This window comes from Sanguibacter suarezii NBRC 16159, assembly GCF_001552735.1.
GTDB lineage: Bacteria > Actinomycetota > Actinomycetes > Actinomycetales > Cellulomonadaceae > Sanguibacter > Sanguibacter suarezii.
In genome coordinates this window covers 1-113,393 of sequence record NZ_BCRT01000018.1, presented here as the reverse complement: position 1 = coordinate 113,393, position 113,393 = coordinate 1, and the positions used below count along the sequence as shown (strand labels likewise).

At 69.5% G+C, this 113,393-nt stretch carries 115 protein-coding genes and 1 pseudogene (1 of these 116 running past the window's edge); 90 read left to right on the top strand and 26 right to left on the bottom strand.

Annotation, left to right across the window (positions count from 1 at the left end):
* The 56 genes and pseudogenes from SS2_RS12805 to SS2_RS18005 form a co-directional block, all read left to right on the top strand.
* Positions 1-207, top strand: the 3' end of a protein-coding gene (locus SS2_RS12805; RefSeq protein WP_066464733.1) for a hypothetical protein. 594 nt of this gene lie to the left of the window's left edge; the window shows 207 of its 801 coding nt (coding positions 595-801); its start codon lies off the left edge, out of view; the stop codon is at positions 205-207.
* Positions 204-908 (top strand): Flp pilus assembly protein CpaB, encoded by a 705-nt coding sequence (gene cpaB, locus SS2_RS12800; protein ID WP_066464730.1) that lies wholly within the window; start codon positions 204-206, stop codon positions 906-908. The genes SS2_RS12805 and cpaB overlap by 4 nt, the downstream gene beginning before the upstream one ends.
* Positions 909-910: 2 nt before the next feature.
* A complete protein-coding gene (locus tag SS2_RS12795) occupies positions 911-2,452 on the top strand; it encodes an AAA family ATPase (protein WP_066464729.1) in 1,542 nt (513 codons plus the stop codon).
* Positions 2,452-2,862, top strand: coding sequence for a TadE/TadG family type IV pilus assembly protein (locus SS2_RS12790; protein ID WP_217995604.1), 411 nt, complete (start codon positions 2,452-2,454; stop codon positions 2,860-2,862). Before SS2_RS12795 ends, SS2_RS12790 begins: the two co-directional genes overlap by 1 nt.
* A gap of 2 nt (positions 2,863-2,864) precedes the next feature.
* Positions 2,865-4,175: a TadA family conjugal transfer-associated ATPase gene (locus SS2_RS12785; RefSeq protein WP_066464724.1), complete on the top strand. Its 1,311-nt coding sequence runs from the start codon at positions 2,865-2,867 to the stop codon at positions 4,173-4,175.
* A complete protein-coding gene (locus SS2_RS12780) occupies positions 4,172-5,101 on the top strand; it encodes a type II secretion system F family protein (protein ID WP_217995603.1) in 930 nt (309 codons plus the stop codon). The genes SS2_RS12785 and SS2_RS12780 overlap by 4 nt, the downstream gene beginning before the upstream one ends.
* Positions 5,101-5,988: a type II secretion system F family protein gene (locus SS2_RS12775; RefSeq protein WP_066464722.1), complete on the top strand. Its 888-nt coding sequence runs from the start codon at positions 5,101-5,103 to the stop codon at positions 5,986-5,988. The genes SS2_RS12780 and SS2_RS12775 overlap by 1 nt, the downstream gene beginning before the upstream one ends.
* Entirely contained in the window at positions 5,975-7,234 is a 1,260-nt protein-coding gene (locus SS2_RS12770; RefSeq protein WP_083942208.1) for a sensor histidine kinase, read from the top strand. The genes SS2_RS12775 and SS2_RS12770 overlap by 14 nt, the downstream gene beginning before the upstream one ends.
* Positions 7,231-7,869, top strand: coding sequence for a response regulator transcription factor (locus SS2_RS12765; protein WP_066464718.1), 639 nt, complete (start codon positions 7,231-7,233; stop codon positions 7,867-7,869). The genes SS2_RS12770 and SS2_RS12765 overlap by 4 nt, the downstream gene beginning before the upstream one ends.
* Positions 7,870-8,029: 160 nt before the next feature.
* Positions 8,030-8,263 (top strand): hypothetical protein, encoded by a 234-nt coding sequence (locus SS2_RS17440; protein WP_066464717.1) that lies wholly within the window; start codon positions 8,030-8,032, stop codon positions 8,261-8,263.
* Complete coding sequence (locus tag SS2_RS12755) at positions 8,260-8,997, top strand: pilus assembly protein TadG-related protein (protein ID WP_157607335.1); 738 nt, start codon at positions 8,260-8,262, stop codon at positions 8,995-8,997. Before SS2_RS17440 ends, SS2_RS12755 begins: the two co-directional genes overlap by 4 nt.
* Positions 8,998-9,090: 93 nt before the next feature.
* Positions 9,091-10,644: an OmpA family protein gene (locus SS2_RS12750; protein ID WP_157607334.1), complete on the top strand. Its 1,554-nt coding sequence runs from the start codon at positions 9,091-9,093 to the stop codon at positions 10,642-10,644.
* The gene (locus SS2_RS12745) at positions 10,641-12,035 is read left to right on the top strand and encodes a hypothetical protein (protein WP_157607333.1); all 1,395 of its coding nucleotides are present in this window, start codon (positions 10,641-10,643) and stop codon (positions 12,033-12,035) included. Before SS2_RS12750 ends, SS2_RS12745 begins: the two co-directional genes overlap by 4 nt.
* On the top strand, positions 12,032-12,733 hold the full coding sequence (locus tag SS2_RS12740) for a hypothetical protein (protein ID WP_157607332.1): 702 nt from the start codon (positions 12,032-12,034) through the stop codon (positions 12,731-12,733). The genes SS2_RS12745 and SS2_RS12740 overlap by 4 nt, the downstream gene beginning before the upstream one ends.
* Positions 12,733-13,206, top strand: coding sequence for a hypothetical protein (locus SS2_RS12735; RefSeq protein WP_066464693.1), 474 nt, complete (start codon positions 12,733-12,735; stop codon positions 13,204-13,206). The genes SS2_RS12740 and SS2_RS12735 overlap by 1 nt, the downstream gene beginning before the upstream one ends.
* Positions 13,207-13,481: 275 nt before the next feature.
* Positions 13,482-14,012: a 50S ribosomal protein L10 gene (gene rplJ, locus SS2_RS12730; RefSeq protein WP_066464691.1), complete on the top strand. Its 531-nt coding sequence runs from the start codon at positions 13,482-13,484 to the stop codon at positions 14,010-14,012.
* An 80-nt stretch (positions 14,013-14,092) separates the two neighbouring features.
* On the top strand, positions 14,093-14,476 hold the full coding sequence (gene rplL / locus SS2_RS12725; protein ID WP_066464689.1) for a 50S ribosomal protein L7/L12: 384 nt from the start codon (positions 14,093-14,095) through the stop codon (positions 14,474-14,476).
* A 486-nt stretch (positions 14,477-14,962) separates the two neighbouring features.
* Positions 14,963-18,475, top strand: a complete 3,513-nt coding sequence (gene rpoB / locus SS2_RS12720) for a DNA-directed RNA polymerase subunit beta (protein ID WP_066464688.1) — start codon at positions 14,963-14,965, stop codon at positions 18,473-18,475.
* Between the two features lie 125 nt (positions 18,476-18,600).
* Entirely contained in the window at positions 18,601-22,482 is a 3,882-nt protein-coding gene (locus tag SS2_RS12715; protein WP_066464687.1) for a DNA-directed RNA polymerase subunit beta', read from the top strand.
* 455 nt (positions 22,483-22,937) lie between these two features.
* Positions 22,938-23,312: a 30S ribosomal protein S12 gene (gene rpsL / locus SS2_RS12710; RefSeq protein WP_066464686.1), complete on the top strand. Its 375-nt coding sequence runs from the start codon at positions 22,938-22,940 to the stop codon at positions 23,310-23,312.
* A gap of 1 nt (position 23,313) precedes the next feature.
* A complete protein-coding gene (gene rpsG / locus SS2_RS12705) occupies positions 23,314-23,784 on the top strand; it encodes a 30S ribosomal protein S7 (RefSeq protein ID WP_066464683.1) in 471 nt (156 codons plus the stop codon).
* Between the two features lie 116 nt (positions 23,785-23,900).
* Positions 23,901-26,003, top strand: a complete 2,103-nt coding sequence (gene fusA, locus SS2_RS12700) for an elongation factor G (protein ID WP_066464682.1) — start codon at positions 23,901-23,903, stop codon at positions 26,001-26,003.
* A gap of 131 nt (positions 26,004-26,134) precedes the next feature.
* Positions 26,135-27,325, top strand: a complete 1,191-nt coding sequence (gene tuf / locus SS2_RS12695; RefSeq protein WP_066464681.1) for an elongation factor Tu — start codon at positions 26,135-26,137, stop codon at positions 27,323-27,325.
* A gap of 534 nt (positions 27,326-27,859) precedes the next feature.
* Complete coding sequence (rpsJ, locus tag SS2_RS12690) at positions 27,860-28,168, top strand: 30S ribosomal protein S10 (RefSeq protein ID WP_012867945.1); 309 nt, start codon at positions 27,860-27,862, stop codon at positions 28,166-28,168.
* Between the two features lie 20 nt (positions 28,169-28,188).
* Positions 28,189-28,848: a 50S ribosomal protein L3 gene (rplC, locus tag SS2_RS12685; RefSeq protein WP_066464680.1), complete on the top strand. Its 660-nt coding sequence runs from the start codon at positions 28,189-28,191 to the stop codon at positions 28,846-28,848.
* A 4-nt stretch (positions 28,849-28,852) separates the two neighbouring features.
* On the top strand, positions 28,853-29,554 hold the full coding sequence (gene rplD / locus SS2_RS12680; RefSeq protein WP_066464679.1) for a 50S ribosomal protein L4: 702 nt from the start codon (positions 28,853-28,855) through the stop codon (positions 29,552-29,554).
* On the top strand, positions 29,551-29,871 hold the full coding sequence (gene rplW / locus SS2_RS12675) for a 50S ribosomal protein L23 (protein ID WP_439646312.1): 321 nt from the start codon (positions 29,551-29,553) through the stop codon (positions 29,869-29,871). Before rplD ends, rplW begins: the two co-directional genes overlap by 4 nt.
* 32 nt (positions 29,872-29,903) lie before the next feature.
* Positions 29,904-30,743: a 50S ribosomal protein L2 gene (gene rplB / locus SS2_RS12670; RefSeq protein WP_066464675.1), complete on the top strand. Its 840-nt coding sequence runs from the start codon at positions 29,904-29,906 to the stop codon at positions 30,741-30,743.
* A gap of 14 nt (positions 30,744-30,757) precedes the next feature.
* Entirely contained in the window at positions 30,758-31,039 is a 282-nt protein-coding gene (rpsS, locus tag SS2_RS12665; protein WP_066464673.1) for a 30S ribosomal protein S19, read from the top strand.
* Positions 31,040-31,100: 61 nt separating this feature from the next.
* Positions 31,101-31,472 carry a 50S ribosomal protein L22 gene (rplV, locus tag SS2_RS12660; protein ID WP_066464670.1) on the top strand — a complete coding sequence of 124 codons (372 nt, stop codon included), beginning with the start codon at positions 31,101-31,103 and terminating at the stop codon, positions 31,470-31,472.
* Positions 31,472-32,299: a 30S ribosomal protein S3 gene (gene rpsC, locus SS2_RS12655; protein WP_066464668.1), complete on the top strand. Its 828-nt coding sequence runs from the start codon at positions 31,472-31,474 to the stop codon at positions 32,297-32,299. The genes rplV and rpsC overlap by 1 nt, the downstream gene beginning before the upstream one ends.
* Before the next feature lie 3 nt (positions 32,300-32,302).
* Complete coding sequence (gene rplP / locus SS2_RS12650; protein WP_066464666.1) at positions 32,303-32,722, top strand: 50S ribosomal protein L16; 420 nt, start codon at positions 32,303-32,305, stop codon at positions 32,720-32,722.
* Positions 32,722-32,961, top strand: a complete 240-nt coding sequence (rpmC, locus tag SS2_RS12645) for a 50S ribosomal protein L29 (protein WP_066464665.1) — start codon at positions 32,722-32,724, stop codon at positions 32,959-32,961. The genes rplP and rpmC overlap by 1 nt, the downstream gene beginning before the upstream one ends.
* Positions 32,962-32,968: 7 nt before the next feature.
* The gene (gene rpsQ / locus SS2_RS12640) at positions 32,969-33,271 is read left to right on the top strand and encodes a 30S ribosomal protein S17 (RefSeq protein WP_066464663.1); all 303 of its coding nucleotides are present in this window, start codon (positions 32,969-32,971) and stop codon (positions 33,269-33,271) included.
* A 179-nt stretch (positions 33,272-33,450) separates the two neighbouring features.
* On the top strand, positions 33,451-33,819 hold the full coding sequence (gene rplN / locus SS2_RS12635) for a 50S ribosomal protein L14 (RefSeq protein ID WP_066464661.1): 369 nt from the start codon (positions 33,451-33,453) through the stop codon (positions 33,817-33,819).
* Position 33,820: 1 nt separating this feature from the next.
* Positions 33,821-34,171: a 50S ribosomal protein L24 gene (gene rplX, locus SS2_RS12630; RefSeq protein WP_066464657.1), complete on the top strand. Its 351-nt coding sequence runs from the start codon at positions 33,821-33,823 to the stop codon at positions 34,169-34,171.
* Complete coding sequence (gene rplE / locus SS2_RS12625; RefSeq protein WP_066464651.1) at positions 34,171-34,740, top strand: 50S ribosomal protein L5; 570 nt, start codon at positions 34,171-34,173, stop codon at positions 34,738-34,740. The genes rplX and rplE overlap by 1 nt, the downstream gene beginning before the upstream one ends.
* Before the next feature lies 1 nt (position 34,741).
* Positions 34,742-34,927, top strand: a complete 186-nt coding sequence (locus SS2_RS12620) for a type Z 30S ribosomal protein S14 (RefSeq protein ID WP_012867931.1) — start codon at positions 34,742-34,744, stop codon at positions 34,925-34,927.
* A 76-nt stretch (positions 34,928-35,003) separates the two neighbouring features.
* Positions 35,004-35,402: a 30S ribosomal protein S8 gene (gene rpsH, locus SS2_RS12615; RefSeq protein ID WP_066464650.1), complete on the top strand. Its 399-nt coding sequence runs from the start codon at positions 35,004-35,006 to the stop codon at positions 35,400-35,402.
* A 24-nt stretch (positions 35,403-35,426) separates the two neighbouring features.
* Positions 35,427-35,966, top strand: coding sequence for a 50S ribosomal protein L6 (gene rplF / locus SS2_RS12610; protein WP_066464649.1), 540 nt, complete (start codon positions 35,427-35,429; stop codon positions 35,964-35,966).
* Between the two features lie 2 nt (positions 35,967-35,968).
* The gene (rplR, locus tag SS2_RS12605; RefSeq protein ID WP_066464647.1) at positions 35,969-36,340 is read left to right on the top strand and encodes a 50S ribosomal protein L18; all 372 of its coding nucleotides are present in this window, start codon (positions 35,969-35,971) and stop codon (positions 36,338-36,340) included.
* 37 nt (positions 36,341-36,377) lie between these two features.
* Positions 36,378-37,037 (top strand): 30S ribosomal protein S5, encoded by a 660-nt coding sequence (rpsE, locus tag SS2_RS12600; protein ID WP_066464645.1) that lies wholly within the window; start codon positions 36,378-36,380, stop codon positions 37,035-37,037.
* Positions 37,037-37,219, top strand: coding sequence for a 50S ribosomal protein L30 (rpmD, locus tag SS2_RS12595; RefSeq protein ID WP_066464643.1), 183 nt, complete (start codon positions 37,037-37,039; stop codon positions 37,217-37,219). Before rpsE ends, rpmD begins: the two co-directional genes overlap by 1 nt.
* Positions 37,220-37,221: 2 nt before the next feature.
* Positions 37,222-37,827, top strand: a complete 606-nt coding sequence (gene rplO, locus SS2_RS12590) for a 50S ribosomal protein L15 (protein ID WP_083942214.1) — start codon at positions 37,222-37,224, stop codon at positions 37,825-37,827.
* A gap of 221 nt (positions 37,828-38,048) precedes the next feature.
* Positions 38,049-39,338 (top strand): preprotein translocase subunit SecY, encoded by a 1,290-nt coding sequence (gene secY / locus SS2_RS12585; RefSeq protein ID WP_066464640.1) that lies wholly within the window; start codon positions 38,049-38,051, stop codon positions 39,336-39,338.
* On the top strand, positions 39,335-39,919 hold the full coding sequence (locus tag SS2_RS12580; RefSeq protein ID WP_066464637.1) for an adenylate kinase: 585 nt from the start codon (positions 39,335-39,337) through the stop codon (positions 39,917-39,919). Before secY ends, SS2_RS12580 begins: the two co-directional genes overlap by 4 nt.
* Before the next feature lie 10 nt (positions 39,920-39,929).
* Entirely contained in the window at positions 39,930-40,760 is an 831-nt protein-coding gene (map, locus tag SS2_RS12575; protein WP_066464635.1) for a type I methionyl aminopeptidase, read from the top strand.
* 145 nt (positions 40,761-40,905) lie between these two features.
* Positions 40,906-43,545, top strand: a complete 2,640-nt coding sequence (locus SS2_RS12570; RefSeq protein WP_169796304.1) for a helix-turn-helix transcriptional regulator — start codon at positions 40,906-40,908, stop codon at positions 43,543-43,545.
* Positions 43,546-43,707: 162 nt separating this feature from the next.
* Positions 43,708-43,929 (top strand): translation initiation factor IF-1, encoded by a 222-nt coding sequence (infA, locus tag SS2_RS12565; protein WP_012867920.1) that lies wholly within the window; start codon positions 43,708-43,710, stop codon positions 43,927-43,929.
* A gap of 81 nt (positions 43,930-44,010) precedes the next feature.
* Positions 44,011-44,124 (top strand): 50S ribosomal protein L36, encoded by a 114-nt coding sequence (gene rpmJ / locus SS2_RS12560; RefSeq protein WP_018682809.1) that lies wholly within the window; start codon positions 44,011-44,013, stop codon positions 44,122-44,124.
* 206 nt (positions 44,125-44,330) lie between these two features.
* Complete coding sequence (gene rpsM, locus SS2_RS12555; protein WP_066464632.1) at positions 44,331-44,705, top strand: 30S ribosomal protein S13; 375 nt, start codon at positions 44,331-44,333, stop codon at positions 44,703-44,705.
* A 96-nt stretch (positions 44,706-44,801) separates the two neighbouring features.
* Positions 44,802-45,209 (top strand): 30S ribosomal protein S11, encoded by a 408-nt coding sequence (gene rpsK / locus SS2_RS12550; protein WP_066464631.1) that lies wholly within the window; start codon positions 44,802-44,804, stop codon positions 45,207-45,209.
* Positions 45,210-45,374: 165 nt separating this feature from the next.
* Positions 45,375-46,379 carry a DNA-directed RNA polymerase subunit alpha gene (locus SS2_RS12545; protein ID WP_066464629.1) on the top strand — a complete coding sequence of 335 codons (1,005 nt, stop codon included), beginning with the start codon at positions 45,375-45,377 and terminating at the stop codon, positions 46,377-46,379.
* A 56-nt stretch (positions 46,380-46,435) separates the two neighbouring features.
* Positions 46,436-46,990, top strand: a complete 555-nt coding sequence (rplQ, locus tag SS2_RS12540; RefSeq protein ID WP_066464628.1) for a 50S ribosomal protein L17 — start codon at positions 46,436-46,438, stop codon at positions 46,988-46,990.
* Positions 46,991-47,137: 147 nt separating this feature from the next.
* Positions 47,138-49,156 (top strand): DUF6541 family protein, encoded by a 2,019-nt coding sequence (locus SS2_RS12535; RefSeq protein WP_066464627.1) that lies wholly within the window; start codon positions 47,138-47,140, stop codon positions 49,154-49,156.
* 86 nt (positions 49,157-49,242) lie between these two features.
* Positions 49,243-49,893, top strand: a pseudogene (locus SS2_RS18005) (alpha/beta fold hydrolase); the annotation flags it as partial.
* Positions 49,894-50,001: 108 nt separating this feature from the next.
* Here the strand turns inward: SS2_RS18005 and SS2_RS18000 are convergent.
* A complete protein-coding gene (locus SS2_RS18000) occupies positions 50,002-50,772 on the bottom strand; it encodes an ROK family protein (RefSeq protein ID WP_066464624.1) in 771 nt (256 codons plus the stop codon).
* Between the two features lie 41 nt (positions 50,773-50,813).
* Between SS2_RS18000 and truA the strand changes: the two genes are divergently transcribed.
* A complete protein-coding gene (truA, locus tag SS2_RS12520) occupies positions 50,814-51,692 on the top strand; it encodes a tRNA pseudouridine(38-40) synthase TruA (protein WP_066464775.1) in 879 nt (292 codons plus the stop codon).
* Positions 51,693-51,719: 27 nt separating this feature from the next.
* Here the strand turns inward: truA and SS2_RS12515 are convergent, their stop codons facing one another.
* The gene (locus SS2_RS12515) at positions 51,720-52,121 is read right to left on the bottom strand and encodes a DUF5709 domain-containing protein (protein WP_066464619.1); all 402 of its coding nucleotides are present in this window, start codon (positions 52,119-52,121) and stop codon (positions 51,720-51,722) included.
* A 107-nt stretch (positions 52,122-52,228) separates the two neighbouring features.
* Here SS2_RS12515 and SS2_RS12510 point away from each other — a divergent pair, with 107 nt between their 5' ends.
* From SS2_RS12510 to SS2_RS12480, 7 genes are all read left to right on the top strand, one after another.
* On the top strand, positions 52,229-53,929 hold the full coding sequence (locus tag SS2_RS12510) for an ABC-F family ATP-binding cassette domain-containing protein (RefSeq protein WP_066464617.1): 1,701 nt from the start codon (positions 52,229-52,231) through the stop codon (positions 53,927-53,929).
* Positions 53,930-53,964: 35 nt separating this feature from the next.
* On the top strand, positions 53,965-54,855 hold the full coding sequence (gene trhO / locus SS2_RS12505) for an oxygen-dependent tRNA uridine(34) hydroxylase TrhO (RefSeq protein WP_066464615.1): 891 nt from the start codon (positions 53,965-53,967) through the stop codon (positions 54,853-54,855).
* A gap of 288 nt (positions 54,856-55,143) precedes the next feature.
* A complete protein-coding gene (gene rplM, locus SS2_RS12500) occupies positions 55,144-55,587 on the top strand; it encodes a 50S ribosomal protein L13 (protein ID WP_066464613.1) in 444 nt (147 codons plus the stop codon).
* A gap of 44 nt (positions 55,588-55,631) precedes the next feature.
* The gene (gene rpsI, locus SS2_RS12495; RefSeq protein ID WP_066464609.1) at positions 55,632-56,120 is read left to right on the top strand and encodes a 30S ribosomal protein S9; all 489 of its coding nucleotides are present in this window, start codon (positions 55,632-55,634) and stop codon (positions 56,118-56,120) included.
* Between the two features lie 94 nt (positions 56,121-56,214).
* Complete coding sequence (gene glmM, locus SS2_RS12490) at positions 56,215-57,561, top strand: phosphoglucosamine mutase (protein ID WP_066464607.1); 1,347 nt, start codon at positions 56,215-56,217, stop codon at positions 57,559-57,561.
* A gap of 2 nt (positions 57,562-57,563) precedes the next feature.
* A complete protein-coding gene (locus tag SS2_RS12485; protein WP_066464602.1) occupies positions 57,564-58,205 on the top strand; it encodes a peptide deformylase in 642 nt (213 codons plus the stop codon).
* A 125-nt stretch (positions 58,206-58,330) separates the two neighbouring features.
* Positions 58,331-58,987: a DedA family protein gene (locus tag SS2_RS12480; RefSeq protein ID WP_066464599.1), complete on the top strand. Its 657-nt coding sequence runs from the start codon at positions 58,331-58,333 to the stop codon at positions 58,985-58,987.
* A gap of 24 nt (positions 58,988-59,011) precedes the next feature.
* Here SS2_RS12480 and coaA read toward each other — a convergent pair whose 3' ends face one another.
* Complete coding sequence (coaA, locus tag SS2_RS12475) at positions 59,012-59,962, bottom strand: type I pantothenate kinase (protein WP_083942205.1); 951 nt, start codon at positions 59,960-59,962, stop codon at positions 59,012-59,014.
* 54 nt (positions 59,963-60,016) lie between these two features.
* Here coaA and glmS point away from each other — a divergent pair, with 54 nt between their 5' ends.
* From glmS to SS2_RS12460, 3 genes are read left to right on the top strand one after another with little or no spacing between them, the layout of a single operon-like run.
* Positions 60,017-61,879, top strand: a complete 1,863-nt coding sequence (glmS, locus tag SS2_RS12470; RefSeq protein ID WP_066464595.1) for a glutamine--fructose-6-phosphate transaminase (isomerizing) — start codon at positions 60,017-60,019, stop codon at positions 61,877-61,879.
* Positions 61,876-62,241, top strand: coding sequence for a holo-ACP synthase (locus SS2_RS12465; protein ID WP_066464592.1), 366 nt, complete (start codon positions 61,876-61,878; stop codon positions 62,239-62,241). Before glmS ends, SS2_RS12465 begins: the two co-directional genes overlap by 4 nt.
* Positions 62,238-63,116 carry a M15 family metallopeptidase gene (locus SS2_RS12460; RefSeq protein ID WP_157607331.1) on the top strand — a complete coding sequence of 293 codons (879 nt, stop codon included), beginning with the start codon at positions 62,238-62,240 and terminating at the stop codon, positions 63,114-63,116. Before SS2_RS12465 ends, SS2_RS12460 begins: the two co-directional genes overlap by 4 nt.
* Positions 63,117-63,168: 52 nt before the next feature.
* Here SS2_RS12460 and SS2_RS12455 read toward each other — a convergent pair whose 3' ends face one another.
* Complete coding sequence (locus tag SS2_RS12455; RefSeq protein WP_066464585.1) at positions 63,169-64,155, bottom strand: LLM class F420-dependent oxidoreductase; 987 nt, start codon at positions 64,153-64,155, stop codon at positions 63,169-63,171.
* A 46-nt stretch (positions 64,156-64,201) separates the two neighbouring features.
* On the opposite strand from SS2_RS12455, the gene SS2_RS12450 reads away from it, so the two are divergent.
* The 9 genes from SS2_RS12450 (at position 64,202) to SS2_RS12410 (ending at position 72,185) form a co-directional block, all read left to right on the top strand.
* Positions 64,202-65,788 (top strand): bifunctional ADP-dependent NAD(P)H-hydrate dehydratase/NAD(P)H-hydrate epimerase, encoded by a 1,587-nt coding sequence (locus SS2_RS12450; RefSeq protein WP_066464583.1) that lies wholly within the window; start codon positions 64,202-64,204, stop codon positions 65,786-65,788.
* A complete protein-coding gene (locus SS2_RS12445; protein ID WP_083942204.1) occupies positions 65,785-66,456 on the top strand; it encodes a nucleoside/nucleotide kinase family protein in 672 nt (223 codons plus the stop codon). The genes SS2_RS12450 and SS2_RS12445 overlap by 4 nt, the downstream gene beginning before the upstream one ends.
* Before the next feature lie 26 nt (positions 66,457-66,482).
* Entirely contained in the window at positions 66,483-67,676 is a 1,194-nt protein-coding gene (gene alr, locus SS2_RS12440; RefSeq protein WP_066464762.1) for an alanine racemase, read from the top strand.
* Positions 67,677-67,680: 4 nt separating this feature from the next.
* Positions 67,681-68,253: a tRNA (adenosine(37)-N6)-threonylcarbamoyltransferase complex ATPase subunit type 1 TsaE gene (gene tsaE / locus SS2_RS12435; RefSeq protein WP_066464581.1), complete on the top strand. Its 573-nt coding sequence runs from the start codon at positions 67,681-67,683 to the stop codon at positions 68,251-68,253.
* 4 nt (positions 68,254-68,257) lie between these two features.
* The gene (gene tsaB, locus SS2_RS12430; protein ID WP_066464579.1) at positions 68,258-68,968 is read left to right on the top strand and encodes a tRNA (adenosine(37)-N6)-threonylcarbamoyltransferase complex dimerization subunit type 1 TsaB; all 711 of its coding nucleotides are present in this window, start codon (positions 68,258-68,260) and stop codon (positions 68,966-68,968) included.
* On the top strand, positions 68,965-69,495 hold the full coding sequence (gene rimI / locus SS2_RS12425; protein WP_245643561.1) for a ribosomal protein S18-alanine N-acetyltransferase: 531 nt from the start codon (positions 68,965-68,967) through the stop codon (positions 69,493-69,495). The genes tsaB and rimI overlap by 4 nt, the downstream gene beginning before the upstream one ends.
* Positions 69,492-70,367: a sulfurtransferase gene (locus SS2_RS12420; protein WP_083942203.1), complete on the top strand. Its 876-nt coding sequence runs from the start codon at positions 69,492-69,494 to the stop codon at positions 70,365-70,367. Before rimI ends, SS2_RS12420 begins: the two co-directional genes overlap by 4 nt.
* A 31-nt stretch (positions 70,368-70,398) precedes the next feature.
* Positions 70,399-71,442 (top strand): tRNA (adenosine(37)-N6)-threonylcarbamoyltransferase complex transferase subunit TsaD, encoded by a 1,044-nt coding sequence (gene tsaD, locus SS2_RS12415; RefSeq protein WP_066464576.1) that lies wholly within the window; start codon positions 70,399-70,401, stop codon positions 71,440-71,442.
* Positions 71,443-71,609: 167 nt separating this feature from the next.
* A complete protein-coding gene (locus tag SS2_RS12410) occupies positions 71,610-72,185 on the top strand; it encodes a hypothetical protein (protein ID WP_066464567.1) in 576 nt (191 codons plus the stop codon).
* A 21-nt stretch (positions 72,186-72,206) separates the two neighbouring features.
* Here SS2_RS12410 and SS2_RS12405 read toward each other — a convergent pair whose 3' ends face one another.
* From SS2_RS12405 to SS2_RS12380, 6 genes are all read right to left on the bottom strand, one after another.
* Positions 72,207-72,728, bottom strand: coding sequence for a hypothetical protein (locus SS2_RS12405; protein ID WP_066464565.1), 522 nt, complete (start codon positions 72,726-72,728; stop codon positions 72,207-72,209).
* Positions 72,728-73,054 (bottom strand): PadR family transcriptional regulator, encoded by a 327-nt coding sequence (locus SS2_RS12400; RefSeq protein WP_066464563.1) that lies wholly within the window; start codon positions 73,052-73,054, stop codon positions 72,728-72,730. The genes SS2_RS12405 and SS2_RS12400 overlap by 1 nt, the downstream gene beginning before the upstream one ends.
* Positions 73,055-73,233: 179 nt before the next feature.
* Positions 73,234-74,370, bottom strand: a complete 1,137-nt coding sequence (locus tag SS2_RS12395; RefSeq protein WP_066464557.1) for a glutamate--cysteine ligase — start codon at positions 74,368-74,370, stop codon at positions 73,234-73,236.
* Positions 74,371-74,372: 2 nt separating this feature from the next.
* Positions 74,373-75,698, bottom strand: coding sequence for a class I SAM-dependent methyltransferase (locus SS2_RS12390; protein ID WP_066464556.1), 1,326 nt, complete (start codon positions 75,696-75,698; stop codon positions 74,373-74,375).
* A 50-nt stretch (positions 75,699-75,748) separates the two neighbouring features.
* Positions 75,749-76,726 carry an NYN domain-containing protein gene (locus SS2_RS12385; RefSeq protein ID WP_066464554.1) on the bottom strand — a complete coding sequence of 326 codons (978 nt, stop codon included), beginning with the start codon at positions 76,724-76,726 and terminating at the stop codon, positions 75,749-75,751.
* Positions 76,727-76,800: 74 nt separating this feature from the next.
* Positions 76,801-78,285: an MATE family efflux transporter gene (locus tag SS2_RS12380; RefSeq protein ID WP_083942202.1), complete on the bottom strand. Its 1,485-nt coding sequence runs from the start codon at positions 78,283-78,285 to the stop codon at positions 76,801-76,803.
* Between the two features lie 400 nt (positions 78,286-78,685).
* Between SS2_RS12380 and groES the strand changes: the two genes are divergently transcribed.
* On the top strand, positions 78,686-78,982 hold the full coding sequence (groES, locus tag SS2_RS12375) for a co-chaperone GroES (RefSeq protein WP_066464552.1): 297 nt from the start codon (positions 78,686-78,688) through the stop codon (positions 78,980-78,982).
* 626 nt (positions 78,983-79,608) lie between these two features.
* On the opposite strand, the gene SS2_RS12370 is transcribed toward groES, so the two are convergent.
* Positions 79,609-79,911, bottom strand: coding sequence for a WhiB family transcriptional regulator (locus tag SS2_RS12370; protein ID WP_066464551.1), 303 nt, complete (start codon positions 79,909-79,911; stop codon positions 79,609-79,611).
* 370 nt (positions 79,912-80,281) lie between these two features.
* Here SS2_RS12370 and SS2_RS12365 point away from each other — a divergent pair, with 370 nt between their 5' ends.
* The 3 genes from SS2_RS12365 (at position 80,282) to SS2_RS12355 (ending at position 84,021) form a co-directional block, all read left to right on the top strand.
* The gene (locus SS2_RS12365) at positions 80,282-81,442 is read left to right on the top strand and encodes a MerR family transcriptional regulator (RefSeq protein WP_066464550.1); all 1,161 of its coding nucleotides are present in this window, start codon (positions 80,282-80,284) and stop codon (positions 81,440-81,442) included.
* 57 nt (positions 81,443-81,499) lie between these two features.
* Positions 81,500-83,023 (top strand): IMP dehydrogenase, encoded by a 1,524-nt coding sequence (gene guaB, locus SS2_RS12360; protein WP_066464549.1) that lies wholly within the window; start codon positions 81,500-81,502, stop codon positions 83,021-83,023.
* Between the two features lie 68 nt (positions 83,024-83,091).
* Positions 83,092-84,021 (top strand): pseudouridine synthase, encoded by a 930-nt coding sequence (locus SS2_RS12355; protein WP_066464753.1) that lies wholly within the window; start codon positions 83,092-83,094, stop codon positions 84,019-84,021.
* Here SS2_RS12355 and SS2_RS12350 read toward each other — a convergent pair.
* Entirely contained in the window at positions 83,948-84,679 is a 732-nt protein-coding gene (locus SS2_RS12350; protein ID WP_066464547.1) for an exonuclease domain-containing protein, read from the bottom strand. The two genes, SS2_RS12355 and SS2_RS12350, sit on opposite strands and share 74 nt — an antisense overlap.
* A 161-nt stretch (positions 84,680-84,840) precedes the next feature.
* Between SS2_RS12350 and SS2_RS12345 the strand changes: the two genes are divergently transcribed.
* Genes SS2_RS12345 through SS2_RS12335 form a run of 3 tightly spaced genes read left to right on the top strand, consistent with a single transcriptional unit; the run spans position 84,841 to position 88,139 of the window.
* Positions 84,841-85,965, top strand: coding sequence for a GuaB3 family IMP dehydrogenase-related protein (locus tag SS2_RS12345; protein ID WP_066464545.1), 1,125 nt, complete (start codon positions 84,841-84,843; stop codon positions 85,963-85,965).
* Positions 85,962-86,465 carry a GNAT family acetyltransferase gene (locus SS2_RS12340; RefSeq protein WP_439646311.1) on the top strand — a complete coding sequence of 168 codons (504 nt, stop codon included), beginning with the start codon at positions 85,962-85,964 and terminating at the stop codon, positions 86,463-86,465. Before SS2_RS12345 ends, SS2_RS12340 begins: the two co-directional genes overlap by 4 nt.
* A 42-nt stretch (positions 86,466-86,507) precedes the next feature.
* Complete coding sequence (locus tag SS2_RS12335; RefSeq protein ID WP_083942201.1) at positions 86,508-88,139, top strand: succinic semialdehyde dehydrogenase; 1,632 nt, start codon at positions 86,508-86,510, stop codon at positions 88,137-88,139.
* Positions 88,140-88,212: 73 nt separating this feature from the next.
* Here the strand turns inward: SS2_RS12335 and SS2_RS12330 are convergent, their stop codons facing one another.
* The 10 genes from SS2_RS12330 to SS2_RS17780 all read right to left on the bottom strand — a co-directional run bounded on the left by SS2_RS12330 (position 88,213) and on the right by SS2_RS17780 (position 100,919).
* Entirely contained in the window at positions 88,213-89,445 is a 1,233-nt protein-coding gene (locus SS2_RS12330; RefSeq protein WP_083942200.1) for an ABC transporter permease, read from the bottom strand.
* Positions 89,442-90,338, bottom strand: coding sequence for an ABC transporter ATP-binding protein (locus tag SS2_RS12325; RefSeq protein ID WP_066464544.1), 897 nt, complete (start codon positions 90,336-90,338; stop codon positions 89,442-89,444). The genes SS2_RS12330 and SS2_RS12325 overlap by 4 nt, the downstream gene beginning before the upstream one ends.
* Positions 90,339-90,463: 125 nt before the next feature.
* Positions 90,464-91,156, bottom strand: a complete 693-nt coding sequence (locus tag SS2_RS12320) for a response regulator (protein WP_066464543.1) — start codon at positions 91,154-91,156, stop codon at positions 90,464-90,466.
* Positions 91,153-92,604: a sensor histidine kinase gene (locus SS2_RS12315; RefSeq protein ID WP_217995602.1), complete on the bottom strand. Its 1,452-nt coding sequence runs from the start codon at positions 92,602-92,604 to the stop codon at positions 91,153-91,155. Before SS2_RS12315 ends, SS2_RS12320 begins: the two co-directional genes overlap by 4 nt.
* A 10-nt stretch (positions 92,605-92,614) precedes the next feature.
* The gene (locus SS2_RS12310; RefSeq protein ID WP_066464540.1) at positions 92,615-93,376 is read right to left on the bottom strand and encodes a glycosyltransferase family 2 protein; all 762 of its coding nucleotides are present in this window, start codon (positions 93,374-93,376) and stop codon (positions 92,615-92,617) included.
* Complete coding sequence (locus tag SS2_RS12305; RefSeq protein ID WP_157607330.1) at positions 93,376-93,969, bottom strand: DUF2238 domain-containing protein; 594 nt, start codon at positions 93,967-93,969, stop codon at positions 93,376-93,378. The genes SS2_RS12310 and SS2_RS12305 overlap by 1 nt, the downstream gene beginning before the upstream one ends.
* A gap of 84 nt (positions 93,970-94,053) precedes the next feature.
* On the bottom strand, positions 94,054-95,301 hold the full coding sequence (locus tag SS2_RS12300) for an acetate kinase (RefSeq protein ID WP_066464538.1): 1,248 nt from the start codon (positions 95,299-95,301) through the stop codon (positions 94,054-94,056).
* Entirely contained in the window at positions 95,298-97,466 is a 2,169-nt protein-coding gene (gene pta / locus SS2_RS12295) for a phosphate acetyltransferase (RefSeq protein ID WP_066464536.1), read from the bottom strand. Before pta ends, SS2_RS12300 begins: the two co-directional genes overlap by 4 nt.
* A complete protein-coding gene (locus SS2_RS12290) occupies positions 97,463-99,976 on the bottom strand; it encodes a phosphoketolase family protein (RefSeq protein ID WP_066464535.1) in 2,514 nt (837 codons plus the stop codon). The genes pta and SS2_RS12290 overlap by 4 nt, the downstream gene beginning before the upstream one ends.
* Before the next feature lie 100 nt (positions 99,977-100,076).
* Entirely contained in the window at positions 100,077-100,919 is an 843-nt protein-coding gene (locus SS2_RS17780; protein ID WP_066464533.1) for a TetR/AcrR family transcriptional regulator, read from the bottom strand.
* Positions 100,920-101,024: 105 nt separating this feature from the next.
* On the opposite strand from SS2_RS17780, the gene SS2_RS12280 reads away from it, so the two are divergent.
* The 3 genes from SS2_RS12280 to SS2_RS12270 all read left to right on the top strand — a co-directional run bounded on the left by SS2_RS12280 (position 101,025) and on the right by SS2_RS12270 (position 103,705).
* The gene (locus SS2_RS12280) at positions 101,025-102,002 is read left to right on the top strand and encodes an ABC transporter ATP-binding protein (protein ID WP_066464532.1); all 978 of its coding nucleotides are present in this window, start codon (positions 101,025-101,027) and stop codon (positions 102,000-102,002) included.
* A complete protein-coding gene (locus tag SS2_RS12275) occupies positions 102,002-102,736 on the top strand; it encodes an ABC transporter permease (RefSeq protein ID WP_066464530.1) in 735 nt (244 codons plus the stop codon). The genes SS2_RS12280 and SS2_RS12275 overlap by 1 nt, the downstream gene beginning before the upstream one ends.
* Positions 102,737-102,808: 72 nt before the next feature.
* On the top strand, positions 102,809-103,705 hold the full coding sequence (locus SS2_RS12270) for an SURF1 family protein (protein ID WP_245643560.1): 897 nt from the start codon (positions 102,809-102,811) through the stop codon (positions 103,703-103,705).
* 51 nt (positions 103,706-103,756) lie between these two features.
* On the opposite strand, the gene SS2_RS12265 is transcribed toward SS2_RS12270, so the two are convergent.
* From SS2_RS12265 to SS2_RS12255, 3 genes are all read right to left on the bottom strand, one after another.
* Positions 103,757-104,446, bottom strand: a complete 690-nt coding sequence (locus SS2_RS12265) for a YceI family protein (protein ID WP_066464529.1) — start codon at positions 104,444-104,446, stop codon at positions 103,757-103,759.
* 72 nt (positions 104,447-104,518) lie between these two features.
* A complete protein-coding gene (locus tag SS2_RS12260; protein ID WP_066464528.1) occupies positions 104,519-106,258 on the bottom strand; it encodes an ABC transporter ATP-binding protein in 1,740 nt (579 codons plus the stop codon).
* Positions 106,255-108,048 carry an ABC transporter ATP-binding protein gene (locus tag SS2_RS12255; protein WP_066464526.1) on the bottom strand — a complete coding sequence of 598 codons (1,794 nt, stop codon included), beginning with the start codon at positions 108,046-108,048 and terminating at the stop codon, positions 106,255-106,257. The genes SS2_RS12260 and SS2_RS12255 overlap by 4 nt, the downstream gene beginning before the upstream one ends.
* 54 nt (positions 108,049-108,102) lie before the next feature.
* Between SS2_RS12255 and SS2_RS12250 the strand changes: the two genes are divergently transcribed.
* The 3 genes from SS2_RS12250 to moeB are packed head-to-tail and all read left to right on the top strand — an operon-like array spanning position 108,103 to position 110,318.
* Positions 108,103-108,531, top strand: coding sequence for a DUF3817 domain-containing protein (locus SS2_RS12250; protein ID WP_066464524.1), 429 nt, complete (start codon positions 108,103-108,105; stop codon positions 108,529-108,531).
* A gap of 7 nt (positions 108,532-108,538) precedes the next feature.
* A complete protein-coding gene (locus SS2_RS12245) occupies positions 108,539-109,063 on the top strand; it encodes a hypothetical protein (protein ID WP_066464522.1) in 525 nt (174 codons plus the stop codon).
* Positions 109,064-109,103: 40 nt separating this feature from the next.
* A complete protein-coding gene (moeB, locus tag SS2_RS12240; protein ID WP_066464521.1) occupies positions 109,104-110,318 on the top strand; it encodes a molybdopterin-synthase adenylyltransferase MoeB in 1,215 nt (404 codons plus the stop codon).
* Between the two features lie 18 nt (positions 110,319-110,336).
* On the opposite strand, the gene SS2_RS12235 is transcribed toward moeB, so the two are convergent.
* Positions 110,337-111,590 (bottom strand): FAD-dependent oxidoreductase, encoded by a 1,254-nt coding sequence (locus tag SS2_RS12235; RefSeq protein ID WP_066464519.1) that lies wholly within the window; start codon positions 111,588-111,590, stop codon positions 110,337-110,339.
* Between the two features lie 167 nt (positions 111,591-111,757).
* On the opposite strand from SS2_RS12235, the gene guaA reads away from it, so the two are divergent.
* Positions 111,758-113,338, top strand: a complete 1,581-nt coding sequence (gene guaA, locus SS2_RS12230; RefSeq protein ID WP_066464517.1) for a glutamine-hydrolyzing GMP synthase — start codon at positions 111,758-111,760, stop codon at positions 113,336-113,338.
* The last annotated feature ends 55 nt before the right edge of the window (positions 113,339-113,393 follow it).

Sequence of the window (113,393 nt, the reverse complement as noted above, 5' to 3'; positions counted from 1 at the left end):
TGGTTCGAGGTGTCGGCTCTGTCCCAGACGCCGCACCAGATCTTCGAGCACGTGCGGTGGCACGCCCCGACCGTCACCTGCTCGCTGTGCCACCGCCTGACAGGGGGCGCCGAGTGCATCTTCTGCGGCGTCCCCGTGTACGCCAGCCCCGCCGTGGTCGCCCCGGCGAATCCCGTCATCGAGCAGTACGGAGTGGTCAACGCATGAATCCTCGCCAACGCCGTGGCGTTCTTCTGCTCTTCGCGACCGCGCTCGGCGCCGTCGCCGTGTTCATCGCGGTCTCCGTGTACGTCGGAGAGGTCAACTCGAAGGTCGGGTCCTACGCCCCGGTCCTGGAGCTCACCGCCGACGTCACCGAGCTGCAGCCCATCACCGCCGACATGGTCACCGTCTCCCAGCTGCCCGAGCGATGGGCTCCGGAGTCCGCGCTGACGTCCGTCGACCAGGTCGTGGGGATGGTCGCGAGCGGGAACTACACCGCCGGGTCCTCTCTCCAGGAAGGCATGGTCGCCGCCCCTCCCGGTCTGCAGCCCGGATACCGCGAGGTCGCGATCCTCGTCGACGCCGAGACCGGCGTGGCCGGCAAGGTCGCACCGGGGGACCGCGTCGACATCATCGCGACCACGCGCGGGTCTGACGAGGCCACCCAGCGCTCGGAGATCTGGGTCGAGAACGCGCTCGTGCTCGAGGTCGGCGTGACGACCACCGTCGAGGGCGCTGACGCGACGGGCAACTTCCAGACGGGGACCGGCGTCCCGGTGACCTTCGCCCTCCCCGTCGACCAGGCCCTGCGCCTGGCGTACGTCGAGAGCTTCTCCACCAAGCTCAGGCTCGCGCTGCGCGGGCGCGGCGACGAAGCCTCCCTCCCCGACGAGCAGCTCTTCTTCGAGCAGGAAGCAGGACTGTGACCATGACGAGGATCCTCATCGCCTCCAGCAGCCCGCAGGTCCGCGACCAGGTGCAGGCCACCTGCGCCGAGATGGAGAGCGTGTTCGTCGCAGCGAGCGTGGCCACGGTCGACCAGCTGTGGTCAGCCCTCGAGGCGGACCAGACCGTCGAGGTCGTCCTCCTCGACGAGTCGCTCGGTGACGACGCGGGCTACGAGGTGGCACGAGAGCTCGGGATCAAGCGTCCCCTGCTCGCCACGGTGATCGTCGTCGGCCGGACGACGCCGCAGACGCTCGGGGCGGCGATGGACGCCGGAGCGCGGTCGGTGGTGGCGCTGCCGCCCTCTCTCGAAGAGTTCCGGTCACGGATCGAGAGTGCCGGGGAGTGGTCCCGGTCCGCCCGTCGGCAGCTGTCCGCGGAGGCACGCGACGGCGACCACGCCGGCAAGGTGATCGCCGTCGTCGGCGCCAAGGGCGGCGTCGGCACGACGCTGCTGACCCTGCTCCTGGGCCGGTCGAGCGCCGCGACCGGCGGCACCACGTGCATCGTCGACCTCGACGTGCGCAAGGGCGACCTGGCCGCATACGCGGGCGTCGCTGCGCGGCGCAGCATCGTCGACCTCGTCGACATCGCCGACGAGCTGACCGGTCGCGCCCTCGGTGAGGCGACCTGCTCGCTCTCCCACGGCATCCAGCTCATCCCGGCACCCACCGACGGGGAGAACGGCGAGCTGCTCACCGGCTCGGCCACCCGGCAGATCATCTCGGCGCTGCGCTACCAGTACGAGCACGTCGTGATCGACTGCGGCTCGCGCCTGGACGACGTCACCGCCATGGCCCTGGAAGTCTGCGACGCGATCGTCGTGGTCGTCACCCCCGACGTCCCGGCGCTGCGCTCCGCCCGCCGGCTCGTGGAGTCCCTGGAGCGGCTGGAGATCACCAGCCGTGAGAAGGCGCAGGTCTTCGTCAACTCGCTGGCCAAGTCCTCCGACGTGCAGCCCGCGCTCGTCCCGCGGGTCACGGGCCTGCCGGTCGTGGCGACCGCGCCGCGTCTGGGGGCGACGCTGGAGGGTGCGATGAACACCGCGACGGTGCTCGAGCAGCGTCTGCCCGAGCTCGAACGCCCGCTGCTCGCCGTCCGCGCCCTCACCCACCCGGCGCAGGCGACACCGATCGGGACGCCGTCACGTCGACGGGGAGCGCGGCGCAAGGGTGGCCCGGTCTCGGCCGACCGGGAGGCGGGGCAGATGGCGGTCGAGATGCCGGTCGTCATGACCGTGGCTGTGTTCCTGGTTCTCGTCTGCGTCCAGATGGTGCTGTGGGGGGTGAGCCACGTGGTGGCGTCCAACGCCGCTCAGGAGGCTGCCCGCTCCTATGCGGTCGGCAGCTCCGCCACCCAGGTGCACGCCGAGGTGCAGGACCGGATCCCGGGCGGCTGGCAGCGCGGCTGGCAGATGAGCGCACCGACGTCGGACGTGGTCACGGTGAGCGTCCGGACGCCGTCGATCGTCCCCTCCCTCATCCCGGCGGTGTCCTCCGAGGCCACGATCGTGTGGGAGAGGTGATGAGCGCCCCTCGGGGCCGGCGCACTGCCGGTCGCCTGTGGGCACGGGCGGTCGGGGACGAGCCTGAGCGCGGGTCGATGGCGATCGAGCTCGTCGGCTTCGTGACTGTGCTCGTCTTCGCCACGATCCTGCTGGTCCAGGGCTTCATGGTGGTCACGGTGATCTCCTCCGCCCAGCAGGCGGCCCGGGACGGAGCGCGTGCGCAGATGGGCGGCGGCTCGGCCACCGAGGCCGTCTACGCCCAGCTGCCTGACTGGGTCACCGTCCAGGACATCCGGACCGGGGCTGGGGCGGTCGCCGGGTGCGCCGGGCGATGTGTGGCGGTGGAGGTACGGGTGCCGCTGGGGCTGCCCGGTTGGAGCAGCAAGGACGTGACGGTCGTGCGGACCGCAGAGCTACCGGAGGAGTGACCGTGGGACTACGTGACAGATTGGCTACCCGCGACGCCGGGGCCGCAGAGTCGGACGACCTGGTCTCGCGCTTCCGCGAGCGTCTCCTGGAGGAGATCGACCTCGAGGAGCTCTCCGCGCTGGAGGCGCCGCAACGGCGCGCGCGGCTCGAGCGGATCCTCGGCAGGCTGTTGTCCTACGAGGGTCCGGTGCTCTCCACCCGTGAGCGCGCCCAGCTCATCCAGCGCATCGTCGACGAGTCGATCGGCCTGGGCGTCCTGGAGAGCCTGCTCGCCGACGACACGATCACCGAGATCATGGTCAACGGTCCGGACGACATCTTCGTCGAACGACGCGGCAAGATCGAGCGCGTGAGCGCGCGGTTCGCCTCCGAGCAGCACCTGTACCAGACCATCGACCGCATCGTCTCGACGGTCAACAGACGCGTGGACGAGTCGAGCCCGATGGTCGACGCGCGCCTGGCCACCGGTGAGCGCGTCAACGTCATCATCCCGCCGCTCGCCCTCGACGGGCCGACCATGACGATCCGCCGGTTCCCCACCCCCTTCCGCCTCGCCGACCTGATCCAGCGCGGCGCCCTGGACGAGCCCCTGTCTCTGCTGCTGGGCGCGCTCGTGCGGTCCCGGTGCAACATCCTCGTCTCGGGCGGGACCGGCTCGGGAAAGACGACCTTCCTCAACGCGCTCTCCGGCCTGATCCCGGGCAGCGAACGCATCGTCACGATCGAGGACGCGGCCGAGCTGTCGCTGCAGCAGGAGCACGTGGTGCGCCTGGAGTCCCGCCCGGCGAACGTGGAGGGCGCCGGGTCGGTGACCATCCGTGACCTCGTCCGCAACTCCTTGCGCATGCGCCCGGACCGCATCGTCGTCGGTGAGGTCCGCGGCGGTGAGACCCTCGACATGCTGCAGGCGATGAACACCGGGCACGAGGGGTCGCTGACCACGGTGCACGCCAACGGTGCAGCCGACGCGCTGGGACGGCTCGAGACCCTCGCGTCCATGAGCGACCTCGACCTCCCTGTCGACACGCTCCGCGACCAGATCAACTCGGCCATCGACGTCATCATCCACCTCGAGCGCGGGTCGGACGGCTCCCGCCGGGTCAGCGAGGTGCGGGCGCTCGTGTCCGCCCGTCGCGAGGACTACCGCCTGGAGACGATCAGCAGCTTCGTGCCCCCGCCCTTCGGGTCGGCCCCGGAGACCCCGGGCTCCTTCTCCCACGGTCTGGTCCCGGACGCGCTACGGGAACGGCTCCGCGTCGCGGGCGAGCCCGTCCCCGCCGTATACGCCGCGATGAACGCTGGGCACCCATGATCGGGACCATCGACGCCATCATCCTCGCGCTGCTGGTCACCCTGGCGCTCATGCTGTGGGCCGTCTCGACCTTCATTGACCACGCCGCGACGCAGCGGGACATCGTCGACGCCGCGGGATCGCAGCCGCGTCGTCCGATCCGCGGCCTGGCGACCCGCTTCGACGCGTCGCTGCGTCGCTCGCGCCGTGGCAGCCGGCTGCAGGCCTCGTTGGCCGGCGCCGGGCTGTCGTGGTCCGTGCTCGGCTTCGTGGCCAGGGTCATGACGTCGACGGCGGTCGCGGTCGCGATCGCCTACCCCCTGTTCGGTCGGATCGCCTCGATCGTCATCGCCGTGGCCGTGCCGCTGGCCTTCTCCCGGTGGCTGGAGCACCGGAGGCTGAAGCGGATTGAGGAGTTCATCGCCCAGCTGCCCGAGCTCGCCCGGCTGCTGGCGAACGCGGCCGCAGCAGGCCTGTCGGTGCGCCGCGGGCTGGAGATGGCCTCCCGAGAGATGGCAGAGCCTGCCGCGACCGAGCTGGCCACGGTCGTCGGCCAGCTCGCCGTGGGCCGTGAGCTCGAGCAGGCCCTGCGCAACCTCGCCGCACGGCTGCCCTCGCGCGAGCTGACGGTGCTCATGCAGACGATCGTCATCCAGGCCCGCTCCGGCGGTGCGCTGGTGACGGCCCTGAGCGCGATCGCCACGACCCTGGACGATCGCAAGGAGCTACGCCGGGAGGTGCGCACCGTCGTCATGGGGAGCATCTTCGGCGGGTACGCGGTGCTGGGCATCGCCGTCGCCTCCGTCCTGCTGCTCAATGTCCTCGCCCCCGGAGTCCTCGACCAGATGGCGTCGATGCTGCTGGGGCAGATCGCCCTCGTGGTCGCGGGCGGGTTCTTCGCCCTGGGGTTCTGGATGATGAAGGTCTTCACGAAGGTGGACGTGTGATGGCGCTGCTGCTCGGGCTGTGCGCAGCCTTGCTGGTCGGGCTGGGCGGCTACGGCCTCAGGCTCGTGCGGTCAGAGGCGGTCGAGGGTCTTCCCGCCGTCGCCGGCTCGGGCGCCGACGACGACGTCAAGGCCAGCGGCCTGACGACCTTCGTCGACACCGTGGGCGCCAGGTTCCAACGCCTGCTCATGACCATCTACGGTCCCCGCCGGCTCCGGGGGCTGGAGACCCGGCTGCGCAGGGCGGGACGCCCGGAGAAGCTCACCGTGAGCACCTTCATGCAGCGTCAGGCTGGGTTCACGGTGCTCGGGCTGGTCTGCGCGGTGTTCTTCACGCTGCTGGGGCAGGCCTTCCTCGGCGTGCTCATCGCGCTGCTCTTCGCCTTCTGGATGGAGGTCTGGCTGCGGGCGGTCGCGGCCACCCGCCGCGCCGACATCAGCCGTGACCTGCCCGACTTCCTCGACGTCCTGGGTGTCACCGTGAGCGCCGGGCTGTCCTTCCAGCAGGCCATCGAGCGGGTCGGTGCCTTCCACGACGGGCCGCTGGGGGAGGAGATGTCTGTCGCCATCCACGAGATGGCCATGGGCGTCTCGCGCCGGGACGCGTTCATCGGCATCCGTGACCGGACCCAGTCCGAGAGCGTCGGCACCTTCGTCACCGCGCTCCTGCAGGCCGCTGAGCTCGGTGTGCCCATCGCCGACGCGCTGCGTGACATCTCCTCCGAGGTGCGCCGCAAGCGAGCGCAAGAGGTGCGCCAGGCCGCGGCGAAGGCTGCGCCCAAGGTCTCCCTCGTGGTGACCATGACGATCGTGCCGGGCGCTCTGATCCTCATGATGAGCGGGATGCTCATCTCGAACATGGAGATGTTCTCCAATGTCTTCGGCTGATCCGCGCGTGGAGGCCCACGCCGTCGAGATCGTCGACATCGAGAACCGGGTGTTCTCGCGGGTGGTCGGCATCCTGTGCGACGCACGCCTGGCCACCCTGGCCATGACGGTGATCAGCGCGGCCGCCGGGTGGGCCGGGTGGGAGATCCTCATCGTGCTGCTCGCCATCCCCTTCAGCTGGTTCCCGCTGCGGTACTGGCAGGCGCGCGGCACGGAGCTCATGCACTCCAGGACCCTCCTGCTGTGCGACGTCCTCATGACGGTCATCGTGTCGATGTTCGTCCGCACCGCGACCGACCAGGTCTACCTGCAGTCCACCTACCTGGTCGTCTCCATCGCCTTGTGGGCACTGCTGCTGGGACCGCGCATCGGGGTGGGACTCGCCCTGGGCGCGGCCGGCTGCCTGCTGGTCTGGGACTGGTTGATCTCAGCGGACGTGTGGATGGACGCCCTCTTCCTCGTGCCCGCCGGGCTCGGGGTCGCCTGGCTCGGGCACCGGCTCGGAGAGACCATGCGCTCTCAGGCTCAGATGGCGCTGCACCTGGTCAGCCGCAAGGCCGAGCAGGCGGCTCTCTCGGAGCGGGTGCTGCTGGCCCGAGAGATGCACGACAGCCTCGCCAAGACCGTGCACGGGGTGAGCCTGCTGGCGAAGTCGCTCGCCGTCTCCCTGGAGCGCGACCGCTCCGCGCACGTGGGGCGCGCCGTCCTCATCCACGAGGCGTGCGACGAAGCGATCCTCGACACCCGGGAGATCTTGTCCGGTCTGCGTGCCCTGTCCCACGAGTCCCTCGCTGCGGCCGTCCGTCTCGAGGTGACCGTGTGGCAGGAGCGCAGCGGCATCCCGGTGGACGTCGCAGCCCCGGACGACGACGACCACGTCAGCGTGCCTGCCGACGTCTCGTGGGCGACGGTGCGGGTGCTGGGCGAGCTGCTCGAGAACTCCTGGAGGCACGCGCAGCCCCACCGGGTGTCGGTCACCCTCGAGCTCGACGACACGCTCGTCCGACTGACGGTCAGTGACGACGGTCGTGGCATCGCCCACCTGGGAGGTCAGGAGATCGACGTCGGCAAGCTCGCGCTCGGTGGGCACTACGGCCTCATCGGGGTCCAGGAACGGGTGCGTGAGCTCGACGGGAGCCTTCGCCTGACGTCGCGGACGACGACCCCGTCGGGGACCTCCGTCGTGGTCGAGATGCCGCTGCTCCGCGGCGCTGAGCAGCTGCTGGAGAAGGAGGTGGGACGGTGAAGGTGCTCGTCGCCGACGACAACGCGATCGTCAGGCTCGGGGTGAGGGCGATCCTCGAGCAGATCGGTGACGTCACCGAGGTCATCGAGGCGGTCGACGGCGTCCAGGCCCTGGAGATCACCCAGAGCGACCGGCCCGACGTCGTGCTCCTGGACGTGCGCATGCCGCGCCGGTCAGGGCTCGACGTCCTCGTCGAGATCGCCGCGACCGCCCGTGTCCTCATGCTGACGCACTCCGACGAGCCGGAGATCATCCGGGCGGCGCTGACCGGCGGCGCCCTGGGGTACCTCGTGCACGGGCAGATCACCGTCGACCAGCTGGCCGGAGCGATTCGCACCTGCCACGCCGGCGGGATGGTGCTCAGCAAGGAAGCGGTGGCGTTCATGACCGTCTCAGGCCCGGCGGCACCCCGCCCCGCGGGCAACGCCGCGCTGCGCAGCAAGCTCACGGCGCGTGAGATCGAGGTGATGGACGCTGCGGCCCGCGGCCTGGACAACGCGGACATCGCCCGGGAGCACTTCCTCTCCCCACGGACCGTCAAGAACTACCTCAACTCCGCCTACGCCAAGATCGGCGTCCACAACCGGTCGGAGGCGATCGTGCTGTGGCTCGAGGGGGAGGGGCCACCCCTGTGACGCCGCCCTGCGGACGGGCCGCCCCGGCGGATCTTGGGGCGCCAGCAGGGGCGTCTGGCCCTGGTGAGGGGGCGGGCGGTCTCCGTAGCGTCATCTCATCAGGCCAGACCAGTCCGGTCCCGGCTCACGAACTTCTGATCGACCACACCAAGGAGCACTCATGCTGAACGTCATGCAGGCCAAGGCCGTCGCCCTCCGTATCGCCGTCGTGGGATACGTCGTCGGTGCTGTCGGAGGCGACAACAAGGAGCGCGGACAGGCCTCGGCCGAGTACGCCGGCATCATCTTCGTCATCGTCGCTATCATCGCCGCCCTCGTGGCCCTGAGCTTCACCGGTCTCGGCGAGGCGATCATCGGCAAGATCACCGAGGCGATCGGCAAGATCGGTTCGTGATCGACCGTCCCGCACGTCGTCCAGCAGGTAGCCGCAGGCTGCTTGCTGGACGGCTGGCGGCGTCAGCCGAGGGGGAGCGCGGGAGCGTGACGGTCTTCCTCGTCGCCGCCGTGCTCGTCCTGGTCTTCGTCACGCTCGCGTTCATGATCCCGCTCGGCGCTGCGGTGGTGGACCGACGGACCGCCTCCACGGCGGCCGACGCCGCGGCGCTCGCCGCTGCGGGGCTGTGGCGCGACTCCCTGAAGGAGACCTACTCCCACGCGCTGGACGCGAGCGACGACGAGGCCTTCTGGTCTCTGCTGGGTCGCAGCGTCGGTTCCTACCGGCCCGTCGGCATGAGCGAGACGGCCGCCACCTTCGCCGCCCGCAACGACTCGGTGCTGGTGGACTTCACCGTGGACGCCAGGGCGGGGACCGTGGCGGTCAAGGTGCGCTCGCTCGAGGCGGTCCCCGAGACGGGGCAGCACGTGTACTCCACGGCCACCGCCGCCCTCGACTTCGATCGCGGGCTGTGCCTGAGCGGCGGGGTGATCGGCATCCGGATCGACGGTCGGTGCGTGGTGAGTGCCCCGCCGGCCCCCGAGCCGGAGCCCACTGTCGAGGCGGGTCCCGAGGACCCGGGAGCCGGTGAGGACCCGGCCCCTGCACCCGAACCACCCGAAGAACCGCCCTACGAGATTCCTGACGGCGTGGACGCATCCTTCGCGATGTCGACCAGGCTCGTCGGCAGCTAGTGCCCTGCGACACCATCACACCCGAGGGATGCCATGCGAAGAAGGACCAGAGAAGCCATCGCCGTCACAGGCGTGGTCGCCTGTCTGCTCACCGTGACCGCATGCACCCCCGAGGACGCGGAGGCCGAGCAGCAGCCGACGAGCTCGGCGTCGGCCAGCGCCACCCCGTCAGCCTCCGCCGAGCCTGACTCCGGAGACGGCGAGGGCGTCGTGCTGGAGACGAGAGTCGGTACGCGGGACATCGAGTACACGGTCGGGCCGCTCGTCAACGACGGCGACCTGGCGGTCCTGCCGATCACTGCGGTCGACGTCACGCGCGCACCGACCGGTGACCCGGTGAACATCAGCGTGCTCTGGGGCGGGCTCCACCCGGGAGCGCACGGAGTGCGTCTTCTCGATGCCGAGAACATGACCGTCGAGGACAGCGCGACCGCCGACCGGGCGCTGTACACCACCGGATCGCTGACAGTCGGCCAGGATGACCCGTTGGCCATGCACGTGATCTTCGGTGCCCGCCAGGCAGCGACCGTCGACGTCCTCGTGCCCTTCGCCGGCCTGGTCGCCGACGTCCCCGTCGTCGACCTCGACGGGCTCGACGACGCCTCCGAGCTCGGCACCTCGGTGACCGCTGCGCTCGAGGACCTCGTGACCGACCCGTCGGCCGTGACGACGCACGTCGCGCCCTTGGACACCTTCCAGGTCTCCGTCGACGGTGCGGTCGACACGCGCGTGACCCCCGAGCAGGTGGTGATCAACGTCAGCGCGGACGTCCTCTTCGACGTCGACCAGGCCACGATCACCAGCGGCGCCGACGCCGCGCTGACCTCGGCGGCCACGCAGTTCAGCGGGTACGCCGGCGGCGAGCTCACCGTGATCGGTCACACCGACGACGTCGGCGAAGAGGCCTACAACCAGGACCTCTCCGTGCGGCGCGCGCAGTCCGTGGCAGACCACATGGGCACCCTCGTCGACCTGAGCCCCTACACCGTCACGGTCGAGGGACGCGGGGAGTCCGAGCTGCGAGCCCCCGGGACCTCCGACACCGACCGTGCGCTCAACCGCCGGGTCGAGCTCGTCTTCGTGCCTGACGTCCCGGCGCCGCCGGCGCCGGTCGCCACAGACTTTGCCCTCCCGGACAGCGAGGGTCCCACCGCCCCCGGCGGGGACGGCGTGACGCTGACGGGGCAGGGAGACGCGCAGGTCCACGTGGCCTTGAGTGAGGTCCGTCGTCGCGGTCAGCTGCTCGTGGGCGAGGTCCGCATCGACCATGTCGCCGGGACGGTCTCCGCCCCGGGGGAGATGTTCGCGCTGGGTGGCATCCGGAGCGTGCGCGGAGACGTCGCACCGTCACAGATGTACTCGCCCGTCAACCTCACCCTGGTGGCAGGAGACCAGCGCTTCTCGCCGGTGGACTACCTGCCGGCGGGCAGCGAGGTCGGGGAGCCCCGGCGGCCGGTCACGGAGTTCAACATGCGCGAGGCGCTGCCCGCCGGGGGCACCTACGTCGGGACCGTCGTGTGGCCGCTCGCAGCGGCCGGTCCCGCAGCTGACCAGGTCACCCTGGACCTCTTCAACCCCTTGGCTGACGCGGCCTACCGCGCCATCCGCCCTCCCTTCCGCCTGACCGACATCCCGGTGACGTCATGAGCCGGCCGACTCCGGCGCCCGCACCACCGCAGGGTGCGGCGCGCAGACGTGGAGGGGACGAGCGAGGCGCCGCCTCGGCGGAGCTGGCCGGGATCATCATGGTCATCGTCCTGTTCATCAGCGCCCTGGCCATCGCAGCAGGCTCGGGAGTGCTGGGAGCCCAGTACGAGAACCTCTTGTGCCGCGCCTTCTCCTGGTTCGGGACGTCGTGCTCGACGCCTCCTCCGCTCGCCTCCGACCGCGAGCCCGACGACGCGTGCGTGGTCACCACGACCACGACGAGCCGGTCGATCGGGGTCACCGTCGTCGCCGACCTGGACCAGGGTGGGAGCGTCACCCTGGAGACCATGTCCGACGGCACGTACAGGGTCACCGCCGACGCTCAGGCCGCCTTGGGCATCGGGTTCGGTGCTGGTGGCGGTGTCGGTCTCACCATCGACGACAAGAAGGTCGGTGGCCTCGTGCAGGCCGGTGGCGGGGCCGGGCTGACAGCAACCGGCGGCGCAGCCTGGACCTTCGACAACGCCGGCGACGCGCAGAAGCTCGTCGACTTCTTCGACCGCAAGATCGCGAACGCCACCACGCCGGTCGTCGGTCCGGTGAAGGAGCTGTTCGAGGCAGGGAAGAACCTGTTCGGCGGACCCGACTACGTTCCCCCGGCACCGACGGAGTACATGTTCGCCGCAGGGGTGAAGGGCAATCTCAGCGCCTCCGCGGTAGGCATCGAGGGTGCGGGGACCGCCGGCATCGGCGCGGCGGTCGAGCTGGGCGCGAAGTACGACACGAAGACCAACGAGACCACGGTGTACTACTCAGCCACCTACGACGGGTCAGCGGACATCCGCCAGGGGCTGAGCGAGGCGAGCGCGTCCGGGGAGATCAGCGGCGTGCTGGCGGTGACGATCTCACCGGACGGCGAGTACCTGACCAACGTGTCCTTCGAGACTGCCGCCTACGGCGAGGCGGGGTACGACGCCCACGTGCTGTTCAACAGCGTCGCCAACGGCGGCACGGCTGGGGGAGTGGTGCTCAACGCCTCCGTCGACCTCACCGACTCCGAGAGCGCGCGCATCGCCTATGACCTGCTGCGGGCCTCGGGTGTGAGCACGCTCCCGTCGCAGTACCGGTACCCCCCGAGCTCCGGCCCGGCGGTCGACATCCCGGCGTTGAGTGCGCTGCAGCGACTCGTGGACGCGTCCCTCGAGCGGGGAGAGGTGTTCCGCCAGGACGTGACAGGCAGCTCGAACACCGCCTTCGGGATCGACGCCAGCGGCGAGATCGGCGTCGGTCTCGGGGTGCGCTACGACAACAGCTCGAGCGAACGCAGCGTGACCGGTGCCCAGTACTATGACGGGTCCAGATGGGTGGACTGGACGAGCTGCGTCGGATGACCGGACACGACCGCTCGAAGGACGCACGCAACCTCGTCGAAGGATGGATGGACATGAAGAAGATGCTCGCGCTGCTGGCGCTTGCGGCCATCGGCCTCACGGCGGGGTGCGGTGGAGACGACACCGAGGGGAGTGCCCCTGTGACCAGCTCGGAGGCGCCGACGATGAATGCGGGGGAGTCGGAGACGGTCCCCAAGGACGAGCCGCTGGGCCTCGAGCCCAGCTCGCCCTCCGGTGAGGAGACCGAGGTGCTGCCCGGGCTGAGCATCACCCTCCCCGACGGCTCGGTGATCCATGATCCCGGGACGCCCGAGGGAGCGGAAGAGACCGTGACCTACCGGATGCCCGACGCGGTGGGCGGGCTCCCTGCGCTGCAGGTCTCGACCGGCACGGGGATCGACATCTACTCCGAGACCTGGGTCCGCGAGAAGTCGTTCTCCATCGACGCCGCCTACGACGACGTGCACCGCTCCGTCGAGCAGTGGCCCGGTGCTGCGCAGGCAGTCGCCTTCTTCTGGAGCGAAGAGGTGCCTCTTGCCACCGGTGAGGTGCTCGCGACCGAGGTCGCCTCGCTGTGGCTGGTGACGGAGGAGGGCCAGTTCTACTCCGTCATGGCCGTCGCTCCGGCGGGCGAGCTCGAGGGCTCTGCCGTCCTGGACGCGATGCTCAGCGCTGAGCTGGTGCAGGGGGAGGGCTGATGCGTCTGTTCCCCCGCGAGATCATCATCGGGACCGCGCTGGGCGTGGTCACGAGCATCATCGTCTCCGCCGCCGTGCTCTCGTCGCCCTCCCTGGCTGACCGTCTCGGGGTCCTGTCCACCGGGTGGGTCAACGGGATGCTCGTCGTCGAGCTGGTCCGCATGTGCCTGGTCGGTGCTCTCGTGCTGGTGATGATCAGGCAGCGGCACGGCTTCGACCGCCGGGGCCTGGGTGCGGTCAACGCGATCGCGGTCGGGGTGGGGACATGGCTCGTGCTCACGGTCATCACCGTCGGGGCGGGCCTGGTCACCGGCGGCGCCGAGCTCGGCTGGGGCCTGGTCACGAACCTCGGCATCTGGACCGCGGGTGCGGTGCTGTCCGCGATCTTCGTCAGCCCCGGCGGCCCCTCGCGCGAGCGCAACCAGTACCTGGAGCGCCTCGACCGTGAGCGGGCCCAGGGCAGCTGGGGCTGACAGGAGTCCCGCTGACCCAGCCGGTTAGGTATCACGGGCCGGGTGAGGTAGAGTCTGCTGCGTACCCAAGACCGCAGGTCGTTGGTCGTGCCAGGAAACTAGCCGATCGACCGAAGCTCCGCACACGTGGAGGCCAGCGCAGGTGAGAGCACGTGACGATCAAGTTCAACTTGTGACCTTATGAGCCCCACGCCTGCGTGGGGCTCTTTTTCGTGTGGCGGTGCGGGAGCCGGAGTTCCGGCGAGACCAGCGGCACCACCATCGGAAGGATTGCCATGGCGAGGCCGGACAAGGCAGCCGCAGTCGCAGAGCTCTCGGACCTGTTCCGCGAGTCCAACGCTGCCGTGCTGACCGAGTACCGCGGGCTCACCGTCGCGCAGCTCAAGCAGCTGCGTCGGTCGCTCAGCGGCAACGCAACCTTCGCAGTGGTGAAGAACACGCTGACCGCAATCGCGGCCAAGGAAGCCGGTGTCGAGGGACTCGACGACGCGCTTGCTGGGCCGTCGGCAATCGCCTTCATCACCGGGGACCCGGTCGAGGCTGCCAAGGGTCTGCGTGACTTCGCCAAGGCGAACCCCCAGCTCGTCATCAAGGCTGGTGTCCTCGACGGACGCCCGCTGACGGCCGAGGACATCACGAAGCTCGCGGACCTCGAGTCCCGCGAGGTTCTGCTGGCCAAGGCAGCTGGCGTTTTCAAGGCGTCGCTCTACCAGGCGGCGTACCTGTTCACGGCCCCCGCATCACAGGCTGTGCGCACCATCGACGCCCTGCGCGAGAAGCAGGCTTCGCAGGAAAGCGCTGCCTGAGTCTTCCTCCGGGAATGCACGGGCGCCGCACACACACCACACTCTGCTTCACGCAGGACAACTAGGAAGGAACGCCGACCATGGCGAAGCTCAGCACCGAAGAGCTCATTGCAGCTTTCAAGGACCTGACCCTCATCGAGCTCTCCGAGTTCGTCAAGGCATTCGAGGAGACCTTCGAGGTCACCGCAGCCGCTCCCGCCGCCGTTGCCGTTGCCGGCCCGGCCGCTGCAGCAGCTGAGGTCGAGGAGGAGAAGGACGAGTTCGACGTCATCCTCGAGTCCGCTGGCGACAAGAAGATCCAGGTCATCAAGGAGGTGCGTGCCCTCACGAGCCTCGGCCTGAAGGAGGCCAAGGACCTCGTTGACGCCGCTCCGAAGGCGGTCCTCGAGGCTGCTAACAAGGAGACCGCGGAGAAGGCAAAGGCTGCCCTCGAAGGCGCCGGCGCCACCGTCACCCTCAAGTGATCTGAGCCCTCTGGGCTCGGGCTGCGCGGCCTAGGACGTCATCGACGCCCAGGTCCGCGGCCCACACAGTGCGACGAGGCCCGCACCCTGCCAAGGGTGCGGGCCTCATCGTCTCTCCTGAGATTCCTCCGGCAGGGTCACCCGCCGGAGGATCTCTGGCGGACTCCGGCCGGCGCGTGCGCCGGGCCAGGGCCGCATGCGCACAACGGCCGGGTTGCCATTTCTTGACTCGGTCGGCTATGCTGACGCTTTGCGCTGGCGTGTGCCTGCAAAACCCATCCATGGTGTCGTGCGACCGGATGGTCTGAACTCTCGGGGCGACCTCCGAGCAGGTTGTGGACCAGCGGTCTGGCGGCACGTGGCCGAAGCGAAGCCCGTCTCCGACGGACCCGCGGGTGCTGCTGGGTGTCAAATGACACCACAAGGGTGGACGAGCCGGCCACAAAGCGCAACAGCGTGCACTCGATCCGCAGGGAAGGACCCCTCTTGGCTGCCTCGCGCACCCCTTCTGCTCCGTCCGCCGACGCAATCGCGAACCGCACCGCTTCCCGGCGCGTCTCCTTCGCCAAGATCTTTGAGCCACTCGAGGTCCCTGACCTCCTTGGCCTCCAGACTGAGAGCTTCGACTGGCTCCTGGGCAACGACAAGTGGCGCGCTCGCGTCGCAGCTGCCAAGGAATCTGGTCGTCAGGACGTCCCCGAGACGTCCGGTCTGGAAGAGATCTTCGAAGAGATCTCGCCGATTGAAGACTTCGGCTCCTCGATGTCCCTCTCGTTCTCCAACCACCGCTTCGAACCACCGAAGCACACGGCTGAAGAGTGCAAGGAAAAGGACTTCACATACGCAGCCCCGCTGTTCGTCACGGCGGAGTTCTTCAACTACAACACCGGTGAGATCAAGAGCCAGACGGTCTTCATGGGTGACTTCCCGCTCATGACCGAGCGCGGCACCTTCATCATCAACGGCACTGAGCGCGTCGTCGTGTCGCAGCTCGTCCGTTCGCCGGGCGTCTACTTCGAGCGTACTGCCGACAAGACCAGCGACAAGGACATCTTCTCCGCGAAGATCATCCCCTCGCGCGGTGCGTGGCTCGAGTTCGAGATCGACAAGCGCGACGCCGTCGGCGTCCGCGTCGACCGCAAGCGCAAGCAGTCCGTCACCGTCCTCCTCAAGGCGCTGGGCCTGACCGAGTCGGAGATCCGCGAGGAGTTCGCGGACTTCCCGTCGATCCTGGACACCCTCGAGAAGGACCACGTCACCACCGAGGAAGAGGCGCTCGTCGACCTCTACCGCAAGATCCGTCCGGGCGAGCCGCCCACGGTCGAGGCGGGTCGCTCGCTGCTGGAGAACTTCTACTTCAACCCCAAGCGCTACGACCTCGCCAAGGTCGGCCGCTACAAGGTGAACAAGAAGCTCGGCATCGACGCGCCGCTCGCCGACTCGGTCCTGACCGTCACCGACATCGTCGCGACGATCAAGTACCTCGCTGCGCTGCACGCCGACGCGCCCACCATCCCGGGCAAGAAGAACGGTGAGGCCATCGAGGTCCGCGTCGAGACCGACGACATCGACCACTTCGGCAACCGTCGTATCCGCGCCGTCGGCGAGCTCATCCAGAACCAGGTCCGTACCGGCCTGTCTCGTATGGAGCGCGTCGTCCGCGAGCGGATGACCACGCAGGACGTCGAGGCCATCGCCCCGCAGACCCTGATCAACATCCGCCCCGTGGTGGCCTCGATCAAGGAGTTCTTCGGAACGTCCCAGCTGTCGCAGTTCATGGACCAGAACAACCCGCTCGCCGGCCTGACGCACAAGCGTCGTCTGTCCGCGCTGGGCCCGGGTGGTCTCTCCCGTGACCGCGCCGGCATGGAGGTCCGTGACGTCCACCCCTCGCACTACGGACGCATGTGCCCCATCGAGACCCCTGAAGGCCCGAACATCGGTCTGATCGGCTCGCTGGCCTCCTTCGGCCGGATCAACCCCTTCGGCTTCATCGAGACGCCGTACCGCAAGGTCGAGAACGGCAAGGTCTCCGACGAGGTCGTCTACCTGACGGCTGACGACGAGGACCGCTACGTCATCGCCCAGGCGAACACCGAGCTCAACGCTGACGGCTCGTTCCGTCAGGAGCGTGTGCTCGTCCGCCTCAAGGGTGGCGAGACCGACGACGTCCTGGGCACCGCTGTGGACTACATGGACGTCTCACCGCGTCAGATGGTGTCCGTGGCGACCGCCCTCATCCCGTTCCTCGAGCACGACGACGCCAACCGCGCACTCATGGGTGCCAACATGCAGCGTCAGGCGGTGCCCCTGGTTCGTTCCGAGGCGCCTCTCGTGGGAACCGGCATGGAGCGTCGTGCAGCGATCGACGCCGGTGACGTCATCGTCGCCACCAAGCCCGGTGTGGTCACCGAGGTCTCCGCAGACCTCATCGTCGTCGCCAACGACGACGCGACCACCACGAGCTACCGCGCAGCCAAGTTCCGCCGCTCCAACCAGGGCACCTCCTACAACCAGCGCGTGCTGGTCGACGAGGGCGCTCGGGTCGAGGTCGGCTCGGTGCTCGCTGACGGTCCCGCGACGGACGAGGGAGAGCTGTCCCTCGGACGCAACCTCCTCGTGGCATTCATGTCGTGGGAAGGCCACAACTACGAGGACGCGATCATCCTCAGCCAGCGTCTGGTCCAGGACGACGTCCTCTCCTCGATCCACATCGAGGAGCACGAGGTCGACGCCCGCGACACGAAGCTCGGCCCTGAGGAGATCACCCGGGACATCCCGAACGTCTCCGAGGACGTCCTGGCGGACCTCGACGAGCGTGGCATCATCCGGATCGGCGCCGAGGTCTCCTCGGGCGACGTGCTGGTCGGCAAGGTCACGCCCAAGGGCGAGACCGAGCTCACCCCCGAGGAGCGCCTGCTGCGCGCCATCTTCGGCGAGAAGGCCCGTGAGGTCCGCGACACCTCGCTCAAGGTTCCCCACGGCGAGTCCGGCACCGTCATCGAGGTCCGCACCTTCAACCGTGAGGACGGCGACGAGCTGCCCGCCGGCGTGAACGAGCTGGTCCGCGTGTACATCGCTCAGCGACGCAAGATCACCGCTGGTGACAAGCTCGCCGGCCGTCACGGCAACAAGGGCGTCATCTCGACGATCCTGCCGATCGAGGACATGCCGTTCCTCGAGGACGGCACGCCGGTCGACATCGTCCTCAACCCGATGGGTGTCCCCGGACGAATGAACGTCGGTCAGGTGCTGGAGGTCCACCTCGGGTGGATCGCGGCTCAGGGCTGGAACATCGAGCTGGCGACCGAGGGTGACCTCTCCTGGAAGGAGAACGTCCCCGCGATCGCGGCGAAGTCCGAGCCCCGCAACCCGGTGGCGACGCCGGTGTTCGACGGTCTCCAGGAGAACGCGCTCAGCGGTCTGCTGCAGTCCACCCTGCCGAACCGGGACGGCCAGCGCATGGTCCAGCCCGACGGCAAGGCGCGCCTCTTCGACGGCCGCTCCGGCGAGCCGTTCCCCGAGCCCGTCGCTGTGGGATACATGTACATCTTGAAGCTCCACCACCTGGTGGACGACAAGATCCACGCTCGTTCCACGGGCCCGTACTCGATGATCACGCAGCAGCCGCTCGGTGGTAAGGCGCAGTTCGGTGGACAGCGCTTCGGTGAGATGGAGGTGTGGGCGCTCGAGGCATACGGCGCCGCGTACACCCTCCAGGAGCTGCTGACGATCAAGTCCGACGACGTCCCCGGACGTGTGAAGGTCTACGAGGCGATCGTCAAGGGCGAGAACATCCCCGACTCGGGCATCCCGGAGTCCTTCAAGGTGCTCCTCAAGGAGATGCAGTCGCTGTGCCTGAACGTCGAGGTGCTCTCCAGCGACGGTGTCTCCATCGAGATGCGCGAGTCCGACGACGACGTGTACCGCGCCGCCGAAGAGCTCGGTATCGACCTGTCGCGTCGCCCCAACGCAGCCTCCAGCATCGACGAGATCTGATCTCGGTGACAGCCGGGGCTCGCCCATAGCGCGAGCCCCGGCTCATCCGACACTCTGTAGCACCTCCACCGCGCCGGCCGGGAAGAATCCCGGACAGGCCGGCAGACGAAGGAAGTAGGACCACCTTGCTCGACGTCAATGTCTTCGACGAGCTGCGTATCGGACTGGCCACGGCTGACGACATCCGCACCTGGTCGCATGGCGAGGTCAAGAAGCCTGAGACCATCAACTACCGCACGCTCAAGCCTGAGAAGGACGGACTCTTCTGCGAGAAGATCTTCGGTCCGACCCGGGACTGGGAGTGCTACTGCGGCAAGTACAAGCGCGTCCGCTTCAAGGGCATCATCTGTGAGCGGTGTGGCGTCGAGGTCACCCGTTCCAAGGTGCGCCGCGAGCGGATGGGCCACATCGAGCTCGCCGCACCCGTCACCCACATCTGGTTCTTCAAGGGTGTGCCCTCACGTCTGGGCTACCTGCTGGACCTCGCGCCGAAGGACCTCGAGAAGGTCATCTACTTCGCCGCGTACATGATCACCTCGGTGGACGTCGACGGCCGTCAGGAAGACCTCCCCAACCTCCAGAACGAGATCGACCTGGAGAAGAAGGAGATCACCGACCGTCGCGACAACGAGATCGAGAACCGGGCCCAGCGCCTGGAGACCGACCTCGCCGAGCTCGAGGCCGAGGGCGCCCGCGCCGACGCACGCCGCAAGGTGCGCGACTCCGCCGAGCGCGAGATGGCTCAGATCCGCAAGCGTGCGGACGCCGAGCTCGAGCGCCTGGACCAGGTCTGGGACAAGTTCAAGAACCTCAAGGTCGCTGACCTCGAGGGCGACGAGATGCTCTACCGCGCCCTGCAGGACCGGTACGGCAACTACTTCGAGGGCTCCATGGGCGCTGCGGCGATCCAGAAGCGCCTGCAGGACTACGACCTCGAGGCCGAGGCAGCGAGCCTGCGCGAGATCATCAAGACCGGCAAGGGCCAGCGCAAGACCCGGGCGCTCAAGCGCCTCAAGGTCGTCAACGCCTTCCTCACCACGACCAACTCGCCCACGGGCATGGTCCTGGACGCCGTCCCGGTGATCCCGCCGGACCTGCGCCCGATGGTTCAGCTCGACGGTGGACGTTTCGCGACGTCCGACCTCAACGACCTGTACCGCCGCGTGATCAACCGCAACAACCGTCTCAAGCGTCTGCTCGACCTGGGCGCTCCGGAGATCATCGTCAACAACGAGAAGCGCATGCTTCAGGAAGCTGTTGACTCACTCTTCGACAACGGTCGTCGTGGCCGTCCGGTCACTGGACCGGGCAACCGCCCGCTCAAGTCGATCTCCGACATGCTCAAGGGCAAGCAGGGGCGTTTCCGCCAGAACCTGCTCGGCAAGCGCGTCGACTACTCCGGCCGTTCGGTCATCGTGGTCGGCCCGCAGCTCAAGCTGCACCAGTGCGGTCTGCCCAAGCAGATGGCGCTGGAGCTGTTCAAGCCCTTCGTCATGAAGCGTCTGGTCGACCTCAACCACGCCCAGAACATCAAGAGCGCCAAGCGCATGGTGGAGCGGGCCAAGCCGGCTGTGTGGGACGTCCTCGAAGAGGTCATCACCGAGCACCCGGTCCTGCTCAACCGTGCACCGACGCTGCACCGTCTGGGTATCCAGGCCTTCGAGCCGATGCTCGTCGAGGGCAAGGCCATCCACCTGCACCCGCTCGTCTGTGCAGCGTTCAACGCTGACTTCGACGGCGACCAGATGGCTGTCCACCTGCCGCTGTCGGCTGAGGCGCAGGCTGAGGCCCGCATCCTCATGCTCTCGAGCAACAACATCCTCAAGCCGTCCGACGGACGTCCGGTCACCATGCCCTCTCAGGACATGATCATCGGTCTGTTCCACCTGACGAGCGACAAGGAAGACCCGATCGGTGAAGGCCGTGCCTTCAGCTCGGTGTCCGAGGCCATCATGGCCTTCGACGCCGGTCAGCTCGACCTCAACGCCGTGGTGACCATCCGCATGGAGGACCTCGTTCCTCCGACGTCGGACTTCACCGCCCCTGAGGGCTGGGAGCCGGGTCAGCCGATCCTCTTCAAGACGACCCTGGGTCGTGCGCTGTTCAACGAGCTGCTGCCCGTGGACTACCCGTACGTGAACAAGGTCGTGGACAAGAAGGTCCTGTCCCAGATCGTCAACGAGCTGGCCGAGACCTACCCCAAGGTCGAGGTTGCCGAGTCGCTCGACGCGCTCAAGGCCGCTGGCTTCCGCTGGGCGACCCGCTCGGGCATCACGATCGCCATCTCCGACGTCGCGACGCCGGCGCACGAGAAGGCCGCGATCCTGGAGGCCCACGAAGAGCGGGCGCTCAAGGTTCAGCAGCAGTACGAGAAGGGTCTGATCACCGACGACGAGCGCCGCCAGGAGCTCATCGAGATCTGGACCCAGGCCACGGACAAGGTCGCGAAGGCGATGCAGGAGAACTTCCCTGCACGCAACACGGTCTACCGCATGGTCGGCTCGGGTGCTCGTGGTAACTGGATGCAGGTGCGTCAGATCGCCGGTATGCGTGGTCTGGTGGCAAACCCCAAGGGTGAGATCATCCCGCGTCCGATCAAGTCGAACTACCGTGAGGGCCTCTCGGTCCTCGAGTACTTCATCGCGACCCACGGTGCCCGTAAGGGTCTGGCCGACACCGCGCTGCGTACCGCCGACTCCGGGTACCTCACCCGTCGTCTGGTGGACGTCTCGCAGGACGTCATCGTCCGTGAGGACGACTGTGGTACCGAGCGTGGGCTCACCCTGCCCGTCGGGGAGGACATCGGCAACGGCCGTCTCGTCCGCCACGACAAGGTGGAGCAGAGCATCTACTCCCGTACCCTCGCCTCCTCGGTCGAGGTCGACGGCACAGTGCTCGGGGAAGCCGGAGAGGACGTCGGCGACGTCCTCATCGACGCCCTGCTCGCCGCTGGGGTCACCCAGCTCAAGGTGCGCTCCGTGCTCACCTGCGAGTCCCACGTGGGAACCTGCGCCAAGTGCTACGGCCGTTCGCTGGCCACCGGCAAGCTCGTGGACATCGGTGAGGCTGTCGGCATCATCGCGGCACAGTCCATCGGTGAGCCCGGTACGCAGCTGACCATGCGTACCTTCCACACCGGTGGTGTGGCATCGGCTGACGACATCACGCAGGGTCTGCCCCGTGTGACCGAGCTCTTCGAGGCCCGCACCCCCAAGGGTGAGGCGCCCATCGCGGAGTACACCGGTCGCATCACGATCGACGACTCCGAGCGCACCCGTCGGATCATCCTCACCCCTGAGGACGGCTCCGAGGAGATCGCCTACCCGGTGACCAAGCGTTCGCGCCTGCTCGTCGAGGACGGCCAGGAGGTCGTCGTCGGCACCCAGCTCGTCCAGGGTGCGGTCGACCCCAAGAAGGTCCTGCGCATCCTCGGCCCTCGCGCCACCCAGAAGCACCTGGTGGACGAGGTCCAGGACGTCTACCGCTCGCAGGGTGTGGACATCCACGACAAGCACATCGAGGTCATCGTGCGGCAGATGCTGCGTCGCGTGACCGTGCTCGACTCGGGTGACTCCATCCTGCTGCCGGGCGAGCTCGCCGCTCGTGGCCGCTTCGAGGACGCCAACCGCCGCGCTGTGGCGGAAGGCGGCCAGCCGGCCTCGGGTCGTCCCGAGCTCATGGGCATCACGAAGGCGTCGCTCGCGACCGACTCGTGGCTGTCTGCGGCGTCCTTCCAGGAGACCACCCGCGTGCTCACGGAGGCCGCCATGAGCGGTCGTCGTGACCCGCTGCTGGGCCTCAAGGAGAACGTCATCCTCGGTAAGCTCATCCCGGCCGGTACGGGCCTGCCCCGCTACGGCAACGTCACGGTGGAGCCCACCGAAGAGGCCAAGGCCGAGCTGTACCCGAGCTTCGGCTACGACGAGATCGACTTCCCGCCCCTGGGAATGGGATCCGGCGAGGCCATCCCGCTCGAGGACCTCGACTTCGGTCCGGACTTCCGCTGACCGCGGTCCGTCCAGGTCGGGCCTGCTCGACCAGCTGAACGCCTACGGGGCGGTTCCCTCTCGGGGGAGCCGCCCCGTCGGCGTACCGGCGACTTTGACCTGTGCCGCGAAGGCGAGTAGGGTTAGCAACCGTGCCCGTGCTGTCGGGCTTTCGTCTGCACCACCTGCCGCTGACCGCCGGTCGCCGAGGAGCGTAAGCCTCTCTGGCTCGACGGTGGTGAGCCTGTGGTCACGACTCGGATCACTCCGGGCCGAGGGCGAGAGCATGACCAGCTGGCGGGCTTCTCCGGCTCGACGCAGCACTGCGCGAGCTGGACCATCGAGCCGGTGGTACGTGGCGTATTGCAGCGAAGCTGCGGTGCCCTCGTGCACCCAGCCCGGACGCAGACCAGCAATACATACCAGCAGCCGTCGTCGGGAACTCCCCGGCGGGCTCGAGTAGACACGGAGACGCAGTGCCCACGATTCAGCAGCTCGTCCGCAAGGGGCGGACATCGAAGGTCGGAAAGTCCAAGACCCCGGCCCTCAAGGGATCCCCTCAGCGGCGCGGTGTGTGCACCCGCGTCTACACCACCACCCCGAAGAAGCCGAACTCCGCGCTCCGCAAGGTCGCCCGTGTGAAGCTCTCCAGTGGCGTTGAGGTCACCGCGTACATCCCCGGCGTCGGCCACAACCTCCAGGAGCACTCCATCGTGCTCGTTCGCGGTGGTCGTGTGAAGGACCTCCCCGGTGTGCGCTACAAGGTCATCCGCGGCGCTCTCGACACCCAGGGTGTCAAGAACCGCAAGCAGGCTCGCAGCCGCTACGGCGCGAAGAAGGAGAAGAGCTGAGATGCCTCGTAAGGGTCCGGCCCCGAAGCGGCCACTTATCGTCGACCCGGTCTACGGATCGCCGGTCGTCACGCAACTGATCAACAAGGTTCTTCTCGACGGCAAGAAGTCGACCGCCGAGGCGATCGTCTACGGCGCCCTCGAGGGTGTCCGCGAGAAGACCGCGGGTGACCCCGTCGTCGTTCTCAAGCGCGCGCTCGAGAACGTCCGCCCCGCGCTCGAGGTTCGCTCGCGCCGCGTCGGTGGAGCGACCTACCAGGTCCCCGTCGAGGTCCGCCCGACGCGTTCCACCACGCTCGCGCTGCGCTGGCTCACCGACTACTCCCGCGCCCGTCGCGAGAAGACGATGACCGAGCGCCTCATGAACGAGATCCTCGACGCGAGCAACGGCCTCGGTGCCGCTGTCAAGCGCCGCGAGGACATCCACAAGATGGCCGAGTCGAACAAGGCCTTCGCGCACTACCGCTGGTAATGATGGTTGGGTGCCCCGGGGCGTTGACCTCGGGGCACCTGCCCGTCTTCCGACGCGCAGGAGCGTCATCTCATTTTTGTTGTGCTCCATCCCCCATCAGTAAGAGGTAAACCACCGTGGCACTTGACGTGCTGACCGACCTGAACAAGGTCCGCAACATCGGCATCATGGCCCACATCGATGCCGGCAAGACGACCACCACCGAGCGGATCCTGTTCTACACCGGGGTCAACTACAAGATCGGTGAGACGCACGACGGTGCGTCAACGATGGACTGGATGGAGCAGGAGCAGGAGCGCGGCATCACGATCACGTCGGCCGCGACGACCTGCTACTGGCACGACAACCAGATCAACATCATCGACACCCCCGGCCACGTCGACTTCACGGTCGAGGTCGAGCGTTCGCTGCGCGTCCTGGACGGCGCTGTCGCCGTCTTCGACGGCAAGGAAGGTGTCGAGCCTCAGTCCGAGACCGTCTGGCGCCAGGCCGACAAGTACGACGTCCCCCGCATCTGCTTCGTCAACAAGATGGACAAGCTCGGCGCGGACTTCTACTTCACCGTCTCCACCATCGTCAACCGCCTCAAGGCCAAGCCGCTGGTCATCCAGCTGCCGATCGGCTCCGAGAGCGAGTTCATCGGCATGGTCGACCTCGTCGAGCAGAAGGCCATGGTCTGGCGCGGCGAGACCGCACTGGGCGAGGCGTACAGCGTCGAGGAGATCCCCGAGGATCTCGTCGAGAAGGCTGCGCAGTACCGCTCCGAGCTCATCGAGGCCGTCGCTGAGGCCAACGACGAGCTCATGGAGAAGTACCTCGGCGGCGAAGAGCTGACCGTGGCCGAGATCAAGGCCGGCATCCGCGAGCTGACGATCCGTTCCGAGGCCTACCCGGTCCTGTGCGGCTCGGCGTTCAAGAACAAGGGCGTCCAGCCCATGCTCGACGCCGTCATCGACTACCTGCCGACGCCGCTCGACGTGCCCGCCATGGAGGGCCACGACGTCCGCGACGAAGAGAAGATCATCGTGCGTCACCCCAGCGCCGACGAGCCCTTTGCGGCTCTCGCGTTCAAGGTTGCCTCGCACCCGTTCTTCGGCAAGCTGACGTACGTCCGCGTCTACTCCGGCCACGTCACGCAGGGCGCTCAGGTGCTCAACGCGACGAAGGGCAAGAAGGAGCGCATCGGGAAGCTCTTCCAGATGCACTCCAACAAGGAGAACCCGGTCGAGAACGCCACCGCCGGTCACATCTACGCCTTCATCGGCCTCAAGGACGTCACCACCGGTGACACCCTCTGCGACCTCCAGAACCCCGTGGTTCTCGAGTCGATGACCTTCCCCGAGCCCGTCATCTCGGTGGCGATCGAGCCGAAGACGAAGGGTGACCAGGAGAAGCTCTCCACGGCCATCCAGAAGCTCTCCGACGAGGACCCGACCTTCCAGGTCTCCCTCAACGAGGACACCGGCCAGACGGTCATCGCCGGTATGGGCGAGCTGCACCTCGACATCCTCGTCGACCGCATGCGTCGCGAGTTCCACGTCGAGGCCAACGTCGGCAAGCCGCAGGTGGCCTACCGCGAGACGATCCGTCGTATCGTGCCGAAGATCGACTACACGCACAAGAAGCAGACTGGTGGATCCGGCCAGTTCGCCAAGGTGCAGATGTCCTTCGAGCCCCTCGACCCGTCCGGCGGCGAGCTCTACGAGTTCGAGAACAAGGTCACGGGTGGACGCATCCCCCGCGAGTACATCCCGAGCGTCGACGCTGGTATCCAGTCCGCGATGCAGCTCGGTGTCCTCGCTGGCTACCCCCTCGTCGGGATCAAGGCGATCCTGCTCGACGGCGCGTACCACGACGTTGACTCCTCGGAGATGGCCTTCAAGATCGCCGGCTCGATGATCCTCAAGGAGGGTGTCAGGCAGGCGGACCCGGTTCTTCTGGAGCCGGTTATGGCCGTCGAGGTGCGTACCCCAGAGGAATACATGGGTGACGTCATTGGTGACATCAACTCCCGTCGTGGCATGATCCAGTCAATGGAAGATGCGACCGGCGTGAAGGTCATCTCGGCGCTCGTGCCTCTGTCAGAGATGTTCGGGTACATCGGCGACCTGCGGTCCAAGACCCAGGGTCGTGCTGTGTACTCGATGCAGTTCGACAGCTACTCCGAGGTTCCTCGGAACGTTGCCGAAGAGATCATCAAGAAGACCCGGGGCGAGTGAGTCCCCAACAGGTCGAACCGTAGTATCACCACCATCAACCTGTAGCGACCCGCACGCCCCGCAGATACATCTCGCCTGAGTTCGTATGTGCATCGTTCGGCACAACTACCCAAAGTCCCAGGAGGACCCCAGTGGCTAAGGCCAAGTTTGAGCGGAACAAGCCGCACGTCAACATCGGCACCATCGGTCACGTCGACCACGGCAAGACGACGCTGACCGCGGCGATCTCCAAGGTGCTGCACGACAAGTACCCGGACGTGAACCCTGAGTTCAAGTTCGACGAGATCGACAAGGCGCCCGAAGAGAAGCAGCGCGGCATCACGATCAACATCTCGCACATCGAGTACGAGACCGACAAGCGCCACTACGCGCACGTCGACGCCCCCGGGCACGCTGACTACATCAAGAACATGATCACCGGTGCTGCGCAGATGGACGGCGCCATCCTCGTCGTCGCTGCGACTGACGGCCCGATGGCTCAGACCCGTGAGCACGTTCTGCTCGCCCGCCAGGTTGGTGTTCCCTACCTGCTGGTCGCGCTGAACAAGGCTGACATGGTCGAGGACGAGGAAATCCTCGAGCTCGTCGAGATGGAGGTGCGCGAGCTCCTCTCCGCACAGGGCTTCGACGGCGACAACGCTCCCGTCATGCGCGTCTCCGGCCTCAAGGCCCTCGAGGGCGACCCCCAGTGGGTCCAGTCCGTCGCGGACCTCATGGACGCTGTCGACGAGAACGTCCCGGACCCGGTCCGTGACCTCGACAAGCCCTTCCTCATGCCGATCGAGGACGTCTTCACGATCACCGGTCGTGGAACCGTCGTCACCGGCAAGGTCGACCGTGGACGCCTTGCGGTCAACTCTGAGGTCGAGATCGTCGGAATCCGCCCCGCGCAGAAGACGACCGTCACCGGCATCGAGACCTTCCACAAGTCCATGGACGAGGCACAGGCTGGCGACAACACCGGTCTGCTTCTCCGCGGCATCAAGCGCGAAGACGTCGAGCGCGGCCAGGTTGTCGTCAAGCCCGGCTCGATCACGCCTCACACGAACTTCGAGGCTCGCGTCTACATCCTGGGCAAGGACGAGGGTGGGCGTCACAACCCGTTCTACTCCAACTACCGCCCGCAGTTCTACTTCCGCACCACGGACGTCACCGGCGTCATCACGCTGCCCGAGGGCACCGAGATGGTCATGCCTGGCGACAACACCGAGATGTCGGTCGAGCTCATCCAGCCCATCGCCATGGAAGAGGGCCTCGGCTTTGCTATCCGTGAGGGTGGCCGCACCGTTGGATCGGGTCAGGTCACGAAGATCGTCAAGTGATCTTCTCTGACTGGCTGATCTAGCTGGTTCGTCGAAGGCCCGGTGACCTCTCGGTCACCGGGCCTTCGTGCGTCCGGGGCTGGGCAAGCTCAGGGCGGGGGAGCGGGGGCCGGCCTGGCCCGTTGGCCAGCGCCGTCCGGACTGCGGTAACGTAGATCACCGGAGCGCACTGCGACGGCGGGTTGGCTTTTGAGGCCGAGCCGTGGCAGACTATCCAAGTTGCCTGTGACGGGCGCGCTCATTCTCATATCGAACAGTGTGTTGAACCTCGGGCCCCGGATGGGGTCTCTCCGTGTGTTGAGCTCTCTGTGCGATATCAGATCGAGGCACCGCGGAACTCTTGGTTCCACACAGGCGAGAAGACGTTGTGACGTGGTTCTGCGTCGTCGGGCACTTTAGGCCCACGAAGGCGGTTCGCATCACATATCCAACGGCCCCGCACCACAGAGTGGTGCAGCGCAACGGCGTGTCACGCATAGCGACACGCCCGAGCGCGGGGGTCGGACAGTTCGAGAGAAAGAGTCAGACGACGCCATGGCGGGACAGAAGATCCGCATCCGGCTCAAGTCCTACGACCACGAGGTCATCGACAGCTCGGCGCGCAAGATCGTCGACACGGTGACACGCGCTGGTGCGACGGTCGTGGGCCCGGTGCCGTTGCCGACGGAGAAGAACGTATTCTGCGTTATCCGGTCGCCTCACAAGTACAAGGACAGCCGCGAGCACTTTGAAATGCGCACGCACAAGCGGCTCATCGACATCATCGATCCCACGCCGAAGGCAGTTGACTCGCTCATGCGTCTCGACCTGCCCGCGGACGTGAACATCGAGATCAAGCTCTGAGACTGGGGGAGGACATACACATGGCTACCCAGCAGAACGAACGGCCCGTCACGGCCGTACTCGGAACCAAGCTCGGGATGACACAGGTCTGGAACGAAGCAGGACTTCTCGTTCCCGTGACCGTGGTCGAGGTCGGCACCAACGTGGTGACGCAGATCCGCAGCGCTGAGGTCGACGGCTACTCTGCCGTCCAGCTCGCGTACGGACAGATCGACCCGCGCAAGGTGACGCAGCCTCTCAAGGGTCACTTCGAGAAGGCCGGGGTCACCCCGCGCCGTCACGTGACCGAGATCCGTACGTCCAACGCCGGCGAGTTCGCACTCGGCCAGGAGATCACCGCGGAGGCCTTCGAGGCCGGCGCAGTGGTGGACGTCATCGGGACCACCAAGGGTAAGGGCTTTGCCGGTGTCATGAAGCGTCACGGCTTCCACGGCGTCGGTGCCTCCCACGGTGCCCACAAGAACCACCGCAAGCCTGGCTCGATCGGTGGGGCTTCCACCCCGTCGCGCGTCTTCAAGGGCATGCGGATGGCCGGTCGGATGGGCGTTGACCGTCAGACCACCCAGAACCTGACCGTTTACGCGGTCGACGCTGCGAAGGGACTGCTGCTCGTCAAGGGCGCTGTTCCTGGCCCCAAGGGTGGCGTCGTCCTCGTGCGTAGTGCCGCGAAGGGTGCGTGACGGCATGTCTGAAACGCTGACCGTCGACGTCATCGACGCCAAGGGCAAGAAGGCCGGCACCGCCGAGCTTCCTGCCGAGGTGTTCGACGTCCAGACGAACATTCCACTGATCCACCAGGTCGTTGTCGCGCAGCTCGCTGCAGCCCGTCAGGGCACGCACAGCACCAAGACCCGCGGCGAGGTCCGCGGTGGTGGACGCAAGCCGTACAAGCAGAAGGGCACCGGCCGGGCTCGTCAGGGCTCCACGCGTGCACCTCAGTTCGCCGGTGGTGGCGTCGTGCACGGCCCGACCCCGCGTGACTACAGCCAGCGCACCCCCAAGAAGATGAAGGTCGCCGCCCTGCGCGGAGCCCTCTCTGACCGGGCTCGTGCCGGCCGCATCCACGTGGTGACTGGCTTCGGCATCGACGGCGTGCCGTCGACCAAGCAGGCGATGACCTCGCTCGCGAACCTCTCGCCGCGCAAGCACGTGCTCGTGGTTCTCGAGCGTGGCGACGACCTCACGGTGAAGTCGCTGCAGAACGCTGAGCAGGTTCACCTTCTGGTTGCTGACCAGCTCAACACCTACGACGTGCTCGTCTCCGACGACGTGGTCTTCACGCAGGGTGCCCTCGAGGCATTCCTCGCAGGCCCCGCCAAGGGCGCCTCGGCCAAGGCCGTCGCGACCGAGTCTGAGGCTGAGCTCGTGAAGGAGGACGCAAAGTGACTACTCCAGTGACGACGCCTGCTGTCCAGAAGAACCCGCGCGACATCCTGATCGCACCGGTTCTCTCTGAGAAGAGCTACGGCCTGCTCGACGAGGGCAAGTACACCTTCCTCGTCGACCCGCGGGCGAACAAGACGGAGATCAAGATCGCGATCGAGAAGATTTTCGACGTCAAGGTCGCCTCCGTCAACACGATCAACCGCAAGGGTAAGACCAGGCGGACCCGTTTCGGTATCGGCAAGCGCAAGGACACCAAGCGTGCAATCGTCTCCCTCCGTGAGGGCACGATTGACATGTTCGGTGGACCCGTCGGCTGACCCGGCCGAGAGCAGATTGAGGACAGATCCCCATGGGAATCCGTAAGTACAAGCCGACTACGCCGGGACGCCGCGGCGCCAGCGTGGCCGACTTCGTCGAGATCACGCGCTCGGAGCCGGAGAAGTCGCTTATTCGCCCGCTCCACAAGACCGGTGGGCGTAACAGCTCCGGTCGCATCACCACCCGTCACAAGGGTGGTGGGCACAAGCGTGCGTACCGCGTCATCGACTTCCGTCGCCACGACAAGGACGGCGTGCCCGCCAAGGTCGCTCACATCGAGTACGACCCCAACCGGACCGCCCGCATCGCGCTGCTGCACTACGCAGACGGCGAGAAGCGCTACATCATCGCCCCGAACAAGCTGCGCCAGGGTGACGCGATCGAGAACGGTGCCGGTGCTGACATCAAGCCCGGCAACAACCTGCCTCTTCGCAACATCCCGACCGGTACGGTCATCCACGCCATCGAGCTCAAGCCCGGCGGCGGCGCGAAGATCGCCCGTTCCGCAGGTGCTTCGGTCCAGCTCGTCGCCAAGGACGGTCCCTACGCCCAGCTGCGTCTGCCGTCCGGTGAGATCCGCAACGTCGACCTGCGCTGCCGCGCCACGGTCGGCGAGGTGGGCAACGCCGAGCAGTCGAACATCAACTGGGGCAAGGCCGGCCGCATGCGCTGGAAGGGCGTCCGCCCGACCGTGCGTGGTGTCGTGATGAACCCGGTCGACCACCCGCACGGTGGTGGTGAGGGTAAGACGTCCGGTGGACGTCACCCCGTCTCTCCGTGGGGCCAGGCCGAAGGCCGTACCCGCCGCCCGAACAAGGCGAGCGACAAGCTCATCGTCCGTCGCCGTCGTACCGGCAACAAGAAGCGTTGATAGGAGCCTGACAGATGCCACGCAGCCTGAAGAAGGGCCCCTTCGTGGATGGACACCTTCAGAAGAAGGTCGACGTCCAGAACGAGAAGGGGACCAAGAACGTCATCAAGACCTGGTCCCGTCGGTCGGTCATCACGCCCGACTTCCTCGGTCACACGTTTGCCGTGCACGACGGACGCAAGCACACGCCGGTGTTCGTCACCGAATCCATGGTCGGCCACAAGCTCGGCGAGTTCTCGCCGACTCGCACCTTCCGCGGCCACGTGAAGGACGACAAGAAGGGCCGTCGCCGCTGACCCCCGGGGTCAGTAGCGACAGGAACTCTTGGTCATGACCAGACAAGAAGGCAGGACAGCAATGGAAGCCAAGGCGCAGGCACGGTTCGTCCGTGTCACGCCTCAGAAGGCCCGGCGCGTCGTGGATCTCATCCGTGGCAAGCAGGCAACTGAGGCCGTCGCGGTGCTCAAGTTCGCACCGCAAACGGCGAGCGAGCCGATCCTCAAGGTCGTGCAGAGCGCGATCGCGAACGCACGGGTCAAGGCGGACCGCGCGAGTGTCGCATTTGACGAGCAGCAGCTCGTCATCTCTGAGGCATTCATCGACGAGGGACCAACCCTCAAGAGGTTCCGTCCCCGTGCGCAGGGGCGGGCCAGCCAGATCCTCAAGCGGACGAGCCACATCACCGTGGTCGTCGCTCCGCGTGAAGACACGAAGGGAAGGGCCCGATAGTGGGACAGAAGGTTCACCCGCACGGGTACCGTCTCGGGATCACCACCGACCACCGGTCACGTTGGTTCGCCGACAGCACCAAGCCCGGTCAGCGCTACCGCGACTACGTCCGCGAGGACGTCCAGATCCGCAAGCTCATGGGCACCGGCCTCGAGCGCGCCGGAATCTCGAAGGTTGAGATCGAGCGCACCCGCGACCGCGTCCGCGTCGACATCCACACGGCCCGTCCGGGCATCGTGATCGGTCGTCGTGGCGCCGAGGCAGACCGCATCCGCGGCGAGCTGGAGAAGCTCACGGGCAAGCAGGTCCAGCTCAACATCCTCGAGGTCAAGAACGCTGAGATCGATGCTCAGCTCGTGGCCCAGGGGATCGCCGAGCAGCTCGCGAGCCGCGTGTCGTTCCGACGCGCCATGCGCAAGGGCATGCAGTCCGCTCAGCGCGCCGGAGCCAAGGGCATCCGTGTCCAGTGCTCCGGTCGTCTGGGTGGCGCTGAGATGAGCCGCAGCGAGTTCTACCGCGAAGGCCGTGTGCCCCTGCACACCCTCCGCGCGAACATCGACTACGGCTTCTTCGAGGCCCGCACCACGTTCGGCCGTATCGGCGTCAAGGTGTGGATCTACAAGGGCGACATGACGGAGAAGGAATTCGCCGCTCAGCAGGCAACGCAGGCGCCTCGTGCGCCTCGTGGAGCCCCGCGTGGCGAGCGTCCTGCTCGCGGCGGTCGTCGCAACGAGCGTCCGGCTGCCGCCGAGGCGCCCGCCCAGGCCGAGCAGGCTCCTGCAGCTGCAGAAGCCGCTCCGGCCGCTGAGTCCGGAACGGAGGCCTGAGCGATGCTTATCCCGCGCAGGCTCAAGCACCGCAAGCAGCACCACCCTGGACGCTCCGGCGCCGCAACGGGTGGTACCACGATCGCGTTCGGTGAGTACGGCATCCAGGCTCTCGAGCCTGCATACGTGACCAACCGTCAGATCGAGGCTGCTCGTATCGCCATGACCCGCCACATCAAGCGTGGTGGCAAGGTCTGGATCAACATCTACCCTGACCGTCCGCTGACCAAGAAGCCGGCGGAGACCCGAATGGGTTCTGGTAAGGGTTCCCCCGAGTGGTGGATCGCAAACGTCAAGCCCGGTCGAATCGTCTTCGAGCTCGCCGGTGTCCCGGAGCCCCTGGCCCGGGAGGCAATGCGTCGCGCGATCCACAAGCTCCCGATGAAGTGCCGTTTCGTGGTGCGCGAGGGTGGTGGCAACTGATGGCTTTCGGAACCAAGGATCTGGCTCCTAGCGAGCTGGACGGCTTCGACAACGAGAAGCTCGTTGCTGAGCTCGACAAGGCGAAGAAGGAGCTCTTCAACCTCCGCTTCCAGTCGGCCACCGGCCAGCTGGAGAGCCACGGTCGGCTCAAGGCTGTGCGTCGTGACATCGCGCGGATCTACACGATCCTGCGTGAGCGCGAGCTCGGCATTCGTACCGCACCGAGCGTGAGTGAGTGAGGCTGATATGAGCGAGAAGACAACTGCTGAGGCAGCTGCAGAGCAGGACGTCACCGCCAGCCGGCCGAACCGCAAGACGCGGCGTGGCTATGTTGTCAGTGACAAGATGGACAAGACGATCGTGATCGAGGTCGAAGATCGGGTGAAGCACCCGCTCTACGGTAAGGTGATCCGGCGTACGAGCAAGGTCAAGGCGCACGACGAGCAGAACTCTGCTGGTATCGGCGACCTCGTCCTTATCATGGAGACCCGCCCGCTGTCCGCTACCAAGCGGTGGCGTCTGGTGGTGGTCCTCGAGAAGGCCAAGTAGTACCAGCTAGGCCCAGAGGTACCAGCACTTGGAAGTAGAACTCGCATGACCTGAGGGGCGGAGCCGTGGATACACGGCCCGCCCCACAGGGGTGAGAGCAGCTACTACAGTGCTTGACAGCTATCCGTTCGGCAAGGCTCGCACTGGCGAGAACCAGCTCGACGACAGGAGTTCATTACATGATCCAGCAGGAGTCGCGACTTCGGGTCGCCGACAACACGGGTGCCAAGGAAATCCTCTGCATCCGCGTTCTCGGTGGGTCGGGCCGTCGCTACGCCGGAATCGGCGACGTCATTGTCGCAACAGTCAAGGACGCGATCCCAGGCGGCAACGTGAAGAAGGGCGATGTGGTCAAGGCCGTCATCGTCCGGACCACCAAGGAGCGCCGTCGTCCCGACGGTTCCTACATCAAGTTCGACGAGAACGCTGCAGTCATCCTCAAGAATGACGGCGAGCCCCGTGGAACCCGCATCTTCGGCCCGGTCGGCCGCGAGCTGCGCGACAAGAAGTTCATGAAGATCATCTCGTTGGCAATGGAGGTGCTCTGATATGGCGAAGATCAAGAAGGGCGACACGGTGATCGTGATCGCCGGTCGTGACAAGGGCAAGACGGGCCGCGTCCTGGAGGTGCTCACGGACTCCAACCGTGTCATCGTCGAGGGTGTCCAGCGCGTCACCAAGCACGTCAAGGTCGGTCAGACCCAGCGTGGGACCACCACGGGCGGGATCGAGACCGTTGAGGCCCCGATCCACGTCAGCAACGTGGCGTTCTACGACGCCGAGACCAAGCGCGCCAAGCGTATCGGTGTGCGCACCGAGCAGGTTGAGCGTGATGGTCGCACCCGTACGGTTCGCGTCCGCGTGACCCGTGGCCACGGCGACGCCGAGAAGGACATCTGATGAGCACTGAGACGTACGCGAAGGCACAGCCTCGCCTCAAGGCCCGCTACGCCGCGGAGATCCTGCCGGGTCTGCGTGAGGAGTTCCAGCACGAGAACATCAACCAGGTTGCCGGTCTCACGAAGATCGTCGTCAACATGGGTGTCGGCGACGCTGCGAAGGACTCCAAGCTGATCGAGGGCGCTATCCGCGACCTCACCGCCATCACTGGCCAGAAGCCCCAGGTGACGAAGGCCCGCAAGTCAATCGCCCAGTTCAAGCTGCGTGAGGGTATGCCTATCGGCGCCCACGTCACGCTGCGTGGCGACCGCATGTGGGAGTTCGCCGATCGTCTTCTGTCGATCGCGCTGCCGCGTATCCGCGACTTCCGTGGGCTCTCGCCCAAGCAGTTCGACGGACACGGCAACTACACCTTCGGTCTGACCGAGCAGGCGATGTTCCACGAGATCGACCCGGACAAGGTCGACCGCGTTCGTGGAATGGACATCACCGTGGTGACGTCCGCAACCACCGACGCTGAGGGTCGTTCGCTTCTGAAGCGCCTCGGCTTCCCCTTCAAGGAGAACTGACATGGCGAAGAAGGCCCTGGTCAACAAGGCAGCCGCAAAGCCTAAGTTCGCGGTGCGCGCCTACACCCGGTGCCAGAAGTGCGGTCGCCCGCACTCTGTCTACCGCAAGTTCGGACTCTGCCGTATCTGTGTGCGCGAGATGGCACACCGCGGCGAGCTTCCCGGCGTCACAAAGAGCAGCTGGTAACAACTACGTCGAAGGTCCAGATCGTGCCGTCTGACGGCACGGACTGGATACCCCGTCGAGGAAGGGCAAAAGCCCAATGACGATGACCGACCCGATCGCAGACATGCTTACGCGTCTGCGTAACGCGAACTCGGCTTACCACGAGACGGTGACCATGCCGTTCTCGAAGCTGAAGTCGCACATTGCTGAGATTTTGCAGGCTGAGGGATACATCTCCGGCTGGACCGTCGAGGACGCCCCCGTGGGCAAGTACCTCACCCTCCAGCTGAAGTACGGCCAGAACCGTGAGCGTTCGCTCGCTGGTATCCGCCGTATCTCCAAGCCTGGCCTGCGTGTATACGCAAAGTCCACGAACTTGCCGAAGGTTCTCGGCGGTCTTGGAGTGGCGATTCTGTCCACCTCCTCTGGCCTCCTGACCGACAAGCAAGCCGCAAAGAAGGGCGTAGGTGGGGAAGTCCTCGCCTACGTCTGGTAATCGGAAGACGGAGAGGAGATAGCCATGTCCCGTATCGGCAAAGTCCCCGTCCCGGTTCCCTCCGGAGTGGACATCACCATCAGTGGCGCACTGGTGACGGTCAAGGGCCCCAAGGGGTCCCTCGAGCACGTCATCCCCGCCCCTATCGAGGTTGCTCTCGGAGAGGACGGTGCTCTTGTAGTCACCCGCCCCAACGACGAGCGCACCTCACGTGCACTGCACGGCCTTACTCGCACCCTGCTCGCCAACATGATCGTCGGCGTGACCGAGGGCTACGAGAAGAAGCTCGAGATCGTCGGTACCGGTTACCGCGTCACGGCGAAGGGCTCCGACCTGGAGTTCGCGCTCGGCTTCAGCCACCCGGTTGTCATCTCGGCACCGGACGGCATCACCTTTGCAGTCGAGGCCCCGACCAAGTTCTCGGTCAGCGGCATCGACAAGCAGCAGGTGGGCGAGGTCGCTGCGAACATCCGCAAGATCCGCAAGCCTGAGCCTTACAAGGGCAAGGGCGTGCGTTACGCCGGCGAGATCGTCCGCCGCAAGGCCGGAAAGGCTGGTAAGTAACCATGGCTCTCAAGATCATGGGCAAGGGAAAGGCTGTCGCGCGCAAGCGTCGTCACCTTCGCCTGCGCAAGAAGGTCTCAGGCACGCCTGCTCAGCCGCGCCTGGTGGTTACGCGTTCCGCTCGCCACATGACCGCCCAGGTTGTCGACGACACCGTCGGCAAGACCATCGCATCAGCGTCGACCCTCGAGGCCGACCTGCGTGCATTCGATGGTGACAAGACCGCCAAGGCCCGCAAGATTGGTGAGCTCGTAGCAGAGCGCGCCAAGGCTGTTGGCGTCGAGGCGGTCGTGTTCGACCGCGGGGGTAACAAGTACCACGGCCGAGTGGCAGCAGTCGCTGACGGAGCCCGCGAAGGCGGTCTTTCCCTGTGACGCGAACCACTACCGCATCGAAGCAAAGGACTCTCTGATGGCTGCAGGGCAGCGCAGCACCACAGGCGCCCCCACGGGCGGCGCCAGCACTGAGCAGAACGATCGTCGTAACGACCGTCGCGGCGGAGGCCGCGGAGACGGTCGGCGCGAGGCGCCCGAGAAGAGCGCCTTCGTCGAGCGTGTCGTGACGATCAACCGCGTCTCCAAGGTCGTCAAGGGCGGCCGTCGCTTCAGCTTCACCGCGCTCGTCGTGGTCGGAGACGGCGACGGAACTGTCGGCGTCGGCTACGGCAAGGCGAAGGAAGTTCCCGCGGCGATCGCCAAGGGTGTCGAGGAGGCCAAGAAGAACTTCTTCAAGGTTCCCCGCATCCAGGGCACCGTCCCGCACCCCATCACGGGCGAGGCAGCAGCCGGCGTAGTGTTCTTGCGCCCTGCGGCACCCGGTACCGGTGTTATCGCCGGTGGTCCGGTTCGCGCCGTCCTGGAGTGCGCTGGCATCCACGACGTCCTGTCGAAGTCGCTCGGTTCTACGAACGCGATCAACATCGTGCACGCCACGGTGGCAGCACTGCGCGGACTGGAGCTGCCTGAGGCAGTTGCAGCCCGTCGTGGCCTGTCGCTCGAGCACGTCGCCCCGGCGGCGATGCTCCGTGCACAGGCAGCTGGACGTGCTGCGGCAGCTGGGGCAGGTGCATGATGGCCCGTCTCAAGGTGACCCAGCTCAAGTCCGGTATCGGCGGCAAGCAGAATCAGCGCGACACCCTGCGCACTCTGGGCCTCAAGCGGATCGGCGACACCGCCGTGAAGGAAGACCGCCCGGAGATCCGCGGGATGGTAGCAACGGTGGCGCACCTCGTCGCTGTTGAGGAGGTCGAGTGATCATGGCTGAGAAGTCAGACAAGAAGGACGTCGCCGTCGAGGCGGACGCTCCCGTGAAGAAGACGGCTGCCAAGAAGGCTCCGGCCAAGAAGGCGGCCCCCAAGGCCGCTGAGGCAGCTCCCAAGGCGAAGACCGCACAGGCTGAGCCTGTCGAGGTCGGAGCCGGCGGAACGCTCAAGGTTCACCACCTGCGTCCTGCCCCTGGTGCCAAGACCGCCAAGACCCGTGTTGGTCGTGGTGAGGCATCCAAGGGTAAGACCGCTGGTCGTGGTACCAAGGGTCAGAAGGCGCGCTACCAGATCCCGGAGCGCTTCGAGGGTGGACAGATGCCGATGCACATGCGGCTTCCGAAGCTCCGTGGGTTCAAGAACCCGTTCCGCACCGAGTACCAGGTCGTCAACCTCGAGAAGCTGTCGGCTCTCTACCCCAAGGGTGGAGTCGTCACGGTCGAGGATCTCGTCGCCAAGGGCGCCGTCCGCAAGGGCGAGCTCGTGAAGGTGCTCGGCACCGGCGAGATCACCGTCAAGCTCAACGTGGCGGTCGACAAGGTCTCGACCAGCGCCAAGGACAAGATCCTCGCCGCTGGTGGAACCATCACGCAGGACTGAGTGCCACGCTCAGCCTGATGTAGTGCTCAGTCAGGGCCGGCCGCGCATCGCGCGACCGGCCCTGACTGCGTCTGCAGGGAGTTTGTGATCTGACTTTTGGACCGATTATCGTGAACTGCAACACAGCGGATAAGGTTCGGTGGGCGTCGGCTAACCGACGCCATCTTCAACGGCCGGCTCGCCGGTATAGACATCCCGCTCAGGCGGACCAGGAGGACTAGGTGCTCAGCGCATTCGCAAGGGCGTTCCGTACGCCCGACCTGCGGCGAAAGCTGCTGTTCACGATCTCCATCATGGCGATCTTCCGCGTCGGGTCCTTCGTACCGTCCCCGGGTGTCGACTACGGGAACGTCCAGCAGTGCCTCGCCAACGGCGACACCAGCGACCTCCTCGGACTCGTCAACCTGTTCAGCGGCGGCGCGCTGCTCCAGCTGTCGATCTTCGCGCTCGGCATCATGCCGTACATCACGGCATCGATCATCGTCCAGCTCTTGCGCGTGGTCATCCCTCACTTCGAGGCCCTCCACAAGGAAGGCCAGTCCGGCACCGCCAAGCTCACGCAGTACACCCGCTACCTGACCATCGGTCTGGCCGTGCTGCAGGCGACGACGTACGTGACCATGGCGCGCAGCGGACAGCTGCTGCCCGGGTGTGACGTCATCCCGAACTCCTCGATCATGACGTCGCTGATCATCGTCATCACGATGACCGCAGGATCTGCGCTCATCATGTGGCTCGGTGAGCTCATCTCCGAGCGCGGCATCGGCAACGGCATGTCCCTGCTCATCTTCACGTCCATCGCGGCGAGCTTCCCGCCCGCTCTGTGGTCGATCGCCGGTGGAGCTGGTGGCCCGCAGAAGTTCACCATCGTCGTGCTCGTCACGCTCCTGGTGATCGCGCTGGTCGTCTTCGTCGAGCAGTCGCAGCGCCGGATCCCCGTGCAGTACGCCAAGCGCATGGTCGGCCGCAAGATGTACGGCGGCTCCACGACGTACATCCCGATCAAGATCAACATGGCCGGCGTGATCCCCGTCATCTTCGCCTCCTCCCTGCTCGCCGTCCCGGGCCTCATCGCCCAGTTCGCCAGCCCGGAGTCGGAGTGGGTGGCGTGGGTCCAGCGCAACCTCGTCTCCCCGAGCGCACCGCTGCACCTGGTGATCTACGTCCTGCTCATCCTGTTCTTCTGCTTCTTCTACACGGCCATCACGTTCAACCCGGACGAGGTCGCCGACAACATGAAGAAGTACGGCGGATTCGTGCCCGGTATCCGGGCCGGCCGCCCCACGGCCGAGTACCTCGACTACGTGATCACCCGCATCACGTCGGCCGGTTCTGTCTACCTCGCGCTCGTCGCACTGATCCCGACTGTCACCTTCCTTCTCATGGACGTCGGCCAGAACATCCCGTTCGGCGGCACCTCGATCCTCATCATCGTGGGTGTGGGGCTCGAGACGGTGAAGCAGATCGACTCTCAGCTGCAGCAGCGCCACTACGAAGGGTTCCTCCGATGAGTGCACGTCTGGTCCTCCTGGGCCCCCCCGGAGCCGGCAAGGGCACGCAGGCCGCCCGCCTGGCCGAGGCTCTGGGTGTCGAGGCCATCTCGACCGGCGACATCTTCCGCGCCAACATCAAGGGCGAGACCGAGCTCGGCAAGCTCGCTCAGGAGTACACCGCCAAGGGCGAGCTCGTGCCCGACTCGGTGACCAACGCCATGGTGCGGGACAAGCTCGCCGCCAAGGTCGCAGCGGGGGAGACCGGGTTCATCCTCGACGGCTACCCGCGCAACACGGCCCAGGTGGCTGAGCTCGACGCGATCCTGGCTGACCTGGGACTGACCCTCGACGGCGCACTGGAGATCACCGCTGACGGTGACGTCGTCACCGAGCGTCTGCTCAAGCGCGCCGAGATCGAAGGCCGTGCCGACGACACCGAGCCGGTCATCCGCCACCGCCTGTCCGTCTACGCCGAGCAGACCGCCCCGGTCTCCGGCCTGTACGCCGCTCGTGGCGCACTGGCCGAGGTCGACGGGCTCGGTGAGGTCTCCGAGGTCACCGATCGTCTGGTCGCGGCCCTGGCGTCCCTGAAGGGCTGATCTCAGCGGCATGTTCGGACGCGAACGGATCGAGTACAAGACCCCCGAGCAGGTGCTCGTCATGCGGCGCGCCGGGCTCGTCGTCGCCGATGCGCTGTCAGCGCTCGAGCAGGCGGCCCGGCCGGGGGTGAGCACCTCCGACCTCGACAGGCTCGCGGCGACGGTGATCGGCGATCACGGTGCCACCCCGTCCTTCCTCGGCTACGACGGGTTCCCGGCCACCGTGTGCGTCTCGGTCAACGACGAGGTGATCCACGGCATCCCGCGCGGGCGTGTGCTCGCCGAGGGAGACGTGGTCTCGATCGACTGTGGCGCGATCGTCGACGGCTGGCACGCGGACGCCGCGCGCTCCCTCGTCCTCGAGGGCGGCGCCGCCGCTGACATCAACCTCGTGCAGGCCACCGAGGACGCCCTGTGGGCGGGGATCGCCGCCCTCGCCACCGGAACGCGGCTGTCCGACGTCGCGAACGCGGTCGAAGACTCCATCGAGGCGTCAGCAGCCGCCCACGGCGCCCGGTACGGCATCGTGGAGGAGTATGTGGGCCACGGTATCGGCACCGAGATGCACCAGCCACCGGACGTCCTCAACTACCGCACGCGTGAGCGTGGAGCCAAGCTGCGCCCGGGCATGTGCCTGGCGATCGAGCCGATGATCACCCGCGGTGAGCAGCACACCCAGGTCTGCGAGGACGACTGGACCGTCGTCACGAGCGACGGATCCCGGGCAGCGCACTGGGAGCACACCGTCGCGATCGGGGAGTCGGGCATCTGGGTGCTCACCGCCCACGACGGGGGATCAGCCCGGTTGGCACCCCTCGGGGTCCAGGTCGCCCCCTTCTAGGTGGCGTCGTCGCCGGTCACGACGCAGGACTTGACAAGTCCCACTTTTTCACCCTCCGCACGCTGACGAGTTCGCGTAGTGTTCCCATTCTCGGATGGATGGCCGCAGACAGGCTCTGCGGGGGGGACATTGGGTGGGCAGCGCGATGGCATCGGAACTCGACGGGGGCAGGTCGACGACACGCGCGGTCGCTCGCGCGTCGATGTGGCCACGCACCCCCTCCGTCCACGTGGTCAAGGGCGGGTTGCTCGCCCTGCTCGACCAGCGCGCGCCGCTGACGATCGTGCGCGGACCGCGCGGCTACGGCAAGACCAGCCTCGTCGGTCACTGGGTCCGCACGCTCCCTGAGCACACCGTCGTCGTGTGGGTCCCGAGCCGGGCCTCGCTCGGTGGGGACGGTGCGCCGGAGACGTCGTTGTGGGAGCACGTCGGTCAGGCGATGCTGCGCTGCGGGTTGCTCACTCCCGGCCCCACCCCTCCTGGACGGCGCGAGGTGGTCCGCGCGCTGCGCATCGCCACGCAGGACGTGTGCCTGGTCATCGACGACTTCGATGAGGACCACGACGTCCGGACCGGCTCGGACCTGCTAGGACTGCTGCCTCACCTGCCCCACCTGTCGCTCGTGCTGTGCATGCGCGAGGTGACGAGCATGGAGACCGTGCTCGCGGCCACCATGGACTCCGTCGTCATCCGGCCGGTCGACCTGCTCCTCGACGCTCGCGAGACCCACGAGATCGCCGAACGGCTGGGCTGCGCCATCTCTGAGGAGGATGCTCACGCCCTCTACCTGGAGACCGCCGGCTGGCCCGCTCTTGTCCGTGCGGTGCTCACCAACGGGTCCCGGCCCCGCCCAGGCAGCGGGACGGTGGCCATCGACCTGCAGGCCGGTGCTCCGTTCCTCCGGTCGGTGTGGGCCGAGCTGAGCGACCGCCGGCTGCAGCGGTTCATCGCGCGCACCGCGGTCCTCGACGAGTTCACCGCCGCCGCCGCCCAGTACTGCTCGGGCCTGCGCGACGTCGACGGCGCGATCCAGGCGATGCTGGGGACCGGCCTGCTGGTCGCCGAGCGGCTCGAGGACACGATCGTCTACCGCTACGCGCCGGTGGTGCGGCATGCCTGCGTCGAGCAGATGTCCCGCAGAGACCCTCGCCAGTTCCGGGTCGCCAGCAGGCGTGCCGCCCGGACGCACGCGATGGTCGGGAGCAGCGAGGTCGCCCTGGGGCTGCTCGCCCGAGCCTCGTTGTGGGAGGACGTGGCGGAGCTGGTCGACGCGCACTGGGTGGAGCTCGTCGCGGAGGCCCCGGACGAGATAGCCGCCGCCGTGGGCGCGATGCCCAAGGAAGTCCTCGAGCGCCATGCGCGCCTGGTCATCGCTCGCGACCACCTGCTCCCGGTCCACCGTCCAGCGGGGGAGCGGGGAGATCGCCCACCCAGCGCGGTGCTCGACCTCTCGAGCGTGGGACCGAGCCTCGCCGGACGCAGCGAGGAGGTGTTCGCGCTGCCCGGTGTGGCCGAGGCCATGGAGCAGAGCCTCGCCCAGATCGCGATGCTCCGGCTGACCGGAGACTTCGGGGCCGCGAAGGTGGTCGCGGACCGCGATCACGACGCCGTCCTGTTCCGCGTGGCCGACCTGCGCAACGACGTGCGTGACCAGCTCGCGCCGGTGCTGCACGAGTGGGCGGTGACCCGGCTGCTGGCCGCGGACCTGCCCGGCGCGCTGACCGCCTTCCGTGAGGCTGCCGAGCTCGCGGGGGAGCACCACCACCCCGCGATCGTGCGGGAGTCGTCGGTGGGTGCTGCCCTGGCCTGCGCGCTGCTGGGCTACCTGGAGCCGGCCGAGGCCTGGCTCGAGGCGGCAGCACGCTCGGACGCCGACCCGACCAGAGACCCCTCAGCCGACACCATGGTGGCCACCGTCCGCGGGATCATCGCGCTGGAACGGCTCGACCGCGAGGCGGTCGCGGAGGCCCCGCTCTTCGACGTCCACGGCGAGACGGGGGAGTTCTGGGCGCTGGCGGCGATGATCCGGGCACAGGCGGCGCTCTTCGACGGCTCGCACTTCCAGGTCCTCGGGGAGATCGAGGCGGTCCGCAGCCAGACGGAGGGCACGGAGGGCCAGCGCGGGCTGCGGGAGGCGCTCCTCATCGCCGCCTCTGTCGACCTCAACCTCGCCATCGGACACGTCTCGCGGGCCCGTACGGCCGTCGCGAGCGTCCCGCAGACCTACGAGATCACCGGCCTGGCCCGGGCGCGCACGGAGTACTTCTCCGGCGAGTTCGCCCATGCCGTCGACGTCGCCACGCGCTGGCTCAAGACACGGATCTACGCACCCACGCACCGGCTGGACTTCCTGCTCATCCTCGCCGGGGCCGAGCACGCCCGTGGGCGGCGCTACGAGGCCGCGGTGGCGCTGGAAGAGGCGGTGGCGATCTCGTTGGCCACCGGGATGGTGCGAGCCTTCCTCAAGGTCCCCCGGACCACTCTCGAGGACCTCGCGACCGAGGTCCCGCGGATCGTCACGCTCCTCGAGCGCGACTCCCTCGCCAGCGCCGAGGACCTCTTCCCGCCGCCCTCAGCCAGCGCTCAGCTGAGCGAGCGAGAGCTGGAGGTGCTCGCCAGCCTCGCCCGCAACACCTCGCTCGCCGGGGTGGCGCGGTCGCTCTACCTCTCCTCGAACACTGTCAAGACGCACCTGCGCAGCATCTACCGCAAGCTCGGGACGCACTCGAGCGTGGAGACGGTCGAGCGCGCCTGGGAGCTCGGCCTCATCTCGCGGCCGGAGTGACGGGTTTCGAATCTCTCTCTCATGCCGTAGGATGCTTCGTTGGGTGTCTAGTGCTCACGCATCGACACCACCAACCCACGGGACGCCCCGACCGGCAGGCTCTGGCCAGCAGGTTTCCGAGCCACCGTGGGCAGTAGTTCGTCACGAGAGTTAGCGGAGGATATGGCGAAGAAGGACGGTGTCATCGAGATCGAGGGCAGCGTGGTCGAGGCACTGCCGAACGCGATGTTTCGCGTGGAGCTGGCCAACGGTCACAAGGTGCTCGCTCACATCTCGGGCAAGATGCGTCAGCACTACATCCGAATCCTCCCTGAGGACCGGGTGGTTGTTGAGCTGAGCCCGTACGACTTGTCCCGTGGCCGGATTGTCTACCGCTACAAGTAACCACCACTCGATCAACTGCTGCCTAGCGCGCTCCGGAGACAATCCTCCGGAGTCTCGTCATGCGGCGGCGGAGGAACCACGATGAAGGTCAACCCCAGCGTCAAGAAGATCTGCGACAAGTGCAAGGTTATTCGCCGGCACGGTCGCGTCATGGTCATCTGCGAGAACCTGCGTCACAAGCAGCGCCAGGGCTGATCTGCCCAGCGCTCAGCGCAGCTCGACCAGCATGATCAGTGCCCGGTGAGACCTCGGTCCCGCTGAGCACGACCAGCGCACCATCACCGACCCGACGGTGGAGAGATCCACGCCGGGTCGTGAACCCTCGGTCGGAGGCCGGGGCTCGCAGACAGCGAGAGATGATGCGGTAGACCTCCGATGGCATTACAGGAGCCGGAAGGCACATGGCACGTCTTATCGGTGTCGACCTCCCCCGCGACAAGCGGCTAGAGGTTGCACTCACCTACATCTACGGCGTCGGCCGTACCCGCGCACAGCAGACTCTGGGCGCCACCGGGATCAGCCCGGACGTTCGCGTGAAGGACCTCGGCGACGCCGAGCTCGTCGCGCTGCGTGACTACCTCGAGGGCAACTACAAGCTCGAGGGTGACCTTCGCCGTGAGGTTGCTGCTGACATCCGCCGCAAGGTTGAGATCGGCTGCTACGAGGGTCTGCGCCACCGCAAGGGCCTCCCGGTCCGCGGACAGCGCACCAAGACCAACGCTCGTACCCGCAAGGGCCCGAAGCGCACCGTGGCCGGCAAGAAGAAGGCCCGCTAGCAGCAGTAGTTCGCCGGGAACCCTCTCCAGCGCCCACGGCGCAGGGGAGCGAGCATCCCGCGATCCGAAGACCTCAATCCAGGAGAAAAACAGCACATGCCTCCCAAGACTCGCGGCGCACAGGGCGCACGCAAGCCTCGCCGCAAGGACAAGAAGAACATTGCCGTCGGCCAGGCGCACATCAAGAGCACGTTCAACAACACCATCGTCTCGATCACGGACCCGTCCGGCGCCGTGATCTCCTGGGCCTCCTCCGGCCAGGTCGGCTTCAAGGGTTCGCGCAAGTCGACCCCGTTCGCCGCTCAGCTCGCTGCCGAGGCCGCGGCTCGCCGCGCCCAGGAGCACGGGATGAAGAAGGTTGACGTCTTCGTCAAGGGTCCCGGCTCCGGCCGCGAGACCGCGATCCGTTCCCTCCAGGCCGCTGGCCTCGAGGTCGGCTCGATCCAGGACGTCACCCCCCAGGCGCACAACGGCTGCCGTCAGCCGAAGCGTCGCCGCGTCTGACATCCACGCATCGCCTGCTCGATCGTGTCCTGCCCACCCCGCGCTCCGGCGCGGGGTGGGCACGGCCCCGCTCGGAGGGCATGCCTTGCAGGTCCCGGCAAGAAGTTCGTCATGCCGGTCACACGATGCGTCAAATAGCGGACGCACGCTGAAAGGAAGTCACCAGTGCTCATCGCACAGCGCCCCACACTGACCGAAGAGGTCATCTCGGAGAGCCGCTCCCGCTTCTCCATCGAGCCCCTCGAGCCCGGCTTCGGCTACACGCTCGGCAACTCGATGCGTCGCACGCTGCTCTCCTCGATCCCCGGCGCAGCAGTCACGTCCATCCGCATCGACGGTGTGCTCCACGAGTTCACCACGGTGCCGGGTGTCAAGGAAGACGTCACGGAGATCATCCTCAACGTCAAGAACCTCGTCGTCTCCTCGGAGAACGACGAGCCCGTCGTGATGTACCTGCGCAAGCAGGGCTCCGGAGTGGTCACGGCCGCGGACATCGTCCCCCCGGCCGGCGTCGAGGTGCACAACCCTGACCTGCACATCGCCACCCTGAACGACAAGGGCAAGCTGGAGATCGAGCTCACTGTCGAGCGTGGACGTGGCTACGTCTCCGCCCAGCAGAACAAGTCGTTCGACGCCGAGATCGGTCGCGTCCCCGTGGACTCGATCTACTCTCCGGTTCTCAAGGTCACCTACAAGGTCGAGGCAACCCGAGTCGAGCAGCGCACCGACTTCGACAAGCTGATCATCGACGTGGAGACCAAGCAGGCCATCAGCCCGCGTGACGCCCTCGCTTCGGCAGGCAAGACGCTGGTTGAGCTGTTCGGGCTGGCGCGCGAGCTCAACGTCGAGGCCGAGGGCATCGAGATCGGCCCGTCGCCGACCGACGCAGCCCTGGCTGCTGACCTCGCTCTGCCGATCGAGGACCTGCAGCTGACGATCCGTTCGTACAACTGCCTCAAGCGTGAGGGCATCCACGCTGTGGGCGAGCTCGTCGCACGCAGCGAGGCGGACCTGCTCGACATCCGCAACTTCGGTGCGAAGTCGATCAACGAGGTGAAGGACAAGCTCGCCGAGCTCGGCCTCTCGCTCAAGGACTCGCCTCTGGACTTCGACCCGTCCACCGCCGACTACTACGACGGCGACGAGTCGGACGACGAGCAGTACAACTGACTTCAGGGTTGACCGGTACGCCGGACAGCTCGACCAATCCTTAAAGGAGCAAGAAAATGCCTACCCCTTCCAAGGGTCCACGGCTCGGCGGAAGCCCGGCGCACGAGAGCCTCATCCTCAAGAACCTCGCGACGAGCCTCTTCGAGCACGGCCGCATCACCACCACGCAGAAGCGCGCCAAGCGCCTGCAGCCGCTGGCCGAGCGCCTGATCTCCAAGGCCAAGCGTGGCGACCTGCACAACATCCGTCAGATCGCCAAGACGGTGCACAACAAGACGCCTCGCCGTCCCGACGAGCCGGGTGACGCCAACACCATCCTGCACCGTCTGATCACGGAGATCGCACCTGCCATGGCTGACCGCCAGGGTGGCTACACGCGCATCACCAAGGTCGGCCCCCGTAAGGGCGACAACGCCCCCATGGCGGTCATCGAGCTCGTCCTCGAGCCCGTCAGCCCCAAGCAGGCTGTCGTGCGTGAGGCTGAGAAGGCCGCCAAGAAGAGCGCGCCGAAGGCCGCCGCTGTCGAGGCTCCCGCCGACGAGGCCGTCGAGGCCCCCGCCGACGAGACCGCGACCGAGGCAGCTGCCGAGGAGACCACCAAGCAGGACTGACGTGCCCGGCCCTCGCGCCGACGCCCGTGACGCACAAGCCCGGACCGAGATGATCTCTCGGTCCGGGCTTGTGTGCGTCCCCACCTCAGATGCGCTACCGTCATCCCTGATCAGAGGGCGGACGACAGACGACGGAAGCAGGCCCGCGTGACGTGGACCGAGCAGGTTCCCTCCTTCGTCGGTGCCTTCGTCGCCGTCTCGGCGATCCTCGTCCTGCCCGGTGCCGCGCTCGCGTGGCTGGCCCGGGTGCGCGGCCTGCTGGCCTGGGCTCTGGGACCGGCGCTGTCGGCGTTGCTCTACGGCCTGGCAGGCGTCGTGCTCGACCGGCTCGGGCTCGCCTGGGGCCCGACCGGTCTGCTCCTTCTGGCCGTCCCAGCCGGGCTGGTCGCCGCCGCCCTGGGCTGGTGGCGACGCCACGACGCCCCGCTGCAGACCGAGCCGACCCCGCCCGCTGTGGTCCGTGCGACCTGGGCAGCGGCGGTGCTGGCCGCCGTGATCCTCGTGGCGGGGATCTGCGCGGGGATGACCGACCTCGCCGCGCCGCTCCAGGTGCGTGACGCCGTCGTGCACGTCAACGGCCTGGAGATGGTGCGCCAGCAGGGCAACGCGTCGATGTTCGGTGCCCTGGACGCCGTGGTGAGCAGCCCCGGGTCAGGGGCGTTCTACCCGACGCTGTGGCACGGGGTGCTGGCCCTGGTGCCCTTCGGGTCCGCCGGGGTGGTGTCCAACGCGGCCATGCTCGCCGTCGCGACGGTGCTGTGGCCGTTGGCGATGATCGCGCTGACCCGCGCCGTGCTCCCCGCCCAGCCCTGGGCCGTCGCGGTGGTGGCCGCGCTGAGCACGTCCTTCTCCTTCTTCCCCTTCGGGCAGCTGGTGCTCTCCGCGCAATGGCCCAACGGCCTGGGCGCCGCCATGATCCCGGCCGTCCTCGCCGCGACGGTGCTGTGGATCCGCAGCTGGCACGATCGCAGCGAGAGCACCCGGGACCGCCGCCGACGCGCCCTGAGCGGGGCCGTCGTGCTGGCCGGGGCGGTGGGCGGCATGGCTCTGGTGCACCCGAACACGATCTTCTCCTATCTCGTCTTCGCCGGGCCGCTGCTGCTGGCCGTGGCCTGGCGGGTGTGGTCGGCGCGTCCACGGTCGCGGCGCACGGTCACGTGGGTGGTGCTGGCAGCCGCAGGGCTCGTCGCGGTGGCTGTGCTCGCCGCGCGGGCGACCGGGCTGGACCGGGTGCTGGCCGACGTCATGGGCTACCAGCAGATCCTGCCCTCGCGGTCGTACTCCTTCACCGTCTCCCGGCTGCTCGCCGACACGACGCTGACGTCTCTGCCGGGGAACCTCGTGCTGACCGCGCTCGTGCTGACCGGCGTCGTGGTCCTGGTCCGTGAGCGACGGCTACGGTGGGTGGTGCTCGCCTGGGGGCTGACGATCGTCCTCGCGGCCCTGGCCGGTGGGCCGGAGAACCCTCTGCGAGGGCTGACCGGGTTCTGGTACAAGCACGTGTTCCGCCTGGAGGCGCTCTACCCGGTGTCGGCGCTGCTGCTCGCCGCGGTCGGCACCGGATGGTGGGCGCAGCGGCTGTGGGCACGCTGGGCGCGGCGCCACCGGGGAGACGGCCCGCGGGGCGCCGGACGGCTGGTGAGCAGCCCGCTGCGCGCCGGGACGGCGGTCGTGGTGGCTGCGCTGGTCTCCAGCGTGGTGCTGGGGCTGCCAGCGATGGTCGTCCGGTCCGCCGGCGTCTACGACCCCGACCATCTCGGCCGGCGCCTGCTCGTCTCTGCGGACGACCGGCGGCTGCTGGAACGACTGCCCGACCTCGTCCCGCCGGACGCCGTGATCATCGGCGACCCGAACGCCGGGGCGGTGCTCATCTCCTCCTACGGCCACCGCACGCCGGTCTACTACCGCATCGGTGCGGACTGGCTGAGCCCGGATCAACGCCTGCTCGCGCTGCACCTGGACGACATCGGTGAGAACCCCGAGATCTGCCAGGCGCTGGACCGGCTCGGGGTGGAGTACCTCTACCTCAACTCCGCCACGGTCGACCTCACCCGGCCGAACAACATGCCCACCCGAGCCCTGCGCGCGGTCGACACCACGAGCGGCTTCGAGCTCGTGGCGAGCGAGGGCACGGCGCACCTCTTCCGCATCACCGCGTGCAGCTGACCGGCTGCTGAGCGTCGCGGGTGAGGTCGGGTGAGCACCGACGGTCACCGGTTGCCCGTCGGGGCCGTCTGGGCAAAGATCCGCAGATGGGCATGACCGCTGCGAGCTCCACGCACCAGGACGGGCTGCCTGTGCTGCTCGTGCACGGCATCCGCACCTCCGCGACGATGTGGAGGTTCCAGGTCGAGGCGCTGACCCGGGCCGGGATCCGGGTGGAGGCCGTGGACCTGCCCGGGCACGGCACGCACCTGGGGGAGCCCTTCACACTCGAAGGAGCCCGGGCGACGATCGACGACGCCGTGACGCGGCTCGGTGGGCGGGTGCTGCTCGTCGGTCTGTCCTTGGGTGGCTATCTCGCCGTCGACTACGCGGCCCGCCATCCCGACCAGGTCGCCGGTCTTGTCGCCGCCGCCTGCAGCACGAGCCCGCAGGTGCGGCTGCGGGCAGCCTGGGCGGAGCTCTCCCGGTGGATCGAGCGGACGCCAGGCTCAGGAGCCGGGCTCAACGCGGCGGTCGTACGCGCCAGCCTCACCCCGCAGGCTGCCGTCGACGTCGGCGCGGGAGGCTTCGCCCTGACGGTCATGGCCCAGGCGCTGAGCGAGGTCGCCGAGCTGGACCCGGCAGCCGACCTGGCCCGGCTGCGGTGCCCGGTGTGGGTGGTCAACGGCCGCCTGGACCACTTCCGCTCCCAGGAGGGGCGCATGCTCGCGGCGGCTCGCAGCAGCGGCCAGCCGGTGCACCACGTCGTGGTGCCCCGGGCCAAGCACCTGGTGAGCCTGGACGCGCCGGTGGCCTTCACCCGCGTCGTGCTCGAGGCGTGGGAGGCCGTCTCCGGCCGGCACCCCTCAGGCCAGCAGGTCCCAGGCGCGCGACCCACCGACGAGGGCGGCGGAGTTGGCCATGACGACGACGTCGTCACCGAGATGGTCGAGGACCGGCTGGGTGATCCGGCGCGAGTTGCCCCCACCGAGGTAGAGCCGGTCCCACCAGAAGACCGGACGCAGCGCAGCGACCACCCGGGCGACCCGGCGTGACCACAGGCCGTCGCCGAGGCGACGGCGCTCGATCTCCCCGATGTACTCGTCATAGGTGGTGCCACGGCGCAACGGCGCGTGGGAGAGCTCCAGATGGGGTGCGACGACACCGCCGTCGAAGTGCGCCGAGCCGAGGCCGGTACCCAGGGTCAGGACCAGCTCCAGGCCGGTCCCGGCGATCACGCCGGCTCCGTGCAGCTCGGCGTCGTTGAGCACGAGGGCAGGGACCTCGAGCCGGGCCGCGACGGCGGCCCGGACGTCGAAGCCGGCCCACTGCTCCCGCAGGTCCGGGTCGACCCGGGAGCGGGGCCCAGACCGGGTGATGTAGTGCGGGGTGTGGATGACCACGCCGTGGCGGATCATCCCGGGCATGCCCACGCTCACCCGGTCGGCACGGGGCAAGTCCGCCGCCAGCCCGGCGATCGTCTCCACGAGGAGCGTCGGGGGGAGCGGGTACGGGGTGGGAACCCGCGCGGGCGGGGCGTGGGCCGTCCCTGCGGAGTCGAGCACCGCTGCCTTGATGCCGCCGCCTCCGCAGTCCACCGACAGCGTGAGGGTCTCGGGAGGGTGCGCGCGAGCCATGCGTTCACAGTAGTGGCACCGGGCACCTGGGGTAGGCGATGATGTACGGCGTGATTCGCATCCGGCTCGACTTCTCCTACCGCGGTACCGACTTCGCCGGCTGGGCCACCCAACCAGGCCTGCGGACGGTGGAAGGCACGCTCGACGAGGCGCTCACCAGGATCTTGCGGGTGCCCGCACCGCGACTGACCGTCGCAGGGCGTACGGACGCCGGGGTGCACTCCCGCGGACAGGTGGCCCACTTCGACCTCGACCCCGCGGTATGGGCCAAGGTGGCCGGGCGGTCCGCGCGCACGCCCGCCCAGGCGCTGCTGTCCCGGCTCAACGGGGTGCTGCCCTCCGACCTGCGGGTGCGCGCGGTGAGGGAGGCTCCGCCCGGCTTCGAGGCGCGGTTCGGCGCCCTGCTGCGGCGCTACACCTTCCGGATCGCTGACACGCCGCCGCTGCACGACCCGCTCACCCGCGACTGGACCCTGTGGTTGCGTCGGGGGCTGGACGTCGAGGCGATGCACGCGGCGCTGCAGCCACTCATCGGCGTGCGCGACTTCGCGGCCTTCTGCCGGCCGCGCCCGGGCGCGACGACCATCCGTCACCTGCAGGAGTTCACCTGGGAACGGCCCGCCTCAGGGGCGGACGCCGGGCTCGTCGTTGCTCGGATCCAGGCCGACGCCTTCTGCCACAACATGGTCCGGGCCCTCGTCGGCGCCTCGCTCGCGGTCGGCGAGGGACGCCAGAGCGTGGACTGGCCCGCTCAGGTGCTCGCGACGGGGGAGCGCGACCCGCGCGCCGGCGTCGTGCCGGCGCACGGGCTCGTGCTGGAGGAGGTCATCTACCCCCCGGACGCCGAGCTGGCCGCGCGGGCCGAGCTCATCCGCGCCCGGCGTGCCGCCGAGCACCTGTGGGTGCCCGGGGAGCCGTAGCCAGCGCGGAGGCGGTCAGGGCTCGTCTCAGGGCTCCTCGATGACGTGCACGGCTGCCTCTTCGGCGCTCGCAGCGCCGCCAGCCACGCCGACGTCCTCGGCGAAGGTGTCGTTCGGGCGCCCGTCCAGGGCTTCGTCGTCGGCCACGAGGCGGCCGGCGCGGTCTGGTTCGCTGCCCCTGAGGTCTGGGCGGTCCCAGACGTCGGGCTCCTCCTCGGCGAGGCGCTGGTCGAGGGACTCGCCGGTCCGTTCCTCCAGAGCCGTCTCGCCGTAGTGGTTGGGGCGGTCACGCTCGGGCGGCGAGTAGCCCTCGTCGAGGAGGTCGTCGACGGCACGGTCGGCGAGCAGGTCTTCCTTGGTCAGCTGGTCGGAGTCGCCCTCTGATCCGAGCTCGGGGTCAGGGCGGGTCTCTGGGGTGTCGTTGCTCATACTTCACCGTGCCATCGGTCGCCGGACCGCGCACGTCGACGACGCCCGCGTGCGCTCTCAGGGAAAAGAGGTCGTCCGCAGGCCGGCCCAGGCCTCACACTTGTCCCGTGGGCCATATCGACATCAACGACATCAGCTACTTCCTCCCCGACGGACGCCCGTTGCTCGCCGGGGTCAACCTCCGGGTCGGTGACGGCGCCAAGGTCGCGCTCGTGGGGCCCAACGGGGCCGGCAAGACGACGCTCATGCGGATCGTCGCCGACGACCTCGCCCCGCACGGCGGCCGGGTGACCCGCAGCGGCGGGCTGGGTGTCATGCGTCAGTTCGTCGGGCGGATCGACGACGACCGCACGATCCGCGACCTGCTCGTGGACCTCGCGCCGTCGGCCGTCCGGGAGGCGGGCGTCGAGCTGGCTGCCGCCGAGCTGGCCATGATGACCGGCGAGGACGAACCCACCCAGATGCGCTACGCGCAGGCCATCGCCGACTGGGCCGACGCCCGCGGCTACGAGGCCGAGAACGACTGGGACCACGTGACCGACGAGGTCCTGTCGATCCCTTTCGACCAGGCGCAGTGGCGCGAGGTCCGCACCCTCTCCGGTGGAGAGCAGAAGCGCCTCGTCCTCACGGCGCTGCTGCGCGGCCCCGAGGAGGTGCTGCTGCTCGACGAGCCGGACAACTACCTCGACGTTCCCACCAAGCGGTGGCTGGAGTCGCAGCTCGCCGCCACCCCCAAGACGGTGCTGTTCATCAGCCACGACCGCGAGCTGCTCTCCCGCACGGCGACCCAGGTCGCCTCCCTCGAGCCGAACCCCTCCGGGGGATCCATCTGGGTCCACGGCGGCGGATTTGATACCTATGGCGCAGCCCGCGACGACCGGATGAGCCGGCTGGAGGAGATGCGTCGCCGCTGGGACGAGGAGCACACCAAGCTCAAGGACCTGGTGAACATGCTCAAGAACAAGTCCGCCTTCAACGACGGGCTCGCCAGCCGCTACCAGGCCGCACAGAGCCGGCTGCGCCGCTTCGAGGAGGCCGGTCCGCCGGAGGTGGTGGTCCGGGAGCAGAACGTCCGCGTCCGCCTCACCGGGGGCCGCACCGCCAAGCGCGCGGTCGTGGCCGACGCCCTCGAGCTCACCGGGCTGATGGAGCCCTTCGACGCCGAGATCTGGTTCGGCGACCGGGTCGCGGTGCTCGGCTCCAACGGCTCGGGCAAGTCGCACTTCATGCGGCTGCTGGCCGCGGGCGGGTCCAACCCCGACCCGAGCGACTCCGACCACGCCCCGGTCCCGGGCGGAGCGCCGGTGCACGGCGGGCCGGTCGCCCACACCGGCTCGGTCACCCTCGGCTCCCGGGTGCGCCCGGGCTGGTTCGCCCAGAACCACGCCCACCCCGAGTTCGAGGGCAAGACGCTGCTGGACATCCTGCACCGCGGGGAAGGGGCACGCGACGGCATGAGCCGTGAACCCGCGAGCAAGGCCCTGGACCGCTACGAGCTCGCCGGCCAGGCCGAGCAGCGCTTCGAGACACTGTCCGGCGGGCAGCAGGCCCGGTTCCAGATCCTGCTCCTCGAGCTCGGGGGAGCGACCCTGCTCCTGCTCGACGAGCCGACCGACAACCTCGACCTGCACTCGGCCGAGGCGCTGGAGGCCGGGCTGGCCCAGTTCGAGGGGACGGTCGTGGCGGTGACGCACGACCGTTGGTTCGCCCGCGGCTTCGACCGCTTCCTCGTCTTCGGCAGCGACGGGCGGGTCCAGCTCACCGACGAGCCCGTGTGGGACGTGGAGCGGGTGCGCCGGGAGCGGTGATCGGGGAGGGGGACGACCCCGCTTAGGCTTGGGCCATGGCTGTGCACAAGATCGTCCTCTTCTACGCCTTCACCCCGGTCGCCGACCCGCTCGCGGTCAAGCTCTGGCAGACCGCGCTGGCCCAGCAGTGGGACCTCACCGGCCGGGTGATCATCTCCGAGCACGGGATCAACGCCACGCTCGGCGGGACGGTGGAGAACCTCAAGCGCTACGTGCGCACCACCCGGCAGTACCCCGGCTTCGCCGACATGGACGTCAAGTGGTCGCAGGGGACCGGGACGGACTTCCCGCGGCTCAGCGTCAAGGTCCGCCCCGAGCTGGTGAGCTTCGGGGCCCCGCACGAGCTGGCGGTCGACGAGTCGGGTGTGGTCGGAGGCGGCGTGCACCTGAGCCCCCAGGAGGTGGACGACCTCGTCGCCGCCCGCGGCGACGACGTCGTGTTCTTCGACGGCCGCAACGCCTTCGAGGCGGAGATCGGCAAGTTCAAGGGCGCGGTGGTGCCCGACGTCCGCACCACCCACGACTTCGTGGCCGAGCTCGACTCGGGCAAGTACGACGACCTCAAGGGGCGTCCGGTCGTCACGTACTGCACCGGCGGGGTCCGCTGCGAGGTGCTGTCCGCGCTCATGACCTCGCGCGGCTTCGGCGAGGTCTACCAGATCGACGGCGGCATCGTCCGGTACGGCGAGACCTTCGGCTCGAAGGGCCTGTGGGAGGGGTCGCTCTACGTCTTCGACCAACGGATGCACATCGACTTCGACGACGAGACCCGCTCCCTGGGACGGTGCACCCTGTGCGGGGAGACGACGTCGAACTACGAGAACTGCGCCGCGCCGTCGTGCACGACGCTCGAGGTCGTGTGCCCCGCGTGCGCGCCCACCGCGACCGCGCGGGAGTGCGCGGCATGTCAGAGCGTGGATGCCTGACCGACGCCGGGCAGACTCTCGGGTAGTATCGTTCTGCGACTTGTCTTGTTCCCGCTCGTGCTTCTGAGAACAGCTCGGCGAGGAACCGTCAGAACAGGCGGATCCTCCTGCTGTGACGTAACCGGTTTTGACCGGTTGCACCTCGAGCGGATATCGTAACGAGTCGTTGTGCTTCCATACGTGACCGGTGCGCCCACTCGCGAGGTCTACCACGAAGCGCTCACCGACCTCACCGGCCGCAGAATCCTGCGTCGGAGAAGACACGAACACGAAACGAAGGCTACGACCGTGCGCACGTACACCCCGAAGCCCGGCGACGTCCAGAGCGACTGGTACGTCATCGACGCGACCGATGTCGTCCTGGGCCGCCTCGCTACCCACGTTGCTACCTTGCTCCGAGGCAAGCACAAGGCCACCTTCGCTCCGCACGCCGACGGCGGTGACTTCGTCATCGTCATCAACGCCGGCAAGGTTGCCCTGACCGGCAACAAGCGTGAGCAGAAGCTTGCATACTCCCACTCCGGTTACCCGGGTGGTCTGCGTGCCGTTGCTTACTCCGATCTCCTGGAGAAGAACCCCGAGCGCGCAGTGGAGAAGGCCGTCCGCGGCATGCTCCCCAAGACCACCCTCGGCCGCAACCAGCTGGGCAAGCTCAAGGTCTACCGCGACGCTGAGCACCCCCACGCTGCGCAGCAGCCGAAGCCCTTCGAGATCACCCAGGTCGCCCAGTAGGCCCCGCCTGCTGAGCAGACAAACAAGGACACGAGGACACCGCTGTGGCTGAAACCACCGTTGACATCGACACGCTGGACGAAGAAGCTCCCAGCACCTACACCTCTGAGACTGCAGCCCCCGCGGGCCGTGGCCAGAGCAACACTGCGCCGGCCCAGGCCCTGGGGCGTCGCAAGGAGGCGATCGCCCGCGTGCGCATCGTCCCCGGCACCGGACAGTGGAAGATCAACGGGCGCACGCTCGAGGACTACTTCCCGAACAAGGTCCACCAGCAGCTCGTGAACTCCCCGTTCAAGCTCGTTGACGTCGAGGGCCGTTTCGACGTCATCGCACGCATCAACGGTGGTGGCACCTCCGGCCAGGCCGGCGCGCTGCGTCTCGGAATCGCTCGTGCACTCAACGAGGTCGACGAAGAGAACAACCGTCCCGCGCTGAAGAAGGCTGGCTTCCTGACCCGCGACGCCCGCGTCGTCGAGCGCAAGAAGGCTGGACTCAAGAAGGCCCGTAAGGCACCGCAGTACTCCAAGCGCTGATCGTTGCGCTCAGGCGGCGGCCCCGATGGTTCTCCATCGGGGCCGCCGTTTTTTGTCAGGTAACCAAACAATCTTTTTGACGTGAGGCGTGGACATGGGTCGACTTTTCGGAACTGACGGCGTTCGAGGTCTGGCGAACCGCGATGTGACTGCGGAGCTGGCACTCGACCTCGCTGTCGCCGCAGCGCACGTGCTCGGTCAGCGCGGCGTGTTCTCCGGACACCGGCCCAAGGCCGTCGTCGGGCGTGACCCGCGGGCCTCCGGTGAGTTCCTCTCGGCTGCCGTCTGCGCCGGTCTGGCCAGCGCCGGGGTCGACGTCGTCGACGTCGGCGTGGTGCCCACCCCGGCCGTGGCCTACCTGGCCGGGAACATGGACTTCGACCTCGGTGTGATGATCTCCGCGTCGCACAACCCGATGGAAGACAACGGCATCAAGTTCTTCGACCGGTCCGGCTACAAGCTGGCCGACGAGGTCGAGGACCAGATCGAGATCCTGCTGGGCGAGGACTGGGAGCGTCCGGTCGGCCCCGCCGTCGGGCGCATGACGCAGGACTTCGCCGCCGTGTGGCGTTACGTCGACTACATCGTGGGGACCGTGCCCTACCGCCTCGACGGCCTCAAGGTGGTCGTGGACAGCGCGAACGGCTCTGCGAGCGAGGTCGGCCCCGAGGCTCTGCGCCGCGCCGGCGCCGAGGTCGTCGTCATCGGGTCCTACCCCGACGGCGAGAACATCAACAACGGCTACGGCGCCACCCACCCGCGCCGGATGGCCGCGGCCACCGTGGGCCACTGGGCCCACGCGGGCGTGTCCTTCGACGGCGACGCCGACCGCTGCATCGCCTCCGACGAGGACGGCAACATCGTCGACGGTGACCAGATCATGGGGATCCTGGCCCAGGCGCACGCCGAGCGCGGCACGCTGACCAACGGGACCCTGGTCACCACCGTCATGTCCAACCTGGGGCTCAAGCTCGCGATGGAGCGCGCCGGCATCCGCACGGTCGAGACCGCGGTGGGGGACCGGTACGTGCTCGAGGAGATGCGCCGCGGCGGATACTCCGTCGGTGGCGAGCAGTCCGGCCACGTCCTGCTCACCGACTTCGCCACGACCGGTGACGGCACGCTCACCGCGCTGCATCTGCTCTCCCGCCTCGCGGAGTCCAAGGTCACGATGTCTGAGCTCGCCTCGAGCATCGGCAAGCTGCCGCAGACGATGATCAACGTGCCCGGCGTCGACAAGGCGCGCGCCAGCACCGACGTCGAGGTGCTGGCAGCGGTGAAGGCTGCTGAGGAGGTGCTGGGCAAGTCCGGCCGTGTGCTGCTGCGTCCCTCGGGCACCGAGGCGCTCGTGCGCGTCATGGTCGAGGCCGAGAACCAGGCCCAGGCCGACGAGATCGCCCAGTCGCTCGTCGACGTCGTCCGCGCGCGTCTGACGCTCTGACCATGGCCGTCGACCCGACCTTCCGGGCTGCTGTCGAGGCGTTCCTGGACGCCAACGACCGCGGGGTGCTGCCGATCGTGCAGGCCGGTCACCCGGTGCTGAGGGCCCCCGCGGCCGTCTACGACGGGCAGCTGGGCGACCTCTTCGAGGACTTCGTCCACGCGATGCGGCTGACGATGCTCGACGCCCCGGGCGTCGGGCTGGCGGCGCCGCAGATCGGCGTCGGGCTGGCGGTCGCGGTGGTGTGGGACCCGGGAACGGGCGAGGGTGCTGCTGAGGACCCGCGCGAGCGGACCCCGCTCGAGCACCGGGTGCTCGTCAACCCCTCCTACGAGGCTGTGGGCAACGAGCGGCGGGCCTTCTACGAGGGCTGCCTGAGCGTGGACGGCTACCAGGCCGTGGTCTCACGGCACCGCAGCGTGCGCCTCACCGGGCAGGACGAGACCGGGCGTGAGCTCGACGAGGTCCTCACCGGGTGGCCCGCGCGCATCATCCAGCACGAGACCGACCACCTGCGCGGGCAGCTCTACCTCGACCACGCCGAGCTGCGGTCGTTGTCCACGAACGAGAACCTGGGCCGGTTCTGGGCGGACAGCCCTGATCCGTCCACGGCGGCCCGGATCCTCCGGTTCGACCTGCCCTGAGGTGCGCTGAGCTCAGGGGTGCTCTCGGGGGAGGTATCGGGGGAGAGATCGGGGAGACCCCTGATGACCTGCGCGCACGGTGTTCCTAGGCTGGCAGAGACCTGCTCAGCGACGGAAGGCCTGCCATGCTCGACGGACTCGACCTGTGGGCCACCGCCCTGGCGGCATCGCCGTGGATCCTGGCGGTCGTGACCGCCGTCGTCTTCGTCGACGCGTTCTTCCCACCGGTCCCGAGCGAGTCGATCATCATCGCGGTGGCCGCGCTGTCAGCCTCCGCCCAGGGCCCCGATCTGTGGCTCCTCGTCCTGGCAGCCGCCGTCGGCGCCCTGGCCGGGGACCTGGTGGCCTACACCATCGGAGCGGGGCTGCCGCTGCGGCGGGTGCCGTTCCTGCGCGGACGGCAGGTGCAGGCGGCCTTCACCTGGGCCGACCGCGCCTTCCTGGCCCGCCCCGCCCCGCTCATCATCGCCGCGCGGTACATCCCCGTCGGACGGGTCGCGGTGAACATGACAGCCGGTTCCTCCCGCTTCCCGTTGCGACGCTTCACCCCGCTCGCGGTGCTCGCCGCCCTGACCTGGGCGGCGTACTCGACCGCGCTGGGCGTAGGTGCGGGGGCGTGGCTGCACGGCAACCCGGTCCTCGCGGTCGTGATCGGGGTGACCGTGGGAGCAGCCGCCGGACTCGGGATCGACTGGGTGCTGCGGCGGGTGCTGCGCGCCAGGGGAGCGGCTGCACCGGTCGCCCCGGCCTCCGCGGAGACTGCGTGCCTTGACGCCGCCTGACGCTCCCTGACAGTGCCGGCCGTCTCAGATCTTGCGCAGCCGGACCCGCTGGACGGAGTGGTCAGGACCCTTGGTGAGCACGAGGGTGGCCCGGGACCGGGTCGGCAGGATGTTCTCCCGCAGGTTCGGCTCGTTGATCGTGTCCCAGATGCTCTCCGCCTTGGCGACGGCCTCGTCGTCGGACAGGGTGGCGTAGCGGTGGAAGTAGGACTCGGGCCGCGCGAAGGCGGTGCCGCGCAACGACAAGAAACGGTCCACGTACCACTGGCGGATGTCAGAGGTGCGGGCATCGACGTAGATGGAGAAGTCGAAGAAGTCGCTCACCGCGAGCCGGGATCCGCTCTCGGTGGCCCGGCCCGGCTGGAGCACGTTGAGCCCCTCGACGATGAGCACGTCGGGGCGGCGGACCACGATCTCCTTGCCCGGGACGATGTCATAGGTGAGGTGGTCGTAGACCGGTGCGCGGACCTCGGGGCGCCCGGCCTTGACCTTGGTGAGGAAGCGCAGCAGGGCCCGCCGGTCGAAGGACTCGGGGAAGCCCTTGCGGTCCATGAGGCCGCGCCGCTCGAGCTCGGCGTTGGGGTAGAGGAACCCGTCGGTGGTGACCAGCTCGACCCGAGGGGTGTCCGGCCAGCGGGCCATCATCTCGCGCAGCACCCGGGAGGTCGTGGACTTGCCCACGGCGACGGAGCCGGCCACGCCGATGACGTAGGGAGTGCCCCCCGACTCTTCTCGCAGGAAGGTCGACGTGGCCTTGGTCAGGCTTGCGGCCGTCCCCACGTAGAGGTTGAGCAACCGCGACAGCGGCCGGTAGATCGTGTCCACCTCAGCGAGGTCGATGGGGTCGCCGAGCCCGCGCAGCCTGGCGACGTCGTCGTCGGTCAGGGGCAGAGGGGTCGACTCTGAGAGTCGGTACCAGGCCGCGCGATCAAGATCGACATACGGCGTGGCCGGGACGAGATTAGGGGCTACCACCTGATGATTCTGCCTGATCGTTGGACGGAAGCATGTCGATTACACTAACGACCTATGTGTGGAATCGTTGGATACGTTGGCTCCCAGACCCCTTCGACGCGCGCTCAGGAGGTCGTGATCGACGGTCTGCGGCGCCTGGAGTACCGCGGATACGACTCCGCGGGTGTGGCGCTCGTCGCACCCGGCGCGCCCTTGTCGTCGGCGAAGAAGGCCGGCAAGCTCGTCAACCTCGTCACCGAGCTCGAGGAGAACCCGCTCCCGCCGGCCACCGCCGCGATCGGGCACACCCGCTGGGCCACCCACGGCGCCCCCAACGACCTCAACGCCCACCCGCACCTGGCCGACGGCGGACAGCTCGCGGTGATCCACAACGGCATCGTCGAGAACTTCGCCGTGCTCAAGAAGGAGCTGCTCGCCGACGGCGTGACGTTCCTGTCCGAGACCGACACCGAGGTCGCCGCGCACCTGCTCGCCAAGGAGCACGCCGCGACCGGCGATCTCACCGAGGCGATGCGCCGCGTCGCGCTGCGTCTGGAGGGCACGTTCACCCTGCTGGCCGTGCACGCCGACCAGCCCGACACCGTCGTGGGCGCCCGTCACGACTCCCCGCTGGTCGTCGGCCTGGGCGAGGGGGAGAACTTCCTCGGCTCGGACGTCGCCGCCTTCATCGCCTACACCCGTGAGGCCCTCGAGCTCGACCAGGACCAGATCGTCACGATCACCGCGGACAAGGTCTCCGTCATCGACTTCGCCGGCGAGCCCGTCGAGCCGCGCCGGTTCACCGTCGACTGGGACGCCGAGGCTGCCGAGAAGGGTGGCTTCGCCTCCTTCATGGACAAGGAGATCCACGACCAGCCACAGGCCGTCGGGGATACCCTGCTGGGCCGCACCGACATCGACGGCCGCCTCATCCTGGACGACCTGCGCATCGACGAGGCAGTGCTGCGCAGCGTCGACAAGATCATCGTCATCGCGTGCGGGACCGCGGCCTACGCCGGGCACGTCGCCAAGTACGCGATCGAGCACTGGTGCCGCATCCCCGTCGAGGTCGAGCTCGCTCACGAGTTCCGCTACCGCGACCCGGTCGTCAACGAGAAGACCCTCGTCGTCGCCGTGACGCAGTCCGGGGAGACCATGGACACGCTCATGGCCGTGCGCCACGCCCGCGAGCAGGGCGCCAAGGTCGTCTCGATCGTCAACACCCACGGCTCGACCATCCCGCGCGAGTCCGATGCTGTGCTCTACACCCACGCCGGCCCGGAGATCGCGGTCGCCTCGACCAAGGCGTTCCTGTCCCAGATCACCGCGGCGTACCTGCTCGGGCTGTACCTCGCCCAGCTGCGCGGCAACAAGTTCCCGGACGAGATCGCTGAGATCTTCGACGACCTCAAGGCCATGCCGGCCAAGATCCAGGAGGTCATCGACCGCGGTGGGCGCGTCCGTGAGATCGCCCGCTGGATGTCTGACACGTCCTCGGTGCTGTTCCTCGGTCGTCACGTCGGGTTCCCGGTCGCCATGGAGGGTGCGCTCAAGCTCAAGGAGCTCGCCTACATCCACGCCGAGGGCTTCGCGGCCGGTGAGCTCAAGCACGGCCCGATCGCGCTCATCGAGCCCGGCCAGCCCGTCTTCGTCATCGTGCCGTCCCCGCGTGGTCGCGACTCCCTGCACTCCAAGGTCATCTCCAACATCCAGGAGATCCGGGCCCGCGGCGCGCGGACGCTGGTCATCGCCGAGGACGGCGACGACGCGGTGCTGCCCTTCGCCGACGAGGTGTTCTGGGTCCCGCAGAGCCCCACCCTGCTCGCCCCGCTCCTCACGGTGGTGCCGTTGCAGATCTTCGCCTGCGAGCTGGCGACGGCCCGTGGGCTCGACGTGGACCAGCCGCGCAACCTGGCCAAGTCCGTCACCGTCGAGTGATCCTCGGGGTCGGGGTCGACGTCGTCGACATCGCGCGCTTCATGGCCGCGCTCGAGCGTGCGCCACGGCTGCGGGAGAAGCTCTTCACCCCCGTCGAGCGCGACCTCGCCCCGTCCTCGATCGCGGCCCGTTTCGCGGCCAAGGAAGCCTTGGCCAAGGCGCTGGGTGCCCCGGGCAACCTGCACTGGCACGACGCGACGGTCCCGAGGGTCCCTGGCGGACCGCCGGTGGTCGAGATCCGCGGCACGGTCGCGGCCCGGGCTGCCGAGCTCGGAGTGGACCGGCTGCACCTGTCCCTGTCCCACGACGGCGGGATCGCGACTGCGATAGTCGTCGCTGAAGGGCTGGGCGACCGGCGGTGACCCCTACCAGCCACGTGCCCGCGCAGGTGCTCGTGGTTGTCGTGGCTGCCTCCGGGATGCTGCTCGCCAGCGTGCTCCCGCAGGGGATGGCGCAGCGGACGACGCAGGGGGTGGCAGCCCCGGCCGACGACGTGCCCCGGCCGAGCGCGTCGTCCGCGCCGGCCTCACCCGCCACCAGCGGCGGGAACAGCGCCCCCCGGGCGGCCGTCGTCCCGGACGTCGCGCCCGACCCGCTGCCCGCCGCGCCAGCGCTCCCCGTGTGCGCCTACGACGACGTGCCCACCCGCTTCGCCGCGCTGAGCGACTGGTCGGTGACGTTGCTCGACACCTCGTTCACCCTCGGTCCGGACTACCGCCCCGACGACCTCGTCCCCGTCGGGACGGCGGGGGTCGAGGGCTGGGGTGAGATCCGCGCGCTGGTCGTCGACGACCTGCGTGCGATGGACGAGGCGGCGCGAGCGGCAGGGGCGGGGTTCGCCGTCCAGTCGGCCTTCCGCGACCACACGAGCCAGCAGGAGATCTTCCAGGAGTGGGTGGCCACGATCGGTGAGGCCGGGGCGCTCGCCGAGAGCGCCCGACCGGGACACTCCGAGCACCAGCTCGGGACGGCGCTCGACCTGCGCAGCGCGGGCACCGGTACCCCGGCGTGGGAGCATCCGGACTGGGGGCAGACGCCCGCGGGGGCGTGGCTGCGGGAGAACTCCTGGCAGTACGGCTTCGTGCTCAGCTACCCCGAGGGGCAGAGCGCCGTCACGTGCTACGACTACGAGTCGTGGCACTTCCGCTACGTCGGGCGCGAGATGGCCGAGCAGATGCGCACCAGCGGGCTCACCCCGCGCGAGCACCTGTGGCGGACGAGCGACGGTCTGACCTGACCCGTCGCTCGTCCACCTGCGCCCGCGCGTGCCCTCAGCCCGGAGGGACCGGCTAGGCGAGGGCCGGGGCGACCTGCGTCTCGAAGAGCTCGATGCCGGACCGGTCGTAGGCCGCCTCAGCGAAGTACGTGATGGCGTAGGTCATCCCGAGCTTCTGCAGCCCGGTGAGCGTCTCGACGATCTGCTCCGGCGTCCCCACCAGCGGGCCCTTGCGGAAGTCCTCGACCGTGCTCGCTGCCTTCGCCGGGACGGTCGCGGCGTAGTGCTCCCCGATCCAGGCGAGGCGGTCGGCGACGTCCTTCTCCGTCTCGCCGATGACCACGTTGTAGTTGGCCGACCGGGTGATCTCGGCGACGTCGCGCCCCTGGTGCGCACAGTGCTTGGCCAGCACGGCCGACTTGTGCGCAAAGCCCTCCGGCGTCCCGTCGAAGTTGGTGTAGTCCGCGTGCTGAGCGGCGATCCGCAGGGTCTTCTTCTCCCCGCCCCCCGCGATCCACAGCGGCAGCCCGCCGTCCTGGAGCGGCAGCGGGTAGTTGAGCGCGCCGTCGACCTGGAAGTGCGTGCCGGAGAAGGTCGCCGACCCCTGGGTCCACATCTGCTTCATGATCTGCACCCCCTCGTCGAGGGCGTCCAGCCGCGCACCCGCGGCGGGGAAGCCGTAGCCGTAGGCCCGCCACTCGTGCTCGTACCACCCGGCTCCGATCCCCATCTGAGCGCGCCCGCCGCTGATCACGTCGACCGTCGTGGCTGCCTTGGCGAGGTAGGCGGGGTTGCGGTACGCCATGCACGTGCACATCTGCCCGAGCTTGACGCGCGAGGTCGACGCCGCGAAGGCGGCCATGAGCGACCATGCCTCGTGGGTTGCCTCGTGGATGGGCTCGGGGACGGTGTGGAAGTGGTCGTAGACCCACACCGAGTCGAAGGTCGACCCTGCGTCGGCGCGCTGGGCGAGGCCGTTCATGACGGCCCAGTGGTCGGCTGGGGCGATACCGGTGAGGTCCTGGCGCCAGCCCTGTGGGATGAAGAGTCCAAATCGCATGAGCTCACACTACGCATGACCTGGGCGTGCACGGCATGATGGCCAGATGATCGAGGCCTTCGAGTCGTTTGTCGTCCGTGCAGCCGAGGCGCCGCTCCTGGCGCGAGGCGAGCCGCTCATGGCTCGTGCTGCCTTCGCCCTCGCCGGCGCAGTGGTCCGAGAGCTCCGCGAGCACCCGCGCACCGCGCCCGTCCCCGGTCGTGGGCGGACCGCGCGCCCGGTGCTCAGCGGGACCCGCGCGGTCCTGCTCGTGGGTCCGGGGAACAACGGCGGCGACACCCTCATGGCCGGCGCACTTCTCGCGCGCCGCGGCGTCCACGTCTGTGCCGTGCTCGCCGCAGACCGCGTGCACGACGCCGGGCTCGCGGCCCTGCGCGCGGCCGGCGGCACCGTCGCGTCCGTGGCACCCGCCGACGCGGCCGCGCTCGTGCGGTCCGCCGACGTCGTGCTCGACGGCCTGCTCGGGATCGGGGGGAACGGTGGCCTGCGCGGCGGCGCGCGCGACCTCGCCCGCGCGACCGGGGCGGCGCTGGCCGGGCTGCCTCCGGGCGCTCGTCCTGTGGTCGTCGCGGTGGACCTGCCGAGCGGCATCGGCGTCGACGACGGCGCCGCCGACGAGGCTGTCCTGACCGCTGACCTGACCGTGACCTTCGGTGCCGTCAAGCCCGGGCTGCTGCTGCCCCCGGCCGCAGAGCGAGCTGGCCGGATCGAGGTCGTGGACCTCGGGCTCGACCTGGCACCGCGCAGCACGGTCCGCCGGCTCGCGGCTGCGGACCTCGCGGCGCGCGGCATCCTCGCCCCGCCGCCGCCCGGGGCGCACAAGTACACCCGCGGGGTGCTCGGCGTGGTCGCCGGCACCCAGCAGTTCCCCGGCGCCGCGGTGCTCGCCGTCAGCGGCGCGGTCCGCGCCGGCGTCGGGATGGTGCGTTACCTGGGCTCGCGGGAGGTGACCGCGGCGGTGCTCGCGGCCCGGCCCGAGGCCGTCCCGGCCGGCGGCCGGGTGCAGGCCTGGGCGCTGGGCCCCGGGGTGCCCGCGGCCCCCGCGGTCACCGACGACGCCTCCCGCGCGCAGCAGGCACGCATCCGCCAGGCCCTCGCGCAGGTGACCGGGCTGCTGGCCGCAGACGTCGCCGGAGAGGCGGTCCCGGCGGTGGTCGACGCCGGCGCGATCGGTCTGCTGCCGGTCGACTGCCCGCCCTGGGTGGTCATCACCCCGCACGCCGGCGAGCTCGCCGAGCTGCTGCGTTCGCGGGGGGAGTCAGTGGAACGCGCCGACGTCGAGGCCCACCCGCTCGTGTGGGCCCGTCGCGCCCGCGAGCTGACCGGCGCGACGGTCCTGCTCAAGGGCGCCACCACGGTGGTGGTCGGCCCGGGGGTGACCTACGCCCAGGCGGACGGCCCGTCCTGGCTGGCGACCGCGGGCGCGGGGGACGTGCTCACCGGGCTGCTCGGAGCTCTGCTCGCGGCGCACAGCACGGCCGCGGTCAAGGATCCCGGGCTGCCTGCCCTGCTGGCCGCCTCGGCGTCCCTGCTGCACGGGCGCGCGGCCCACCGGGCCAACCCCGGCGGCCCGGTCGCCGCCCTCGACGTGGCCCAGGCGCTGCCCGCCACGATCGCCGAGCTGCTGGCATGACGGATCTCCGCGCGGCCCACGCCCAGCCCGCCTACGACCCCGACGACCTGCCCGCCCGGGTGCTGGAGCTGCTCGCGGGGGCCTCGGACCGGCGCGTCGTCGTCGGGATCGCCGGGCCGCCTGGCTCGGGGAAGTCGACGGTCGCCACCGGGCTCGTCGCTGCGCTGCGGTCGGCGGGCACCGCTGCCGTCTGCGTGCCCATGGACGGCTTCCACCTGGCTGGGGCCGAGCTGGTCCGGCTGGGCCGCCAGGACCGCAAGGGCGCCCCAGACACCTTCGACGCGGCCGGGTACGTCCATCTGCTGCGACGCCTCACCTCGCCCGGCACGCCGGGTGAGACGGTCTACGCCCCGACCTTCGACCGTGACCTCGAGGAGGCGGTGGCCGGGGCGATCGCCGTCGAGCCGGACGTCGAGGTCGTCGTCACCGAGGGCAACTACCTGCTGCTCGACGACGGCCCGTGGGCGGCCGTGCGCTCGCTGCTCACCGAGACCTGGTACCTCGACGTCCCCGACGACGTCCGGGTGGAACGCCTGGTCACCCGGCATGCGGGGCACGGGCGCACCCCCGAGCAGGCACGTGCCTGGACCCTGGGGCCGGACCAGGCGAACGCCGACCTCGTCACGGCCACCCGCGCCCGGGCGGACGGGGTCGTGCGCGGGCGGTGAGGGCGGCGGTGAGAGAATCGGTGACCATGAGCACTTACTTCCCCGCGCGGGCGCTCGTGGACCTCACCGCGATCCGGTCGAACGTCCGCGCGCTCGCCGGTCACGCCGCGCCGTCCCTCGATCGCACAGCCCAGGTCATGGCGGTGGTCAAGGCAGACGCCTACGGGCACGGCCTGCTGCCCTCGGCTCGGGCAGCCGTCCAGGGCGGGGCGACCTGGCTGGGGACCGCGCAGATCGCCGAGGCGCTCGCGCTGCGCGCGGGCGGGGTGACCGGCCGGATCCTCACCTGGCTCTACGCCCCCGGCGCGCCGCTGGGAGACCTCCTCGACGCCGACGTCGACGTGTCCGTCGCGGCGCCGTGGGCGCTGGACGAGGTGGTCGCCGCAGCGCGCGAGCGCAACCGGGTCGCACGGGTGCACGTCAAGGTGGACACGGGCCTGGGCCGCAACGGGCTGACCCTGGACGCCCTGCCCGCCTTCCTTACCGGCGCCGTCGCCGCGCAGTCCGCAGGCCTGGTGGAGATCGTCGGCATCTGGTCGCACCTGGCCTTCGCCGACGACCCGGTCCACCCCACGGTGCTGGCCCAGGCGGACGTCTTCGACGCCGCGGTGCGCCTGGCCGAGCAGGCGGGTGCGCACCTGGAGGTGCGCCACCTCGCCAACTCTGCGGCCACCCTGACCAACCCGCGCATGCACTACGACCTGGTCCGTCCCGGCCTCGCCGTCTACGGACTGTCCCCGGTCCCCGACCTCGCCGGACCGACCGAGCTCGGCCTGCGGCCAGCCATGACTCTGGAGGCCCAGCTCGCCACGGTCAAGGCGGTCCCGGCCGGGACCGGGGTGTCCTACGCGCACGCCTACACCACGCCAGCCGACACGGTGCTCGGCGTGGTGCCGCTCGGCTACGCGGACGGCATCCCGCGCCACGCCTCAGGGGGCCCGGCCGCAGCGACCGGCCCGACGGGAGCGCCGGTGCGGGTCGGTGCGGGACCCACCGCACGGACACTGCGGGTGGCGGGGCGGGTCTGCATGGACCAGTTCGTCCTCGACCTCGGACCAGGAGCACAGGAGCAGGCAGGCGACCGCGTCGTCCTCTTCGGGGACGGCGCCGACGGCGGCCCGACCGCCCAGGACTGGGCGGACGCCGCGCAGACCATCAGCTATGAGATCACCACACGCCTGGGAGACCGGGTGCCCCGTGTCTACCTCGGAGAGGACTGAGCGCATGACCAGCCCCGAGACCGGATCCCCGGTCCGCACCATCGACCTGCCCGACGCCGAGGCGACCCGCGCCTTCGGCCGCACCCTCGCGGGCCTGCTGCGGGCCGGCGACCTCGTCATGCTCACCGGCGACCTGGGAGCCGGGAAGACCACCCTGACCCAGGGCATCGGCGACGGGCTGGGAGTGCGCGGCCAGGTGGCCTCCCCGACCTTCGTCATCGCCCGGGTCCACCCTCCGCTCGCTGACGGCCCCGCCCTGGTTCACGTGGACGCCTACCGCCTGTCCTCCCTCGACGACGTCGACGCCCTCGACCTGGACGCGAGCCTCGACGACTCCGTGACCGTCGTGGAGTGGGGGAACGGACTCGTGGAGCGGCTGTCCCGGGACCGCCTGGAGATCACCGTCGAACGTCCCCGCGGCGGGGCGGACCTCGAGGAGATCCTCGCCGACGCCGAGGCCGGGGTCCGCCGGGTCCGCGTCCACGGCTTCGGTCCGCGATGGGCGGGAGTCGAGGTCCCTGGCACCACGGTGGTCGAGGACTCGTCGCCCGCCGCGCCCGAGAAGTCAGTAGGCTGAGGCTGTGGCAGTTCTAGCGCTCGATACGTCCGCGGCGGTCGCCGTCGCCCTGCTCGACGACCTGGGTACGCAGCTCGCGGCCCGCCGGGTGGTGGAGTCGCGCCGGCACGCCGAGCTGCTCGCCCCGATGATCGAAGAGGTCCTCGCCGAGGGCGGGCTGACCCCGGCCGACCTGCGTGCGATCGTCGTCGGCACCGGCCCGGCCCCGTTCACCGGGCTGCGGGTGGGCCTGGTCACTGCACGCACCATGGCGCACGCCCTGGGCATCCCGGTCTTCGGCATCTCCAGCCTCGACGCGATCGCCTCCGAGGCCGCCGACGTCTTCGACCTGCCGCACGAGTCGCACGTCCTGGTGGCCACGGATGCGCGGCGCAGCGAGGTCTACTACGCCCGGTACACCGTCGACGACGTGGACGTGCTGGGCGCCCGCGCGGTGCACACCACCGCCGGTCCCGGCGTCGCCGCCGCCACCGACGTGGTGGCCGCCGGGCACGCCCAGGACGCGATCGTCGTCGGGCAGGGCACCGAGATGTACGGGGACGCCTTCGCCGACGCGACCACGCCTGACGACGCACCATGCCTGCCGGACCCGGCCTACCTGGCCCGCCTCGCGCTGGCCCGCGTCGCGGCCGGGGAGGACCTGCCCAGCGAACCGCTGTACCTGCGCCGACCCGACGCGCAGGAACCGCCTGCCCGCAAACGAGCCACAGGGTGAGCGCACCGATGAACACCCCGCCGCGGACACGGGCGCGCCTGCGACCGTTGCGCGCCTCGGACCTGGCACGGGTGGTCGAGCTCGAGGTGGAGATGTTCGGCCCGAGCGCCTGGACCTACGGGATGCTCGCCGAGGAGCTCGGCGGCCCGGGGCGCTGGTACATCGCCGCGGAGGAGATCCGCGAAGATCGGCCGGGCCCCGGGGAGCTCGTGGGCTACGCGGGGCTGTGGTTCGACGGGGACGTCACGCAGATCATGACCATCGGTGTCGCGCCGCGCGCCCAGCACTGCGGGATCGGCTCGCAGATGCTCACCGCGCTCATCGACCGCTCCCGGGAGCTGGGCGCCACGGCGATCCTGCTCGAGGTGGCCGTCAACAACGCTGCAGCCTTGGGCATGTACGAGAAGTACGGCTTCACGCGGCTGGGCCTGCGCAAGCGGTACTACCAACCCGAGAACGTCGACGCGTACACGATGCGGCTGAACCTGCCTGCGGCCGCCACCACGGCGGAGACGGAGACGGAGTGAACGACGTCGACGCGGACCTCGACGCCCGGCGTGCCCGGGTGTTCGTGGGGCCGGCCGAGCTGGCCGGGATCCTGGAGTCCGGCAAGCCCGTGACGGTGCTCGACGTGCGCTGGGCGCTCGGCCGCAGCGACGGCCGCGAGGCCTACCAGGGTGGCCACATCCCCGGCGCGGTCTTCGTCGACCTGGAGACCGAGCTCGCCGGACCGGCCAGCCCGGCTGCCGGGCGGCACCCGCTGCCGAGCCTGGAGTCCTTGCAGGACTCCGCACGCAGCTGGGGCGTGCGTCCCGGCGTGCCGGTCGTGGTCTACGACGGCGTCGGCGGGCAGTCCGCGGCGCGCGCCTGGTGGCTGCTGCGCTGGGCCGGGCTGGAGGACGTGCGCATCCTCGACGGCGGCGTCGACGCCTGGACCGCGCGCGGGGGAGAGCTCGAGAGCGGGGACGTGGTGGTCCCCGAGAGCCAGGTCGCGCTGTCCCCAGGACACCTGCCGGTGCTCGACGCCGACGCCGCAGCCGACCTGGCCACCGACGGGGTGCTGCTGGACGCACGCGCGGCCGAACGCTTCCGCGGGGAGGTCGAGCCGGTCGACCCGCAGGCCGGGCACGTGCCCGGGGCTCGCTCGGTTCCCACCGCGCAGGCGCTGGGCCCCGACGGACGGCTGCGCCCGGCCCGTGAGCTCGTGACGATGTTTACCGAGGCCGGGGTGGACCCCTCGGGCACGGAGACGGCGGTGGGGGTCTACTGCGGCTCCGGAGTGACCGCCTCGCACGAGGTTGCGGTCCTGGCGAGCCTGGGGATCGACGCCGCCCTGTATCCCGGCTCGTGGTCGCAGTGGTCCAACGACCCGGACCGCCCGGTGGCCACCGGCGCCTGAAGGACTCGGCGAGACCGGTAATCTTGGAAGCATGTCTGCGCCCCTCATTCTTGGCATCGAGAGCTCCTGCGACGAGACGGGCGTAGCCCTGGTCCGTGGCAACGAGCTGCTCATCGACGCCGTCGCCAGCTCGGTCGACGAGCACGCGCGGTTCGGCGGGATCATCCCCGAGGTCGCCTCGCGCGCCCACCTCGAGGCGATGGTCCCCACGATCGAGCGTGCGATCGTCGGGGCGGGTGTGACGCTGCGTGACGTCGACGCGATCGCGGTGACCGCCGGTCCTGGCCTGGTCGGCCCGCTGACCGTGGGAGCCTCGGCCGCCAAGGCGCTCGCGGTCGCCCTGGGCAAGCCGCTCTACGGGGTGAACCACGTCGTCGGGCACGCGGCGGTGGACCAGCTGGTGCACGGGGACTTCCCGGAGCGGTTCATGGCGCTGGTGGTCTCCGGCGGGCACTCCTCGCTGCTGCTCGTGGACGACATCGCCACGAAGGTGGACGAGCTCGGCTCGACGCTGGACGACGCCGCGGGGGAGGCCTTCGACAAGGTCGGCCGCCTGCTCGGCCTGCCCTACCCGGGAGGGCCGCACGTGGACCGCCTCGCGCGCGAGGGCGACCCCTTGGCCATCCGCTTCCCGCGGGGTCTGAGCGCCGCCAAGGACCAGGCCAAGCACATGTACGACTTCTCCTTCTCCGGTCTCAAGACCGCGGTGGCCCGCTGGGTCGAGGCGCACACCGACGCCGGGACCCCGATCCCGATGGCCGACGTCGCGGCGTCCTTCGCCTTCGCCGTCGCCGACGTGCTCACCGCCAAGACGATCGCCGCGTGCAAGCGCAACGACGTGGACACCCTCGTCATCGGGGGCGGCTTCTCCGCCAACTCCCAGCTGCGCGAGCTGGCCGCGGCGCGCTGCGAGGAAGCCGGGATCACCCTGCGCATCCCGCCGATCCGGTTCTGCACCGACAACGGCGCGATGATCGCCGCCCTGGGCTCCGCCGTCGTGCGGGCGGGTGTCGCTCCGTCGAGCCTGGACATCCCCGTCGACTCCTCGATGCCCCTGACCACCATCACCGTCTAACCCACCCCAACCCCCACCCCCCGCGCCCGCTGAGTGCTGGGTTCTGCACGCGACACGCCGGTGTCTGCCGTGCACGACCCAGCACCCACGGATCGGGTGGAGGGGCTGGGGGTCAAGGTTGGGGGGTGGGGTGTCGATGGGGGCGGTATGGGTGAGACGGTGCGACGGTGAAGAGGGCGCTGCTGGTCGTGGTGATGCTCGTCATCTGCGGCGGGGTCGGCATGGGCGTGCGCGCATGGATGGTGGCGGACGGTGACCTCGAGGTCGTCACAGTCACGCCACCGGCGGACCTGGTGCCCCTCGCCGAGACGCTCACCGTGGACACGACGGGCATGGACACCTGCCCCGGCTTCACCACCCGCGTCCCCGGGCTTCCCCTCAGCCCGCCCATGGAGGGCCAGAGCGGCCGGGTGTCGCTGGCGAGCGTGATGCTCGACGACGCCGGGTCGGCGCTGCTCGTCACCTGCGAGGGTCGTACCTCCGACCTCGGTTCACCGCGGGAGCACGTCGCTGGACTGGGCGGATACGACGGCATCACGGTCGTCGGTACGTCGGTGGAGACTCGTGCCGGTTTCCCGGAGATGGTGCGCCGGGACATCGAGATGAGCGGCCACGAGCTCTCCGACAGGTACTTCGAGCACGACGGCTGGCTCTACATCGTCGGGTTCCTGCGCAAGCCGCACGAGACGGTCACCCTCGAGCCCACCGTCGAGTCGATCCTGGCCAGCTGGGCCTGGAACTGACTGCTGCGGCGGAGCGGTCCGTCAGGGCCGTCGGCTCCACAGGCGCCAGCCGCGGGCCGCGATGAAGAACGTCGCGAAGGTCAGGACGAGACCCACGAGCGGCCCGACGCCCTCGAAGGACGACGAGAGCGCCTCCGGGGTGTACTCCACGGACACTCGGGTCCAGAAGAACGAGCCCTGTGCGGATGTCATGGCACCGTCCGAGCTGGCGACCGCATCGAGCATCCCCACGCTGTAGGCGAGGAGCATGAACATCATGAGCGCTGCGAGGAACCCAGCCACCAGTCCGCCAACCCACCACCGGGGGAGCTTGCGTCCTTGAGCGGCTCGGTAGTCATGGGCAAGACGGGCTGACGGGCCGAGGTCCGCGATGGCGGTGCGCATCCCGTGCTCGCGTGCGGCATCGGTCAGATCGGCGCGCAGGTCTGCGTAGATCGCGCGACGGTCCCGGCGAGGGAGGTCCTCGAGGTGGAAGGAGAGCTTGGTGAGGAACCACTCTCGTCGCAGGCTGTCGATGGGGCTCGGGCTGGTGGTGGTCGGCATCAGGGCTCTCCAGTGAGTGTGTCGACGACGTCGATGAGGTCGTGCCAGGCTTCGAGCCCCTGGGTGAGGCGGGCGGTCCCTGCGGTTGTCGGGGCGTAGTACTTGCGCGCAGGACCCGACGCCGACGGGACCAGCCGGGAGGTGATCGATCCCTCCCGCTCGAGGCGGGTGAGAATCGGGTACACGGTGCCCGTCGCGACGTCGGTCAGGCCGCCGGCCTGGAGTCGGGTGACGAGCTCGTACCCGTAGGACTCCTCGCGGCGCAGCAGAGCGAGCACGAGCGTGGGCAGGATGCCCTTGAGCAGCTGGGGGTCGCGAACGGTCACAGAATCAGCCTATACCCGCTACCCGGCATAACCAACTACCGGCGGACGATCTCCCACCACCCGCCGCACCGCCCCCATCCCGGGCGCCGCCCATGAGTGCTGGGTTGTGCACGCGACACGCCGCTGTTCTGCGTGCACAACCCAGCACTCAGCGGGCTGGGGAGGGAGGGAGGGGTGGGTTAGAGGGGTTTGCCGGCTCGCATCTCGGCTACCAGGGCGGAGACGACGACGTCCAGCTCGCCGCCGTTGCGGCGGGAGACTGCACGTTGACGCTGGTACCCGGCGCCGCGGCGCATGATCGTGCGGATGCTGTCCAGCTCCTCGAGGCATCCCAGGCGAGCCGCGACCGGCTCGAGCTCGACGAGCAGCCGGGAGAGGGCGTCGGTGACGAGCTCCTCGTTGCCGTGCTTGTCGAGGATGAGGATGGCGTCCATGCCGTAGCGGGCCGAGCGCCACTTGTTCTCCTGGGCGAACCACGGCGGGATCGTGGGCAGCTCCTTGCCCTCGTCGAGCATGGTCGACAGGTGCTCCACGAGGCAGTGGTTGAGGGCGGCGAAGGCGAGCACCTCGGTGATGTTGGAGGCGCCGTCGCAGATGCGGGTCTCCAGGGTGCCGAACCGGGGGGAGGGGCGCAGGTCCCAGCGGACCTCGTCGAACTGGTCGATGACGCCGGTGTGCATCATGTCCGCGACGTAACCCTCGAGCTGGGACCACTCCTCGAACTGGAAGCCCAGGCCCGCGGTGGGCAGCTGCTGGAACATCAGCGCGCGGTTGGAGGCGTAGCCGGTGTCCTTGCCGCCCCAGAACGGGCTCGAGGCGGACAGCGCCTGGAAGAAGCCGAAGGACGCGAGCATCGCACGGGAGATCGGCAGCACCTTGTTCCGGTCCTCGATGCCCACGTGCACGTGCACCCCGTAGATGAGCATCTGCCGGCCCCACCACTGGGTGCGGTCGATGAGCGTGGCGTAGCGCTCTTTGTCGGTGACCTTCTGCTGGGCCCAGCGGGCGAAGGGGTGCGTGCCGGCGCACATGAGCTCGACCCGCAGCGGGTCGGTCAGGGTGCGGATCTCCTCGATGCTGCGCTCGAGGTCGTCGCCGGCCTGGCGCACGGTGCGTGAGACGCCCGAGACCACCTCGACGGTGTTGAGCAGCAGCTCCTGGCGGATGTGGGGGTGCTGCGACCCGTCGGCGGGGGCGACGCCGTCGAGCACGGTCTGGGCTACCTGGCGCAGGTCGCCGGAGTCCTTGTCGACGAGGGCGAGCTCCCACTCGATGCCGACGGTCGACCGTTCTGAGTGTGCAAAGGGCAGGTGCATGGTCACTCCATCTCCCCGGCCGGCTGCGGCGGCGTCGGGCGCTCGGGCGCTGTGGGGTTCGTGGCTGGACGGTCGAGGGGCTCGACGACGAGCACGTGCTGCGCGCCGGCGACCCTGGTCAGCACGATAGTCGCCTCGGCCGATCCTTTGAGCCCCAGCTGACCGCGCAGATGCTCCGGGGTGACCGCCGTCCCGCGCTTCTTGATCGTCAGACGGCCGACGTCGTGCTCGCGGAGGTAGCTGCGCAGCCGCTTGAGCCCGAAGGGCATGGTGTCCACGATCCGGTAGCCGGTCGCGAGCGGGACGCCCTGGGCGTCCGCGTCCGCCTCGGGGCCCAGGTCGGAGGTGATGTAGGCGATGGTCGGGTCGAGCAGGCGGCCGCCCAGGGTGCGGGCCGCGTCGGCGACCAGTCCGGCCCGGATGACGGCGCCGTCGGGCTCGTAGAGGTAGCTGCCCAGACCGCCGACGCCGGAGACGGACTCCGGCCCGGTGGCACCGGGCTCGGCGTCGAGGCCGTCGCCGCGCACGGTGCGTGCGAGGGTCTGCCCGTCGCGGGTGCGCAGCAGCAGAGCGGTGCGCCCGTGGCCGTCGGCAGCGAGGGGGCCGAACCACAGGCCGGCCTCGACGACGTCGCCGTCGACCGAGACCCACTGCGCCTCGCAGTCGGCGGGCAGTCCGTCGTGCGGGATGCCCGGACCGACCTTGATGCCGACGGCGGGCACGCGGTCGCGCAGCGCCCACACGTCGTCGAGGGCGGGGGCGTAGGCCTTGGGGTCGAAGATGCGCTTGCCGGCGCGGGTGCGACGGGCCGGGTCGGCGTAGATCCCGCCGCGGCCCCCGGTGAAGCCCTCCGCCTCGAAGTCCAGGCTCAGGCCGTCGGTGTGGCGCACGACAGCCTCGGGGAAGGCGCGCAGGTTGACGGTCGCCACAGCGGCCGTGGCCTCGTCGATGTCGGTGGCAAGCACGGACAGCCCAACTCCGGCGAAGGCCATCGAGTCCGCACCGATGCCGCAGGTCAGGTCGGCGACCCGCTCGATGCCGGCAGCCAGGTAACGCTGGGCGTGCCGGGCCGCGACGACCAGTCGGGTGGCCTGCTCCAGACCGGCCGGGGTGAAGAGCATGCCGTCGGCGAAGGGACCGAACTTGGGCTCGGCCTTGGCGCGCAGCCGAGACTGGGTGAGCACGAGGGCGACGACCTCGGGGTCGAAGCCCTTGGCGCGCAGGCGCTCCGAGAGCACCATCGCGAGCTTCTCCTCATAGGGCGGGAGGGCGTTGAGCAGAGCCCACGCCTCCTGGTCGAGGAGCTTGGCGAGTGCAGCGGGATCCATGACGCGATCCTTTCACGTCATGGGAGGGGTGCGACGACCTCGAGGTGCGGTCAGGCGGTGACGAAGGCCGGACGCAGGCGCAGGCGGCGCTGGGGGTCGGTCGAATCGACCTCGACGATGCTAGAGCGCGAGGTGATGAAGGAGGAGAACGAGGCATACCCCAGGGGCTTCACGGCGAAGGACGGGTCGAGAGCCACCATGTGGTCCTTGACCGCAGTAGGCAGGACCCAGGGTGCGTCGCTGGCGGCGTGAGCCCGTCGGAGTGCTCGCACCAGCAGGGCGCTCGGCCCTTTCTTCGGGGCGTTCCCGACGGGCTTGGTCGCCTTGGTCTGAGCCGGCTTCTTCTTCGCCTGCGCAGGCTTGGGCTTGGCAGATGCCTTCGCAGACTGGACCAGCGGCGCCTGCGGAACCACCTGAGACGCCGCGGCCGCGTGCACGAGCGAGCGCGTGGCGTCGGGCGCGGGTGCTGGTGGGGTGGTGCCAGGGAGAGCGTCGTAGTCGACGTAGACGTCACAGGCGCCGGCGAGAGCGGCGCTGGTGGCGCCCGCCATCCCGATACCGACGGCGCGACGGCCGAGCCGTCTCACACGCTGGGCCAGCGGGACGAAGTCGGAGTCGCCGGAGACGATCACGACGTGCGTGAGGTCCTCGATCCGGAAGAGGTCTTCGACGACGTCGACGGCCATCCGGATGTCGGCGGTGTTCTTGTGCAGGGTGGTGGTCGAGAAGAGCTGGGTGAGGTCGACCGCTCGGGACACCAGGGGATCGCGGTAGCGCGTGTTGAAGGGCGCGGACCAGTCGGCGTAGGCGCGGGCGAGAGCCACCGTGCCGAGCGAGGCCGCGAAGTGGAGGATCGCCTCGATGTCGACGGTGGCCTCGACCGACCGCAGGACCGTCTCCGGCAGGTGGGCGGTCTCGCGGACCTTGTGCTTCTGGAACGTGCCTTTGCCGTGGACGAGGTTGTAGCGCGAGATGACGATGTTGTCGAAGTCGATGTAGACCCCGACACGCGACTGCGGTGTACCCACGGCTTGTGACCCCCTGGCGACGATGTGTCGCCAAGTATGCCGGGTTTGTCATCCCGTCGGTGGGATGCCCGCGCTCAGGGGTGGGTGGTTTCCTCAGCGTGGGCGCGTTGGACGTCGAGCTCGGCCGTGACGATCGGGTCGGTCTGCTCAGGGGTGACCCCGACTGCCACGAGGGGGTCTGGCGCGTGCAGCTCGACGGTGCGCGCGGCGTCGGCAGCGTGGAATCGCTCCTCTTCCAGCAGCCAGCGTCGCTGCTTGACCCAGGAGATCCAGACCGGGATGAGAGCAGCTATCCAGGCCAGGGGAGCGGCCAGCGCCACCCCGACGAAGCCGTAGTGCTTGGCGAGCAGCAGGGCGGCTGCGACCCGGGTGATGAGCTCCATGACACCGGCGAGGGTGGGGATGAAGGTCTTGCCCAGGCCCTGCAGGGCGCCACGGACGGCGAAGAGCAGCCCGAGGGCGATGTAGAAGATGCCGTTGATGATGAGGTAGGTCTGCGCCAGGTCGACCACGTGGGTCTCGTCGTTGCCGACGAAGAGACGGATGATCGAGGGCCCGAAGGTGATGTTCACGCCGGCGATGAGCAGGCTGAAGGCGACCGACATCGCGCAGGTCGCTCGGACGCCCCCGCGGATGCGCTGGTAGGACCGTGCTCCGTAGTTCTGGGCGGTGAAGGTCGCGATGGCCAGACCGAAGGAGGCGAGCGGGGCGACGGCGAGGGCGTCGACCTTCTGTGCGGCGGTGTACGCGGCGACGGACTCGGCGCCGAGGCCGTTGAGGGCGTACTGCAGCACCAGTGTGCCGATCGCGATGATCGAGGACTGGAAGCCCATGGGCAGGCCGAGCCTCAGGTGGACCGCGAGGTCAGCCGTGGTGACTCGCCAGTCCGTGCGGCGCAGACGCAGGATCGGCATCTTCTTGGCGATCAGCCACAGGCACAGCAGGACGGACACGAGCTGGGAGGTGATGGTGGCCAGCGCTGCGCCGTCGACCCCCATGCCGAAGGACCCGATGAACAAGAACACCAGCGCGACGTTGAGCACGCAGGAGATCGCGAGGAAGACCAGGGGGGTGCGGCTGTCGCCCAGGGCGCGGATGGTGCTGGAGAGGAAGTTGAAGAACATCGTCGCCCCGATGCCCCAGAACGTCACCACGATGAAGAGGGTCGCGTCGTCGAGGATCTCCGGCGGGGTCCGCATGAGCTCGAGCAGCGGCCGGGCGATGGGCACCGCGACGGCGGTGAGCAGGACGGCGAAGGCGCCGGTGATGATGGCTCCGGCGGCGACCGAGCGCCGTACTCCGGCCTCGTCCTTGGCGCCGAAGGCCTGGGCGGTGGGGATCGCGAGCCCTGCTGTCATGCCCCAGGCGAAGCCGAGCAGCAGGAAGGACAGGCCGCCGGTCGAGCCGACGGCCGCGAGGGCGTCGATCCCGATGAGGCGCCCGACGACGAAGGCGTCGGCGAATCCGTAGAGCTGCTGGAACACGTTGCCGATGAGGAGCGGCACGGTGAACAGCAGGATGATCTTGGCCGGGTGTCCGGTGGTGAGGCTCTTGGCCATGGGTGGGCGTGCTTCCGCGAGCAGGGGTGAGTGTCCATCCGGCCAGGTCTGCTGCGCTGCGATGCCCAAGCGAGTGGTCGTCTGTGATGGTGAGCGTATGCCGTGCTCGGCGTCGTTGTCGAATCGATTCGAGGGTGGATTTTGCAAGGAAAAGAGGCGGTCATCGGCTCGTCATGACGTGACCTCAAGATGGGTGGGGAAGCGCCTCGCGGCGCGGCGGCGGTGCCTGGCGAGGCGCCAGGTCGGTCCGATGTTGGCACTCGCCTTGACCGAGTGCTAACGCGGGCATAGATTTGTCCCTGGCGACTTACCTGCTCGTGACCGACCCCCGCGACGGCGGTCCGGCCAGCGCGTGGCCACTCTGAACTGTCCTGCATCTCTTTAGCGAAAGGGGATCCGCGTGTCGGTCTCCATCAAGCCGCTCGAGGACCGGATCGTCGTCAAGGCTCTCGAAGTTGAGCTGACCACGCCCTCTGGTCTTGTCATTCCTGACACTGCCAAGGAGAAGCCCCAGGAGGGCGAGGTCCTTGCAGTGGGTCCGGGCCGTGTCGACGACAACGGCAACCGCGTCCCGCTCGACGTCGCAGTCGGTGACAAGGTCATCTACAGCAAGTACGGCGGAACCGAGATCAAGTACTCCGGCGAGGAGTACCTCATTCTCTCGGCTCGTGACATCCTCGCCGTGGTCGTCAACTGATCACAGCGTGACGTAGCAAGGCCCCGCAACCTTGTCGTTGCGGGGCCTTGTTCGTTGTGGGGAGGGTGTCAGCCCCGCGCGCGCTGCACCTGCAGACGCCGAGCGGCGGCAAGCACCTCGACCGTGATCGCCGCGACGGCGTTGTGCGTCATCGGTGACAGCACGTCGCCGCGGACCAGGCCGGGTGCGGTGAGGACGCGGCCCCGGGGCGGCCCGAGGATCGCCTGAGAGTCGCAGCTGCACGCCAGAACTGCAGTTTTCCAACCTTGCTAAATGGGACGTCTACGTATAGGCGGGCGTGATCGAGGAGTCCGCATGGGGGCTCTTGCGGAGGACCTCATGCTCGACTGGGGTCCGGGAAAATCCGGCGGACGTGGTGCCGGGCTGGTTGGGCTCCTCCAGGACCGCATGACCTCGGTGCGGTGGTGCCGCGCCATGGCCCTACGGAGCTAGAAGCCTGGGATGACCAGGGGGCCGCGCGGGCGGAGTCGCTCCGCCTGGTGGCCGCGCTGGTGCTGGCTGATCTCGACGCCGGACTGCTGCACGACTCGCACGGTGCGCCGACGGAAGCCCATCGGCAGTACGAGGCCTACGTCGGCGAGACCGCGGTCGGCCCAGCTCGACTCTCAGCCCACCCGGCGGGTGGTCGTCGACGCGATGCCGGCGAGCGCGGCTGCGCGCTCGTCCTCGCTGAGGCCGCCCCAGACGCCGTACGGCTCACGCACTGCGAGGGACTGGGCCCGGCACTCCATCATGACGGGGCAGCCCTGGCAGATGGCCTTGGCGGCTTCGGCCCGACGGCGTCGCGCTGCGCCGCGCTCGCCCTCGGGGTGGAAGAAGAGGGTGTCGTCGACGTCGCGGCACGATCCTTGGTACTGCCACTCCCAGAGGTCCATCACGGGGCCGGGGAGTCGTGAGAGCTCGGTCATCGGGTGCCATCCTTCGGTCGTCGGGGCGATGCATCTGCGTGGTGCCTGTGCTGTCGTTCAAGTTCTGGGGGAGGGTGATCTCCCTGGTAGTTGCCGGTGTCGCCGACAACCACCCGCTCAAGGTACAACCGTTTCAGAAGTTGTTCAAGGCTGTGCCTGAACGACAGGCGAACAACTCGTGCTGTGGTGAGTTGTCGGGATCGGGGTAAAAGCGCCCGCGCATCCCCACCCAAGCCGCCCAGACTGGGCGCGCTCTCCCGCGACTCATGCCCTGTGACGTGCGTGAACAAGTTGTGAATCGCTCCAACTTCTCGGCGGTCGGCAGGCGAGCCAGGTGGCACTCCGGCTCGACTGTCGGCACAATCAAGTCATGACGGATCTGCGACCGACCGAGGACGCTTCCGAGGACTCCACCTCAGGAAGCGGCGACTCGGGACTCCAGTCGCCAGGGCTCGCAGTCGCCGCAGTGGCTCGTCGTCTCGGCGTCGCTCCGGCGACCCTGCGCACGTGGGACCGGCGCTACGGGCTCGGCCCGTCCGAGCACTCAGCGGGTGCCCACCGCAGGTACTCCGACGAGGACGTCGCCCGCCTCATGGTGATGCGCCGCCTCGCGCTGGAGGGGGTAGCCCCGGTCGACGCCGCGCGCGCAGCGCTTGCTGTCGACCTGTCTGCCACGACCCGTGAACAGCTCGAGGCCGAGTTGCGGCAGTCGCTCGCCCAGGCTGACGCACCGCAGAACGCGGACCGCGCCCCGGCCGGTGGGATGCCTTCTCTGCAAGGGATCGCCGGCTCCGGCCGCACCAGCGCCGATGAGTCCGAGTCCACCGGCCAGCCCGAGCGACCCCGCGCGGTGCTGCGGCTCGCGGCCCCGGTGGACCACCACGTACCGACTCCCACCGATGTCATCGACGCGGTCCTGCACGGCAACGTCGCGGCCTGCGAACGTCTCCTGGCGCTCGACATCGACCAGGACCCCGCCGACTGGTGGATGACCCTCGTCGAGCCCACTGTGCACCGGCTGGCCGAGCGCACCGTGCTGACCAAGCCTGGTGAGGCGCCGGAGATCATCCTCGCCAGTGCCACGCTGCGGGTGCTCGCAGACTTCATCCGAGCGCGCGAAGAGCGCACCGCCCGGCTCACCGGCGTCAGCTCTCCGCACCCGAGCCAGATGAAGAAGATCGTGCTCCTGTTCGGCGCGGCCGACGACGCCCAGCCGCTCGCCATGCATGCGCTCGCCGCCGCCCTCGTCGCCCAGGACATCACCGCACGCATCGTCACCGGGCCGGCGAACGCTCACCGCACCATGGAGCTCGTCACGATGGTGCGTCCGGTGGCGACCGTCCTGGTGACGTCTCTCACACGTCCGGAGCTCGGGATCGTGCACGCCCTCCATGAGGCGAAGCCTGCGCTGCCGATCTTCGTCGGGCTCAGCAGCGACGACGCCGCGGCAGATCTGCCGCTCTCGGCGAACGTCACGCGGGTGCGTAGTTTCCAGGGTCTGCTGCACGAGGTGCTCGCGGTCGCACGGTAGTCCGAGCAGCGGACGGGGGCCGTGACGATCGCAGATCTCGTTGAGTAGACTCCATGCATGAACGAGTCGAGCAGCGCGCAGTCCCACGACCCCTTCGGTTTTACCGGGCTCACCTATGACGATGTCCTGCTTCTCCCCAACGAGACGGACGTCATTCCCAGCCAGGTCGACACCACAGCCCGGCTGACCCGTGAGATCTCTGTCTCCGTCCCCCTCCTCTCCGCTGCGATGGACACCGTCACCGAGTCGCGCATGGCCATCGCCATGGCGCGCCAAGGCGGCATCGGCATCGTGCACCGCAACCTCTCCATCGAGGCTCAGGCCAAGGAGGTCGACCTCGTCAAGCGGTCGGAGTCCGGCATGATCACCGACCCGGTGACCGTCAGCCCCGGTGCGACCCTCGCCGAGCTCGACGCGCTGTGCGGCCAGTACCGCGTCTCCGGCCTCCCCGTGGTGGACGAGGCCGGCACGCTGGTCGGCATCATCACCAACCGTGACCTGCGCTTCGTCCCGGCCGGCGACTTCGCCACCCGTCGCGTCCACGAGGTCATGACCCCCATGCCTCTTGTCACCGGACCTGAGGGCATCTCCCGCGACGACGCCGCGGCGCTGCTGGGCAAGCACAAGATCGAGAAGCTCCCGCTGGTCGACGCAGCCGGGCGACTGTGCGGACTCATCACGGTCAAGGACTTCGTCAAGACCGAGCAGTACCCGGGTGCGACCAAGGATGGCGAAGGGCGCCTCGTGGTCGGTGCCGCGATCGGCTTCTTCGGCGACGCTCTCGAGCGGGCCGGTGCTCTCGCAGAGGCCGGTGTGGACGTCCTGGTGGCGGACACCGCCAACGGTCACGCGCGCCTGCTCCTGGACATGATCCGCAAGCTCAAGTCTGACCCGTTCTTCTCCAACGTCCAGATCATCGGCGGCAACATCGCCACCCGGGCCGGCGCGCAGGCCCTCGTCGACGCCGGAGTCGACGCCGTCAAGGTCGGCGTGGGCCCCGGCTCGATCTGCACCACCCGCGTGGTGGCCGGCGTCGGCGTCCCGCAGGTCACCGCGATCTACGAGGCATCCCTGGCCTGCAAGCCGGCGGGAGTCCCGGTGATCGGCGACGGCGGTCTGCAGTACTCCGGCGACATCGCCAAGGCGCTGGTGGCCGGTGCGGACACCGTCATGCTCGGCTCGTTGCTGGCCGGCTGCGATGAGAGCCCCGGGGACCTCGTCTTCGTCAACGGCAAGCAGTACAAGCACTACCGCGGTATGGGGTCCATCGGCGCCATGGCCTCGCGCGGCAAGAAGGCCTCCTACTCCAAGGACCGCTACTTCCAGGCGGACGTGGCCAGCGACGACAAGATCGTGCCTGAGGGCATCGAGGGTCAGGTGCCCTACCGCGGACCGCTCGGCGCCGTCGCCCACCAGCTCGTGGGCGGGCTGCACCAGTCGATGTTCTACGTGGGAGCCCACACGATCCCCCAGCTGCAGGAGCGCGGAAAGTTCGTCCGGATCACCCCGGCCGGGCTCAAGGAGTCCCACCCGCACGACATCCAGATGACCGTCGAGGCCCCGAACTACACGGGCCGCTGAGCAGGGCCCGCGGGTCCCGTCCCGCACCGCTGCCGGTGCGGGACGGCCTCAACCCGGTGCGCCTGCAGATGCCTCACCCTGGGAACGGCGAGGGCAGCTGGGCGACGGTCCTCGACTACCTCGTGGCCCGGTTCCCCGAGGACGCTGTCCGGTTGCGGGAGAAGGTCGCCGGGCGGGAGGTCGTCGACGAGGTGGGGCGACCCTTCCACGAAGGGTCTGCCTTCGTCCCCGGCGCTCTGGTCTTCCTCTACCGCGACGCTCCGGTCGAGCCGCGCGTGCCCTTCGAGATCGACGTGCTCCACCATGACGAGGACCTGGTGGTCATCGACAAGCCGCACTTCCTGGCCAGCACCCCGAGGGGTGCGTACGTCGTGGAGTCGGCCGTCGTGCGGCTGCGCCGCCAGCTGAACCTGCCGGAGATCAGCCCCGCCCACCGCCTTGACCGGATCACCGCCGGGGTGCTGGTCTTCACCACCCGGCAGGCCGTGCGAGGGGCCTACCAGCGGATGTTCGCCGAGCGGACCGTGACCAAGACCTACGAGGCCGTGGCACAGGTCGATCCGAACCTGACCTTCCCCCAGACCGTGCGCAGCCGGATCATCAAGGAGCTGGGCACCCTGGAGGCCCAGGAGATCCCGGGGGAGCCCAACAGCGAGAGCCTCATCGATCTCGTAGAGGTCCGCACAGGCGCGGACGGTCGCACCCTCGGGCGGTACGAGCTGCGCCCGCGCACCGGCAAGACGCACCAGCTGCGTCTGCACATGGCCTCCTTGGGCCTGGCGATCTGCAACGACAACTTCTACCCGCGGTTCTACGACGTCGCCCCCGACGACTACTCCGCGCCGCTGCAGCTGCTCGCCCGGTCGATCGAGTTCACCGACCCGCTCAGCGGTCAGCGGCGGGAGTTCGTCAGCCGCCGCCAGCTCAGCCTGTGGGCTGACCGGCACCGATCTGACGGTGGTCGCTCAGCCACGACTCTCCAGCCCCCGGTCCGGTGAGTCCCTTGGACTCGCGCCAGGAGTTGAAGTTCACCGCCCACTTGGTGTGCTCGGCCGCCTGGTAGGCGTGCAGAGCGGTGAGCTCGAGCTCGGCGAGGTCGGGGTGGCGAGCCGTCATCGCGGCCAGCACGTCCAGGGTCGCGATGACGTCGACGTCGGCGTTGTGCAGGTCCCCGTCGCCGCCGACGCCGTAGACGCCGCACAGGTCGACGAGCTTGCGCTTGCCACGGCGGTACCGGTCGACCGCACGGTCCAGCACGAGGGGGTCGATCACCGGGCTGACCTCGCGGCCGATCCGGTCGGACAACGACGCCAGCTGGTGGCGGGCGAGCTCGGCCTCGAGGATGCAGATGTCGAAGGTGGCGTTGAAGGCCACCACGGGGACCCCCTCGATGAGCGCCTGGGCGAGCGCGGAGGCGATCTCCTCGAGCGCCTCGGCGGGGGCGGTGCCCTGGGCCTGGGCCATCTCTGTGGTCACACCGTGGATGGCGGCTGCCTCGGCGGGGATGGGCACGCCCGGGTCGATGATCCACGTGCGGACGTGCGAACCGCTCTCGTCCCGGCGCACCAGGGCGGCCGTGACGATCCGGTCGGTGGTCACGTCCACGCCGGTCGTCTCGGTGTCGAAGCCGAGCAGCGGGCCTGCTGTCCACGTCATGAAATCTTCTCCTGACCGACGAGCTCGTGGTCGTCGTGGTCGTCGCGGTGCGGGTGGTGGAGCGTCGGTCGACGACCACCGCGGACAGCATCTCAGGGGGCACTGACACTCGCGGTGAGCACACGCCACGGTCCCGAGCAGATGGGCGGTAACCTTGTCGCGTGAGCAACGAGATCGAGATCGGCCGAGGCAAGCGCGGACGGCGCGCCTATTCCTTCGACGACATTGCGGTTGTACCGTCCCGCCGCACCCGTGACCCCGAGGACGTCTCGGTGGGTTGGCAGATCGACGCCTACCACTTCGAGCTGCCCATCCTCGCCGCACCGATGGACTCGGTCATGAGCCCCGCGACCGCTGTCGCGCTGGGCCGCCACGGCGGCCTCGGTGTGCTCGACCTCGAAGGTCTGTGGACCCGCTACGAGGACCCGACGCCGCTGCTCGCCGAGATCGCGTCCCTCGACGCCGCGAACGCGACCCGCCGCATGCAGGAGATCTACTCCGCCCCGATCCTCCCCGAGCTCATCACCGCTCGCCTCAAGGAGATCCGCGCCGCCGGCGTGACCGTGGCGGCCGCGCTCTCCCCGCAGCGGACCCAGGAGTTCTACCAGACGGTCGTCGACGCCGGGGTGGACCTCTTCGTCATCCGTGGCACGACCGTCTCCGCCGAGCACGTCTCGGGCAACGCCGAGCCGCTCAACCTCAAGCGCTTCATCTACGAGCTCGACGTCCCCGTCATCGTCGGCGGCGCCTCGACCTACACCGCGGCCCTGCACCTCATGCGCACCGGTGCGGCCGGCGTGCTCGTCGGCTTCGGCGGCGGCGCAGCCCACACCACCCGCGTGTCCCTGGGCATCCACGCGCCCATGGCCACCGCGGTCGCGGACGTGGCGGCTGCTCGTCGTGACTACCTGGACGAGTCCGGTGGCCGCTACGTGCACGTCATCGCCGACGGCGGCGTCGGCCGCTCGGGCGACCTCGTCAAGGCTGTCGCCTGCGGCGCGGACGCTGTCATGGTCGGTGCGGCGCTCGCCCGTGCCGAGGAGGCACCGGGCCAGGGGTGGCACTGGGGCTCCGAGGCGCACCACCCCCAGCTGCCCCGCGGAGAGCGCGTGAGCGTCGGCACCGCCGGCACCCTGGCGGAGATCCTCTTCGGCCCGGGTCGTCAGGCCGACGGCACGCTCAACCTCGTCGGTGCGCTCAAGCGCGCCATGGCCACCACCGGTTACTCCGACCTCAAGGAGTTCCAGCGCGTGGAGGTCGTCGTCTCCCCGTACCAGCCGCGGTGACCACGACCGCCTCGCGGTCGGACGACGGCGGCGCCCAGGCGTCGGACACCTCCGTGACCCTGGTCGCGGAGATGACCGACGCCGACGCGACCGCCGTCGTCGGGCTGTGGCACGCCTGTGGTCTCACCCGGCCGTGGAATGATCCGGCCACCGACCTCGCCAACGCCGTCGCCACGGCGACCTCGACGGTGCTCGTGGCACGTCTGGCCGACGGTGGTGAGACCGGTGACGACGGGACCCGCGGCCAGGTGGCCGGGACCGTCATGGCCGGCTACGACGGTCACCGGGGGTGGCTGTACTACCTCGCGGTCGACCCTGCCGTGCAGGGGCGAGGGATCGGACGGTCGCTCGTGGTGGCCGCCGAAGCGTGGTTGGCAGGGCAGGGAGCGGGAAAGGTCCAGCTCATGGTGCGCACGTCCAACACGTCGGTGCTGGGCTTCTACGACTCGCTCGGCTACTCCGACCAGGAATGCGTGGTGCTCGGGCGCCGCCTCGAGTAGCACGCTGGCGAGGTGTCGGTGGCCCGGCGTACGCTCGCCCGTATGCCCAGCACACCTGGAACGCCCGCACCCGGACCGCAGATCAGCGTGCTCGACCCTGAGACCGACCCGCGCGCCAGCTATCTGCTCTCGCCCGCGCTCACCGCGCCGCTGGTGGCGCGGATCCTCACCTCGCACTCGGCCGGGTCGCACCGCAGCGTGGCGCCCTTCACCGGCCAGCCCCTCGTCGATCTGCCCCTCTCCAGCACCGCCGACGTCGAGCGTGCCGTCGACCGTGCCCGTGACGCGCAACGCTACTGGACCGACGTCCCGGTTCTCGAGCGCGCCGAGGTGCTGCTGCGCCTGCACGACATCGTCCTGGACCGCCAGTCCGAGGTGCTCGACCTCATCCAGGCGGAGTCGGGAAAGACGCGCGCGAGCGCCTTCGAAGAGGTCGGTGACGTCGCCCAGGTGTGCCGCCACTACGGGGTGCGCGGCGCGGCCTACCTCGCTCCGCGTCGCGTGCGCGGGATGCTGCCGGTGCTGACCCAGACCCGGGTCACCCTGCTGCCGGTGGGCGTCGTCGGCGTCATCGCCCCGTGGAACTACCCGCTGACCCTCGCCCTGGCAGACGTGCTGCCCGCGCTCCTGGCTGGGAACGCCGTCGTGCTCAAGCCGGACCCGCAGACGACGCTCACCGCGCTGTGGGCGGCGGCCGCCCTGGAAGAGGCCGGGCTGCCTGAGGACGTCCTGCAGATCGTCGCCGGTGGCGGCGACGTCGGTGCGGCGCTCATCGACGAGGTGGATCACATCGCCTTCACCGGGTCGACTGCCACCGGACGCAAGATCGCCGCCCGGGCCGGTGAGCGGCTCATCGGGGCGACCCTCGAGCTCGGCGGGAAGAACCCGCTCTACGTCGCGGCAGACGCGGACGTGGAGGCAGCGGCGACGGGCGCCGTGCGGGCCTGCTTCGGCAACACCGGACAGCTGTGCATGTCCATCGAGCGCCTGGTGGTCCACGAGGCCGTAGCCGACGCCTTCGTCGACTCCTTCGTGGCCAAGGTCAAGGCGCTGACCATGTCACCGGCCATGGACTACTCCGCCGACGTCGGCTCGCTGACCACCCCGGCCCAGCTGGAGCGGGTGGAGACCCACGTCGACGACGCGATCGCCTGCGGGGCGAGGATCCTCACCGGGGGAGTGCACCGCGGGGACATCGGGCCGCTGTTCTACGCACCCACCGTCCTCGACCGCGTCCCGCCGCAGGCGCTGTGCGCGCAGGAGGAGACCTTCGGACCTGTCGTGTCGGTCACCGTGGTGAGCAGCGACGCCGAGGCGGTCACGGTCATGAACGAGACGGAGTTCGGGCTCAACGCGAGCATCTGGACCCGCAGCGTTGCGCACGGGCGCGCGCTGGCCCGCCAGGTGCGATCGGGGACGGTCAACATCAACGACGGCTACGCAGCCTCCTGGGGCTCGGTCGAGGCGCCGATGGGCGGGTTCAAGTCCTCCGGGCTCGGGCGACGCCACGGGCGCGAGGGCATCGAGGCCTACACCGAGGCTCAGACCGTCGCCGCCCAGCTCGGCGTGGGCATGGGACTCTCGCTCGACACGTTGTTCTCGCTGCCCGAGGGTCGGGGACAGGCCATGCTCACCGGCGGCCTGCGCGTGCTCAAGGCGCTGCGCGCCCGCTGAGCGAGCCAGGCCGGACGACGGATGCCCTGCTGGTCTGAACCAGCAGGGCATCCGTCACCGAAGGAGCGTCCGCTCAGACCTCGAGCTTGAGCGCCTGGCGCCACTTGAGCGCGGTGCCGCCCTGCATGACAGCGCGCTGGTAGACCCGCTCGCCCAGGCGCAGCAGCGCGTAGGCGGTGACGATGACCACGAGCAGGGAGACGATCGGCTCCCAGATCGGGACGTCGCCGTGGAGCAGGCGCACCGGCATGGCCACGGAGGAGACCACCGGGACGTAGGAGGCTGCCGTCAGCCACACGCCGTCGGCGAAGATCCCCACGAAGAGCGCCACCATGATCACCGTGGTGATCGGGCCGGTGTTGGACTGCAGGTCCTCGCTGCGGCTGGCGAGCGATCCGAGCACCGCCCACACCGCGGCCAGGGCGGTGAAGCCGACCACGAAGAAGGCGATGAACCAGCCCGAGGCGCCGAGCAGCCAGCCGAAGTCGCTCGCTGCGCCGGTGATGTTCAGCCCGATGAGTGCGACGAGGGCGAACAGACCGATCTGGGCGAAGGCGAGCAGCGAGTTGCCGACGACCTTGCCGTAGAGCAGCTGACGGATGGGGATCGCCGTGGCGAGGATCTCCACGACGCGGTTCTGCTTCTCCTCGAGCACGGAGTTGGCGATCGCCATGCCGAAGATGATCGCTGCCATGTAGAAGAGGAAGGCGAAGGTGAAGGCCGCGGCGGACTTGAGGGCGTTGCGCTCGTCGCTGCCCTCGAGCAGCTCGGTCGTGACCTCAGAGCCCGCGGTGAGCGTGTCCACGGTGGTGCCGGCGGCTTGAGCGTTGGCGTCCAGGACGGTAGAGGTGACGCTGGCGCTCAGTGCACCGCTCAGCGTCCCGTCCACGGACTCGCGTCCTACGAGGGACCATCCCTCGTCCGTGGCCACGAGCGCGACGTCCACCTCGCCGTCCAGGACCTGCTGGCGGGCGGCGGCCTCGTCGGCGACCTCGGTGATCGTCAGGGTGTCGCCGGAGTCGTCAGCGGTGATGGCCTCGGTGGCACCGGCGGCGATCTCCCGTCCCTCCGAGGAGGTCACCACGACGGTGTGGTCAGCGGTCCGTGACCCGAGGAAGGCCGAGAGGCCGATGCCCGCGACGATGAGCACCACGGTGAGCCCGGTCGAGAGCAGGAAGTTGCGGTCGGTGAGCTTGACCATGATCTCGCGGACGGTGACCACGAGCCACGGGTTCTTCACCGCAGGCAGGTCCGGGGTCGCGGCGTCGTCGAGCTGCGGCGGGCGGGTGCTGGTGGCGGTGCTCATCGGGTGACCTCCCGGTAGATGTCTGACAGAGACGGGACGAGCGGGGTGAACTCGCTCAGCCCGCGCGAGACCGCCTCGCGCAGCACCCGGTCCTGGGCGGCGTCGTCGTCGAACTCCAGGACGGCGCGCGCGCCGTCGACGTCGACGACCTGCGTGCCGGGCATCGCGCGGAGCCAGCCCGCGTCCGGGACCGTGGTGACAGCGAACTGGCGGGGGCCACGGGTACGCAGCTCGGTGCTCTTGCCCGCCGCCATGACCTTGCCGCCGGCGAGCACGACGAGGGAGTCGCACAGCCGGTCGACGAGGTCGAGCTGGTGGCTGGAGAACAGGACGGGCACGCCCTCGCGGAGCCGGTCGCGAAGCAGGTCGACCATGGAGTCGACGGCGACCGGGTCGAGCCCGGAGAACGGCTCGTCGAGGACGAGCGCGGCTGGCCGGTGCAGCAGGGAGGCGGTGATCTGCACGCGCTGCTGGTTGCCCAGCGACAACGACTCGAGCTTGTCCTTGAGCCGGTCTCCCAGCCCGAAGCGCTCAAGCATCCGGGTGCCCTCGGAGGCCGCGTCCTTGCGGGTCATGCCGCGCAGCTGGCCGAGGTAGGTCAGCTGGTCGAGGATGGGCTGCTTGGGGTAGAGACCACGCTCCTCAGGCATGTAGCCGAAGCGGGTCCGCTCTCGCGCGGTGATCGGTCGCCCGCCCCACAGCACCTCGCCCCCGTGCACGGTGAGCACGCCCATGATCATGCGCATGGTCGTCGTCTTGCCGGCCCCGTTGGCGCCGACAAAACCGGTCATCTGACCGGGCTCGACGGTGAAGGTCACGTCGTCGACCGCGGTTGTGTCGCCGAACCGGCGCGTGAGGTTGCGCACCTCGAGCGATGGTGTGTGGTTGGTCATGGTGACCCCTCTCTTGCGTCTGCTCCAGCCTAGGGAGCGCAACGCCGCCGCAACTCCCCCATCAGGGGGAATGTGGCGCCCGGGTCCGGCCACCGAGCGCCCGACAGGTCCCCCGCGCGGGGGAGCTAGTGCTGCAGACCGTTGCGATAGGCGTAGATGACGGCCTGCACCCGGTCCCGGGAGTCGGTCTTGGCGAGGATGTTGGAGACGTAGGTCTTGACCGTAGCCTCCCCGAGGAAGAGGCGGGCGGCGATCTCGGCGTTGGACAGGCCGTCGGCGAGGAGGGCGAGCACCTCGTGCTCCCGCGGGGTGAGGTGAGCAGCCGCCCGCGGTAGGTCGGTGGGCGCACCGGTGGCGCTCGCGGTGGGTGAGGCGGCCGGCACCGGCGCGGTCGTCTGCGTCAGCCGCGCGATGACCTTGAGGGTGGCCTCCGGGGCGAGCAGGGCGTGCCCGTCGGCGACGGCCCGCACGGCCTCGACGAGGTCGTCCGGGTCGGCGTTCTTGAGCAGGAAGCCGCTCGCCCCGGCTGCCAGGGAGTCGAAGAGGTAGTCGTCCCGGTCGAAGGTCGTCAGGATGATGACCTTGGCCATCCCCGCAGCGACGATCTCCGTGGTGGCGGCGATGCCGTCCATGACGGGCATCTGGACGTCCATGAGCACGACGTCGGCGGGATGGGCAGCCAGGACCGCCAGCGCGGCCCGGCCGTCGGCGGCCTGGCCGACCACCTCGATGTCGTCCTCGACGGACAGCACCATGGCGAAGCCCGACCGGACGAGGGCGTGGTCGTCCACGAGCAGGACGCGGATGGTGCGGGTCATGAGGTCAGTCTCCGGTGGGAGGGCTCGGGTGAGGGCGGGGAAGTGGTCGACGCGCTGCCGGGAGCGTGAGCAGGCTCGGTCGGGGCGAGCGGGAAGCGGACCCGGACCCGCCAGCCGTCGCCGGTCCGGCGTGGGCCGACCTCCGACTCCCCGCGGTGCAGCAGGACACGTTCGTGGATGCCGCGCAGCCCATAGCCGGACCCGGCCGAGCCGGTGCGCGGGTGGCCGTCGTCGACGACCTCCGCCTCGACCCAGCGGGAGGCGGGAGCGTCGCCGGTCTCCGCGAGCGTCCACCCGGTCCGGACGGCGACCCGCGCCCTCGAGGCGGTCGAGTGCCGGGCGACGTTGGCGAGGGACTCCTGCACGGTGCGGAACACAGACAAGGCGACCGGGCCGGGGACCTCGTCGAGCGGACCGGCCTCCTCGATGACCGTCAGGTCGACGGCGAGACCGGACTCGCGGTACACCTGGGCCAGGTCGGTCAGGTCGCCCAGCCCCGGCTCCGGAGCGCGGTGCTCCCCGCTCCCGCGGTCCGTGTCGGTCTCGGTGCGCAGCACACCCAGCAGCGAGCGCATGTCGCCCACCGCCTGTCGGCTGGACCCTTCGATGCTGCGCAGTGCCTGCGAGGCGGCCTCGGGGTCGCGGGTGAGCACGGTGCGGGCAGCGCCCGCCTGCACACCGATGACCGAGACATGATGTGCCACGACGTCGTGCAGCTCGCGGGCGATGCGCAGACGCTCGTCGACGACGGCGCGGCGGGCCAGCTCCTCGCCCTGGGCGCGGATGCGCTCGGCTTGCTGGGTCAGGCGGGTGCGCTGCAGCGCGCTGCGCCACGAGGCCCGCCCCGCGGCGATCGCCCCGCCGAAGTAGGCGAGGTTGAGGAAGGCGGTGTAGATGACGGCGGCGACGAAGGGAGGGACAGGGCCGTCGGGTGCCTCCTCAGGAGCCTTCATCCCGAGCCCGGAGACCATCGTGAAGGCGATCACCAGCCACAGCGTCATCGTCAGGAGCACCAGACCCATGGCGATCCACAGGGCGCGCCGGTCGCGGGCCCACGCCACGGCGGCATAGAGCGCGGCGAAGTACGCCACCTGGAAGGTGAGCTCGTACGCGGCGGACGGCGCCGCATAGCTGAGCACGAGGAACAACCCGCTGGAGAGCGTGAGGGCAGTCAGCGGGAAGCGTCGCCGCACCGCGAGGGGAGCGATCATGAGGCACATCGCACCGTAGGCGTCCCACGTCCCCTCGTCCTCGGGAGCGCCCTGGACGCTGCGGGACATCACCAGCACGACCAGCCCCAGCGCCATGAGCGCGAGCGCGCCGTAGACGTCACGGCGCATCTGCCGGGCAGTGGGGGGCGGGCGTTCCCAGAGGGGTTCGTCGGGGTCGTTGAGCCAGGCGTTGAGCCGTTCCGGCATCGATGCAGGAGGTGTCGTCGGCTCTGGCATGGCAGGCAGACTACGCCATCGGGCTCCCCGGGCCCCTGACCCCGGACCGTGACAGGCCCAGCCGGTCCGCCCAGCGAGACCACGGCGGGGTGGCCCGCCAGTTGATCGAGATGGTGCGCAGGGCCCAGTGCATGCGCCGCCAGAAGGAGGCCGGGCTGTCGAAGGTCCGCCCGGAGACGCCCACGAGATGGTCGCGGTCGTAGCGCACCCGGGCGGACCGGAGCCGGAAGCTCAGGTCCATGTCGTCGTGCACCCGCGCGTCGGTGCGCGGCACGGCGTCGCGGACCGAGAGCCACACCTCGCGGCGCAGGGCCATGTTCGACCCCCACAGCGGCACACCGGCCAGGGCGGCGTGCACGCCCCAGAAGTAGCCGCGCATGTAGACCACGCGCGCGAGCCAGCCCCGCACGGGGGGCAGGTCGTAGAAGGTGCCCGGCCCGGTGAGCGCGGCGAGGTCGGGGTCCTGCTCGAAGGCGTCGAGGGTACGGGCGAGCCAGGTGGGTGGAGGTCGCGTGTCGGCGTCGCAGCGCGCGATGACGTCACCGCCGGCGGCGTCGTAGCCGCAGGCAGCCGCGGCGGGGATCCCGCGGGCCGGCTCGCGCACGACCCGGGCGCCGTGGCGCAGGGCGACGGCCGCGCTGTCGTCGCTCGACCCGTTGTCGACGACGATCACCTCGAAGGGCGCGACCGTCTGACGAGCGAGGTCGCCCAGGCAGCGGTCGAGGTGCGCGGCGTCGTCCAGCACCGGGATGACGACTGAGACACGGAGCATCACGGCTCTGGGCCGGTGGCGGGCGCGGGACGCCGAGCGGCCAGGGCGAGACCTCCGAGCACGGACCCCAGACCACCGGCGACGAGGTCGCCCAGGGTGTCGGTGTACCCGACGTTGATCGTGTCGTCGAGGTAGGTGTGGCCTGCCCATTCCCCGAGCTCCCACAGCAGGCCGAGCGTCACCCCCACGGCGGTTGTGACGACGACGACGCCGGCACGGGCGTGCGCCGGAGCGGGCGCGCCGAGCGCAGGCACCACCTCGAGCCGGACGAGGAGGGAGTAGGCCACGACGGCCAGCAGGCCGTTCGCGGCCCAGTGCATGACGAGGTCCAGGGGCCCCACGACCTCGAAGAGACCGAGCACGGCGATCCAGCCGGCCGCGAGCAGCGTGACGCCGGTCGCGAGGTCCACGCCCGGGGGGGTGTGCAGCACGCGCGGCAGCACCAGGCCGAGCAGGACGAGGGCGAAGAGAGCGACCTCGACGCCCCCGAGCCACAGCGCCGAGGCGAGGATGCTCGCCACGCCCAGGATGCGGACGCCGTCGGCCAGGAGGAAGAGGGTCCGCGAGAGGCGTGATCCCGCGGTGGTGGTCATCGGGTCAGCGTAACGGCGGACGGTGCTGGCGTCACCCTGGGTGACGCCAGCACCGTCCATGCTGTTTCTGGGTGTCGACCCTGGTCAGGGGTTGATCGTGGCCACGCACTGGCGCGCGATGGCCAGCTCTTCGTTCGTCGGGACGATCATGACGAGGGTCGAGGTCCAGTCGGGGGAGATGATGCGCGGCTCGCGGGACCGTTCGTTGTTGCGAGCCGGGTCGATCGCGATGCCGAGGCTCTCCAGCCCGGCGACGGTCAGACGACGCACGATGTCGTCGTTCTCCCCGACACCGGCGGTGAAGGTGATGACGTCGACGCGCCCGAGGATGGCGTGGTAGGCACCGATGTACTTCTTCAGGCGGTGGATGTAGACGTCCAGGGCCAGCTTGGCGCCCTCGTGGCCGGCGTCGACGAGGTCGTGCAGGCCGCGGAAGTCGTTGTCCCCAGCGAGGCCCTTGATGCCAGACCGCTTGTTGAGCACGTCGTCGATCTCGTCGATCGACATGCCGGCGTTGCGGTGCAGGTGGAAGACGATCGCGGGGTCGATGTCCCCGGACCGGGTGCCCATGACCAGGCCTTCGAGCGGGGTCAGGCCCATCGAGGTCTCGATCGCGACGCCGCCCTTGATGGCCGACGCCGACGCGCCGTTGCCCAGGTGCAGCACGATCTGGTTGAGGTCCTCGAGCTTGCGTCCGAGCACCCGCGAGACCTTGCCCGAGACGTACTGGTGGCTCGTGCCATGGAAGCCGTAGCGGCGGATGCCGTGCTCCTTGGCCAGCTCGGAGTCGATCGCGTAGGTGTACGCGGCCTCGGGCAGGGTCTGGAAGAAGGCGGTGTCGAAGATGGCCACGTGCGGCACGTCCGGGAGCAGCGCCCGGGCGACCTCGATGCCGCGCACGTGCCCGGGGTTGTGCAGCGGGGCGAGCGGGATGAGCGCGCGGATGTCTTCGACGACCTGGTCATCGATGATGACCGGTCCGGAGAACTTGCTGCCGCCCTGGACCACGCGGTGGCCCACGGCCACGACGTCGGCCTCGGAGAGGTTGGGGCCGAGCTCGTCGAAGAGGTCGAGCACGATCCGCAGCGCGGTGCCGTGGTCGGGGACGTCTTCGACACGCTTGGTGGTGTTGCCGGCGAACTTGTGGGTGATCTTGCCGTCTTCCTCGCCGATCCGCTCGATCAGACCGGAGGCGATCGCCTCCCCGCCGATCGGGTTGACGAGCTGGTACTTCACGGAGGACGACCCCGAGTTGATGACCAGGACACTGGCTGAGGCGCCGTGGGCGCTGTAGGAGCTGAGGCGTTCGCCGGCAGCAGTCAGCGGGTTCATGCGGTGTGAGCTCCTTCAGTTGCGCGGGCCTTCTCAGCCGAGAGCGCTTGGGCTTGGATCGCGGTGATCGCGACGGTGTTGACGATGTCCTGCACGAGCGCACCGCGGGAGAGGTCGTTGACCGGCATCCGCAGGCCCTGCAGGATCGGCCCGACGGCGACCGCGCCGGCGGACCGCTGGACGGCCTTGTACGTGTTGTTCCCGGTGTTGAGGTCCGGGAAGATGAACACGGTAGCCCGCCCGGCCACAGCGGAGTCGGGCATCTTGGAGGCCGCGACCGAGGCGTCGACCGCAGCGTCGTACTGGATGGGGCCCTCGACGAAGAGGTCCGGACGACGTTCGCGGACCAGAGCTGTGGCGGCGCGGACCTTGTCCACGTCAGCCCCGCTGCCGGACTCCCCGGTGGAGTAGCTGAGCATCGCGATGCGCGGCTCCACCCCGAACTGGGCGGCCGTGGCGGCCGAGGAGATCGCGATGTCGGCCAGCTGCTCGGCGGTGGGGTCCGGGTTGACCGCGCAGTCGCCGTAGACGAGCACCCGGTCCTCCAGGCACATCATGAAGACCGAGGACACCACGGACACACCGGGCACGGTCTTGATGATCTCGAAGGCCGGGCGGATGGTGTGGGCGGTGGTGTGCGCCGCGCCGGAGACCATGCCGTCGGCCAGGCCCAGCTGGACCATCATCGTGCCGAAGTAGGACACCGAGCTGACGATCTCGCGGGCACGGTCCACGGTCATGCCCTTGTGGGCGCGCATGACGGTGTACTCCTGGGCGAAGCGCTCGTGGAGCTCCCCGCTGCGCGGGTCGATGACCTTGGCCTCGGAGATGTCCAGACCGAGCTCGACGGCACGGGCCCGGATGGACTCCTCGTCGCCGAGGATGGTCAGGTCCGCGACCTGACGCTGCAGCAGCGTCGAGGCGGCCCGCAGGATGCGGTCGTCGGTCCCCTCGGGCAGCACGATGTTCTTGCGGTCGGCGCGGGCGCGGGCCAGCAGCTCGTACTCGAACATCAGCGGGGTGACGACCTCGGGACGGTTGACGTCGAGGCGGGCCAGCAGGGCTGCGCCGTCGACGTTCTGCTCGAAGAGGGCGAGCGCGATGTCGACCTTGCGCTGGGACTCCTTGGACACCCGTCCCCGGGCCGACGCCGCGGCGCTCGCGGTGCGGAAGGTACCCAGGTCGGTCTGGATGATCGGCACGCTCGGCGCGAGGTCCTCGATGAGGGCGGCGACCGAGGCGGGCGGGTAGAAGCCGCCGTTGAGGATGATCGCGGCCAGCGACGGGAAGCTCTTCGCAGTCTGGGCGGTGAGCAGCCCGAGCAGCACCTCGGTGCGGTCACCGGGGGTGATGACGACGGCGCCGTCGGCCAGCTTGTCGAGCAGGTGCTCGAAGTTCATGGCGCCCACGAGCACGTCGAGGACCTCGCGGCCGAGCAGCTCGGGGTCACCCATCACCTGGCGTCCGCCGACGGCCCGCATGAGCTGGTTGACGGTGGGGGCCATGAGGAACGGGTCCTCCGGGATGGTCCAGACCGGGATGGCGGGCTGCTCGCCGAACTCGGTGCGGATCGCCTCGAGGTCGGTGGGCAGGCAGCGGTTGGCCACGACGCCCACGACCTGGGCGTGGTTGGCCTCGAGCTCGTTGATCGCCACCTCGCACACGTGGTGGATCCCGGCCGGGGTGCGCCGGTTGCCGGAGACAACGAGCAGCACCGGGGCGCCGAGGTTCGCGGCGATCCGGGCGTTGTAGGCGAGCTCGGTGGGACCGGCGACGTCGGTGTAGTCCGTGCCGACGATGACCACGAAGTCGCACTGCTGGGAGACCTCGTGGTACTTCGTCATGATCTGCGAGAGCGCAGCCTCAGGGTCGGCGTGCAGGTCGTCGTAGGTGACACCCACGCACTGCTCGTAGCTGAGGTCGACGCCGTCGTGGGCGAGGAGCAGCTCGACGACGTAGTCGCGTTCGGGCGCCTCGCCGGTGGTCTCCCCGGTGGTCTCGTCCCCGGTCGCGGTGCCGACGTGCCCGGTCCGGGTGACCGGACGGAACACCCCGACCCGCTGCACCCGGCGGGTGAGCAGGTCGAGCACGCCCAAGGCGATGGTCGACTTCCCAGTCTCCCCCTCGGGGGACGTGATGAAGATGCTGCGAGCGGTGGAACTCACTCGTTATCGCCTCCAGTTGCAATGGTGGCCGCCTGCGGGCCACCGATCTCGGTTGCCGTGTCGCCGGCGTCGGGCCAGACCCAGTCGCGGACCTCGGGGATGTCTTCGCCGTGCTCACGGGTGTATTCCCGGGCCCGCAGGCGCGCGTCGGACATCTCCTGGCGGAGCACCGCGGCCTTGGACCCCAGGAAGGGCACCCGGTCGATGACGTCGATGACCAGGTGGTACCGGTCGAGGTCGTTGAGCATCACCATGTCGAAGGGCGTGGTCGTGGTGCCCTCCTCCTTGTAGCCGCGCACGTGGATGTTCGCGTGCCCGGCGCGGCGGTAGGTGAGGCGGTGGATGAGCCACGGGTAGCCGTGGTAGGCGAAGACGACGGGCTTGTCCGTGGTGAACAGCGTGTCGAAGTCGCGGTCGGAGAGCCCGTGCGGGTGCTCCTTCTCGTCCTGCAGACGCATGAGGTCCACGACGTTGACGACGCGCACCTTGAGGTCAGGCAGGTGGCGTCGGAGCAGGTCCGCCGCCGCGAGCGTCTCGAGGGTGGGCACGTCACCGGCGCACCCGAGCACGACGTCGGGGTCCTCGCCGGCGACCTCGGTCCCGGCCCACTCCCAGATGCCGAGCCCGCGGGTGCAGTGCGCGACGGCCTGGTCCATGGACAAGAAGTTCGGCGCGGGCTGCTTGCCGGACACGACGACGTTGACGTAGTCACGGCTGCGCAGGCAGTGGTCGTAGGTGGAGAGCAGGGTGTTGGCGTCCGGCGGCAGGTAGACGCGGACGACCTCGGCCTTCTTGTTGACCACGTGGTCGATGAACCCGGGGTCCTGGTGGGAGAAGCCGTTGTGGTCCTGGCGCCACACGTGGCTGGAGAGCAGGTAGTTGAGCGAGGCGATGGGCCGACGCCACGGGATCTCCCGGGTGACCTTGAGCCACTTCGCGTGCTGGTTGAACATCGAGTCGATGATGTGGATGAACGCCTCGTAGCAGTTGAACAGCCCGTGGCGGCCAGTGAGCAGGTAGCCCTCGAGCCAGCCCTGGCACTGGTGCTCGGAGAGCATCTCCATGACCCGTCCGACGCGTGCCAGGTGGTCGTCGACGTCGGAGGTGAGGAAGTCCGCGTTCCACTGCTTGTCGGTCGCCTCGAAGACCGGCTGCAGCCGGTTGGAGGCGGTCTCGTCCGGCCCGAAGATCCGGAAGTTCTCCGGGTTGAGCCGCACCACCTCGGTGAGCCACTGACCGAGGACCCTCGTCGCCTCGCTGATCGTGGCACCGGGGGCGGGGACGTCGACGGCGAAGTCGCGGAAGTCTGGCAGGCGCAGGTCCTTGAGCAGCAGCCCGCCGTTGGTGTGCGGGTTGGCGCTCATCCGCAGGTTGCCCGCGGGGGCCAGAGCCGCGATGTCCGCCTCGAGGCGGCCGTCGGCGTCGAAGAGCTCGTCGGGCCGGTAGGACTCCATCCAGTCCTTGAGCACCTCGAGGTGCTCGGGGGTGTCCCGCGCGCTGGCCAGCGGCACCTGGTGCGCACGCCAGGAGTCCTCGGTCTTCTTGCCGTCGATCACCGGCGGGCAGGTCCAGCCCTTGGGGGTGCGGAAGACGATCATCGGCCACATCGGGCGGCTGAGGTCACCGGCCGCGGCGCGGGCCTTGATCGCGGCGATCTCGTCGAGCACCTCGTCGAGCAGCGCGGCGAAGCGGGCGTGCGCGGCGAGGTGGTCCTCGCCGTCGAAGCCTCCGACGAAGAAGTACGGCGTGTGGCCGTAGCCGACCATGAGGGAGCGGAGCTCCTCGTCGGAGATCCGCGCCAGCACCGTCGGGTTGGCGATCTTGTAGCCGTTGAGGTGCAGGATCGGCAGCACCACACCGTCGGTGGCGGGGTTGACGAACTTGTTGGAGTGCCAGCTCGTGGCGAGCGGGCCGGTCTCGGCCTCGCCGTCGCCGACCACCGCGGCCACGAGCAGGTCCGGGTTGTCGAAGGCCGCGCCGTAGGCGTGGGACAGGGCGTAGCCGAGCTCGCCGCCCTCGTGGATGGACCCGGGGGTCTCCGGGGCGACGTGACTGGGGATGCCGCCGGGGAAGGAGAACTGGCGGAACAGCCGGCGCAGGCCCTCGGTGTCCTGGGTGATGTCCGGGTACGTCTCGGTGTACGTGCCCTCGAGGTAGGAGTTGGCCACGAGGCCGGGGCCGCCGTGGCCGGGGCCGGTGACGTACATGGCGGAGACGGAACGCTCGTCGATCGCCCGGTTGAGGTGGGCGTAGAGGAAGTTGAGACCTGGGGTGGTGCCCCAGTGGCCGAGCAGACGCGGCTTGACGTCGTCACGAGAGAGCTCTGTGCGCAGCAGCGGGTTGGACAGCAGGTAGATCTGTCCGACCGACAGGTAGTTGGCTGCGCGCCACCACCCGTCGATGCGGCGCAGGGTCTCCTCGGAGAGGGCCTCTGCGGGGCGCGGGCGCCAGGCGGGGGTGCCTGCTCCGGCGTCGCTGGTGTCGAGGGCGTCAGCTGCGGTGGTGCTCATGATGATCTCCTACCGGCGGTGTTGGTGACGCTTTCATGTAACCGTACTTGCTGGAGGTTCGCACTAGGCCTTAGGTGCGAGGAGGGGGTCCCCGGACGTGCTAGTGCCCCGTCGTGCCCTGGTGAGTTCCGTCACGGGGCGGAGCCGGCCAGTGCCCCCGCACCAGCCGCAGGACGGTCTCGTCGTCGGCCCCTGTCACGCCCAGGGCGTTGAGCATCGCGAGGTGGTGGGCGACGGCGCTGGAGACGATGACCGCGTCACGCAGCGCCGCGCGCTCGGCCGGGTCGGGGACAGAGCCTGTTGCGTCGGCTGAGCCGGCGGGGGAGCGGCGCTGGGCCAGAGCGTCGACGGTGACCTCGAGGAGCTCCGACCACACCTGCGCGACCTCCTCGCGGTGCTCGGGGTGGCGCATCCCGAAGAGCAGCACCTCGTAGGTCAGGGGCAGCCACGGATCGCGACGGGCGCGGTCGAGGCTGGCGGTGAGGTCGGCGTCGTCCAAGGCGTCGAGGGTGGTGACAGCGGCGCCCAGGGGATCAGCCCGGGCGGCCTCGACCCGCGCCCGGAAGAGCGCGAGGAAGAGCTCCGCCTTGGAGGAGAAGTGGGAGTAGACGGCGCCCTTGGTGTACCCGGCGGCCGCCGCGACGTCGTCGACCGACGCGCCGTCGTAGCCCCGGGCGGCAAAGACGGTCGTGGCGGCCGCGAGCAGGTCCTGGCGGGTGCGGTCGCGGCGTGAGCCGCGGCCGGAGAGCTTTGCGGCCATCGACTCGACCGTGCGGGCAGCGCTGCGCAGCCCCTGGGTGAGCTCGTTCTCGACCGTGTCGGCGGTCTCGGTGGTCGCGGCCCTGAGGGCCTCACCGAGGGCGGCCGTCGCGTCCGTCAGGGCCTGCGTGGCAGCCGTGAGGGGCGAGGCGTGACGGTCGTCCGCCGGTGGTTTCGGGCTCATCCGGCCAGCCTACCGGAGCCATACCGCGCGGTACCCCTTGTCGGATACCACGCAGTACTGATACGTTCCGGTATCACAAACCACCTAGTATCAGAAAGGGTCGCCATGGCCCCCCGCGTCCTCGACGTCGACGACGTCTCCAAGACCTTCCGCGGGCGCCGGCCCGTGCGCGCCAACGACCATGTCCACCTCACCGTCGAGTCCGGACGCGTCGTCGGGCTGCTCGGGCACAACGGTGCCGGGAAGACGACCCTGGTCAACCAGATCGCCGGGCTCGTCGCCCCGGACAGCGGTGCGATCCGCGTCGCAGGCCAGGACGCCGTCGCCGATCCGGACCGGGTGCGCCGCCTCATCAGCGTCCAGGCCCAGGCCAACGTCCCGATCACCGGCCTCACCCCGCGCACGGCGATCGAGCTGGTGGGACGGATCCGCGGCGTCCCGCGCGCCCAGGCCCGGGCCCGGGCCGACGGGCTGCTCGACGCCCTCGAGCTCACCGAGTGGGCGCAGACACCCGCGCACAAGGTGTCCGGCGGGGTGGCGCGCCTGACCGCCTTTGCCATGACTGCCGTCGTGCCCGGTGCGCTGGTCATCCTGGACGAACCCACCAACGACGTGGACCCGGTGCGCCGCCGGTTGCTGTGGACCCAGATCCGCCGCCTGGCCGACGACGGCGCGGGCGTGCTGCTCGTCACGCACAACGTCCGCGAGGCCGAGCACGCGGTCGACGACCTGGTCATCCTCGACCGGGGGACGGTCCGCGCCCGCGGCACGGTCGCCGACCTCACCCGGGACCTGCGCGGCACCCTCCAGCTCGTGGTCGACCTGCCGACCGAGCGAGACGAGAGCCCGGCCCACACCTGGCCCGACTACGTCACCGCGGTGTCCCGCGAGGGTCACCGCGCCCAGGCGACCGTGCCCGCAGGCCGGAGCGCCGAGGCCGTCGCCTGGGCCCAGCACGCGGTCGACACCGGGACCGTCGACCGGTTCTCGATCACCCCGGCGTCCCTCGAGGACGTCTACATCCAGCTCGTCGCCGACGCATCCGCCACCGGTGCGCCCCGTCCCCTCGAAGGAGCCCGCTGATGACCGCCCTGCGCCAGTACGGCCTGCTCACCCAGTGGCAGCTGCGCCGCCAGTCCGCCTCCCTGCCGATCCTCGTCGTGGTCCAGGCGCTGCTCGCGGTTGGGACCGTGCTCGGCTTCGGCATCATCATGGGGGAGATGTCGGGGACCGCCGCGCTGTTCCTGGCCACCGGCGCACCGACGGTGACGCTCATCACGGTCGGGCTGGTCATGGCTCCCCAGATGCTCAGCCAGGCCAAGACCGAGGGCAGCTCGGCGTGGATGATGACGCTGCCGGTGCCCCGCCTGGCCTTCCTCGCCGCCGACCTCACCGTGTGGACCCTGGTCGCACTGCCGGGCACCCTGCTGGCCCTGCTCGCCGGCGTCGCGCGCTACGACATCGAGCTCTCGATCGCTGCGTGGGCGCTGCCCGCCGCGGTGCTCGTGTCCCTCACCGCGGCGGCGGTCGGCTACGCGATGGCCGCGGTCCTGCCCCCGACGATCGCCCAGCTCATGACGCAGCTGCTGATCTTCGCGATCCTGCTGTTCTCCCCGATCACCTTCCCGGCAGACCGGCTGCCGGACTGGCTCGCCGACCTGCACCGGGTGCTCCCGGTCGAGCCGATGGCCGAGCTCGTGCGGGCCGGGCTCGCTCAGGACACCTTCACCGTGCCGGCCTCGTCCGTGGCTGTGCTCGTGGCCTGGTGCGCGGGGTCGGTGGCGCTGGCGGCGGTGGCACTGCGGCGCCGGGGGTGAGCAGCGTCGCGGGTGAGCGGCGGCCGCCAGGAGGGTTCGAAGGACGGGTGCTGGCTCGGGTAGCCTGAAACTGTGCCAGACCGAGTGACCGAGCAGCCCCGCGAGACCGAGCCGTCCCCGACGCGCCGACGGACCTCGATGCTCACGGTGGCGTTGCGCCCCCGGATGCTCGTGCTGCTCCTCGTCTTCCTCGCCGCCGCCGCTGTGTGCGCCCGGCTCGGGGTATGGCAGCTCGACCGGGCGCAGGCCCGCGGCGACCTCGCTGCCGCGCACGCCGCCGTCGAGCAGGCCAGTGAGGGACCGGAGAGTCTTGGGAACCTGCTCGAGCCGCAGACCTCCTTCCCCGGCGACCTCGTCGGGCGCCAGGCCTGGGTCGAGGGGGAGTACGACCCCGCCGGCCAGCGCCTCGTGGCCGGCCGCGCCCACGACGGGCAGGAGGGCTTCCTCGTCCTGACCCCGATGCGGGTCTCCGAGGACGGGACCGGCGGGCAGTCCTGGGCAGACCTGTCCGGGTCTCCGATCCTCCCGGTGGTGCGCGGATGGGTGCCCCGTGAGCCGGGCGAGACGGGAGAGGTGGCGCTCGCTGCCAGCCAGCTCGCGCCGCCCGAGGGCACCGTGCGCCTCACCGGCTACCTGCAGGCCTCCGAAGCCAAGGGGTATGCCGAGCTCCCAGCCGGGCAGACCGACTCGATCAGCTCCGCCGCGCTGGCCAACGACTGGGGCGGGCCGATCTACTCCGGCTACCTCGTCGTGGTCTCCTCCGACCCGGCCCAGGACCCGGCTCTGGCACTGCTGGACCGCCCGAGCATCGAGGGCGGCGACGGGCTCAACCTGCAGAACCTCTTCTACGCCCTGCAGTGGTGGATCTTCGGAGCCTTCGCGGTGGCGCTGTGGCTGCGCACCGTCCGCGACGAGGCGCGCGGGGACGACGCGACCACCGGCCTGAACCCCTTCGCCGCGCTCGACTGACCGGGCGGTGCGGAGGACGGAGCCCGCTCACTGAGTGAGTCGCTGAGTGAGTCACTGAGTGAGCTGGAGCAGCATCTCGACCGTCCCCGCGTCCTCGACCTTGACGAAGCCGAGGTCGGGCGCGTCGACGTCGAAGTCGGAGAAGGTCACCGGGATCACGCCGCTCACCTCGACGCCGTCGGCCGTGGTCTGCGCCTTGAGCTCGACGGTGACCGGTCGGGTGACCCCCGCGATGGTGAGGTCACCGGCACCGTCCACGCTGGCCACGCCGTCGGCGACAGCGGAGATGTCGACCGGGCTGGTGAGCACGAAGGCCGACGTCGGGTGCTCCGAGGTGGACAGGATGTCCAGGAACTGGCCGTCACGGCTGGAGCTGTCGGTCGTGACGGAGGTCATCGACACGGTGACGTCCGCCGCGGTGACCTCCGACCCTGTGACCGTGACCGTCCCGGTGACGTCAGAGGTGCGACCCACGACGGTGACGTCCTGGCCGTTGAGCACCTCGTCCACGCGGTACCCGGCCTGGGACCCCTCGCTCACGGTCCACGTCCCGGCGAGGGAGTCGAGGTCCACCGGACCGGCCGGCTCGCTCGTCGAGGACGCCGTGCCCTCCGGCGAGGTCAGTGCCAGCTCGTCGGGGGCGCGGTCGTTCTGGATCTTGGCATAGAGGGCCGTCCCGGCGACGACGGCGAGCACAGCCACCACGACGGCGGCGAGGGCGATGATCCACTTCTTCTGCATGGCACGGTCCTGACGTCGGCTAGGTGAAGCTCCAAGTAATCCAGACGAGTCTGGGAAATACCTGGACCGACCTCAGGCCTGCTGCCAGCTGTGCCACAGTCGGGCGTACTCGCCGTCGGCCGCGACGAGCTCGTCGTGGGAGCCGATCTCGGTGATCTTGCCGCCGTCGACCACGGCGACGCGGTCGGCGTCGTGCGCGGTGTGCAGACGGTGGGCGATCGCGACGACGGTCCGCCCGGCCAGCACCGCGTTGAGCGAGCGCTCCAGGTGACGCGCGGCGCGCGGGTCGAGCAGGCTCGTGGCCTCGTCGAGGATGAGCGTGTGCGGGTCGAGCAGCACAAGCCTGGCCAGCGCGACCTGCTGCGCCTGGGCGGGGGTGAGCACGTAGCCACCCGATCCGACCTCCGTCTCCAGGCCCTTGTCCAGGGCCTGGACCCAGGTGCGGGCGTCGACCGCCTCGAGGGCGTCCAGGAGCGCGGCGTCGTCCGCGGTGACGTCGGCCAGGCGCAGGTTCTCCGCGAGCGTCCCCACGAAGACGTGGTGCTCCTGGGTGACGAGCGCGACGTGGCTGCGCAGGTCCTCCAGGGGCAGCTCGATCAGCGGCACCCCACCCACCTTGACCGACCCGCCGGTGGGCGGGTGGATGCCCGCGAGCATGCGTCCCAGCGTCGACTTGCCGGCACCGGAGGGACCGACCACCGCGAGACGCTCGCCGACGGCGAGGTCGAGGTCGATCCCGTGCAGCACGTTGTGCCCGGGTCGGTAGGCGTACTCGACGCCGGTGGCCACGATGTGCTCGTCGGCCGGCGTGCGGTCGCCCTGCTCGCGGTCACGCTCGACCAGCCCGACGCCGATGATGCGGGCCAGCGACGTCGCCGCGACCTGGATCTCGTCGAGCCAGAAGATGAGCTCCCAGACCGGACCGACCAGCTGGGTGGAGTACAGCACCACGGTGGTCACCGCCCCGATGGTCACCTGCCCCTGGGACAGCAGGTAGCCGCCCCACACCAGGACAGCGATCGGGCCGATGACGAAGGCACTGTCCATGCCCGGGATGAGCACGGTGCGCAGGTTGAGGGTGCGGGTCTCAGCCGCGAAGGCCTCGCGCAGGTCCGCGTCGACCTTCGCCCGGCGCCGGGCGCCCAGGCCGAGGGCGTCGACGGTGCGGGCCCCCTCGACGGACTCGGTGATGGACCCGTTGATCGCCGCGTAGGCAGCCGACTCGCGCTGGTAGGCGGGGGCGGCGCGCTTGAGGTACCACCGGCCGATGACGCCGATGATCGGCATGCCGACGAGCATGGCGAGGGCCACGAGCGGGGCGGTGAAGAAGGCCGCGATGACCGTCAGGACGATGGTGACCGAGGCGACGAGGATCCGCGGCACACCGAAGCGCACCGAGTGCTGGATCCGGTCGACGTCGTTGGTGGTCCGACCCACCAGGTCACCGGTCCCGGACCGTTCCACGGTCGAGAGCGGCAGCTCGGTGACCGTGGCGAGGAAGTCCTCGCGCAGGTCGGCGAAGACCGTCTCGCCGAAGATCATCGCGTTGCGCTGGGCGAAGCGGATGAGCACCGTCTGGGCGAGCACCGCCAGGACGAGGAAGCCGACGAGCTTGTTGACGTAGCTGGAGGTGGTGCCCTGGGCGACGGCGTCCACGAGGCTGCCGAGCAGCAGCGGACCCACCAGGCCGGCCAGCGCGGCGAGGGTGTGCAGGGTGATGACGCCGGTGAGCGGGCGGCTGTTGGCACGCAGCAGCATGGCGGTGTGCTTGCGGACGGTGGGACCGTCCGCGATGGGGAGCTTGGTGTTCATCGGGTCACCTCCTGCGAGGGTTCGTCGGAGCTGGTGGTCTGGTGGGCTGGTTCCTCGGCCAGGGAGCGTCCCACCACCGAGCGGTAGTGGTCGTGGGCCTCGCCCACGCCCATGAGGAGCTCGCGGTGGGTCGCGCGGGCGATGACGGCGTCGTCGCGCAGCACGAGGACCTCGTCGACGTGGTCGAGCACGAGGGGGCTCGCCGTGACGATGAGCGTGGAGCGACCCGCGCGGGCGGCGACGAGCCGCTCGGCGATGCGCGCCTCGGTGTGCGCGTCGACGGCGCTGGTCGGCTCGATGAGGATGAGGTGCTCCGCCTCGGTGAGCAGCGCACGCGCGAGGGCGACCCGCTGGCGCTGCCCGCCCGAGAGGGAACGGCCCTTCTCGGGCAGCTCACCGGTCAGCCCGCCGGGGGTGGAGTCCAGCACGTCCTGGGCGTCGGAGACGACGAGGGCCGCGTGGATCTCGTCGTCGCCCGCGCGGTCGCGGACGTCGAGCTCGTCGCGCAGCGCACCGGAGAACAGGTGCGAGGTGGCCTCGGCCACCACGACCCGGTCACGCAGCGCGGACTTGTCGAGGTCGCGCAGCGGGGTGTCGCCGAGCAGCACCAGGGCATCGGCCTCGGCGTCGTCGTTGAAGCGACCCATCCGGGTGGCCACCTCGGCGGACTCGTCGGGGTTCTGGCTCACCAGCGCCACGATCCGGCCCGGCTCGAGGGTGACGCCGGTGGTCACGTCGCGCAGCACGGCGCCCGGGGTGGGCGCTGCCGCGGTCGCGGGGTCGCTCGCCGTGGCGGGCTCGACCTTGAGGACGGTGATGACCTTGCGCACCGACACGACCGCACGGGTGGTGATCTGCAGGGTCTGCGTGAGGTTCTGCAGCGGCCAGGTGAGGAAGGCCGCGTAGCCGTAGAAGGTCACGAGCTGACCCGGGGTGATCTCCCCGGTGATCGCCTGCTGGGCGGCGAGCCAGAGCACGAGCGCCACGAAGAGGCCGGGCAGCAGCACCTGGAGGGCGTCGAGGTAGGACTGCGTGGTGGCCACCCGGACAGCCGCGGCGCGCACCCGCTGGGACTGGGCGCGGTACCGGTCGGTGAAGACCGCCTCGCCGCCGATCCCGCGCAGGATGCGCAGCCCCGAGACGGTGTCCGCGCCGAGGGTGGTCAGGCGGCCGGAGGCCTCACGCTGAGCGGTCTGGCGTGCCTGCAGCGGCTTGACCAGCAGGCCGAGGATCGCGGCGACCGCGGGCAGCCCGACGGCGACGATGATGCCGAGGGTGAGAGAGGTGGAGAGCATGAGGATCGCCACGGCGATGTAGGCGACGACGCTGCCGATGAAGCGTGCGGCGTTGAAGAAGAACTCCCCGATCCGCCCGGAGTCGCTCGCCACGGTCGCCACGACCTCACCGGTCGGGATGTTCTCCGTCACGGCGTCACCGCTGCGGCTGACCTTGTCTCCCACGAGCTGGGAGACCGAGAAGGCCGCGCGGAGCCAGTTCTCCACGTCGTACCGGTGGCCGAAGCCGCTCGCGACGACCTGCACGATGCCGGCGGCGAGCATGAGGCCGGCCCACGTGAGCAGCTCACGGCTGAGGCCGAGCTCGAGCCCCTCGTCGAGGGCGTGGCCCATCGCGTACGGGGTGACGGCCTGGGCGAGGAAGGTCACGACGCCGAGCAGGATGGCCACGACGAGCACGCCCCACTGGCGACGTGCCTGCCAGGCAAGGAAGGACGAAGCGGACGTCAGCGGGGGAGTCCCTGGATGAGGGAGGGGTAGGGGGCGCACGGTCACCTACATTAGGTGGTGGGCCTGACACTCGGCCACAGTTTATTCGGAAGGCTAACTATGACGTCCCCCACAGGCTCTGGCGCGCAGAATCCCTCGTCACAGCCCTCTGCCACGACCACCGACTCCGCTGCGGCGCAGGCCGCTCGCGCGAAGATCATCGGGGCCGCTCGTGGAGCGCTCACGCGGTACCGCGTCATGGCCTATGTCACCGGCGTGATGCTGCTGCTCCTGGTCATCGAGATCCTCGTCAAGGTCTTCGCCGGCGACGAGGCGGTCAAGTACGTGAAGTGGATCCCCTTCGCCCACGGCTGGATCTACGTCGTCTACCTCGTCACGGTGGTCGACCTGTGGTCGAAGATGCGCTGGCGCTTCGGCCGCCTGGCGGTCATGGTGCTCGGCGGCGTCGTGCCGGTGATGTCCTTCGTGGTGGAGAAGAAGGTCCACACCGACGCCGAGGCCCGCATCGCAGCAGCCAGCGCGGTCTGAGCTGCCAGTGACGCGGACCGCGGGCGCGGCCCTCTCGCTCCTGGTCGTGCTGGTGCTCGCGCTGGGCACCGCGACCGGGGCCGGTGCGGACGTCACTCCTGACCCGCCCCCGGTCGCCCACGACTACGGGAGCGGTCCCTTCGCCTCACGCCTGTGCGGTGGTGGCAGCGGGGACCTCGTCTGCGTCGCGGCCCGGACGGTCACCGCGATGGCCCAGGGCGCCGAGCGTCGGGCCGACGCCGTGGCACGTGGGGCGAGCTGCGAGGTCCAGTCCGGCCAGTGGGTCTGCTTCGCGGTCGACTCGGTGCTCGCCCAGCGCGGTGGGACGACCTACGGCGACACCTTCCTCACCTCCCGCAGCGTCCAGCAGCTCGACCCGGCCCTCCTGGCGCACGAGGGGGAGCACGTCCGCCAGTGGCGGCTGTTCGGCCCGGACTTCGCCCTCATGTACCTGCTCGAGGGCGCAGACCCGTGCACCAACTACTTCGAGGTGGCAGCCGGCCTGGACGGCGGGGGCTACACCTGCCCGTAAGGCCTGCCCCTGAGCCGCGGCGGTGTGATTGGGTGGAGGGGTGACCTCCACCGCTGAACCCCGCACCCTCCCCGGCCCGCTGGTGGCCGAGTCCGCGCCGCTCACCCCGGCCGAGATCGCCCGCTACGCCCGCCAGATCACCCTCCCGCAGATCGGTATGAGCGGTCAGCGGCGGCTCAAGAACGCCCGGGTCCTCGTGGTGGGCGCAGGCGGCCTGGGTAGCCCGGCCCTGCTCTACCTCGCCGCCGCGGGCGTGGGCACCCTCGGCGTGGTCGACGACGACCGCGTGGAAGAGTCCAACCTGCACCGTCAGGTCATCCATGGCGTGGGCGACGTGGGCGCGGCCAAGGTCGACTCCGCCCGGGCAGCGATCGCCGAGGTGAACCCCGACGTCGTGGTGGAGACCTACCCGGTCCGCCTGACGGCTGACAACGCCCTCGAGATCCTCTCCGGCTACGACCTCGTGCTCGACGGCGCGGACAACTTCCCCACCCGCTACCTCGTCAGCGACGCCTGCGAGATCCTCTCCATCCCGTGCGTGTGGGGTGCCATCCTCGCCTTCCACGGTCAGGTGAGCGTGTTCTGGGCGGCCCCGCCGGCCGGCGTCGCACCGGTGACCTACCGCGACATCTTCCCCGAGCCGCCGCCGGCCGGCAGCGTCCCGAGCTGCGCGGAGGGCGGGGTGCTCGGCGCGCTGTGCGCGACGGTCGGCTCGGTCATGGTCAACGAGGCGATCAAGCTCATCACCGGTGCCGGTCGCAGCCTGCTGGGCCGGCTCGCACTCTACGACGCGCTCGAGGTGAGCTGGCGCGAGCTGACGATCAGCGCGGACCCCAGCCGCAGGCCGGTGACCGAGCTGGTCGACACGGTCGCGGAGTGCGCGGTCCCCGGGCCCGCTGCGAGCGGGACGGGGCAGGACGACGCGGCAACCTCGGACGTGATCTCCGCCCGGGAGCTCGCCGACCTCCTCGCCGCCGGAGCAGACGTGCACGTCCTGGACGTGCGGGAGGCCTTCGAGCGAGAGATCGTCACGATCGAGGGCTCGGTCCACGTCCCGATGGCCGAGCTGCTGGCCGACGGCGGCCTGGCCGCCATCCCGACCGACCGCCCCGTCGTCGTGCACTGCAAGATGGGCGGACGCTCGCAGGCGGTGGTCGACGCGGCGCGCAGCGCTGGCCTGGGCAACGTGCGGAACCTCAGCGGCGGGGTCCTCGCCTGGGCCCGCGACGTCGACCCGAGCCTGCCGGTCTACTGACGCCTGGCCCGGGCGTCGCTAGAGCGCGAAGCGCCGCGGGTCCGCGTGGGCGAGCACCTGCGACAGGCCCGCCGCGCCCCTGGGCGGGTCGCCGAAGAGGACGCCCAGCGCGAGCGCCGTGAGCGGGGTGAGCACGATCCCGTTGCGGGAGTGACCGGTCGCGGCGAGCAGCCCGGGCACGCCCGTCTCTCCGATGAGCGGCAGGTTGTCCGGGGTTCCCGGACGTCCTCGGCTGGTCACCTCGACGAAGGCCTGCTCGTCGATGCTCGGCACGAGTCGGCGGGCGTCGTGCAGCAGGGCGAACATGCCGCGGGTGGTGCCCAGGTCGGCGGCGGTGGTGGCACCCTCGCTCGTCGCGCCGACGACGATCTCCCCGTCGGCGCGAGGCACGAGGTAGATGGGCCGGCGGTGGACCGTCCCGCGGACCACGTGCCCCAGGGTCACCCCGCAGGGCGGGCGCAGCCGCAGCGTCTGCCCGGTGATGGACTGCACCGGCAGGCGGGCCCGCCCGGTCGCCGCCATCAACCTGCCCGACGCCGTCCCCGCGGCCAGCACGATGATCCCGGCGTGGTGCACCGCACCGTGGGCGTCGACGACGCCGATGGCTCGCCCGTCGGCGCCGAGCAGCAGCGTGGCGGCGCCCGACCGCAGCAGGGTGGAGCGCGGGTCGGTGGTCAGGACGGTCTGCAGCGCCCGGTGCACGGCGCGCGGGTCCACCTGGTGATCACCCTCGACCCACAGCGCGCAGGACAGGTGCGGGGCCAAGGACGGTTCGCGCTCGCGGGCCTGAGAGACGGAGATGGGCTCCGAGTGCAGCCCGAGCAGCCCGTGCTGGGCGTGCAGGCGGTCCATCTGGTCGGCGTCGGAGGCGTCGTAGCCGACGGCGAGGGTGCCGTGAGTGGCGAAGCCCACATCGCGCTCGGGGGACCCGGCGGCCTGTGCGGCGGCGACGAGGTCGGCCGCGAAGGCCGGCCACAGGGCGGCGGAGGCCACCCGCAGAGCGGTGAGGGACTCGAAGCCGAGCGTCGCCTCCGTCACAGGGGCCAGCACGCCCGCGGCGGCAAAGCTCGCCCCGGCCCCCGGGGTGGGATCCAGGCAGGTGACGCTCAGACCGGCGCGCAGTGCCTGCCACGAGGCGGCGGCGCCGATCAGTCCGGCTCCGACGACGAGGACGTCGCTCGTGGACGCTCTGGCGGGCGCGGGCCTGGTGGGCTGCGGGCGGGGGCGGGGGACCGGCGCGAGCGTCGACGGTTGCGTCGTGGGTGCGCGCATGTGGCGGTGCTCCCTTCGCCCGCGGATCGGCGACTGTGCCCTGCGGGGCTGGCGGTTCGCGTGGACGGCTGTCCTGTGCACCGATGCTTGCACGCTCCGGGCGGCTGTGCGCGTCGCGGGGCCCGGTGGCTGATCGACCAGTGCCGGCGGGCGACTATCCTGGGACGGTGACGAACACCCCTCCCTCTTTGCCGCGCCCGGTCCTCGTTGTTGACTTCGGCGCGCAGTACGCGCAACTGATCGCTCGCCGAGTCCGTGAGGCGAAGGTCTACTCCGAGATCGTCCCGCACACCTTCACCGTCGAGCAGATGCTCGCGAAGAACCCGGCGGCGATCATCCTCTCCGGTGGCCCGTCCTCGGTCTACGCCGACGGCGCTCCCTTCGTGGACCCGGCCCTCTTCGACGCCGGCGTGCCGGTCTTCGGTATCTGCTACGGCTTCCAGGCGATGGCCAGGGCCCTGGGCGGCACCGTCGCCCAGACCGGCCTGTCGGAGTACGGCGGCACCGCGGTCGAGATCAGCGAGACCGGTGCCCTGCTCGACGGCTCGCCCGAGCACCAGACCACCTGGATGAGCCACGGCGACGCCGTGCACTCCGCCCCCGAGGGCTTCACGGTCCTGGCGACCTCGGCCGGGTCCCCGGTCGCGGCCTTCGAGAACGTCGAGCGCCGGCTCTACGGGGTGCAGTGGCACCCCGAGGTCAAGCACTCCCCGCTCGGCCAGGAGGCCCTGGAGAACTTTCTCTACAACGGCGCCGGTCTGGCTCCGGACTGGACCCCGGGCAACGTCATCCACGACCAGGTCGAGCTCATCCGCGCCCAGGTCGGCAACGCCCGCGTGATCTGCGGTCTGTCCGGCGGCGTCGACTCCTCGGTGGCTGCCGCGCTCGTGCAGAAGGCCATCGGCAACCAGCTCACCTGCGTCTTCGTCGACCACGGTCTGCTCCGCGAGGGCGAGGCGACCCAGGTCGAGGAGGACTTCGTCGCAGCGACCGGCGTGCAGCTCAAGGTCGTCGACGCCCGCCAGCGCTTCCTCGACGCGCTCGCCGGGGTCTCTGACCCGGAGACGAAGCGCAAGATCATCGGCCGGGAGTTCATCCGCGTCTTCGAGATCGCGGCCCGTGAGGTCGTCGAAGAGGCCGGAGAGCACGGCGAAGAGGTCAAGTTCCTCGTCCAGGGCACGCTGTACCCGGACGTCGTCGAGTCCGGCGGCGGCGAGGGTGCGGCCAACATCAAGAGCCACCACAACGTGGGCGGGCTCCCTGACGACCTGGCGTTCTCTCTCATCGAGCCGCTGCGGACGCTGTTCAAGGACGAGGTCCGCGCCGTCGGCCTCGAGCTGGGCGTGCCGGAGGCCATCGTGTGGCGCCAGCCCTTCCCGGGCCCCGGGCTCGGCATCCGCATCGTCGGCGAGGTGACCGCCGAGCGTCTGGAGATCCTGCGCGCGGCTGACCTCATCGCCCGCGAGGAGCTGACCAAGGCTGGTCTGGACCGCGAGATCTGGCAGTGCCCCGTGGTGCTGCTCGGCGACGTGCGCTCGGTCGGTGTGCAGGGCGACGGGCGGACCTACGGTCACCCGATCGTGCTGCGTCCGGTCTCCTCCGAGGACGCCATGACCGCCGACTGGACCCGTCTGCCTTATGACGTCCTGGCGACGATCTCGACCCGGATCACCAACGAGGTCAAGGACGTCAACCGCGTTGTCCTCGACGTCACGAGCAAGCCGCCGGGCACCATCGAGTGGGAGTGACGCTGCCGGTCGTGTGACCAGCGGTGACGGCGGGGCAGGTCTGCGGACCTGCCCC

Coding starts and splice junctions, on each gene's coding strand:
- cpaB (WP_066464730.1), top strand. CDS start 204: ATGAATCCTCGCCAACGCCGTGGCGTTCTTCTGCTCTTCGCGACCGCG.
- SS2_RS12795 (WP_066464729.1), top strand. CDS start 911: ATGACGAGGATCCTCATCGCCTCCAGCAGCCCGCAGGTCCGCGACCAG.
- SS2_RS12790 (WP_217995604.1), top strand. CDS start 2,452: ATGAGCGCCCCTCGGGGCCGGCGCACTGCCGGTCGCCTGTGGGCACGG.
- SS2_RS12780 (WP_217995603.1), top strand. CDS start 4,172: ATGATCGGGACCATCGACGCCATCATCCTCGCGCTGCTGGTCACCCTG.
- SS2_RS12775 (WP_066464722.1), top strand. CDS start 5,101: ATGGCGCTGCTGCTCGGGCTGTGCGCAGCCTTGCTGGTCGGGCTGGGC.
- SS2_RS12770 (WP_083942208.1), top strand. CDS start 5,975: ATGTCTTCGGCTGATCCGCGCGTGGAGGCCCACGCCGTCGAGATCGTC.
- SS2_RS17440 (WP_066464717.1), top strand. CDS start 8,030: ATGCTGAACGTCATGCAGGCCAAGGCCGTCGCCCTCCGTATCGCCGTC.
- SS2_RS12745 (WP_157607333.1), top strand. CDS start 10,641: ATGAGCCGGCCGACTCCGGCGCCCGCACCACCGCAGGGTGCGGCGCGC.
- SS2_RS12740 (WP_157607332.1), top strand. CDS start 12,032: ATGACCGGACACGACCGCTCGAAGGACGCACGCAACCTCGTCGAAGGA.
- SS2_RS12735 (WP_066464693.1), top strand. CDS start 12,733: ATGCGTCTGTTCCCCCGCGAGATCATCATCGGGACCGCGCTGGGCGTG.
- rplJ (WP_066464691.1), top strand. CDS start 13,482: ATGGCGAGGCCGGACAAGGCAGCCGCAGTCGCAGAGCTCTCGGACCTG.
- rplL (WP_066464689.1), top strand. CDS start 14,093: ATGGCGAAGCTCAGCACCGAAGAGCTCATTGCAGCTTTCAAGGACCTG.
- rpsG (WP_066464683.1), top strand. CDS start 23,314: ATGCCTCGTAAGGGTCCGGCCCCGAAGCGGCCACTTATCGTCGACCCG.
- rpsJ (WP_012867945.1), top strand. CDS start 27,860: ATGGCGGGACAGAAGATCCGCATCCGGCTCAAGTCCTACGACCACGAG.
- rplC (WP_066464680.1), top strand. CDS start 28,189: ATGGCTACCCAGCAGAACGAACGGCCCGTCACGGCCGTACTCGGAACC.
- rplD (WP_066464679.1), top strand. CDS start 28,853: ATGTCTGAAACGCTGACCGTCGACGTCATCGACGCCAAGGGCAAGAAG.
- rplB (WP_066464675.1), top strand. CDS start 29,904: ATGGGAATCCGTAAGTACAAGCCGACTACGCCGGGACGCCGCGGCGCC.
- rpsS (WP_066464673.1), top strand. CDS start 30,758: ATGCCACGCAGCCTGAAGAAGGGCCCCTTCGTGGATGGACACCTTCAG.
- rplV (WP_066464670.1), top strand. CDS start 31,101: ATGGAAGCCAAGGCGCAGGCACGGTTCGTCCGTGTCACGCCTCAGAAG.
- rplP (WP_066464666.1), top strand. CDS start 32,303: ATGCTTATCCCGCGCAGGCTCAAGCACCGCAAGCAGCACCACCCTGGA.
- rpmC (WP_066464665.1), top strand. CDS start 32,722: ATGGCTTTCGGAACCAAGGATCTGGCTCCTAGCGAGCTGGACGGCTTC.
- rpsQ (WP_066464663.1), top strand. CDS start 32,969: ATGAGCGAGAAGACAACTGCTGAGGCAGCTGCAGAGCAGGACGTCACC.
- rplN (WP_066464661.1), top strand. CDS start 33,451: ATGATCCAGCAGGAGTCGCGACTTCGGGTCGCCGACAACACGGGTGCC.
- rplX (WP_066464657.1), top strand. CDS start 33,821: ATGGCGAAGATCAAGAAGGGCGACACGGTGATCGTGATCGCCGGTCGT.
- rplE (WP_066464651.1), top strand. CDS start 34,171: ATGAGCACTGAGACGTACGCGAAGGCACAGCCTCGCCTCAAGGCCCGC.
- SS2_RS12620 (WP_012867931.1), top strand. CDS start 34,742: ATGGCGAAGAAGGCCCTGGTCAACAAGGCAGCCGCAAAGCCTAAGTTC.
- rpsH (WP_066464650.1), top strand. CDS start 35,004: ATGACGATGACCGACCCGATCGCAGACATGCTTACGCGTCTGCGTAAC.
- rplF (WP_066464649.1), top strand. CDS start 35,427: ATGTCCCGTATCGGCAAAGTCCCCGTCCCGGTTCCCTCCGGAGTGGAC.
- rplR (WP_066464647.1), top strand. CDS start 35,969: ATGGCTCTCAAGATCATGGGCAAGGGAAAGGCTGTCGCGCGCAAGCGT.
- rpsE (WP_066464645.1), top strand. CDS start 36,378: ATGGCTGCAGGGCAGCGCAGCACCACAGGCGCCCCCACGGGCGGCGCC.
- rpmD (WP_066464643.1), top strand. CDS start 37,037: ATGGCCCGTCTCAAGGTGACCCAGCTCAAGTCCGGTATCGGCGGCAAG.
- rplO (WP_083942214.1), top strand. CDS start 37,222: ATGGCTGAGAAGTCAGACAAGAAGGACGTCGCCGTCGAGGCGGACGCT.
- SS2_RS12580 (WP_066464637.1), top strand. CDS start 39,335: ATGAGTGCACGTCTGGTCCTCCTGGGCCCCCCCGGAGCCGGCAAGGGC.
- map (WP_066464635.1), top strand. CDS start 39,930: ATGTTCGGACGCGAACGGATCGAGTACAAGACCCCCGAGCAGGTGCTC.
- SS2_RS12570 (WP_169796304.1), top strand. CDS start 40,906: ATGGCATCGGAACTCGACGGGGGCAGGTCGACGACACGCGCGGTCGCT.
- infA (WP_012867920.1), top strand. CDS start 43,708: ATGGCGAAGAAGGACGGTGTCATCGAGATCGAGGGCAGCGTGGTCGAG.
- rpmJ (WP_018682809.1), top strand. CDS start 44,011: ATGAAGGTCAACCCCAGCGTCAAGAAGATCTGCGACAAGTGCAAGGTT.
- rpsM (WP_066464632.1), top strand. CDS start 44,331: ATGGCACGTCTTATCGGTGTCGACCTCCCCCGCGACAAGCGGCTAGAG.
- rpsK (WP_066464631.1), top strand. CDS start 44,802: ATGCCTCCCAAGACTCGCGGCGCACAGGGCGCACGCAAGCCTCGCCGC.
- rplQ (WP_066464628.1), top strand. CDS start 46,436: ATGCCTACCCCTTCCAAGGGTCCACGGCTCGGCGGAAGCCCGGCGCAC.
- SS2_RS18000 (WP_066464624.1), bottom strand. CDS start 50,772: ATGGCTCGCGCGCACCCTCCCGAGACCCTCACGCTGTCGGTGGACTGC.
- truA (WP_066464775.1), top strand. CDS start 50,814: ATGTACGGCGTGATTCGCATCCGGCTCGACTTCTCCTACCGCGGTACC.
- SS2_RS12515 (WP_066464619.1), bottom strand. CDS start 52,121: ATGAGCAACGACACCCCAGAGACCCGCCCTGACCCCGAGCTCGGATCA.
- trhO (WP_066464615.1), top strand. CDS start 53,965: ATGGCTGTGCACAAGATCGTCCTCTTCTACGCCTTCACCCCGGTCGCC.
- glmM (WP_066464607.1), top strand. CDS start 56,215: ATGGGTCGACTTTTCGGAACTGACGGCGTTCGAGGTCTGGCGAACCGC.
- SS2_RS12485 (WP_066464602.1), top strand. CDS start 57,564: ATGGCCGTCGACCCGACCTTCCGGGCTGCTGTCGAGGCGTTCCTGGAC.
- SS2_RS12480 (WP_066464599.1), top strand. CDS start 58,331: ATGCTCGACGGACTCGACCTGTGGGCCACCGCCCTGGCGGCATCGCCG.
- glmS (WP_066464595.1), top strand. CDS start 60,017: ATGTGTGGAATCGTTGGATACGTTGGCTCCCAGACCCCTTCGACGCGC.
- SS2_RS12455 (WP_066464585.1), bottom strand. CDS start 64,155: ATGCGATTTGGACTCTTCATCCCACAGGGCTGGCGCCAGGACCTCACC.
- SS2_RS12450 (WP_066464583.1), top strand. CDS start 64,202: ATGATCGAGGCCTTCGAGTCGTTTGTCGTCCGTGCAGCCGAGGCGCCG.
- SS2_RS12445 (WP_083942204.1), top strand. CDS start 65,785: ATGACGGATCTCCGCGCGGCCCACGCCCAGCCCGCCTACGACCCCGAC.
- alr (WP_066464762.1), top strand. CDS start 66,483: ATGAGCACTTACTTCCCCGCGCGGGCGCTCGTGGACCTCACCGCGATC.
- tsaE (WP_066464581.1), top strand. CDS start 67,681: ATGACCAGCCCCGAGACCGGATCCCCGGTCCGCACCATCGACCTGCCC.
- tsaD (WP_066464576.1), top strand. CDS start 70,399: ATGTCTGCGCCCCTCATTCTTGGCATCGAGAGCTCCTGCGACGAGACG.
- SS2_RS12405 (WP_066464565.1), bottom strand. CDS start 72,728: ATGCCGACCACCACCAGCCCGAGCCCCATCGACAGCCTGCGACGAGAG.
- SS2_RS12395 (WP_066464557.1), bottom strand. CDS start 74,370: ATGCACCTGCCCTTTGCACACTCAGAACGGTCGACCGTCGGCATCGAG.
- SS2_RS12390 (WP_066464556.1), bottom strand. CDS start 75,698: ATGGATCCCGCTGCACTCGCCAAGCTCCTCGACCAGGAGGCGTGGGCT.
- SS2_RS12380 (WP_083942202.1), bottom strand. CDS start 78,285: ATGGCCAAGAGCCTCACCACCGGACACCCGGCCAAGATCATCCTGCTG.
- SS2_RS12370 (WP_066464551.1), bottom strand. CDS start 79,911: ATGACCGAGCTCTCACGACTCCCCGGCCCCGTGATGGACCTCTGGGAG.
- SS2_RS12365 (WP_066464550.1), top strand. CDS start 80,282: ATGACGGATCTGCGACCGACCGAGGACGCTTCCGAGGACTCCACCTCA.
- guaB (WP_066464549.1), top strand. CDS start 81,500: ATGAACGAGTCGAGCAGCGCGCAGTCCCACGACCCCTTCGGTTTTACC.
- SS2_RS12355 (WP_066464753.1), top strand. CDS start 83,092: ATGCCTCACCCTGGGAACGGCGAGGGCAGCTGGGCGACGGTCCTCGAC.
- SS2_RS12350 (WP_066464547.1), bottom strand. CDS start 84,679: ATGACGTGGACAGCAGGCCCGCTGCTCGGCTTCGACACCGAGACGACC.
- SS2_RS12335 (WP_083942201.1), top strand. CDS start 86,508: ATGCCCAGCACACCTGGAACGCCCGCACCCGGACCGCAGATCAGCGTG.
- SS2_RS12330 (WP_083942200.1), bottom strand. CDS start 89,445: ATGAGCACCGCCACCAGCACCCGCCCGCCGCAGCTCGACGACGCCGCG.
- SS2_RS12325 (WP_066464544.1), bottom strand. CDS start 90,338: ATGACCAACCACACACCATCGCTCGAGGTGCGCAACCTCACGCGCCGG.
- SS2_RS12320 (WP_066464543.1), bottom strand. CDS start 91,156: ATGACCCGCACCATCCGCGTCCTGCTCGTGGACGACCACGCCCTCGTC.
- SS2_RS12315 (WP_217995602.1), bottom strand. CDS start 92,604: ATGCCAGAGCCGACGACACCTCCTGCATCGATGCCGGAACGGCTCAAC.
- SS2_RS12310 (WP_066464540.1), bottom strand. CDS start 93,376: ATGCTCCGTGTCTCAGTCGTCATCCCGGTGCTGGACGACGCCGCGCAC.
- SS2_RS12305 (WP_157607330.1), bottom strand. CDS start 93,969: ATGACCACCACCGCGGGATCACGCCTCTCGCGGACCCTCTTCCTCCTG.
- SS2_RS12300 (WP_066464538.1), bottom strand. CDS start 95,301: ATGAACCCGCTGACTGCTGCCGGCGAACGCCTCAGCTCCTACAGCGCC.
- SS2_RS12290 (WP_066464535.1), bottom strand. CDS start 99,976: ATGAGCACCACCGCAGCTGACGCCCTCGACACCAGCGACGCCGGAGCA.
- SS2_RS17780 (WP_066464533.1), bottom strand. CDS start 100,919: ATGAGCCCGAAACCACCGGCGGACGACCGTCACGCCTCGCCCCTCACG.
- SS2_RS12280 (WP_066464532.1), top strand. CDS start 101,025: ATGGCCCCCCGCGTCCTCGACGTCGACGACGTCTCCAAGACCTTCCGC.
- SS2_RS12275 (WP_066464530.1), top strand. CDS start 102,002: ATGACCGCCCTGCGCCAGTACGGCCTGCTCACCCAGTGGCAGCTGCGC.
- SS2_RS12265 (WP_066464529.1), bottom strand. CDS start 104,446: ATGCAGAAGAAGTGGATCATCGCCCTCGCCGCCGTCGTGGTGGCTGTG.
- SS2_RS12260 (WP_066464528.1), bottom strand. CDS start 106,258: ATGAACACCAAGCTCCCCATCGCGGACGGTCCCACCGTCCGCAAGCAC.
- SS2_RS12250 (WP_066464524.1), top strand. CDS start 108,103: ATGACGTCCCCCACAGGCTCTGGCGCGCAGAATCCCTCGTCACAGCCC.
- SS2_RS12235 (WP_066464519.1), bottom strand. CDS start 111,590: ATGCGCGCACCCACGACGCAACCGTCGACGCTCGCGCCGGTCCCCCGC.